104 protein-coding genes, 2 tRNA genes, 1 pseudogene and 1 riboswitch (1 of these 108 only partly in view) are annotated in these 112371 nt (G+C 71.4%); of the genes and pseudogenes, 63 read left to right on the forward strand and 44 right to left on the reverse strand.

The annotated features are described in order from the left end of the window. Positions 1-211 precede the first annotated feature (211 nt). Genes AC5L36_RS19945 through AC5L36_RS19960 form a run of 4 tightly spaced genes read right to left on the reverse strand, consistent with a single transcriptional unit; the run spans position 212 to position 4992 of the window. Positions 212-1183 (reverse strand): NlpC/P60 family protein, encoded by a 972-nt coding sequence (locus tag AC5L36_RS19945; RefSeq protein WP_441215134.1) that lies wholly within the window; start codon positions 1181-1183, stop codon positions 212-214. 14 nt (positions 1184-1197) lie between these two features. Beyond that, positions 1198-1689, reverse strand: a complete 492-nt coding sequence (locus AC5L36_RS19950) for a poly-gamma-glutamate biosynthesis protein PgsC/CapC (protein ID WP_441215135.1) — start codon at positions 1687-1689, stop codon at positions 1198-1200. Further along, positions 1686-2864, reverse strand: a complete 1179-nt coding sequence (gene pgsB, locus AC5L36_RS19955) for a poly-gamma-glutamate synthase PgsB (RefSeq protein WP_441215136.1) — start codon at positions 2862-2864, stop codon at positions 1686-1688. Before pgsB ends, AC5L36_RS19950 begins: the two co-directional genes overlap by 4 nt. A 1-nt stretch (position 2865) precedes the next feature. Then, positions 2866-4992: a HAMP domain-containing protein gene (locus AC5L36_RS19960; RefSeq protein WP_494908609.1), complete on the reverse strand. Its 2127-nt coding sequence runs from the start codon at positions 4990-4992 to the stop codon at positions 2866-2868. A 176-nt stretch (positions 4993-5168) separates the two neighbouring features. Here AC5L36_RS19960 and gatC point away from each other — a divergent pair, with 176 nt between their 5' ends. The 3 genes from gatC to gatB are packed head-to-tail and all read left to right on the forward strand — an operon-like array spanning position 5169 to position 8437. After that, positions 5169-5468: an Asp-tRNA(Asn)/Glu-tRNA(Gln) amidotransferase subunit GatC gene (gatC, locus tag AC5L36_RS19965; RefSeq protein WP_441215140.1), complete on the forward strand. Its 300-nt coding sequence runs from the start codon at positions 5169-5171 to the stop codon at positions 5466-5468. Positions 5469-5489: 21 nt separating this feature from the next. Beyond that, positions 5490-6950, forward strand: coding sequence for an Asp-tRNA(Asn)/Glu-tRNA(Gln) amidotransferase subunit GatA (gene gatA / locus AC5L36_RS19970; protein WP_441215413.1), 1461 nt, complete (start codon positions 5490-5492; stop codon positions 6948-6950). Further along, on the forward strand, positions 6947-8437 hold the full coding sequence (gatB, locus tag AC5L36_RS19975; protein ID WP_441215141.1) for an Asp-tRNA(Asn)/Glu-tRNA(Gln) amidotransferase subunit GatB: 1491 nt from the start codon (positions 6947-6949) through the stop codon (positions 8435-8437). The genes gatA and gatB overlap by 4 nt, the downstream gene beginning before the upstream one ends. A gap of 76 nt (positions 8438-8513) precedes the next feature. Here the strand turns inward: gatB and AC5L36_RS19980 are convergent, their stop codons facing one another. The 4 genes from AC5L36_RS19980 to AC5L36_RS19995 all read right to left on the reverse strand — a co-directional run bounded on the left by AC5L36_RS19980 (position 8514) and on the right by AC5L36_RS19995 (position 14699). Further along, positions 8514-10070, reverse strand: coding sequence for a metallophosphoesterase family protein (locus AC5L36_RS19980; RefSeq protein WP_441215142.1), 1557 nt, complete (start codon positions 10068-10070; stop codon positions 8514-8516). 38 nt (positions 10071-10108) lie between these two features. After that, positions 10109-11263: a PQQ-dependent sugar dehydrogenase gene (locus AC5L36_RS19985; protein ID WP_441215143.1), complete on the reverse strand. Its 1155-nt coding sequence runs from the start codon at positions 11261-11263 to the stop codon at positions 10109-10111. Between the two features lie 146 nt (positions 11264-11409). Beyond that, a complete protein-coding gene (locus tag AC5L36_RS19990) occupies positions 11410-12630 on the reverse strand; it encodes a bifunctional glycosyltransferase family 2/GtrA family protein (RefSeq protein ID WP_441215145.1) in 1221 nt (406 codons plus the stop codon). Next, positions 12627-14699 carry an ArnT family glycosyltransferase gene (locus tag AC5L36_RS19995; RefSeq protein ID WP_441215147.1) on the reverse strand — a complete coding sequence of 691 codons (2073 nt, stop codon included), beginning with the start codon at positions 14697-14699 and terminating at the stop codon, positions 12627-12629. Before AC5L36_RS19995 ends, AC5L36_RS19990 begins: the two co-directional genes overlap by 4 nt. Positions 14700-14777: 78 nt before the next feature. On the opposite strand from AC5L36_RS19995, the gene AC5L36_RS20000 reads away from it, so the two are divergent. Then, positions 14778-15704, forward strand: coding sequence for a 2-hydroxyacid dehydrogenase (locus tag AC5L36_RS20000; protein ID WP_441215149.1), 927 nt, complete (start codon positions 14778-14780; stop codon positions 15702-15704). A 180-nt stretch (positions 15705-15884) separates the two neighbouring features. Here the strand turns inward: AC5L36_RS20000 and AC5L36_RS20005 are convergent, their stop codons facing one another. Beyond that, entirely contained in the window at positions 15885-16250 is a 366-nt protein-coding gene (locus AC5L36_RS20005; protein ID WP_441215150.1) for a PH domain-containing protein, read from the reverse strand. Positions 16251-16306: 56 nt separating this feature from the next. Between AC5L36_RS20005 and AC5L36_RS20010 the strand changes: the two genes are divergently transcribed. The 3 genes from AC5L36_RS20010 to AC5L36_RS20020 all read left to right on the forward strand — a co-directional run bounded on the left by AC5L36_RS20010 (position 16307) and on the right by AC5L36_RS20020 (position 20458). Further along, positions 16307-17392 carry a sialidase family protein gene (locus tag AC5L36_RS20010; protein ID WP_441215151.1) on the forward strand — a complete coding sequence of 362 codons (1086 nt, stop codon included), beginning with the start codon at positions 16307-16309 and terminating at the stop codon, positions 17390-17392. 7 nt (positions 17393-17399) lie between these two features. Continuing rightward, positions 17400-17672: a MoaD/ThiS family protein gene (locus AC5L36_RS20015; protein WP_441215152.1), complete on the forward strand. Its 273-nt coding sequence runs from the start codon at positions 17400-17402 to the stop codon at positions 17670-17672. Positions 17673-17800: 128 nt separating this feature from the next. Further along, positions 17801-20458 carry a putative bifunctional diguanylate cyclase/phosphodiesterase gene (locus AC5L36_RS20020; RefSeq protein ID WP_441215154.1) on the forward strand — a complete coding sequence of 886 codons (2658 nt, stop codon included), beginning with the start codon at positions 17801-17803 and terminating at the stop codon, positions 20456-20458. 540 nt (positions 20459-20998) lie between these two features. Here the strand turns inward: AC5L36_RS20020 and AC5L36_RS20025 are convergent. Then, on the reverse strand, positions 20999-21607 hold the full coding sequence (locus AC5L36_RS20025; RefSeq protein WP_441215155.1) for a TetR/AcrR family transcriptional regulator: 609 nt from the start codon (positions 21605-21607) through the stop codon (positions 20999-21001). A gap of 67 nt (positions 21608-21674) precedes the next feature. Between AC5L36_RS20025 and AC5L36_RS20030 the strand changes: the two genes are divergently transcribed. Beyond that, positions 21675-22604, forward strand: coding sequence for a homocysteine S-methyltransferase family protein (locus AC5L36_RS20030; RefSeq protein ID WP_441215156.1), 930 nt, complete (start codon positions 21675-21677; stop codon positions 22602-22604). Between the two features lie 9 nt (positions 22605-22613). After that, entirely contained in the window at positions 22614-23084 is a 471-nt protein-coding gene (locus AC5L36_RS20035; RefSeq protein WP_441215158.1) for a DinB family protein, read from the forward strand. A gap of 60 nt (positions 23085-23144) precedes the next feature. Here AC5L36_RS20035 and glyA read toward each other — a convergent pair whose 3' ends face one another. Both glyA and AC5L36_RS20045 read right to left on the reverse strand, forming a co-directional pair. Continuing rightward, complete coding sequence (glyA, locus tag AC5L36_RS20040) at positions 23145-24410, reverse strand: serine hydroxymethyltransferase (protein ID WP_441215159.1); 1266 nt, start codon at positions 24408-24410, stop codon at positions 23145-23147. Positions 24411-24435: 25 nt separating this feature from the next. Next, positions 24436-24545: riboswitch (ZMP/ZTP riboswitch) on the reverse strand. Positions 24546-24587: 42 nt separating this feature from the next. Beyond that, a complete protein-coding gene (locus AC5L36_RS20045; protein WP_441215161.1) occupies positions 24588-25607 on the reverse strand; it encodes a LacI family DNA-binding transcriptional regulator in 1020 nt (339 codons plus the stop codon). 221 nt (positions 25608-25828) lie between these two features. On the opposite strand from AC5L36_RS20045, the gene AC5L36_RS20050 reads away from it, so the two are divergent. The 6 genes from AC5L36_RS20050 to AC5L36_RS20075 all read left to right on the forward strand — a co-directional run bounded on the left by AC5L36_RS20050 (position 25829) and on the right by AC5L36_RS20075 (position 34385). Then, entirely contained in the window at positions 25829-27100 is a 1272-nt protein-coding gene (locus AC5L36_RS20050) for an extracellular solute-binding protein (RefSeq protein ID WP_441215163.1), read from the forward strand. A 5-nt stretch (positions 27101-27105) separates the two neighbouring features. Beyond that, positions 27106-28098, forward strand: coding sequence for a carbohydrate ABC transporter permease (locus AC5L36_RS20055; RefSeq protein WP_441215164.1), 993 nt, complete (start codon positions 27106-27108; stop codon positions 28096-28098). Then, positions 28098-28988 carry a carbohydrate ABC transporter permease gene (locus AC5L36_RS20060; RefSeq protein WP_441215166.1) on the forward strand — a complete coding sequence of 297 codons (891 nt, stop codon included), beginning with the start codon at positions 28098-28100 and terminating at the stop codon, positions 28986-28988. Before AC5L36_RS20055 ends, AC5L36_RS20060 begins: the two co-directional genes overlap by 1 nt. 6 nt (positions 28989-28994) lie before the next feature. Continuing rightward, positions 28995-31427: a glycoside hydrolase family 2 protein gene (locus AC5L36_RS20065; RefSeq protein ID WP_441215168.1), complete on the forward strand. Its 2433-nt coding sequence runs from the start codon at positions 28995-28997 to the stop codon at positions 31425-31427. Between the two features lie 67 nt (positions 31428-31494). Next, positions 31495-32415, forward strand: coding sequence for an ROK family protein (locus AC5L36_RS20070; RefSeq protein WP_441215169.1), 921 nt, complete (start codon positions 31495-31497; stop codon positions 32413-32415). Beyond that, a complete protein-coding gene (locus AC5L36_RS20075) occupies positions 32412-34385 on the forward strand; it encodes a cellulase family glycosylhydrolase (protein ID WP_441215170.1) in 1974 nt (657 codons plus the stop codon). The genes AC5L36_RS20070 and AC5L36_RS20075 overlap by 4 nt, the downstream gene beginning before the upstream one ends. Positions 34386-34450: 65 nt before the next feature. Here the strand turns inward: AC5L36_RS20075 and ilvD are convergent, their stop codons facing one another. Further along, positions 34451-36295: a dihydroxy-acid dehydratase gene (gene ilvD, locus AC5L36_RS20080; RefSeq protein ID WP_441215171.1), complete on the reverse strand. Its 1845-nt coding sequence runs from the start codon at positions 36293-36295 to the stop codon at positions 34451-34453. Between the two features lie 134 nt (positions 36296-36429). Between ilvD and AC5L36_RS20085 the strand changes: the two genes are divergently transcribed. The 6 genes from AC5L36_RS20085 to serA all read left to right on the forward strand — a co-directional run bounded on the left by AC5L36_RS20085 (position 36430) and on the right by serA (position 45570). Beyond that, on the forward strand, positions 36430-38724 hold the full coding sequence (locus tag AC5L36_RS20085) for a putative bifunctional diguanylate cyclase/phosphodiesterase (protein WP_441215172.1): 2295 nt from the start codon (positions 36430-36432) through the stop codon (positions 38722-38724). Positions 38725-38932: 208 nt separating this feature from the next. Further along, complete coding sequence (locus tag AC5L36_RS20090; protein WP_441215414.1) at positions 38933-40726, forward strand: acetolactate synthase large subunit; 1794 nt, start codon at positions 38933-38935, stop codon at positions 40724-40726. Next, positions 40726-41241 carry an acetolactate synthase small subunit gene (gene ilvN / locus AC5L36_RS20095; protein ID WP_173056056.1) on the forward strand — a complete coding sequence of 172 codons (516 nt, stop codon included), beginning with the start codon at positions 40726-40728 and terminating at the stop codon, positions 41239-41241. Before AC5L36_RS20090 ends, ilvN begins: the two co-directional genes overlap by 1 nt. Before the next feature lie 24 nt (positions 41242-41265). Next, entirely contained in the window at positions 41266-42279 is a 1014-nt protein-coding gene (ilvC, locus tag AC5L36_RS20100; RefSeq protein ID WP_441215173.1) for a ketol-acid reductoisomerase, read from the forward strand. 186 nt (positions 42280-42465) lie between these two features. Further along, positions 42466-43695 carry a mannosyl-3-phosphoglycerate synthase gene (gene mpgS / locus AC5L36_RS20105; RefSeq protein ID WP_441215174.1) on the forward strand — a complete coding sequence of 410 codons (1230 nt, stop codon included), beginning with the start codon at positions 42466-42468 and terminating at the stop codon, positions 43693-43695. 276 nt (positions 43696-43971) lie between these two features. Beyond that, entirely contained in the window at positions 43972-45570 is a 1599-nt protein-coding gene (gene serA / locus AC5L36_RS20110; protein WP_441215175.1) for a phosphoglycerate dehydrogenase, read from the forward strand. 155 nt (positions 45571-45725) lie between these two features. Here serA and AC5L36_RS20115 read toward each other — a convergent pair whose 3' ends face one another. Both AC5L36_RS20115 and AC5L36_RS20120 read right to left on the reverse strand, forming a co-directional pair. Beyond that, on the reverse strand, positions 45726-46079 hold the full coding sequence (locus tag AC5L36_RS20115; protein WP_441215176.1) for a hypothetical protein: 354 nt from the start codon (positions 46077-46079) through the stop codon (positions 45726-45728). A 275-nt stretch (positions 46080-46354) separates the two neighbouring features. Then, complete coding sequence (locus tag AC5L36_RS20120; RefSeq protein WP_441215177.1) at positions 46355-47227, reverse strand: FAD:protein FMN transferase; 873 nt, start codon at positions 47225-47227, stop codon at positions 46355-46357. Positions 47228-47372: 145 nt separating this feature from the next. Between AC5L36_RS20120 and AC5L36_RS20125 the strand changes: the two genes are divergently transcribed. Together AC5L36_RS20125 and AC5L36_RS20130 are read left to right on the forward strand one after the other, a co-directional pair. After that, positions 47373-48404 (forward strand): 3-isopropylmalate dehydrogenase, encoded by a 1032-nt coding sequence (locus tag AC5L36_RS20125; RefSeq protein WP_441215178.1) that lies wholly within the window; start codon positions 47373-47375, stop codon positions 48402-48404. A gap of 86 nt (positions 48405-48490) precedes the next feature. Further along, the gene (locus tag AC5L36_RS20130; RefSeq protein ID WP_441215179.1) at positions 48491-49588 is read left to right on the forward strand and encodes a branched-chain amino acid aminotransferase; all 1098 of its coding nucleotides are present in this window, start codon (positions 48491-48493) and stop codon (positions 49586-49588) included. Between the two features lie 571 nt (positions 49589-50159). On the opposite strand, the gene AC5L36_RS20135 is transcribed toward AC5L36_RS20130, so the two are convergent. From AC5L36_RS20135 to AC5L36_RS20145, 3 genes are all read right to left on the reverse strand, one after another. Then, the gene (locus tag AC5L36_RS20135) at positions 50160-50450 is read right to left on the reverse strand and encodes a hypothetical protein (protein WP_441215180.1); all 291 of its coding nucleotides are present in this window, start codon (positions 50448-50450) and stop codon (positions 50160-50162) included. Positions 50451-50512: 62 nt separating this feature from the next. Further along, on the reverse strand, positions 50513-51238 hold the full coding sequence (locus AC5L36_RS20140; protein WP_441215181.1) for a tyrosine-protein phosphatase: 726 nt from the start codon (positions 51236-51238) through the stop codon (positions 50513-50515). An 85-nt stretch (positions 51239-51323) separates the two neighbouring features. Then, entirely contained in the window at positions 51324-51746 is a 423-nt protein-coding gene (locus tag AC5L36_RS20145; RefSeq protein ID WP_441215182.1) for a PRC-barrel domain containing protein, read from the reverse strand. Between the two features lie 235 nt (positions 51747-51981). On the opposite strand from AC5L36_RS20145, the gene cimA reads away from it, so the two are divergent. Continuing rightward, a complete protein-coding gene (gene cimA, locus AC5L36_RS20150) occupies positions 51982-53574 on the forward strand; it encodes a citramalate synthase (protein ID WP_441215183.1) in 1593 nt (530 codons plus the stop codon). On the opposite strand, the gene AC5L36_RS20155 is transcribed toward cimA, so the two are convergent. Then, entirely contained in the window at positions 53548-54570 is a 1023-nt protein-coding gene (locus AC5L36_RS20155; protein WP_441215184.1) for an endonuclease/exonuclease/phosphatase family protein, read from the reverse strand. The two genes, cimA and AC5L36_RS20155, sit on opposite strands and share 27 nt — an antisense overlap. A 76-nt stretch (positions 54571-54646) precedes the next feature. Here AC5L36_RS20155 and AC5L36_RS20160 point away from each other — a divergent pair, with 76 nt between their 5' ends. Genes AC5L36_RS20160 through AC5L36_RS20175 form a run of 4 tightly spaced genes read left to right on the forward strand, consistent with a single transcriptional unit; the run spans position 54647 to position 57401 of the window. Continuing rightward, complete coding sequence (locus tag AC5L36_RS20160; RefSeq protein WP_441215185.1) at positions 54647-55561, forward strand: GNAT family N-acetyltransferase; 915 nt, start codon at positions 54647-54649, stop codon at positions 55559-55561. Positions 55562-55611: 50 nt separating this feature from the next. Continuing rightward, complete coding sequence (locus AC5L36_RS20165; RefSeq protein WP_441215186.1) at positions 55612-56136, forward strand: TrmH family RNA methyltransferase; 525 nt, start codon at positions 55612-55614, stop codon at positions 56134-56136. A gap of 6 nt (positions 56137-56142) precedes the next feature. Continuing rightward, positions 56143-56997 (forward strand): LLM class flavin-dependent oxidoreductase, encoded by an 855-nt coding sequence (locus tag AC5L36_RS20170; RefSeq protein WP_441215187.1) that lies wholly within the window; start codon positions 56143-56145, stop codon positions 56995-56997. Further along, complete coding sequence (locus AC5L36_RS20175; protein WP_441215188.1) at positions 56994-57401, forward strand: TIGR03668 family PPOX class F420-dependent oxidoreductase; 408 nt, start codon at positions 56994-56996, stop codon at positions 57399-57401. Before AC5L36_RS20170 ends, AC5L36_RS20175 begins: the two co-directional genes overlap by 4 nt. Positions 57402-57670: 269 nt before the next feature. Here AC5L36_RS20175 and AC5L36_RS20180 read toward each other — a convergent pair whose 3' ends face one another. The 3 genes from AC5L36_RS20180 to AC5L36_RS20190 form a co-directional block, all read right to left on the reverse strand. Continuing rightward, entirely contained in the window at positions 57671-58363 is a 693-nt protein-coding gene (locus AC5L36_RS20180) for an HAD family hydrolase (RefSeq protein ID WP_441215189.1), read from the reverse strand. Between the two features lie 12 nt (positions 58364-58375). Then, positions 58376-58612: a hypothetical protein gene (locus AC5L36_RS20185; protein WP_441215190.1), complete on the reverse strand. Its 237-nt coding sequence runs from the start codon at positions 58610-58612 to the stop codon at positions 58376-58378. Between the two features lie 124 nt (positions 58613-58736). Continuing rightward, positions 58737-59363 carry an MBL fold metallo-hydrolase gene (locus tag AC5L36_RS20190; protein ID WP_441215191.1) on the reverse strand — a complete coding sequence of 209 codons (627 nt, stop codon included), beginning with the start codon at positions 59361-59363 and terminating at the stop codon, positions 58737-58739. Between the two features lie 185 nt (positions 59364-59548). Here AC5L36_RS20190 and AC5L36_RS20195 point away from each other — a divergent pair, with 185 nt between their 5' ends. From AC5L36_RS20195 to AC5L36_RS20225, 7 genes are all read left to right on the forward strand, one after another. Beyond that, positions 59549-59746 (forward strand): hypothetical protein, encoded by a 198-nt coding sequence (locus tag AC5L36_RS20195; RefSeq protein ID WP_441215192.1) that lies wholly within the window; start codon positions 59549-59551, stop codon positions 59744-59746. Beyond that, entirely contained in the window at positions 59743-60753 is a 1011-nt protein-coding gene (locus AC5L36_RS20200; RefSeq protein WP_441215193.1) for an AAA family ATPase, read from the forward strand. Before AC5L36_RS20195 ends, AC5L36_RS20200 begins: the two co-directional genes overlap by 4 nt. Next, entirely contained in the window at positions 60750-61721 is a 972-nt protein-coding gene (locus tag AC5L36_RS20205; RefSeq protein ID WP_441215194.1) for a DUF58 domain-containing protein, read from the forward strand. Before AC5L36_RS20200 ends, AC5L36_RS20205 begins: the two co-directional genes overlap by 4 nt. Positions 61722-61782: 61 nt before the next feature. Next, the gene (locus tag AC5L36_RS20210; protein WP_441215195.1) at positions 61783-62742 is read left to right on the forward strand and encodes a VWA domain-containing protein; all 960 of its coding nucleotides are present in this window, start codon (positions 61783-61785) and stop codon (positions 62740-62742) included. Continuing rightward, positions 62742-63626: a S1C family serine protease gene (locus AC5L36_RS20215; protein ID WP_441215415.1), complete on the forward strand. Its 885-nt coding sequence runs from the start codon at positions 62742-62744 to the stop codon at positions 63624-63626. The genes AC5L36_RS20210 and AC5L36_RS20215 overlap by 1 nt, the downstream gene beginning before the upstream one ends. 9 nt (positions 63627-63635) lie before the next feature. Continuing rightward, entirely contained in the window at positions 63636-64313 is a 678-nt protein-coding gene (locus AC5L36_RS20220) for a response regulator transcription factor (protein ID WP_441215196.1), read from the forward strand. Beyond that, positions 64313-65497 (forward strand): sensor histidine kinase, encoded by a 1185-nt coding sequence (locus tag AC5L36_RS20225; RefSeq protein WP_441215197.1) that lies wholly within the window; start codon positions 64313-64315, stop codon positions 65495-65497. Before AC5L36_RS20220 ends, AC5L36_RS20225 begins: the two co-directional genes overlap by 1 nt. Here the strand turns inward: AC5L36_RS20225 and AC5L36_RS20230 are convergent. Then, positions 65490-67025 carry a pectate lyase family protein gene (locus tag AC5L36_RS20230; protein WP_441215198.1) on the reverse strand — a complete coding sequence of 512 codons (1536 nt, stop codon included), beginning with the start codon at positions 67023-67025 and terminating at the stop codon, positions 65490-65492. The genes AC5L36_RS20225 and AC5L36_RS20230 overlap by 8 nt on opposite strands. Positions 67026-67035: 10 nt before the next feature. Further along, the gene (locus AC5L36_RS20235; RefSeq protein ID WP_441215199.1) at positions 67036-68040 is read right to left on the reverse strand and encodes a pectate lyase family protein; all 1005 of its coding nucleotides are present in this window, start codon (positions 68038-68040) and stop codon (positions 67036-67038) included. A 119-nt stretch (positions 68041-68159) separates the two neighbouring features. On the opposite strand from AC5L36_RS20235, the gene AC5L36_RS20240 reads away from it, so the two are divergent. Continuing rightward, the gene (locus AC5L36_RS20240) at positions 68160-68825 is read left to right on the forward strand and encodes a hypothetical protein (RefSeq protein WP_441215200.1); all 666 of its coding nucleotides are present in this window, start codon (positions 68160-68162) and stop codon (positions 68823-68825) included. A gap of 413 nt (positions 68826-69238) precedes the next feature. Next, positions 69239-69670, forward strand: a complete 432-nt coding sequence (gene arfB / locus AC5L36_RS20245; protein WP_441215201.1) for an alternative ribosome rescue aminoacyl-tRNA hydrolase ArfB — start codon at positions 69239-69241, stop codon at positions 69668-69670. On the opposite strand, the gene AC5L36_RS20250 is transcribed toward arfB, so the two are convergent. Then, positions 69633-70472, reverse strand: a complete 840-nt coding sequence (locus AC5L36_RS20250; RefSeq protein WP_441215202.1) for a 3-methyladenine DNA glycosylase — start codon at positions 70470-70472, stop codon at positions 69633-69635. The two genes, arfB and AC5L36_RS20250, sit on opposite strands and share 38 nt — an antisense overlap. 23 nt (positions 70473-70495) lie before the next feature. Here AC5L36_RS20250 and AC5L36_RS20255 point away from each other — a divergent pair, with 23 nt between their 5' ends. From AC5L36_RS20255 to AC5L36_RS20265, 3 genes are all read left to right on the forward strand, one after another. Continuing rightward, positions 70496-71272, forward strand: coding sequence for a fumarylacetoacetate hydrolase family protein (locus AC5L36_RS20255; protein ID WP_441215203.1), 777 nt, complete (start codon positions 70496-70498; stop codon positions 71270-71272). 80 nt (positions 71273-71352) lie between these two features. After that, positions 71353-71424 (forward strand) — tRNA-Gln (locus AC5L36_RS20260). 88 nt (positions 71425-71512) lie between these two features. Continuing rightward, positions 71513-71585 (forward strand) — tRNA-Glu (locus AC5L36_RS20265). Between the two features lie 68 nt (positions 71586-71653). On the opposite strand, the gene AC5L36_RS20270 is transcribed toward AC5L36_RS20265, so the two are convergent. The 3 genes from AC5L36_RS20270 to AC5L36_RS20280 all read right to left on the reverse strand — a co-directional run bounded on the left by AC5L36_RS20270 (position 71654) and on the right by AC5L36_RS20280 (position 73551). Next, positions 71654-72118, reverse strand: coding sequence for a hypothetical protein (locus tag AC5L36_RS20270; RefSeq protein WP_441215204.1), 465 nt, complete (start codon positions 72116-72118; stop codon positions 71654-71656). Beyond that, positions 72115-72714 carry a MarR family transcriptional regulator gene (locus AC5L36_RS20275; protein WP_441215205.1) on the reverse strand — a complete coding sequence of 200 codons (600 nt, stop codon included), beginning with the start codon at positions 72712-72714 and terminating at the stop codon, positions 72115-72117. The genes AC5L36_RS20270 and AC5L36_RS20275 overlap by 4 nt, the downstream gene beginning before the upstream one ends. A 150-nt stretch (positions 72715-72864) precedes the next feature. After that, a complete protein-coding gene (locus AC5L36_RS20280; RefSeq protein WP_173056033.1) occupies positions 72865-73551 on the reverse strand; it encodes an IclR family transcriptional regulator in 687 nt (228 codons plus the stop codon). 49 nt (positions 73552-73600) lie between these two features. Between AC5L36_RS20280 and leuC the strand changes: the two genes are divergently transcribed. The 3 genes from leuC (at position 73601) to AC5L36_RS20295 (ending at position 76324) form a co-directional block, all read left to right on the forward strand. Then, positions 73601-75049 carry a 3-isopropylmalate dehydratase large subunit gene (leuC, locus tag AC5L36_RS20285; RefSeq protein ID WP_441215206.1) on the forward strand — a complete coding sequence of 483 codons (1449 nt, stop codon included), beginning with the start codon at positions 73601-73603 and terminating at the stop codon, positions 75047-75049. Between the two features lie 15 nt (positions 75050-75064). After that, positions 75065-75652, forward strand: a complete 588-nt coding sequence (gene leuD / locus AC5L36_RS20290; protein WP_441215207.1) for a 3-isopropylmalate dehydratase small subunit — start codon at positions 75065-75067, stop codon at positions 75650-75652. 177 nt (positions 75653-75829) lie between these two features. After that, positions 75830-76324 (forward strand): HU family DNA-binding protein, encoded by a 495-nt coding sequence (locus AC5L36_RS20295; RefSeq protein WP_441215208.1) that lies wholly within the window; start codon positions 75830-75832, stop codon positions 76322-76324. A 54-nt stretch (positions 76325-76378) separates the two neighbouring features. Here the strand turns inward: AC5L36_RS20295 and AC5L36_RS20300 are convergent, their stop codons facing one another. From AC5L36_RS20300 to cofC, 8 genes are all read right to left on the reverse strand, one after another. Further along, the gene (locus AC5L36_RS20300) at positions 76379-78463 is read right to left on the reverse strand and encodes an MMPL family transporter (protein ID WP_441215209.1); all 2085 of its coding nucleotides are present in this window, start codon (positions 78461-78463) and stop codon (positions 76379-76381) included. Positions 78464-78588: 125 nt separating this feature from the next. After that, the gene (locus AC5L36_RS20305; protein WP_441215416.1) at positions 78589-79296 is read right to left on the reverse strand and encodes a response regulator; all 708 of its coding nucleotides are present in this window, start codon (positions 79294-79296) and stop codon (positions 78589-78591) included. 1 nt (position 79297) lies between these two features. Continuing rightward, on the reverse strand, positions 79298-80419 hold the full coding sequence (locus AC5L36_RS20310; protein WP_441215210.1) for a sensor histidine kinase: 1122 nt from the start codon (positions 80417-80419) through the stop codon (positions 79298-79300). Between the two features lie 556 nt (positions 80420-80975). Beyond that, positions 80976-81866: an NUDIX hydrolase gene (locus tag AC5L36_RS20315; protein ID WP_441215211.1), complete on the reverse strand. Its 891-nt coding sequence runs from the start codon at positions 81864-81866 to the stop codon at positions 80976-80978. After that, positions 81854-83383, reverse strand: a complete 1530-nt coding sequence (locus tag AC5L36_RS20320) for a CYTH and CHAD domain-containing protein (RefSeq protein ID WP_441215212.1) — start codon at positions 83381-83383, stop codon at positions 81854-81856. The genes AC5L36_RS20315 and AC5L36_RS20320 overlap by 13 nt, the downstream gene beginning before the upstream one ends. A gap of 9 nt (positions 83384-83392) precedes the next feature. After that, positions 83393-85654, reverse strand: coding sequence for an RNA degradosome polyphosphate kinase (locus AC5L36_RS20325; RefSeq protein ID WP_441215213.1), 2262 nt, complete (start codon positions 85652-85654; stop codon positions 83393-83395). A gap of 55 nt (positions 85655-85709) precedes the next feature. Further along, entirely contained in the window at positions 85710-85907 is a 198-nt protein-coding gene (locus AC5L36_RS20330; protein WP_441215214.1) for a cold-shock protein, read from the reverse strand. Between the two features lie 438 nt (positions 85908-86345). Then, positions 86346-86972: a 2-phospho-L-lactate guanylyltransferase gene (gene cofC / locus AC5L36_RS20335; RefSeq protein ID WP_441215215.1), complete on the reverse strand. Its 627-nt coding sequence runs from the start codon at positions 86970-86972 to the stop codon at positions 86346-86348. A gap of 134 nt (positions 86973-87106) precedes the next feature. On the opposite strand from cofC, the gene AC5L36_RS20340 reads away from it, so the two are divergent. From AC5L36_RS20340 to AC5L36_RS20350, 3 genes are read left to right on the forward strand one after another with little or no spacing between them, the layout of a single operon-like run. Then, the gene (locus tag AC5L36_RS20340) at positions 87107-87817 is read left to right on the forward strand and encodes a lysophospholipid acyltransferase family protein (RefSeq protein WP_441215417.1); all 711 of its coding nucleotides are present in this window, start codon (positions 87107-87109) and stop codon (positions 87815-87817) included. Further along, on the forward strand, positions 87814-88809 hold the full coding sequence (locus AC5L36_RS20345) for an NAD(P)H-dependent glycerol-3-phosphate dehydrogenase (RefSeq protein WP_441215216.1): 996 nt from the start codon (positions 87814-87816) through the stop codon (positions 88807-88809). Before AC5L36_RS20340 ends, AC5L36_RS20345 begins: the two co-directional genes overlap by 4 nt. Next, a complete protein-coding gene (locus tag AC5L36_RS20350) occupies positions 88806-89918 on the forward strand; it encodes a cystathionine gamma-lyase (RefSeq protein ID WP_441215217.1) in 1113 nt (370 codons plus the stop codon). The genes AC5L36_RS20345 and AC5L36_RS20350 overlap by 4 nt, the downstream gene beginning before the upstream one ends. A gap of 33 nt (positions 89919-89951) precedes the next feature. Here AC5L36_RS20350 and AC5L36_RS20355 read toward each other — a convergent pair. After that, positions 89952-90542, reverse strand: a pseudogene (locus AC5L36_RS20355) (Clp protease N-terminal domain-containing protein); the annotation flags it as partial. Further along, positions 90542-90778: a helix-turn-helix domain-containing protein gene (locus tag AC5L36_RS20360; protein ID WP_441215218.1), complete on the reverse strand. Its 237-nt coding sequence runs from the start codon at positions 90776-90778 to the stop codon at positions 90542-90544. The pseudogene AC5L36_RS20355 and the gene AC5L36_RS20360, both read right to left, overlap by 1 nt. Positions 90779-90922: 144 nt before the next feature. On the opposite strand from AC5L36_RS20360, the gene AC5L36_RS20365 reads away from it, so the two are divergent. Continuing rightward, positions 90923-91189 carry a hypothetical protein gene (locus tag AC5L36_RS20365; protein WP_441215219.1) on the forward strand — a complete coding sequence of 89 codons (267 nt, stop codon included), beginning with the start codon at positions 90923-90925 and terminating at the stop codon, positions 91187-91189. On the opposite strand, the gene AC5L36_RS20370 is transcribed toward AC5L36_RS20365, so the two are convergent. Beyond that, on the reverse strand, positions 91158-91757 hold the full coding sequence (locus AC5L36_RS20370; RefSeq protein ID WP_441215220.1) for a protein-tyrosine phosphatase family protein: 600 nt from the start codon (positions 91755-91757) through the stop codon (positions 91158-91160). The genes AC5L36_RS20365 and AC5L36_RS20370 overlap by 32 nt on opposite strands. A gap of 54 nt (positions 91758-91811) precedes the next feature. Between AC5L36_RS20370 and AC5L36_RS20375 the strand changes: the two genes are divergently transcribed. Further along, a complete protein-coding gene (locus AC5L36_RS20375; protein WP_441215221.1) occupies positions 91812-92912 on the forward strand; it encodes a D-alanine--D-alanine ligase family protein in 1101 nt (366 codons plus the stop codon). 262 nt (positions 92913-93174) lie between these two features. Here AC5L36_RS20375 and AC5L36_RS20380 read toward each other — a convergent pair whose 3' ends face one another. Together AC5L36_RS20380 and AC5L36_RS20385 are read right to left on the reverse strand one after the other, a co-directional pair. Further along, positions 93175-93735 (reverse strand): DUF3515 family protein, encoded by a 561-nt coding sequence (locus AC5L36_RS20380; protein ID WP_441215222.1) that lies wholly within the window; start codon positions 93733-93735, stop codon positions 93175-93177. Beyond that, entirely contained in the window at positions 93736-93969 is a 234-nt protein-coding gene (locus AC5L36_RS20385) for an Lrp/AsnC ligand binding domain-containing protein (protein WP_173056002.1), read from the reverse strand. It abuts the gene before it with no gap. Between the two features lie 73 nt (positions 93970-94042). Here AC5L36_RS20385 and AC5L36_RS20390 point away from each other — a divergent pair, with 73 nt between their 5' ends. The 6 genes from AC5L36_RS20390 to recG all read left to right on the forward strand — a co-directional run bounded on the left by AC5L36_RS20390 (position 94043) and on the right by recG (position 101523). Continuing rightward, complete coding sequence (locus AC5L36_RS20390; protein WP_441215223.1) at positions 94043-94999, forward strand: thiamine-phosphate kinase; 957 nt, start codon at positions 94043-94045, stop codon at positions 94997-94999. A 42-nt stretch (positions 95000-95041) separates the two neighbouring features. Then, positions 95042-95584 (forward strand): RNA polymerase sigma factor, encoded by a 543-nt coding sequence (locus tag AC5L36_RS20395; protein ID WP_441215224.1) that lies wholly within the window; start codon positions 95042-95044, stop codon positions 95582-95584. Further along, the gene (locus AC5L36_RS20400) at positions 95581-96618 is read left to right on the forward strand and encodes a CU044_5270 family protein (RefSeq protein WP_441215225.1); all 1038 of its coding nucleotides are present in this window, start codon (positions 95581-95583) and stop codon (positions 96616-96618) included. Before AC5L36_RS20395 ends, AC5L36_RS20400 begins: the two co-directional genes overlap by 4 nt. Before the next feature lie 115 nt (positions 96619-96733). After that, the gene (rpmB, locus tag AC5L36_RS20405; RefSeq protein ID WP_441215226.1) at positions 96734-96925 is read left to right on the forward strand and encodes a 50S ribosomal protein L28; all 192 of its coding nucleotides are present in this window, start codon (positions 96734-96736) and stop codon (positions 96923-96925) included. Positions 96926-97744: 819 nt separating this feature from the next. After that, the gene (locus AC5L36_RS20410; protein ID WP_441215227.1) at positions 97745-99346 is read left to right on the forward strand and encodes a DAK2 domain-containing protein; all 1602 of its coding nucleotides are present in this window, start codon (positions 97745-97747) and stop codon (positions 99344-99346) included. Further along, positions 99343-101523, forward strand: a complete 2181-nt coding sequence (gene recG, locus AC5L36_RS20415; RefSeq protein WP_441215228.1) for an ATP-dependent DNA helicase RecG — start codon at positions 99343-99345, stop codon at positions 101521-101523. Before AC5L36_RS20410 ends, recG begins: the two co-directional genes overlap by 4 nt. An 85-nt stretch (positions 101524-101608) precedes the next feature. Here the strand turns inward: recG and AC5L36_RS20420 are convergent, their stop codons facing one another. Further along, the gene (locus tag AC5L36_RS20420) at positions 101609-102676 is read right to left on the reverse strand and encodes a cell wall anchor protein (RefSeq protein WP_441215229.1); all 1068 of its coding nucleotides are present in this window, start codon (positions 102674-102676) and stop codon (positions 101609-101611) included. A 305-nt stretch (positions 102677-102981) separates the two neighbouring features. Here AC5L36_RS20420 and rsmD point away from each other — a divergent pair, with 305 nt between their 5' ends. From rsmD to AC5L36_RS20465, 9 genes are all read left to right on the forward strand, one after another. Continuing rightward, positions 102982-103545 carry a 16S rRNA (guanine(966)-N(2))-methyltransferase RsmD gene (gene rsmD / locus AC5L36_RS20425; protein ID WP_441215230.1) on the forward strand — a complete coding sequence of 188 codons (564 nt, stop codon included), beginning with the start codon at positions 102982-102984 and terminating at the stop codon, positions 103543-103545. Then, on the forward strand, positions 103542-104018 hold the full coding sequence (coaD, locus tag AC5L36_RS20430) for a pantetheine-phosphate adenylyltransferase (protein ID WP_441215231.1): 477 nt from the start codon (positions 103542-103544) through the stop codon (positions 104016-104018). Before rsmD ends, coaD begins: the two co-directional genes overlap by 4 nt. 116 nt (positions 104019-104134) lie before the next feature. Beyond that, on the forward strand, positions 104135-104632 hold the full coding sequence (locus tag AC5L36_RS20435; protein WP_441215232.1) for a hypothetical protein: 498 nt from the start codon (positions 104135-104137) through the stop codon (positions 104630-104632). Between the two features lie 60 nt (positions 104633-104692). Next, positions 104693-105256, forward strand: coding sequence for a YceD family protein (locus AC5L36_RS20440; protein ID WP_441215418.1), 564 nt, complete (start codon positions 104693-104695; stop codon positions 105254-105256). Between the two features lie 5 nt (positions 105257-105261). After that, positions 105262-105435, forward strand: a complete 174-nt coding sequence (gene rpmF, locus AC5L36_RS20445) for a 50S ribosomal protein L32 (RefSeq protein WP_441215233.1) — start codon at positions 105262-105264, stop codon at positions 105433-105435. A gap of 13 nt (positions 105436-105448) precedes the next feature. Next, positions 105449-106447 carry a phosphate acyltransferase PlsX gene (locus tag AC5L36_RS20450; RefSeq protein ID WP_441215234.1) on the forward strand — a complete coding sequence of 333 codons (999 nt, stop codon included), beginning with the start codon at positions 105449-105451 and terminating at the stop codon, positions 106445-106447. After that, positions 106440-107183 (forward strand): ribonuclease III, encoded by a 744-nt coding sequence (gene rnc / locus AC5L36_RS20455; protein WP_441215235.1) that lies wholly within the window; start codon positions 106440-106442, stop codon positions 107181-107183. Before AC5L36_RS20450 ends, rnc begins: the two co-directional genes overlap by 8 nt. Continuing rightward, positions 107167-108030, forward strand: a complete 864-nt coding sequence (mutM, locus tag AC5L36_RS20460) for a bifunctional DNA-formamidopyrimidine glycosylase/DNA-(apurinic or apyrimidinic site) lyase (RefSeq protein WP_441215236.1) — start codon at positions 107167-107169, stop codon at positions 108028-108030. Before rnc ends, mutM begins: the two co-directional genes overlap by 17 nt. Before the next feature lie 607 nt (positions 108031-108637). Then, the gene (locus AC5L36_RS20465) at positions 108638-110866 is read left to right on the forward strand and encodes an MMPL family transporter (RefSeq protein WP_441215237.1); all 2229 of its coding nucleotides are present in this window, start codon (positions 108638-108640) and stop codon (positions 110864-110866) included. A gap of 10 nt (positions 110867-110876) precedes the next feature. On the opposite strand, the gene AC5L36_RS20470 is transcribed toward AC5L36_RS20465, so the two are convergent. Together AC5L36_RS20470 and AC5L36_RS20475 are read right to left on the reverse strand one after the other, a co-directional pair. Continuing rightward, positions 110877-111299 (reverse strand): spherulation-specific family 4 protein, encoded by a 423-nt coding sequence (locus AC5L36_RS20470; protein WP_441215238.1) that lies wholly within the window; start codon positions 111297-111299, stop codon positions 110877-110879. Beyond that, positions 111299-112371 carry the 3' portion of a hypothetical protein gene (locus AC5L36_RS20475; protein ID WP_441215239.1) on the reverse strand. The gene runs 67 nt beyond the window's last position, so 1073 of the gene's 1140 nt are visible here — the last part of the coding sequence; its start codon lies off the right edge, out of view; its stop codon occupies positions 111299-111301. The genes AC5L36_RS20470 and AC5L36_RS20475 overlap by 1 nt, the downstream gene beginning before the upstream one ends.

Consider the following 112371-nt stretch of genomic DNA (forward strand, 5'->3'; position numbering starts at 1 on the left):
CTCGCGGTGACGGCGCATCTGTCCGGTCTGTTGCCCGTCGCTTCGGCACGGGGCATTGTGGACAAACGAACTACGCGCGGGGTGAGCGTGACCAGCGGCGGACGGGTGAGGCCGCGGGAGCAGCGGTCTGGACCACGACGGACATCGCGGTAGCTCGAATCTGCCTTTGAATCGAGCCCGAGACCGCGGCGACCCTGACTCCGAAAGGTCTCTAGATGCGGCGGGCGGTGCGGAAGCGGACGCCGTAGTGGCCGGAGCCGTCCAGCAGGGAGTCGCCGCCAGTGTCGCCGAGGGTCGGGCCGTCGGCCTTGGTACGGCTGGAGATGAAGCGGTGCCGGCCGTTGCTGTCGACGCCCAGGTACATGCCCATGTGCTCGATGTGGTCGTTGAGGACCGGGCCGCCGTTGAAGAAGACCAGGTCGCCGGCGTTGAGCCGTTCGTACTCGCGGGCCTGGGTGCCGCGGTTGGGCATCAGTTGCGCGCCGGGGCCGAACTCGGCGATCGCGTACGCGCGGCGGGGCAGGCCGGTGCCGGGGGTGTTGGTGCCGCGCAGGGGGTAGCCCATGCGGTAGCCGTACACCATGCGGAGGAAGCCCGAACAGTCGAGGCTGCGGATGTGGTCGGGGTCGGGGCGTTCCTTCTTGCCGTCCGGAAACTCCCAGTCGACGCCGAGGTAGTCGTAGAAGTCGGAGCGTTCGGCGCGGCCGTCGGGGTCGGTGTTGGAGAGCGGACCGAAGGAGGCGTCGCGCTTGGCGCCGTCGACGTACTCCATCGCGATGGCCAGCGCGTCGGGGCTGCGGTCGTCGAGTGCCTTCTCCAACCAGGGGCGTACCCAGGTGTCGTCGACGGAATCCTTCTGCCAGGGGCGCGGCGCGAGGCGGATCCAGGCGTCGGTGGTGATCGTCGCGGACGTGTGTGCCTGCTCGGCGAAGGTGCGCGAGGGTCCGGTGAGGCGCACCGTGCGGGCCTTGTCGGTGAAGACGGCCAGTGTCTTGCCGCCGGCGTCGACGACGAGCGTGCGCGCCGGGTCGCTCACCCGCTTGAACTGGAGCTCATCGACGGGTGGCGCGGACACGAAGTCCGGCTCGGGAGCGGCCGCGGGAGCCGCCGGGCGATCCCCGGTCTGACATCCGGCGACGGCGAGAAGTACAAGGGCGACCACGCCCATCAAACCCCGATGCATCAACGAACTCCCTTCTACGTCACCGGCACCAGGCCGGTCAGGATGCCGCTGATCACCACGCCGTAGGTCGCCGCGGAGACGACCGTGGTCGCGAGGATGGTCGCGCCCTTGGGTTGGCGGATCAGCTGGTACGCGATGAGGCCCGGCGCCACGAAGCCGAGCGTCTGGTGCGCGAAGAGCAGTGGCACGTCGCGCTGGATGATGAGGAACGCCGTCACCTGGAGCAGCACGCTCAGCAGCACCACGGCGGCGAAGAGACGCTTGCCGTACAGGATGACGATCCGCTGGAGCACCTTCATCAGCCCGTACGTCACGACGGTCATGACCACCATCACCACGGCCTGGAGGCGGTCTTCCACCATGGCGAGCGCCATCCAGCCCGGCGTGATCATGCCGCCGGGGGAGAGGTTGGTGGTCAGGTAGCAGACCAGCGCGAAGATCAGGCCGACGCCGAGGCACATGGTGGCCAGTTGGGGGCTCAGCTCGCCGCCGGGGATGAAGTTCACCGGGCACCCCGCAGATGGGACAGTTCTTCCAGCAGTACCTCGCCCTGCCCGTGGATGTTGCCGACCGCGACCACCGAGGCGGTGCCCCGCACCTGGCCGAGCAGCGCGTCGAGCATCGCGCCCGGGCGCTGCCGGCCGCCGAGGTCGAGCACGCGGCCCTGCCACCGTTCGGGGATCTTCGACAGCGCGCTGCGGGTTGGCTCGCCGATCAGCAGTACCCGGTCGGGATCGAGCCGGGGCACAAGCGCTCCCATCTGCCCGTTGCGCTCGACGCGGTCGGGGCGGCAGTTGATGACAAGGTGGACCGGCCGGCGGATCAGGCCCTGCTGGGCGAGCTGGCGCACGTTGAGCAATGTGGACTCGGGGTCGTTGGCGGCGAAGACGTTGGCGAAGCGCAGCCGCCGCCCGTTCGCCTCGTAGGTCTCGACGGTCAGCACGCCCGGGTCGGGCGGCGCGTCCCACATGCCGGCCAGCGCGGCCCGGCGGTCGATGCCCATGAGCCGGGCGACGGCCAGCGCGATCGCCACGTTTTCCTTGAACGTGATCCAGCCGAAGCCGCGCATCTCCTCGTCGGAAACCGTCTCCGGGTCGACCGAGATGAGCCGGCACCGTCGCTTCGCCGCCTCCTCCTTGAGGATGTGCAGGCGGTCGCGTTCGGCGGTCACGCACACGCCGTCGACCGGCATCGACCGGCTCAGCGAGCGGGCTACGTCGTCGAGCGTCGGGCCCATCTCGGCCAGATGATCCTCGCGTACGTTGCACAGCACGCCGATCGTCGACCGGATCAGCTTGCTCTGGTTGACCTCCTGGAGCGCCGGCATCACCGCCATGCACTCCATGACGAGCACGTCCGGGTGGAACATCGCGGCACGGCGGACGATGCCGATCTGCTCGACCACGTTGGCGATGCCGAACTTCCGGTAGACCGGCTCCTCGCTCCCGTCCGTGAAGATGAAGCGCGCGGCGGTGCCGGTGGTTTTCGCGACCACGGCGAGCCCGCCGCCGCGCAGCGCGCCCGCGCAGAGGCGGGTGATCGAGCTCTTGCCGCGGATGCCGTTGACGAGGACGCGGGTCGGGATCTTGCGCAGGTTGGCGTAGTGGCCGCGCTGCTCCACCATGCCCGCCACCAGCAGCACCAGGCAGCTGGCGGCGAAGATGCCGTACAGGAAGAGCACCTCAGCGTCTCCCCACCCGGCGGACACCGGACTTGCGGCGGTTGGGCGGGCGGCGCACCACGACGGTCGGTGGCGCACCGGTGCCGCGCAGGCGTTCCGCGCCGCCGAGCCGGGCCGGGCCGTGCACCCGCACCTGGCGGCAGATCTCCAGGCAGCTCGCGATCGCACCGATCTCGTCGGGGCGGTGTGGGGAGATCACCGTCTCGGTGTCGCCGTCGGCCATGCGGTCGGCCGCGGCGGCCAGCCGCCGCAGCGGCACCAGCAGCACGAAGTAGTGCCAGCCGAGCGCCACCACGGCGAGGAAGGCCGCCGCGCCGCCGAGCACGAGGCTCGCCCGGCGCAGGCTGTTGACCGGCAAAGCGAGGTCTCCGACCGCCTGCTCGGCCACCACGGACCAGCGCAGGCCCGCGGCGGAGCTGGGCTCGGACAGCGGGGTACCGGCGACGAGCGCGCGTCCCGCGAGCTTCGCCCCGGTGCGCCCCTGCGACGCGGTGGTGGCCGCCTCCCGCGCCTCGGCGCCGGCCAGCGGCTGAAACGCGCGGAACCCCTCGGTGTCGAGGATCGTGCGCAGCTCGCTGTCGACCACGCGTACCCGGCCGTCGGCCCGCCGGAGCAGGTCGGAGAGCTGTGGCACGTCGAACTCGACCACCACGCTGTGCCCGTCCGGCCGGTGCGCGTACGCGTAGATGACCGGCAGCCGCCCGCCGGTGTTGGCCAGCCGCACGCCGCTCTCCTTGGGCAGCTTCTCCTGCTGGCGCAGCGGCTCGCGGCCGGCGCTCGTCACGACCCGGCCCTCGGGGTCGGTGACGTAGGCGCCGCGGTACTCGTCGTCGCTCTTGACGAGCCGATCGAGGTCCGGGCCGAGCCGCGCGGGTGCGGTCTGCGCGCTCTGCGCCGCGGTGACGGTGGCCTGCCGCAGCGCGCCGTCGAGCGACTGGCCGAGCGCGATCGTCGCGGCGGTCACCTGGTTTTCGCTGTCGAGGACCACCTGCGCGGGTACGGGCACCGGGCCGCCGGCGAACGTGTACCCCAGCGCGCCGGACCAGCCGAAGATGATCGCAGGTACGCCGAACAGCAGCACGACGGCCGGCACACCACGCGGGCGGGCCCGGTCGTCGAGGGCGGCGCCGATGCGGCGTACCTCGGACGGGCCTTTGATCTTGGGTTGTGGGCTCCTGTCGCCGCAGGCGTCCGCCTTCGCGCGGTCCAGCAGCCGGCGCACCGGGCGGACCAGGGCGCGGCGTGCCACAAGGTAGGCGAGCAGCGCGGCCACGATCAGCCCGGCGCCGGGGGCCAGGCCCTTCCACGGCGAGCCGACGTCGATCACCGGCGCCGAGACGGTCGAGGCCACCGCGATGCCGAGCGAGCCGACCGGCGCGGCCACCACCAGCAGCGCGCTGCCGGTCGGTCCGCCGGTCGAGCGGACGGCGCGCCCCCCGCGGGTCTCGGCGAGCGTCCGCTTGATCACGTCGCCGGCCGGCCCGCCGGCGGGCGACGCGCCCTGCACGACCGTGCTCTCGCCGCTGGGCAGCCCGACGAGCACCGACTGGCGGGCGTTGGGGGCCAGGCGCAGCGGGCGTACTCGCAGCGAGGTCATGCCGGCGAGCACCCGCCCGTCGGGCAGCGGCGTGGAGATCAACGCGCGTGGCTCGGCGCCCTGGATCAAGGGGGTGACGGTGGTGCGGGGTATGTCCTGCGGCACGTTCGCGACCGGGACCGGCTCACCGCGCGTGGCGACCGGCCGGCGGTTGCCCGCGTCGAGCACCGCCGCACCCGCCCAGGCGGTGCCGCCGCCGGCGGCCGAGGCCAGCACCGCGGCCGGGTCGCCGCCCGGCCGCACCTGCTTGGCGGCCGCCTCCATCTCCTCGATCCCGGTGGTCACCGTCGCGTTGAGGCCGCGGGCGAGGCTCGTCACCAGCCGGTCCTGCGAGTCGACCACCGCCTGCGGGATCACCCGGCCGTGAAACATGCCCAGGTAGACCGCACACACCACGGCGAGTACGAGCAGGGCGCACAGCAGCGCTACGGAGGGTGCGCGGATGCCGCTCGGAAACCGCGGTGCGGGCAGTTGCTTGTCCAGTGCGATCCGACGCCATGCGACGAGAGGATCGGCGGCAGGCAGGATCACCTCGCGCCGTATGGGCATACCGGGTTATACGCGCCGCGACGGTGAGGAGTTCGGTCTATGTCCTCGTTTTCCGTGGGGTCGCTCCCTGGACGCCGGACAGTGACAAATAGACTCGCTCGGGTCACCGCGCGCGTGTCACGCTCGGTCTACCGCCAGTCGTTTCGAAGGGGGCAGTCATGGCCGCCATCTCCCGCGAGGAGGTCGCGCATCTCGCGCGCCTGTCGCGGCTCGCCGTCACCGAAGATGAGCTCGACCTCTTCGCCGGCCAGCTCGACGTGATCCTCCAGGCGGTCGCCCGGGTGGGTGAGGTCGTGGCCGAGGACATCCCGCCGACCTCGCACTCCGTGCCGCTCACCAACGTGCTGCGCGACGACGTCGAGGTGCCCTGCCTGACGCCCGAGGAGGCGCTGGCCGGCGCACCCGACGTGGAAGAGGGTCGCTTCCGGGTGCCCCGGATCCTGGAAGAGGAGGCCTGAGCCGTGAGCGACCTGATCAAGATGAGCGCGGCCCAGCTCGCGGGCGTGATCGCGAGCGGTGAGGCCTCCGCCACAGAGGTCACCGAGGCACACCTCGCGCGCATCGCCGAGGTCGACGACCGGGTGCACGCGTTTCTGCACGTCGACGCGGAGGGCGCCCGCGCCGCCGCGCTCGAGGTCGACGAGCGCCGTTCGGCGGGCGAGCCGCTGGGGTCGCTGGCCGGTGTGCCGATCGGCGTCAAGGACATCGTGGTCACCCGCGGAGTGCCCACCACGGCCGGCTCCAAGATCCTCGAAGGCTGGCGCCCGCCGTACGACGCCACGATCGTCGAGCGCATGCGCGCCGCCGGCCTCGTGATCCTCGGCAAGACAAACCTGGACGAGTTCGCGATGGGTTCGTCCACTGAGTACTCCGCGTACGGGCCCACCTACAACCCGTGGGACCTCACCCGCATCCCGGGCGGCTCCGGCGGCGGCAGCGCCGCCGCACTCGCCGCCTACGAGGCGCCACTCACCGTCGGCACCGACACCGGCGGCTCCATCCGCCAGCCAGGAGCCGTCACGGGTACCGTCGGCGCGAAGCCCACGTACGGCGGCACGTCCCGCTACGGGCTCGTGGCGTTCTCCTCCTCTTTGGACACGCCGGGGCCCTGTGCCCGCACCGTCGAGGACGCGGCCCTGCTCCACGAGGTGCTGGCCGGCCACGACCCGCGCGACTCCACGTCGATCCCGCAGCCGGTGCCCGACGTGGTCGGCGCCGCCCGGCGCGGGGCCACCGGCGACCTGAGCGGCGTGCGGCTCGGCCTGGTGCGCGAGTTCGGCGGTGAGGGCGCCGAGCCGGGTGTGATGGCCGCCTTCCGCGACGGGCTCGACGCGCTGACCAAGCTGGGCGCCGAGGTGGTCGAGGTCTCCTGCCCGCACTTCCAGTACGCGCTGCCCGCCTACTACCTCATCGCGCCGAGCGAGTGCTCCTCCAACCTGGCCCGCTACGACGGCGTGCGCTACGGCCTGCGGGTCGGCGACGACGGCGCCAAGGCGCTCGAAGAGGTCATGTCGCTCACCCGCGAGGCCGGCTTCGGGCCAGAGGTCAAGCGGCGGGTCATCATCGGCGCCTACGCGCTGTCCAGCGGCTACTACGACGCCTACTACGGGCAGGCGCAGAAGGTGCGCACGCTCATCACGCAGGACTTCACGTCCGCGTTCGAGCAGGTCGACGTGCTCGTGTCGCCGACGACGCCGTTCGTGGCGTTCCCGCTCGGCTCGCGTACGTCCGACCCGTACCAGATGTACCTGGCCGACCTCTTCACGATCCCGACCAACCTCTACGGCGGGCCGGCCATTTCCGTCCCCTGTGGACTGTCAGAGGGGCTGCCGGTCGGCTTCCAGATCATGGCCCCGACGCTCGCCGACGACCGGATGTACCGGGTGGCGGCCGCACTCGAATCCGCCGTCGGCACGCTGACCCCCGGGGAGCTGGCATGACCGTCACCCTTCCGCCGTACGAAGACGTCGTCGCCCGCTACGAGCCGGTGATCGGCCTGGAGACGCACGTCGAGCTGGGCACGAATACGAAGATGTTCTGCGGCTGCCCGATCGACTTCGGCGGCCAGCCCAACACCCGGGTCTGCCCGGTGTGCCTGGGGCTGCCCGGCTCGCTGCCGGTGGCCAACAAGGCCGCGATCGAGGCCACGATCCGGATCGGCCTCGCGCTCAACTGCACGATCGCCGCCTGGTCGCGCTTCGCCCGGAAGAACTACTTCTACCCGGACATGCCGAAGAACTACCAGATCAGCCAGTACGACGAGCCGCTGTGCGTCGACGGCTGGCTGGACGTCGAGGTCGAGGGCCAGATCGTGCGCGTCGAGATCGAGCGCGTCCACCTGGAGGAAGACACCGGCAAGACGCTGCACGTCGGCGGCGCGACCGGGCGCATCCACGGCGCGACCGAGTCGCTCGTCGACTACAACCGCGCCGGCATCCCGCTCGTCGAGATCGTCACCAAGCCGGTGCCCGGCACGGGCGCGCTTGCCCCGATCGTCGCCCGTGCGTACGTGACGGAGCTGCGCGACGTGCTCCGCACGCTCGGCGTCTCCGACGTGCGCATGGAGCAGGGCTCGCTGCGCTGCGACGTCAACACGTCGCTCAGCCTGCCCGGCGCGGAGTGGGGCACCCGCACCGAGACCAAAAACGTCAACTCGCTCCGCTCGGTCGAGCGGGCCGTGCGTTCCGAGATCCTCCGCCAGGCCGCGATCCTCGACGCCGGCGGGAAGATCAAGCAGGAGACCCGCCACTTCCAGGAGGACACCGGCGACACCCGGCCCGGCCGGTCCAAGGAGACGGCCACCGACTACCGGTACTTCCCGGAGCCCGATCTCGTGCCGCTGGCGCCGGACGCCGCCTGGGTGGCCTCCTTGAAGGAGGCGCTGCCCGAGCTGCCGCGCGTCCACCGCAAGCGCCTACAGACCGACTGGGGCCTGTCCGACCTCGACATGCAGTCGGTGCTCAACGCCGGCGCCGTCGAGCTGATCGAGGAGACGGTGGCCGCCGGCGCCTCGCCCGAGGGCGCCCGCAAGTGGTGGCTGGGCGAGCTGGCCCGCCGCGCCAACGAGGCCGGCATCGAGCTCGTCGAGGTGGGCGCGACGCCCGCCCAGGTGGCCGAGCTCCAGCGCCTCGTCGACGAGGGCAAGCTCAACGACAAGCTGGCCCGCGCCGTGCTGGAAGGCGTGATCGCCGGCGAGGGCTCGCCCACCGAGATCATGTCCGCGCGCGGCCTGGGCGTCGTATCGGACACGGGCGCCCTGACCGCCGCGGTAGACGAGGCCATCGCCGCCAACCCCGACGTGGCCGCCAAGATCCGCGAAGGCAAGGTGGCCGCGGCCGGTGTGCTGGTGGGCGCGGTCATGAAGGCCACCCGAGGCCAGGCCGACGCCAAGACCGTCCGCGAACTCATCATCTCCCGCCTGAGCTGACGCCGACGGCGCGTCCGTGGCGATTTGTTGCCCCCATACGGGCCGTTTTTCGCCACGGACGCTCCGGGCCTGCCCCTCAGCGCGTCGGGGTGGGGGCTGGGCGTTGGCCTTCGGCTGGTGCGGGGTGTTCGTCGTCGACCACCTTGCGCTCCAGCGTTACCTGGGACTGGCCGGTGCCGCCTACCTTGATGTCGTCGTACGCCTGTAGTGCCCGCGTCTCCTTGTCGAAGTAGAGCACCGACATCGCCAGCGGCAGTGGCTCGTCGTGTTCCAGGCCGCGCAGGCCGGCGCCGCCCGTGGAGCCCTCCACCAGCAGCCGGGTGGTCATCTGGCCGGGCACCTGGGACAGGGTGCTCACCTTGCGCTCGTGCGTGTGGCCGGCCAGGACCAGCGGGCAGGTGCCGGATAGGGCGCCGGCCGAGGCGGGGTCGTGTACCAGGGCGATGTCGACCGGGTCCTTCGACGCGCGGATCGTGGCGGCGAGGCGTTCGCCGGCGCCGATGACCTGCTCGACGGTTTGCTTCGAGGTGCCAGAGCCGGTCGGGGAGGTCTCCTTGTCGGGGGTGAAGCGCGGGTCGCCGATGCCGGCCACGGTCAGGCCGGCGACGTTGGTGATCGAGTTGTCGAGCACGACCGCGTTGGACTGCTGGGCCACGGCGGCGCCGGTGGCGGCCGAGTCGTGGTTGCCGCGGATGAAGACGTACGGCACCTTGAGCAGGCCGATCGAGGCTACGTACGACGCCTCCGGCTCGCTGCCCCAGTCGGTGATGTCGCCGGTGTCGATCACCGCGTTGATGCCGAACTGCTCCACGATCGTCCGCATCAGCGGCCACGCGCTGGGGTTCAGGTGGAGGTCGGAGACGTGCAGGATGCGCGTGGTGCCCTCCTGCGGCTGGTACACGGGGAGGGTGGAGACCGTCGTGTAGATGCGGCTGACGTTCGCGACGAGCTGTTGGAGCTGCTCGGCGTATTTGTCGTAGTCGTCGGCGATCCGCCGCGCGTCACCGACCACGGCGGGAGCGTTGACCAGCAGGCCCTCGTAGCGTGGCTCCTCGATCGAGTCGGGGTGGAGCGTGGCGAACGCGCTGCCCAGGCTGGTGCCGACGATGACCAGCGCCAGCGCCCCCGACCAGGCGACCCGCCGGATGTCGCGGAAGACGAGCGCGGCGAGCGCCATGGCGAAGAGCACGGATACCGCGACGGTGCGCATGCCGAGCTGGATGAGGCCCTTCTTGACGTCGTCGACGGCCGTCTGGCTGGCCCGCGTGATGCCGGCCGGGTCGTCGATCAGCGCCTCGGTGCGGCCCTGGTCGAGCGCGCCGAGGCTCACGTTGAGGTGCGCGGGGCCGTCGTGGCTGTCGAGGTGCAGCGAGCCGAGGGGCGGGATGGCCACCTCGGTGTCGCCGACGAACGACGGAGCGATCGACATCTCCGCGCGGAACGGCCCCACGTCGGTCTCCGTGCGCGCGCCCACCAGGACGCCGACGACGACGCCCGCGAGCGCGACCCCGAAGACGAGCAGCCCGAGGCCGGCGCGCCGGGGCACGCGGGAGCGGAAGAAGGACCTGATCCATCCCACAACGCGGCGTACCGCCGAAGCGGTACGCCGATCGGTTTCTGCGCGCTCTTCCATCACCGTGTTCTGTCGTGCCCAGACGTCACGAGCCGAAACTAGCTCTTGCCGGCCCCGCCGCCGGAGAAGACCAGCCGGATGATCCGATCATCCTCCGGTTTTGGCTCGCCCCGCCCATCGTGATTGGAGGTCGTCACCCACAGTGAACCATCCGGCGCCGCGATGGCTGTGCGCAGGCGGCCGAACTGGCCGTTGAGCAGTGCGCGAGGCTGCCCGAAGACGGTGCCACTCTGCGTGAGCTCGACCGACCACAGCCGCTCGCCGCGCAGGCAGGCGGCGATCAGCAACCGATCCACCGCCGCGAGCCCCGAGCAGGAGGCGTCGGCCGGCGACCACACGACCAGCGGGTTTACGTACTTGGGGTCGTTGGCGCGGCCCTCGACCGCCGGCCAGCCGTAGTTCTTACCCGGCTGGATCTGGTTGATCTCGTCCCACGTGCTCTGCCCGAACTCCGCCGCGAACATCCGCTTGGCCGGATCCCAGGCGATGCCCTGCACGTTGCGGTGCCCGTACGACCAGACGAGCGAGTTGGGGAACGGGTTGCCGGGCGCGGGCTTGCCGTCCGGCCGCATCCGCAGGATCTTGCCGCCCAGGCTGCGGGTGTCCTGTGCCAGGCCGCGCTGCGAGGCGTCGCCGGTGGTCGCGTAGAGGAAGCCGTCCGGCCCGAACGCCAGCCGCCCGCCATTGTGGATGCCGGAGAGCGGGATGCCGGTCACGATCGGCACCGGCTTTTGCCCCAGCGTGAGCGTGGCGATGCGGTTGTCGGTGTCGGTCGAGTAGTACACGAAGACGGTCTTGTCGGTGTCGTACCTGGGCGAGACCGCGATGCCCATCAGCCCGCCCTCACCCGCGGCGTTGACCTCGGCGAGCGTCTGGATGGTCGTGACCTTGAGCCCGTCGTTGCCGGACTCGGGGCCGACTTTGAGGATCTTGGCGGTGTCGCGCTCGGTGACGAGCGCGCCCCGGTCGGGCAGGAACGCGACGCCCCACGGCACCCGCAGCCCCTTCGCCACCACCGTCGCGGCCACCTCCTGGCTGTTGCCGGCCGGAGCGGTGGCGGTCACGGAGGGTGTGGGAAATTTGGGTGGCTCGCCGGCCTCGTCGGGCTCCGGCGGGCCGAAGGTGCAACCGCCGACCGCCAGGGTCAGGGCCAGGGCGGCGACGGTGGCACGGTACGGGGGGCGGGCGTCCACCCGGCCAGGGTAGCCGCGCCTGCTGTGAGGAGAGGTGATCACGCGCAGGACGAGGCGGACGCCACCCGTGTGGTTCCGCTACGCGCGGGCGAAGACCCCGCCCCGCGTAAGCCGCGCGCGGCGAAGACCCCGCCCCCGGCATGACGCTACGCGCGGGCGAAGACCCACCCCCGCATCAGCAGGAATCGCAGCAGCGTGGCCCCGAGGTTGGCCGCCACCAGCACGGTCACCTCGACCACCCGGCCGGCGGCGGGTGCCACGGCCGCGAGGCTGGCGAGCGCGCCGCTGGTCAGCGCCAGCCCGAGCGCGAACACCACCAGCCCTTGCGCCTGGTGCCGGGCCGCACCCCGGCCCCCGGTGACGCGAAACGTGAGCCGCCGGTTGGCGGCCGTGTTTCCCAGGGCCGTGATCAGGAGCGCGAGCAGGTTGGCTCCCTGCGCGCCGGCCGGACCCCGCAGGACCCAAAAGATCAGCAGGTACGCGAGCGTGCTTGCCACGCCCACGCCAGCGAAGCGGATCACCTGGCCGGCCAGACCGTGTGGTACCCCGGCAGGCGGTGCCGCGGGCTCCCGGCCGAGCTGCCGCGCCAGGTCGGCGAGTGGAAGGCGGCCGGTGGCCAGCGCCCGCCCGAGCCGCCAGATGCCCTTGAGGTCGGCGATCGCGGTGGCCACGATGTCGACCCGGCTGTCCGGGTCGTCGACCCAGTCGACCGGCACCTCGTGGATGCGCAGGCCGGCGCGTTCGGCCAGCACCAGCAGCTCGGTGTCGAAGAACCAACCCGTGTCGTGTACCAGCGGGAGCAGGCGCTCGGCGACGTCTTTGCGGATCGCTTTGAACCCGCATTGCGCGTCGGAGAACCGGGCGGCGAGGGCACCGCGCAGCAGCAGGTTGTACCCCCGCGAGATGAGCTCCCGCTTGGCGCCTCGCACCACCCGCGAGCCGCGGGACAGGCGGGTACCGATCGCCAGGTCGGAGTGGCCGGACAGCAGCGGCGCGACGAGCGGGAGCAGCGCGGCGAGGTCGGTGGAGAGGTCGACGTCCATGTACGCCAGCACCGGCGCGTCGGACGCCGACCAGGCCGCCGCGAGCGCCCGCCCGCGACCCTTGGCCGGCAGGTGGAGTGCCTCGACGCCGGGCAGCTCCCGGGCCAGCCGCTCGGCGACCGCGAGCGTGCCGTCGGTGCTGGCGTTGTCCGCGATCGTGATCCGAAATGGGTACGGGAACGTGTCGCACAGGTGCGCGTACAGGCGGCGCACGCAGGGTTCCAGGTCGCGTTCCTCGTTGTAGACCGGGACGACCACGTCGAGCACGGCGCCGGTGCTGCTCTCGACCGGCTGCGACGCCACCCCGGGAAACGTGGCCGTCATGACAGGTCGTAGAGGGTCGTGCCGCCGACCGTCGTGGCGGTGAAGTTGTCCGCCACCCAGGCCGCGATCTCCTGCGACGCGCTGCTGCCACCGTTGCTGCGTCCCAGCCCGCTGCTGATGAAGTAGTGGACCTTCCCTTCGGCGACGTACTGCTGGAACTGTTCCAGCGTCGGCGACGGGTCGCTGCCGTTGAAGCCGCCGATCGCCATGACCGGCTGCTGGGTGGCGAGCTGGTACCCGGCGGCGTTGTTGGCGCCGACCGCGGCGGCCACCCAGGTGTATGAGCCGGCGTTCTCGGTGAGCGCGGCGACGAGCTCGGCGTTGGGTGTCGTGGCATTGAGCAGCCCGCCCATGCCGCCACCGCGGTTCGTGGTGCCGCCGCCGTTGGTGCCACCGCCGGTCGTGCCACCGTTCGTGCCGCCAGGAAGGCCGCCGGGAAAGCCACCGCCGGGCGTGCCCTGGAAGCCGCCGGGTGCCTGGCCGCCGTTCGTGCCGCCACCCGGGAACCCGCCTCGGAAGCCTCCGCCGCCGGGCCCGCCGGCCCCGCCCCCCGGGCCGAAGCCGCGGCCGCCGGCCACCGCCGGTCCCGCGGTCGGGATCGAGCCGGTGTGCGGCGAGCTGGCCGTGCTCATCGCGTACGCCGCCGGCCCGAGCAGCCCGGCACCCACCGCGGCGGCCGCGACGAGGGTGACGGCCCACCTGGTCAGGCGCCCGACGAGGAGGAACGCGCCGGCGGCCGCGAGGCCGAGCACGAGCACGGCGGCGCGCAGCCACGGGTGCCAGTCGGCGCTGCGGCCGAGCAGCACCCACGACCACAGCGCGGTGACCGCGACGGTGCCGGCGAAGATCGCGGCGACGGCGGGGTTGCGCCGCTCCCGCCACAGCACGGCCGCGCCGATGCCGACCACCGCGCCGACGGCGGGCGCGAGCGCCACGTTGTAGTACGCGTGGAAGATGCCCTGCATCAGGCTGAAGACGAGGCCGGTGATCAGCAGCCAGCCGCCCCAGAGCAGCAGGCTCGCCCGGCTGCGGTCGGTACGCGGGGCACGCCGGAGCAGCGCGATGGCCGTGACCAGCAGCATCAGCGCGGCGGGCAGCAGCCACGCGATCTGGCCACCGTTCTCCGCGTCGAAGAGGCGGGTGAGGCCGGTCTGCCCCCAACCCCCGCCGCCACCACCGACGCTGCCGGTCTCGTTGCCGTTGAGCCGGCCGAGGCCGTTGTAGCCGAGTGTGAGCTCGAGGATGCTGTTGTTCTGCGACCCGCCGACGTACGGGCGGTAGCGCGCCGGCACGAGCTCGACGATCGCGATCCACCAGCCGGCCGCGACGACCATCGCCAGCCCGCCCCACAGCACCTGGACGATGCGGCGGCGCGGCGGGGTGGGTGCGGCGACGAGGTACGCCAGCGCGAACGCGGGCACCACCAGCAGCGCCTGGAGCATCTTGGTGAGGAAGCCGAAGCCGACCAGCGCGCCGGTCAGCACGAGCCACCGGGTGCTGGCGGTCTCGATCGCCCGCACGGTCGCGTACGCGCCGGCGACCAGCAGCAGCACCAGCAGCGCGTCCGGGTTGTTGAACCGGAACATCAGCACCGCCACCGGCGTGGTCGCCAGGATCGCGCCGGCCAGTAGGCCGGCGACCGGCCCGGACCAGCGGCGCACGGTCGCGTAGAGGAGGGCCACCGACCCGACGCCCATCAGCGCCTGCGGCACGAGGATGCTCCACGAGCTGAGCCCGAAGACGCGCACGGACAGCGCCATCACCCACAGCGAGGCGGGCGGCTTGTCCACGGTGATCGAGTTGGCCGCGTCGGAAGAGCCGAAGAAGAACGCCTTCCAGCTCGCCGAGCCGGCCTGCGCCGCCGCCGAGTAGAACGAGTTGGCCCACCCCGAGGCACCGAGGCCCCACAGGTAGAGCAGGGCGGTCGCGGCGAGCAGGACGAGGAGCGCCGGCCGCGTCCATGCCGGGTCGCCGGCGGGCCCGCGCCAGAGGCGGGCGGCGGCGGTGGTACGCCGGGGAGGCGCCGGCACGGGCGTGGCCAGCACGGCTTCGGGCAGTGTCGAGGTCATGCGGTCGAGGTTGTCGGCCGAAGCTGGCCCGTCCTTGTCCCGTAGCTGTGCCCTGCCTGTGGGCTAGGGTCGTGTTCCGTGAAGGTGTGGATTCCTCATGAGCAGGGCCTCGGGCTGATCGGCGACGTGCCGGACGGCGTGACCGTGGAGGTCGCCCCGGCGCCCGACGCGCTGCCCTCCGACCCGGCCGGTGTGCGCTTCTGGGTGCCGCCCTTCCTCGCGCAGACCCAGTCGGCCGACGTCGCGGCCAAGATGCCCGACCTGGAGATCGTGCAGCTTCTCTCCGCCGGTGCGGACGTGTGGGTTGGCAAGATCCCGGCGGGCATCATGCTCTGCGACGCCCGTGGCGTGCACGACTCCGCGACGGCCGAGTGGGTGATGACGGCCATCCTGGCGCATTTGCGGGCGTTTCCGGCCTTCGTGCGGGCGCAGGCGCGGGGCGAGTGGTCCTACGGCGAGCACACCCCGACCGACGAGCTGGCCGGCAAGCGGGTGCTGATCGTGGGTGCCGGCTCGATCGGCGCGGCGCTGGCGGCTCGGCTCGCCCCGTTCGAGGTCTCGGTGACCAACGTGGCCCGCACCGCGCGGCCGGCCGAGGGCGTGCACGCCGTCGAAGAGCTGCCCGGCCTGCTCCCGCACCACGACGTGGTCGTGCTGATCGTGCCGCTCACCGACAAGACCCGGGGCCTGGTCGACGCCCGCTTCCTCGCCGCCATGCCCGACGGCGCGCTGCTCGTCAACGGCGCGCGTGGCCCGGTCGTCGACACCGGCGCGCTGGTCGCCGAGCTGGAGACCGGCCGCATCGCGGCGGCCGTCGACGTGACCGAGCCCGAGCCGCTGCCCGCCGGCCATCCACTGTGGAGCTTGCCCAACTTCCTGCTGACCCCGCACGTCGGCGGTTCGGTGCGCGGGCTGCTGCCGCGGGCGTACAAGCTGGTCGGCCAGCAGCTGCGCCGCTTCGTGGCCGGCGAGCCGCTGACCAACCAGGTGACCGAGGGCTACTGACTCCAGAGAGCCACCCCGCCCCCTTTCCTCCCGGCCGGTCGCGCGCAGGGGTGAGCGTGACCAGCGGCGGATGGGTGAGGCCGCGGGAGCGGCGGTCTGGACCACGACGGGCATCGCGGTAGCTCAGATCTCGGTCTTTATGGGGGTTTCGTGGCCGCGCCTGTTTCGGGTTCGGGGCTGCTACTTGGTGTTGGCGAACTCGACCAGGCGGGGCAGGTCGCGGTCGCGCACCGAGGTGAGCGGCACGACCTGGCCGTCGGTCAGCCGGGCCAGCACGCGGCCCCGCCGGTCGGCGGCCAGCTCGCTGACCTCGGACCACCCGATGCGACGCTGGCCGAGCAGGGCGCGCACGCGCAGCCCCTCCGGGCCGGCGTCGGTGCCGGCCCGCAGCGCCCAGGCCACGATCACGAGCGGCACCAGCAGGACGGGCAGGTAGTACCACCCCGCGCTGGCCAGCGGGACCGCGCCGATCAGGGCGACGAGGGCCGCGATCGCGATCGCGCCGTGTGGCCGGAAGCGGATCCGTTTTGGCTGGTCGGTACTCACCCGAACGATACTTTCACGGGCCCCTTCGCGCCGCTCAGCGGGCATAGTCTGCACTCATGGCCACCTTGCTAGCGATCGGCACGGGAAAGGGTCTTTTCCTCGCCACCAGCGACGACGGTCGGCGCTCCTGGCGGGTCGACGGCCCGCACTTCCCGATGACCGCCATATACGCGGTCGGCATCGACAGGCGCCGCGCGGCGCCGCGGGTGCTGGCCTCGGTCACCAGCTCGCACTTCGGTCCGAGCGTGGCCACCAGCGACGACCTCGGGCGCTCCTGGCAGGAGCCCGACTACGCGCCGGTGGCGTTTCCGGAGGACACGGGTGCCACGCTCACGCGGGTGTGGCAGTTCGCGCCCGCCTCGGCCGCCGAGCCCGACGTGGTGTACGCGGGCACACAGCCCTCCGCGCTCTTCCGCTCGGTCGACGGCGGCGCGACCTACGAGCTGATCCGCGAGCTGTGGGACCACCCGCACCGCGAGCAGTGGGGCGCGGGCTTCGGCGGGCAGGCGATACACACGGTGCTGCCGCATCCCGACGACCCGGCCCGCATGCTGGTGGCGATGTCCACCGGCGGGGTCTACCGCACGGCCGACGCCGGCCATAGCTGGGCACCGAGCAACACCGGCATCCGGGCCTACTTCCTGCCCGACGAGTGGCCCGAGTTCGGTCAGTGCGTGCACAAGGTGGCCCGCGACGCCACCGATCCCGACCGCCTCTACGCGCAAAACCACCACGGCGTCTACCGTTCCGACGACAGCGGCTCAAGCTGGAGCTCGATCGCGGACGGGCTGCCCAGCGACTTCGGCTTCCCGATGGTCGCCCACCCGTCCCGGGCCGGGGTGATCTACAACTTCCCGCTGGTACGCGACGGCGAGCGCTTCCCGGTCGACCGGCGGTGCCGGGTGTTCCGCTCGGCCGACGCCGGCAAGTCGTGGGAGCCGCTCGCCGAGGGTCTGCCCACCGAGCCGTACTATCCGTCCGTGCTGCGCGACGCGATGTGCGCCGACGGCGCCGATCCGGCGGGCGTCTACTTCGGCACCCGTTCCGGCGAGGTCTACGCGAGCCGCGACGAGGGTGACTCGTGGTCGCAGGTCGCCGCCCACCTCCCCGACGTCCTTTGTGTACGGGCGGCGGAGGTGTGAGCCCGTGGTGACCGTTCTCGTCCCGGGTGTGCTCCGCGCCGAAGCGGGCGGTGCCGCCCGTTTGGACGTGGCCGCCGCCGGCACGCTGCGCGCCGTCCTCGACGAGGTCGGCGCGCGCTGGCCCAGGCTGGAGCGGCGCATCCGCGACGAGCGGGGCGAGGTCCGCCGCTACGTCAACGTATACGTGGACGGTGCCGACTGCCGTCTAGCGGATGGGCAGGACACGCCCGTGGCCGATGGCGGGGAGGTGCAGATCCTCCCGTCGGTGGCGGGAGGATGATCGAGGCCCGCACCCCCGATACTCACCCGTAACCCGTGTGGCCGGCGACTCGTTACCGGTCATAGGTGCGGTGTCGCCAAAAGCGAAACCGCGCCGTCCCCCTCACCCCCTCGAAAGAGGACCCGGCAGTGACAGTGCCGTACACGCCCGGCGCCCGCACCCGGTTCGGCGCCGTACCCACAGTGGACATCGCGGTGGTCGCCGCCGCCCTGGTGTGTTTCGCCGGCTCGCTCGGTGGCTTCACCCCTCCCGTGTTCGGCTTCCTGGTGGGCGTGAGCGGGATCGCCGCGCTCGTGACGTTCCGGCTGTGGCGTCTCGCCCTCCAGATCCACGCCAAGCAGCACAGCTTCGGCCCGTGCCGGGGCTCCGGCTTCCTGGGGCTGGGCACGCTCGCCGGCGGGCTCACGGCGCTCGCACTCACCCAGGTCGACGCCGCGCACCAGGCCGCGGTGAGCGCGGTCGGGCTGGGCGCGGCCGTCACCACGTACGTGCTCGGCATCCTCCTGCTTCCCGGCGCGGCCACCACCCTCGGCATGCGCCTGCGACGCGCCTGCGACGGGGTGAGCATCGGCGTGAGCCTCGCGTTCGCCGGCTGGCTGCTGCCGCCGCCGGGCGGCATGCCACCGGCCGCGCTGGCCGGCATGCTCTTCGCGGTCGGCGGCCTCTCGATCGTCACCGTGACGGCGCTGCGTGCCGCCCGCTACCGCCGCGCCGCCATCCTGTGTGGCGCCGGCGCTGGCGCCGCCGTGCTCGGCCTCGCGATCCAGACCATGATGATCGCGTACGGCGTGAGCGACCGAGCCCTCCTCTACCCGGCCGCGCTCGTAGTGGTCGGCCCGGTGCTCGTGCTGCTCGGCGCCTACCGCGCGGACGCCGACGGCGAGGTGGTCCCGCCCGACGAGCCGGAGACCCGCCTCTCCGGCTATCCGCTGCTGACCGTGCCGGCGCTGCTCGCGATGCTGGCCGCGCTCTACCATCTGATCACGGTCGGCGAGTTCGACCACACGGCGATCCTGATCGGCCTCATGGTCATCCCCACCGTCGTGGTCCGCGAGATCATGGCCGCCGCCGACGTGCGCCGCTTCGCCCGCCGCCTCGTCGAGCAGGAGGCACACTTCCGCTCGCTCGTGGCCGGCGCCAACGACCTCATCATGATCGTCGACGATGACCTCGTGGTGCGCTGGCAGTCGCCCGCCGCGGCCCGCCTCTTCGGCCTCTCCGACGCGGACGTGGTTGGCCGGGCGTTCCCGGCGTTGATGCACCCGGATGACGCGGCCGAGGTCACCTCGCTGCTCACCGCCGTGCTGTCCGAGCGCCAGGCGCTGGGCCGCCCGCCGCTGGTCGAGGCCCGCCTCCGCGACGGATACGGTGCCTGGCGCGACACCGAGTCCACTGTGGGTGACCAGCGCGCCGTTCCCGCGGTCGCCGCGCTCGTCGTGCACGTACGCGACGTTGGCGAGCGTCGCCACCTCGAGCGCACGCTGCACCAGCTCGCGTTCACCGACCAGTTGACCGCCCTCGCCAACCGCCGCGAGCTGATGCGCACGATCGTGAGCCAGCGCGAGGTCGAGGGGCACACCGGCGCGCTGCTGGTCATCGACCTGCACGGCATGGCCGACGTCAACGAGGTGCGCGGCCGCGAGATGGGCGACGCCGTGCTCATCGAGGTCGGCCGCCGCCTGCGCACCGCTGTCGGCTCCGACGACCTGCCCGCCCGCCTGGCCGGCGACGAGTTCGCGGTGGTCACCGTCGAGGGCCCGGTGCTCGCGTACGCGCTGGGCACCCGCCTGCTCACGATCCTCACCGAGCCCTACCAGCTCCCCGGCGCGATCGTGCACCTCAAGGTCAGCATCGGCCTGGCCGAGCTGTCCGGCGGCGACAACGTCGACGACGTACTCCGCCGCGCCGACCTCGCCCGCCGCCGCGCACGCCAGATGGGCCGCGACCGCATCGAGTGGTACGACGCGTACCTGGAAGAGCAGCTGGTCCGCCGCATGGACCTGGAGCGCGAGCTGCCCGGCGCCGCCGGCCGCGGCGAGCTCGACCTCGTCTACCAGCCGGTCCTCTCCCTGCCCGACCGCCAGCCGGTCGGCGTCGAGGCACTGCTGCGCTGGCGCAACCCCACGCTCGGCACCGTGCTGCCCAGCGAGCTGCTGCCGGTGGCCGAAGACCTCGGGCTGATCGAGGAGATCGGCCAGTGGGTGCTCGCCACCGCCGTCAAGCAGCTGGCCGCCTGGACCGTCCCCGGCCGCGAGCTGTGGATGTCCATCAACGTCTCCCCGCGCGAGCTCTCCGCCGCCGACTACGTCACGCGGGTCAAGGCCGCCCTGGCCGAACGCGAGGTCTCACCCGAGCTGCTCGTCGTTGAGGTGGCCGAGTCCCGCCTGTCCAGCGACGTGGCCGCGGTGGTCACCCAGCTGGCGGCGCTCCGCTCACTGGGCGTCCGCACGGCCCTGGACGACTTCGGCGCCGGCCAGGCGTCGCTCCAGCAGCTCCGCCGCCTACCCGTCGACCTCCTGAAGATCGACGGCTCGATCATCGCCGCACCCACCGACCAGCTCCCGGCCGACCTACAGGGCCACAGCCGCCCGCTGATCGACGTGGTCGCCGACCTGGGCCGCCGGCTTGGCGTGGAGATCATCGCCGAGGGCCTGGAGTCGATGTCCCAGATCCGCCAGGCCCAGGAGGCCGGCTGCGGCCTGGGGCAGGGCTTCGCGCTGGCCAGGCCAGCACCGGCCGAGCGGGTAGAGGCCTTCCTCGAAGAACATCGCGCGCCGTCCAACTAGCTTTGGGCTACCGCGACGTCCGTCGTGGTCGCTCTCCGTTGCTCCCGCGGCCTCACCCGTCCGCTGTTGGTTGCGGTTACCGCGCCTCCGGCGGGGCCTCGGGCTCCGGAGGGGCCGTCTTGCTCGTCGTCGGCCTGTTGCGGTCTTGGTGGGCGGTTGCGGCACGGGCTCGGCTTCGCACGCTGGCCGCGGCTTGAGGGTTGGCCGGCTGCGGTGGGGTCATGATCGCTTGGTCGATCTACTTGGGCCGTCTGTGGCAGCGCTACGAGAAAGCGACAAACGGTCTAAAGGTGGCGGCGAACGTGTCCCGAAGTTTCGCATGGGTCGTATGGTTATGTGTGACGCGGCATTTATGCGAAGTCGAGCTGTCGAAACCACCATGATCAACTAATCTTGGGTCAGGCATCCCGCCATTCGCGGAAATGTGCTCAGCATTTGGACGCCGCCGTGATCGTTAGCCCTACAGCTATGTGACACGCCGAGGATAGTGCGGATTTTGGGCTAACGATCATCGCGGCGCGACCCCTACTTCGAAGCTCCTTAGATGCGCAGGAGTGCCTCGACGAGCTGACGGTAGACGCGGAGTTGGGCGCGCATCGCGGAGCGGTCGGCGTAGGTGCGGCACAGGATGAAGCCGCCCTCGAACGTGGTGTAGAGGTGGTCGGCAAGGGCGCCGACGTCGATGTCTGTGTCGGGTCGGCGGGTGGCCAGCGCCGCACGTAGCAGGTCGGCCACGGCGTCGCGCCAGACGCGCGTGGCCTTGGCGACCTGGTCGTTGATCTCGCCGCCGGTGAACTCGCGCTCCGCCAGCACCGTGGCGTACAGGCAGCCGCTCTGCTCCGCCATGAGCTCGTCGGCGCCGTCCTCGTAGTGGCGGATGAACGCCACCACCCGCGCGGCGGGGTCCGTGATGTGCGCGGTGGCGGCCAGGCCGGCGTCGAGGTGGGCCAGGTCGGCCGCCACGTAACGGGCCACGAGCTGGACCGCGAGGTCGGTCTTCGAGCTGAAGTGGTGGAAGAAGGCGCCTTTGGAGCTGCCCGCCTCGGCGATCACCTGGTCGACCGACGTGGCGCTGTAGCCCTGGTCGGTCACGAGCCGCTCGGCGACGCCGAGGATCCGCTCGCGTGTCGCGTTCCCGTCTCTTGGCACAACTCGGTTGTACCAGACCGCTTGGTCTGTTAGAAACAGACTGATTAGTCTGTTACGGAGGGAAGCCATGTCCGCCGCCGCACTGCCGCAGATGTCCGGGCATCCGATCGTCACCGACGGTGGCCTGGAAACCGACCTCATCTACCACCACGGAGCCGACCTGCCGGACTTCGCCGCGTTTCCGCTCGTCGCCGACGACCGCGGGCGGGAGCTACTCACCCGCTACTACGGCGAGTACGTCGACATCGCCAGACGGGCCGGTGCCGGGCTCCAGCTGGAGACGCCGACCTGGCGGGCCAGCCAGGCCTGGGGCGACCGGCTCGGCTACTCGGCCGACCAGCTTCGCCGCGCCAACCGCGAATCGGTGACCATGCTCAAGAGACTGCGCGACGAGGCCGGCATCGACCCGCTGCTGATCAGCGGATGCCTCGGGCCGCGCGGAGACGGCTACGTCGCGGGCGAGGCGATCGACCCGGACGACGCGGCCGCGTACCACGCGCCACAGATCGAGGCGTTCGCCGAGGCGGGCGCCGATCTAATCACCGTCCTCACGCTGACCGGCACCGGCGAGGCAATCGGCATCGTCCGCGCCGCGCGGGCGGCCGGGTTGCCGGTGGCCGTGTCGTTCACGGTGGAGCGCGACGGGCGGCTCCCGGACGGCACGCCGCTGTCCGCGGCCATCATCGAGGTCGACGCCGCGGGCGGGCCCGACTATTTCATGGTCAACTGCGCTCACCCCACCCACATCGGGCCGGGCCTGACCGACGGCGGCGACTGGCGTTCCCGCATCGCCGGACTCCGCGCGAACGCGTCGACCCGCAGCCACGAGGAGCTCGACGCCGCGACGGAGCTGGACGAGGGCGACCCGGCGGAGCTGGCCCGCGCACAGGACGAGCTGCGTCCCCGCCTGCCGAGCCTGTCCCTCGTCGGCGGCTGCTGCGGCACCGACGCGCGCCACGTAGCCGCGATGTGGGGTGATGTCGGAGGCTCCGCCTAGGGTGCGCCTATGTCTGACGAACCGCGGGTCGACGAGCGGCACCCGGCCGCTGTGGTGACGGAGATGGTCGCGCGGGTGCTGGCCCTCGCCGAGACGTGGACGGCGTGGGACGGCAAGCCGCGGTCGGTCGACGACCGGATCTACACGCCACACAAGGCCATCCGCCGCGTCGCCGACCACCTCGTCGACCACCTGGCGCAGATCGAGGCGCAGCGTGCCGGCGTGCCTCCCATCCCCGATGCCTGGCACGCGTCCGCGTCGACCACGCCGGCCGACCTGGCGATGTTCACCGCCGAGGATCTCGACGAGGCGCGGAGCCGGCTCACGCGGCTGGCGCAGGTGTTCGACGTGCGGCTGAGGGCCTTGACAGAGGCCGAGCTCGACCGCCGCCCGGGCGGCGCCTGGTCCGCGCGGCAGATCGCCTTCCATCTGGAAGAGTCGCTGTACTACGCGAACGCGGTCGGCGACCTGAGCGGCTGAAGAGGGCATGAGGAGACGCCATGACCGCCGGGCGGCGGCCATGGCGTCTGGAAAGAGCGATCAGGCCTTGTAGCCGGGCATGGGGTAGGACGTGAGCAGGTCGCGGACCTCGCCCGCGATCCGGTCGAGTGCGCTGTCGTCTTCCTTCACCGCGGCCGTGACGGCCTCGTCCATCCACGCGGCGACCTGCGGCATCTGTGCCTCGGTCAGGCCGCGCGTCGTCAGCGCCGGTGTGCCCAGCCGGATGCCCGACGGGTCGAAGGGCTTGCGCGTGTCGTACGGAACGGTGTTGTAGTTGAGCTCGATGCCCGCCCGGTCGAGGGCCTTGGCCGCGGGCTTGCCGCCGATGCCCTTGCCGGTCAGGTCGGCGAGGATCAGGTGGTTGTCGGTGCCGCCGGAGATGAGGTCGAAGCCGCGCTCGATCAGCGCCGTGGCCAGGGCCTTGGCGTTGGCGACCACCTGGGCGGCGTAGTCGCGGAAGGCCGGCTGGGCGGCTTCGCGGAGTGCCACCGCGATGCCGGCGGTGGTGTGGTTGTGCGGGCCGCCCTGAAGGCCGGGGAAGACGGCCCGGTCGATGGCCTTGGCGTGCTCCTCGGTCGTGAGGATCATGGCGCCGCGCGGGCCGCGCAGGGTCTTGTGGGTCGTGGTGGTGATGACGTCGGCGTGGCCGACCGGGGTCGGGTGGGCGCCGCCGGCGATGAGGCCGGCGATGTGGGCGATGTCGGCGGCGAGCACCGCGCCGACCTCGCGGGCGATCTCCGCGAACGCGGCGAAGTCGATCGTCCGGGGGATGGCCGTGCCACCCGCGAAGATCACCTTGGGGCGCTCGCGGCGGGCGAGGTCGCGGACCTCGTCGAAGTCGATCAGGCCGGTCTCGCGGGAGACGTTGTAGCTGACCGAGTTGAACCACTTGCCGGTCGCGGAGACCGACCAGCCGTGGGTCAGGTGGCCGCCCATCGGCAGCGACATGCCCATGACCGTGTCACCCGGGCTGAGGAACGCCAGGTACACGGCGAGGTTGGCGGGCGAGCCCGAGTACGGCTGGACGTTGGCGTGGTCGACGCCGAAGAGCGCCTTGGCCCGCTCGATCGCGAGGGTCTCGATCTGGTCGACGAACTGCTGGCCCTCGTAGTAACGCTTGCCGGCGTAGCCCTCGGAGTACTTGTTGGTGAGGACCGTGCCGCTCGCCTCGAGCACCGCTTCGGAGACGTAGTTTTCCGAGGCGATCATGCGCAGCTTGTCGTGCTGGCGCTCGGCCTCACCCTCGACGAGGCGGGCGAGCTCAGGGTCGGCGGCGGTCAGGTGTGGGATTGCTGGCTCGTGCACGGCGAACTCCTGGCATGTCGACGATGACCGGCACCCAGGCGCGCGGTGCCGCGATCGTGGTCGCTCCCCGGTGGTCTCTTCCACCTCAACGAACCCTGTCGGAAAGGGTTCGATGCGCCAGTCGCGAGTACCCGATGAGCTTAGCGAACACCTCTCGAGGCGTGGTGAAGGCGCCGGCTACCGGCTGGCGGGTGCGGCCGTGCTGCCCCGAGGCGTGAGGTGGGCGGTCTCGTCCTGGTACGCCCCGATCGGCCGGCCCTCGATCGCGGCCAGGAGCTGGCGGGCCGCGTGTGCGCCATACGCCGGGATGTCGCGGCCCAGCGCGGTCAGCGGCGGGTGGGTGAGCTGGCACAGGGCCGAGTCGTCCCAGGCCACGATCGACAGGTCGCCGGGCACCGCGAGGCCCATCTCCTGCGCCACCGACAGGCCCGCGATGGCCATCACGTCGTTGTCGTAGATGATCGCCGTGGGTCGGCCGGCCGAGCTGAGGAAGCGGCGGGTGGCGCGGGCGCCCTCCTCGCCGGTGTAGTCCGAGGGCACGGTCAGCGACTGCTCCAGCCCCAGCCGCTCGGCCGCGTCGAGGAACGCCTGCCTGCGGATCTCGGTGTGCAGCAGCCCCGGCAGGCCGCCGACCCGCGCGATGCGACGGTGGCCGAGCGCCACGAGGTACTCCATGGTCTCCACCAGCGCCGCGGCGTCGTCGGCCCAGACGCTGGCCAGGCTGCCGGTGTGGCCGGGGCCGCCGATGACGACCGCGGGGAGCTGGAGCTCCTCCAGCACGGGCACGCGCCGGTCGTCGACCCGCAGGTCGCAGACGAACACGCCGTCCACCCGCCGCTCGCCCCACCAGCGCCGGTACACCGCGATCTCGGCATCCGGGTCGGCGACGACCTGGAGGGTCAGCGCGTACGACCGGGCCGACAGCTCCGCCTCGACGCCGCTGATCAGCTCCATGAAGAACGGCTCGATGCCGAGGATGCGCGCCGGACGGCACAGGGCGAGGCCGACCGCGTTGGCGGTGGCCCCGGAGAGCGCGCGGGCGGCGCTGTTGGGGTTGAAACCGATCTCCTGAGCTATCGCGATGATGCGCTGCCGGGTCGCCTCGGAGACGCCTGGCTGCCCGTTGAGGGCGTACGACACGGCGCCTTTGGAGACTCCGGCACGCCGCGCGATGTCAGCGATGGTGGGTCGCTTCACGGGCGCTCCTTAGTCACAAGCCGTCCTACGCTACCGCGCGCCCAGGTCAGAGCGGGTCTGCCGCAGGACGCTTGTCCGGTTAAGTGACCTTCAAATTACAGGTTGATCTAGGCGTTAACACGCCATTGACACTGTCTGAGGCCGGCCGTACCGTGTGCCTACTCAACCGGTTCAGTCAACACTCATCAATGATGTGGCGCTAGTCATATGTGGAGGCACTTATGCGTACGCGATTGGCGGTCGTCACGGCCGCGGCCGCGATAACCGCTCTGGTCGCCGGCTGCACCACCTCCTCCGGTGGCGGAGACGAGCCGGCGCAGGACGCCGAGGGTCCCGCCACCCTGACGTTCTGGAACACCGGCACCGACGAGGGCGCCCAGGCGCTCCAGGTCGCCGCGGACAAGTACAAGGAGTCTCACCCCAACGTCACGATCAAGGTGCAGGCGATCTCCTGGGACGACGGGCACGCGAAGGTGCTCACCGCCGCCACCTCCAAGACCGGGCCGGACATCATCTCCGGCGGCATGTCGTGGGGCATCGAGTTCGGCGAGCTGGGCGGCATGATCGACCTCAACAAAGAGGACATCGGCGACATCAAGGCGAAGACCCAGCCCGAGGTGCTCAAGTCGATCACGTCGCAGGACGGCTCGGTATACGGCGTTTCTCTGGACAACGCGTTCTACCTCCTCTACTACCGCCCCGACCTGCTCACGAAGGCCGGGCTGAGCGGCCCGCCGAAGACGTGGGAGGAGCTGACCTCGGCGATCACCAAGCTGAAGGCGGCCGGCGTGAAGACCCCGCTGGTGGAAAACTGGAGCACCTTCGAGTGGCTGCCCTGGTTCAACTGGCTCAAGCAGGCCGGCGGCTCCCTCTACGCCGACGACTGCTCCAAGGCCACCATCGACAGCGAGCAGGCGGTGCTCGCCACCACCAAGTGGGCCGAGCAGTACAAGAAGTTCGGCGTGCCGAAGGCCGCCAACGACTCCGCCGCGGGCCTCGCCAAGGGCGACGTCGCCATGGCCATCGACGGCTCCTGGGTGGTCAACGGCATCGACACCGCACACCCGGGCCTCAAGGGCAAGTGGCAGGTCGCCGCTCTCCCGACCGGTCCCGCGGGCGCCGGCACGTTCGTCGGCGGCCGGATCATCGGCGTGATGTCCTACTCCAAGTTCCCGAAGGCCGCGGTCGACTTCATCAAGTGGCTGTACACGGACGAGGCCATCCAGCTGGTCCAGAAGGAGACCTTCAACAAGGGCGGTGAGCTGTGGCTCTCGCCGCGGCCGGAGCTCGTCGACAGCCTCAACGCCACCGACAACGTGAAGCAGACGCTCAAGACCACGATGGAGACCATCAGCGGCCCGCCCAACTGCAAGGGCTGGGAGATCAGCGGCTCCGAGGTGACCAAGAAGCTCCAGTCGGTCGTCAACGACAACGTCGACCCGAAGAAGGCGCTCACCGAGGCCGCGACCATCATGAACAACAACCTCAAGTAGGGCCCGTGGCCACACCGACCACCACCGCGCCGGCGCCGGGTGCGCCGGCCGCGGGGGCCAAAGGTCCCGATCGGGTACGCCGGGTGAAGCGCTCGCCCGCCCTGCGGCGCATGCGGCTGCGGCGGGCGCTACCCGGATACCTGATGCTGCTGCCGTTCGCCGTGCTGTTCATCGGGTTTCTGGTGTGGCCGCTGGCAAACTCGCTGTACTTCGCGTTCACGAACTACAACGGCGTCAAGCCACCGTCCTTTGTGGGCTTCGACAACTTCCAGCGGCTGTGGTTCGAGGACGACCGGTTCCGCAAGGCGATCGTCAACTCGTTCGTCTACGTCGCCGCCGCCGTGACACTCACTACCGGGCTGGCGCTGGCTCTGGCGGTCGCCTTCCGCGGCACGAGCTGGCGCGACCGCATCATGCGCACGCTGTTCTTCCTGCCCGCCGTCACCTCCACGATCGCGGTCGCGCTGATCTGGCGGTGGATCTTCTCCGGTGAGGACTTCGGGCTCGCCAACACGGTGGTCGGCTGGTTCGGCGCGGAGCCAGTGCAGTGGCTCGCCACACCACACTGGACGATCCCGATCCTGGTGCTGATGGCGGTCTGGGGCGGCTGCGGCTACGGCATGGTGATTTTCGTGGCCGGGCTCAACGCGATACCGGAGGAGCACTACGAGTCGGCGCGGCTCGACGGCGCCACCGCGTGGCAGCAGTTCTGGTACATCACGCTGCCGCAGCTCAAACCCGTCACCACGTATGTCGTGATCACGAGCCTCATCTCGGCCTTCCAGATCTTCGAGGCGGTCTACATCGTCTTCCGTGCCGTCAGCACCGTCGGCGGCGTACAGGACAGCGGGCTGATGCTCGTGCCGTACCTCTACGACATGGGCTTCACGAAGTTCCAGCTCGGCTACGCCTCCGCGATCGCGTGGTCGCTCTTCGTCATCATCTTCATCGTGAGCATGATCCAGCTCCGGGTCACCCGCGCGCTGAGGGAGCTGTGATGCGACGCAACCTGTGGCCGACCGTTGCTCGGCTCCCGCTGTACATCTTCGGCGTCACCATGCTGGTGCCCTTCTACTGGATGGTCACCGCGGCCTTCAAACCGGTGCCGGAGCTGACCAAGAACCCACCGAGCTTCGTGCCGACCGACCCGACAGTGGACGCTTTCTACGAGCCCAAGTACGACCCCGACCAACGGGGTGAGCAGATCGTTTCCGGCCTCTTCCAGCGCTTCACCGACGTGCCAGGCGGCTTCGGGCGGTTCATGTTCAACAGCCTCGTCGTCGCCACCAGCATCACGGTGCTCTCGCTGCTGCTCGCCTCGCTCGCCGCGTACGCGCTGACCAAGATGGACCTGCCCGGCAAGCGGTTCATCTTCGTGGTCATCGTGGCCTCGATGATGGTGCCCTGGCAGGTCAGCCTGATCCCCAACTACCTCATCGTGCGCAACCTGGGCTGGCTCAACAGCTACGAGGGATACATCATCCCGGCGCTCGCCAAGGCGTTCGTCGTCTTCTTCCTGGTGCAGTACATGCGCTCGATCCCGGACGACCTCGTGCACGCGGCCCGGGTCGACGGCGCGGGGGAGTGGCGGATCTGGTGGCGGGTGGTGATGCCGCTGATGCGGCCGGCGCTCGCCGCGATGGCCATCTTCGTGGTGCTCGCCGAGTGGAACAACTTCCTGTGGCCGCTCATCATCGTGCAGAGCGACGACATGGCCAACCTGCCCGTCGCGCTCTCCCGGCTCAACGCGTCCAACGCGTTCAACCCGCAACACATGGCGGTCATCATGGCCGCCTCCTTGCTCACGTCCCTGCCCACCGTCATCGTTTTCTTGTTCTTCCAGAAGCACTTCACCAGGGGCATCGCGCTGTCCGGCATCAAGGGGTAACTACACATGGGTACATTCCGACCGCTGCACGACGGTTGGACAGTGGCATCGGCAGACTCTTCGGTCGAGCCGGTGCCGGCGGCCGTTCCCGGCTGCGTCCACACCGACCTGCTGGCTGCCGGCCGCATTCCCGATCCGTACCTCGACGAGAACGAGACAGCGCTGCGCTGGATCGGCCACACCGACTGGGTGTACGAGACGGCGTTCCAGTGGGACGGGGGCGACGATCCGCGCGTCGACCTCGCCTGCGCCGGGCTGGACACCGTCGCCACCGTCACCCTCAACGGCGTCGAGCTTGGCACCACCGCCAACATGCACCGGTCGTACCGGTTCGACGCGCGCCCGTACCTGCGGCCCGGCGAAAACCGGCTGCGCGTCCACTTCGGATCGGCGTACCGGTACGCGGAGGAAATGCGGGCCCAGCTCGGCGACCGGCCCAACGCGTACCCGGACCCGTTCAACCTCATCCGCAAGATGGCCTGCAACTTCGGGTGGGACTGGGGCCCCAACGTCGTCACCGCCGGCATCTGGCAGCCGATCGGCCTGCACAGCTGGGGCACCGCGCGGCTGGCCGCCGTCCGTCCACTGGTGACGGTCGAAGACGGGGTCGGGCGCGTCGCCGTACACGTGGACGTGGAGCGGGAGAGTGACGAACCCCTCGCGGTCAGCGCGGCGGTGGCCGGCTTCCGGGCCGAAACCACCATCCCGCCCGGCGAGCGCACCGCCGTCGTGACGCTGGAGGTCCGCGACCCCGAGCTGTGGTGGCCCCGGGGGTACGGCGAGCAGGCCCGCCACCTGCTCGACGTGACCCTGCGCTCGGCGGAAGGGGCCGCGGTCGACACCTGGCAGCGGCGGATCGGCTTCCGCTCGGTGCGACTCGACACGACCCCGGACGCGCACGGCACCCCGTTCACGATCGTGGTCAACGGCGTGCCGGTCTTCGCCCGCGGCGTCAACTGGATACCCAACGACACGTTCGTCACCCGGATGACCCGCGAGCGGTACGCGGAGCGGCTCGAGCAGGCCTGCGACGCCAACGTCAACCTGCTCCGGATCTGGGGCGGCGGCCGGTACGAGTCCGAGGAGTTCTACGACCTGGCCGACGAGCTAGGGCTGCTCGTCGTGCAGGACTTCCTCTTCGCCTGCGCCGCGTACCCGGAGGAGGAGCCGCTCGCCAGCGAGGTGGCGGCCGAGGCGCGGGAGCAGGTGACCCGGCTCGCCAGCCACCCGAGCCTCGTGGCCTGGTTCGGCAACAACGAAAACATCTGGGGCTTTCACGACTGGGGTTGGCCGGAACGACTCGAAGGGCGCACCTGGGGCGAGGGCTACTACATGCGGGTGCTGCCGGACATCGTCGCCGAGCTCGACCCCACCCGCCCGTACTGGCCGGGCAGCCCGTACTCCGGCCGCCCCGACCGGCACCCCAACGAGCCGGCACACGGCAGCATGCACATCTGGGACGTCTGGAACGACCGGGACTACACCCACTACCGCGACTACCGCCCCCGGTTCGTCGCGGAGTTCGGCTACCAGGGCCCGCCCGCGTACGCCACGCTGCGCCGCTCGGTCAGCGACGAGCCGCTGGCGCACGACTCGCCCGGCATGCGCCACCACCAGAAGGCGCTCGACGGCGACGCCAAGCTCCAGCGTGGACTCGACGCGCACCTGCCGGCACCCCGCGACTTCGACGACTGGCACTACCTCACACAGGTCAACCAGGCCCGCGCGCTCGCACTCGGCATCGAGCACTTCCGGTCGCTCCGTCCACTGTGCATGGGCACCGTCACGTGGCAGCTCAACGACTGCTGGCCGGTCACCTCCTGGGCGGCGGTCGACGGCGACGGTCGGCGCAAGCCGCTCTGGTACGCGCTGCGCCGCTCGTACGCGGACCGCCTGCTCACGATCCAGCCACGCGACGGCGACCTGGTGCTCGTCGCGGTCAACGACGGCGTGGAGCCGTGGCGCGGCCCGGCCAGCGTCACCCGGCTGGCCATCAACGGCGAGCCGCGCGGCAAGACGGCCGTCGACCTCGACGTGCCGCCACACTCGGCCGTGACGCTGGCGCTCCCCGCCGACGTGACCGGCAGCGAAGACCCACGGCGCGAGCTGCTGCTGGCCGAGACCGAGGGGCAGCGGGCATGGTGGTTCTTCGCCGAGGACAAAGACATCGCCTACCCCGCGCCGGAGTACGAGGCCACCGCCGAGCCGCTGCCGGACGGGTGGCGGGTCACCGTGCACGCCGGCACGATCCTGCGCGACCTGGCCCTCTTCCCCGACCGCCTGGACCCGTCCGCGTCGGCCGACGAACTGCTGGTGACGCTCCTCCCGGGCGAGACAGCGACGTTCCTGGTCAAGTCGCAGCTGCCTCTGGACAGGGCGGCGCTGACCCGCCGCCCCGTCCTGCGCTGCGTCAACGACGTAACCGCCCCCGGGCGTTGATCAGGGAGTTGGTGGGCGTGGCGCGCGGCGTGTCGCTGCACGAAGTCCCTGATCGACTGGAGGGGACATGAGTGGGCCGGTCCTCGCGGTCGACGTGGGCGGGACGAAGATCGCGGCGGCGATCGTGGAGGCGGATGGGACCCTTCGGGCCCGGGCCACTACCGCGACGCCGGCCGGGGCGGGCGGCCAGAAGGTCGCGGCGGCGCTCGACCGGCTCGTAAGCGATGTCGCCGCGCAGGGGCCACCGGCCCGTCTGGCGGGGCTCGGCGTCGGCTCCGCCGGCCCGCTCGACATCGCCGCCGGCACGGTCAGCCCGGTCAACATCCCCGACTGGCGGCCGTTTCCGATCCTCGACGCGCTCCGCCCGATCCTGCCGGGCCGGCCGGCGGTGCTCGGCGGCGACGGGCACTGCATGGCCCTTGGCGAGTACTGGCGGGGCGGCTACACCACCGCCGCCATGCTCGGCATGGTCGTGTCCACCGGGGTCGGCGGCGGGTTGGTGCTCGACGGCCGGATCCACACCGGCGTCACCGGCAACGCCGGCCACATCGGACACATCGTCGTCGACCTCGACGGTCCACAGTGTCCCTGCGGCGGCCGCGGCTGCGTCGAGGCGCTCGCCAGTGGACCGTCGATGACCAGGTGGGCGCGAGCCCAGGGCTGGGCACCCGCCGGCCCACCGGACGCCCGAACGCTCGCCCGGGACGCCCGCGACGGCCATCCCGTCGCCCGGGCGGCGTTTCAGCGCTCCGCCACCGCGCTGGCCGCCGGCATCGTCTGCGCCGGCGGCCTGCTCGACCTCGACGACGTGGTGGTCGGCGGCGGTGTGGCCGGCGCCGGCGACCTGCTCTTCACCCCACTCCGCGAGGCCGTCGCCGACCTGGCCGGTCTCGCCTTCATCCGCCGGGTGCGGATCCACCCGAGCCCGCTCGGCACAGACGCGGGTCTGCTTGGCGCTGCCGCTCTAGTCTTCGGGAGCAAACCATGAAAGCGCTCGCCCTCCTCGCCGCCCTGACCGTGATCCTGCCCGCCACTCCCGCCGTCGCGAGCGGGCCAACCGATGGCTTCGTCGTCCGCCACGGCACGGAGCTCAAGCTCGACGGCAAGAAGTTCCGCTTCGGCGGCAGCAACAACTACTACCTGATGTACAAGTCGCGGCTGATGGTCGACGACGTCTTCGCCGACGCGAAGTCGGCCGGCTTCACGGTGCTGCGCACCTGGGGCTTCCTCGACATCGGCAACCAGGACGGCTCGAACTCGGTCGCAGGCAAGGCCGACGGCGTCTACTTCCAGTACTGGGACGGCACCAAGCCCGCCTACAACGACGGCGCCGACGGGCTGGAGCGCCTCGACTACGTGCTCAAGGCCGCCGGCGACGCCGGCGTCAAGCTGATCGTGCCGCTCACCAACAACTGGAACGACTTCGGCGGCATCGCCCAGTACGTGCGCTGGCGCGGCGAACTGTCTCCTGACAGGGCGGGTAACCATGACGACTTCTACACCGACCCGGTCATCCGGGGCTGGTACAAGGACTGGATCTCGCACGTCCTCGAGCGCACCAACACGCTCACCGGCGTGAAGTACAAGGACGACCCGACGGTCATGATGTGGGAGCTCGGCAACGAGCCGCGGTGCAAGGGATCCGGTGGCTACCCGACCTCGCCCAACTGCACCACCCAGACGCTGACCACGTGGGCCGACGAGATGACCCGCCACATCAAGTCGACCGCCCCCAAGCAGCTGGCGGGCGTCGGCGACGAGGGCTTCTTCTGCGACGACCGCACCAGCTCCGACTGGACGATCAACTGCGGCGAGGGCGTCGACTCGATCGCGCTCGCCAAGCTGCCCGCCGTCGACATCATGTCCTACCACCTCTACCCGAAGCCGTGGGGCAAGGACGCGGCATGGGGCACCACGTGGATCGAGCGGCACAACCGCGAAGCCCGGCGGATCGGCAAGGCGGCGATGCTCGGCGAGTTCGGCTGGAACGACAAGGGCGACCGCAACCCGATCTTCAAGGAGTGGACGGACGCGGCCCGGACCAGCGGCGGCAACGGCTGGCTCTACTGGATCCTCTCCGGCGTGCAGGACGACGGCACGCTCTACCCCGACTACGACGGCTACACCGTCTACTGCCCGAGCCCGGTCTGCATCACGCTCGCCAACGCCGCCGACGACATCCGCCGCGGCCTGCGCTCGCGACCGCCGGTGGCCGACGGCGACACCGCCGTGACGGCCTTCGAGACGCCGGTCACGCTCACCCCGGCGGCGAACGACATCGCCTACCGCACCTCGGTCCGCGCCTCGTCGATCGACCTCGACCCGTCGGCGGCCGGGCAGCAGCGTTCGGCGACCGTCGAAGGTGGAGTGTTCACGCTGGACGGTGCCGGCGTGACGTTCACACCCGCCGCCGACTTCCGCGGCCGCGCAGCGGGCAGCTACACGGTGCGTGACCTCGCCGGCCGTACATCCAATGTGGCCGACCTGACCATCACTGTGCTGCCCGAGGCGACACCGCCGATCCAGCTCGCCACGTTCGAGACCGGCACCGAAGGCTGGGCGGCCGCGCCGTGGATGGCTGACATCGGCACGACCTCGCAGACCGCCGACTTCCACACCGAGGGCGCGTACGGCCTGCACATCTCGGCCACGGGCCAGGGCTGGTACGGCATCCGGCTACCCGCGCCGCTCGACCTGACCAGCAAGGTGGCGCTCAAGTTCGACCTGCGCACGGGGCCGGACGCCGGCACGAGCGGCGCGATCGCGGTCCAGTACGGCGACGTGCCGAGCTGGTGCCAGTCCAACTTCAGCTGGGTGCCGCAGAACACCCAAGTAACCGTAACGGCCGACCTGCTAACCCAGATGTCCTGCGACGCGACCGCGCTAGCCGACGTCCGCGAGATCTACATCTGGTCCCACCCCGGCGAATTCGACATCGACAACGTCCGCGCCGAGTAGCTCCACGGCAGATCGTGGTACTTGGCTGTAGCCGGAGCAGCAGTCAAGTACCACGATCTGACGGGTCAGGGGACGAGGCGGTACGCGCCGTCGCTGGCTGAGGTGGCCATCGAGGCGTAGGCGCGCAAGGCCGCCGACACCGGGCGGTCGCGGTTTATCGGGGTGTAGGGCTTGTCGCGCTTTTCCTGGGCGACCTTGCGGGCGTCGAGGACGTCGGCCGGCACGTTGAGCTCCAGCGACCGGGCCGGGATGTCGATGACGATCTCGTCGCCGTCTTCGACGAGGGCGATCAGGCCGCCGCCGGCCGCCTCGGGGGAGACGTGGCCGATGGAGAGGCCCGAGGTGCCGCCGGAGAAGCGGCCGTCGGTGATCAGCGCGCAGGCGCGGCCCAGGCCACGGCCCTTGAGGAACGAGGTCGGGTAGAGCATCTCCTGCATGCCGGGGCCGCCCTTCGGGCCCTCGTAGCGGATGACCACGACGTCGCCGGCCTGGACCTCCTTGTTGAGGATGCCGCTGACCGCCGCCTCCTGGGACTCGTAGACGCGGGCCGGGCCGGTGAAGCGCCAGACCTCCTCGGGCACGCCCGCGGTCTTGACCACGCAGCCGTCCGGCGCGATGTTGCCGTGCAGGATCGCCAGGCCGCCGTCGGCCGTGTAGGCGTGGGCCTTGTCGCGGATGCAGCCTTCGGCGGCGTCGACGTCGAGGCGGTCCCAGCGGTTTTCGGTCGAGAACGGCTGGGTGGTGCGCACGCCGCCGGGCGCGGCGTGGAAGAGCTCGATCGCCTCGGGGGTGGCCTCGCCGCCGCGGATGTCCCAGTCCGCGAGCCAGGACGTGAGGTCGGGCGCGTGCACCGAGCGCACGTCGCGGCGGAGCAGGCCGGCCCGGTCGAGCTCGCCGAGGATGGCCGGGATGCCGCCGGCCCGGTGCACGTCTTCCATGTGGTACTTCGGCGAGTTGGGCGCGACCTTGGACAGGCAGGGCACGCGGCGGGAGATCGCGTCGATGTCGGCGACGCCGAAGTCGAGCTCCGCCTCGCGGGCCGCGGCCAGCAGGTGCAGCACCGTGTTTGTCGAGCCGCCCATCGCCACGTCGAGCGCGACGGCGTTTTCGAAGGCGCTCCGGGAGGCGATCGCGCGGGGGAGGACCGAGGCGTCGTCGTTTTCGTACCACTGCTTGGCGATGTCGACGACCAGCCGGCCGGCCCGCTCGAAGAGCGCCCGGCGGGCGGCGTGGGTGGCCAATGTGGACCCGTTGCCCGGTAGGGCGAGGCCGATGGCCTCGGTGAGGCAGTTCATCGAGTTGGCGGTGAACATGCCGGAGCAGGAGCCGCAGGTCGGGCAGGCGGACCGCTCGATGTCGCCGAGCTGCGCGTCGGTGACCGCGTCGTTGGAGGAGGCGATCATCGCGTCGATCAGGTCGATCTTGTCGTGGACGATGCCCTCGATCGCGATGGTCTTGCCGGCCTCCATGGGGCCGCCGGAGACGAAGACCGTGGGGATGTTGAGCCGCAGCGCGGCGATCAGCATGCCCGGCGTGATCTTGTCGCAGTTGGAGATGCAGACGAGCGCGTCCGCGCAGTGCGCGTTGACCATGTACTCGACGGCGTCGGCGATCAGCTCGCGGCTGGGCAGCGAGTAGAGCATGCCGCCGTGGCCCATCGCGATGCCGTCGTCGACCGCGATCGTGTTGAACTCGCGCCCGACGCCGCCCGCCTCGGCCACCGCGTCGGCGACCAAGCCGCCGAGGTCTTTGAGGTGCACGTGCCCCGGTACGAACTGGGTGAAGCTATTGGCGATCGCGACGATCGGCTTGCCGAAATCGTCGTCCGTCATGCCGGTGGCGCGCCACAGGGCGCGGGCGCCGGCCATGGTGCGACCATGCGTGGAGGTCCTCGACCGCAGCTCAGGCATGAAACCAGTCTGTCACGTTTCAATATGCGGGAAGTGTCCAGGAGTGCCTCGTCCGTTTAGGCGCTTCGTGCCAATCCGTGGCGGGTCGCACATGCCGTCCCCCATGCCCCCTGGATATCCGGCAGCATGGTTTCGTGCCCCTCCCCTCGGTGGTGGCGGCCGTCGCGACGGCAGGCGTGGTGTTCGCGCTGGTCTGTGTCGTGCTGCTGGCCGCATCGGCGCGAGCGCGCGCTGGCGCGAGCCGCCGTGCCCACCGGCTGCTCGCCGCGGGGGCGGCAGCCGGTGCGCTGACCGCCGCGGGCGGCCTCGTCGCCAGCCGGGTGGTGGGCGAGCACGTCCGGCACGGCCAGCCCGAGATCCTGCTCGGCTGCGTGCTCGCGTTCGGCGTCGCGTCGTCAAGCGGCCTCTTGCTGGTCGGCATGCTCATGCTCCCCGGCGCCGCTCGCTCGGGCGCCGACGTCGCGCGTTACCTGCTCGACGGGCTGGTCATCGCGGTGGCCATCTGGTTCGTCGGGTGGGTGCTGGTCTCCGAGCCGACGCGGGCGCTGGGCGAGCTGACGCCGGCGTGGTGCGTGCCCCTGCTCGCGCCGGCGGGGATCGCCGCGCTGTCGCTCGGCGTCACCGTGATCACGGCCATGCGGGCGCCCAGGCCGCGCGGGCCGGTCGTGTGGGTCGGCGCCGGCGCGACGCTGGCCGCCGTGGCCGGCATCGGCCTGGCCCGGGGCGTGTGCCAGGGCCTGGTCCCGCTGGTCGACGCCAGCGCGATCGCGCTCCCGGCCGGCCTGGCCGTCGTGGCCTTCGCCGCCCGCCGCACCGACCGTCCGGCCCTCGCGAGGACCGTGACCGACGGCGACGGCGGCATTGAGGTCGACGACGAGCTGAGCCGCCGCGGCAGTGCCTACGCGTTCCTGCCGATGGCCGCGATGGCCGCCTCCGCGCTCTACCACCTGGTCCGCGGCGGCGCGTTCGACCTGGTCGGCATCGTCACCGGCAGCCTGGAGGGGTTCGCGCTGGTCGGGCGGCAGTTCGTGGCGCTGCGCGACGTCCGGGCGTACGCGGAGAGGCTGCGCGACCGGGAGGCACACTTCCGCGAGCTGGCACACACCGACCCGCTCACCGGCCTGGCCAATCGGCGCGGCCTGCTCAGCGCGCTGGAAGACGAGCAGGTGGCCGGCGCCCAGGCCGTGCTGCTCGCGCTCGACCTCGACGGGTTCAAAAACATCAACGACATGCGCGGCCACGACGTGGGCGACGCGGTGCTGGTCGAGGTCGGGCAGCGCCTCCGGATGAACCTGCGCCCCGGCGACGTGGCCGCCCGCCTCGGCGGCGACGAGTTCGCGGTGCTGATGTGGACCGGCCCGGCCGAGGCCCAGCGGGCCGCGTCCCGGCTGCTCGGCGTGCTCGGCGGGCCGTACGAGCAGGAGATGGGCACGGTCTTCCTCTCGGTCAGCATCGGCCTGGCCGGCTGCGCGACCGTCCCCGACGTGACCACGCTGCTGCGCAACGCCGACCTCGCGCTGCGCTGGGCCAAGACGCACGGCAAAAACCGGGTCGAGCTCTACGACATCGAGTACGACGTGAAGCTGCGCCGCCGCACCGAGCTGGAGCACGAGCTGCGCGGCGCGATCGACCGCGACGAGCTGCACCTCCAGTACCAGCCGGTCGTGGTGCTGCCCGACGTGCGGCCGGTGGGCGCCGAGGCGTTGCTCAGGTGGCAGCACCCGAGGCTGGGCCGGGTGGGTCCGGACGAGTTCATCCCGGTCGCCGAGGAGTGCGGGATGATCAACCGGCTCGGCGCGTGGGTGCTTCACCAGGCCTGCCACCAGTTGTCCCGGTGGCTGGCCGAGGGCCACGACGTCTGGGTCTCGGTCAACGTCTCGCCCCGCGAGCTGCACGCCACCTGCTACGTCGACCAGGTGAAGGACGCGCTGCGGGCACACCGGGTGCCGCCTCAGCGGCTGGTGCTGGAGGTGACCGAGCAAGCCGTCTCCACCGACGTCGAGGAGCTGATCCGCCGCCTGCGCGACCTGCGCGAGACCGGTGTGCGGATCGCGCTCGACGACTTCGGGTCGGGGTATTCCTCGTTGGGCCAGCTCCGCCGCCTCCCGGTCGACATCCTGAAGATCGACCATTCGCTGTTGGAGCGGCAGATGATCCGGGTGGTGGTCGAGCTCGGTCACCAGTTCGGGTTGGAGGTCATCGCCGAGGGCATCGGCGAGCAGCGGCAGATGGCGATGGTGGTCGACGCCGGATGCAAGCTCGGCCAGGGTTACCTGTCCGGGTGGCCGGTGCCGGCGGAGCACTTCGAGGCGCGCTTGGATTCCGCCACGTCACCCGCTCGAGTCGTGCCCGTACCTGAGCAGAAAGCCGCGCGGCGCGCCCACAATGTGAGAGCAGTTGACTCATCGCGTGAGATGCGTCAGGCTTAGCGCCATGCCGACCTGGTCGTCTCGAGTACTTACCTGAGCGCACTCTCCCCTCGGAGAGTGCGCTGGCCCCGTGCGTTCGCACGCGGGCCTTTTTTGTGCCTTGCCAACAGCCATGTGACCCCGAGACCGCCGACCACGAGCCAGAAGGCTGAACGCCATGACGAGACCAACACCTGAGACCCTCGCCCACCGCGCACCGTCGCCGGCGATGCTCGCCAACTCGGCCGCTCCGGCCGCCCCGGCCGCGCCGCCCGCCCCCACCAAGGTCTCCGGGGCGGTAAGCCTCGTCAAGTCGCTCGAGGCGCTCGGCGTCGACGTCATGTTCGGCATCCCGGGCGGGGCGATCCTGCCGGCGTACGACCCGATCTACGACTCGACGGTCCGGCACATCCTGGTCCGCCACGAGCAGGGCGCGGGGCACGCGGCCACCGGATACGCGCAGGCCACCGGCAAGGTCGGCGTCTGCATCGCCACCTCCGGCCCGGGCGCGACCAACCTGGTCACCCCGATCGCCGACGCGTACATGGACTCGGTGCCGATCGTCGCGATCACCGGCCAGGTGCCGCGGCCCGCGATCGGCACGGACGCCTTCCAGGAGGCGGACATCCAGGGCATCACCCTGCCGATCACCAAGCACAACTACCTGGTCACCACCGCCGAGGAGATCCCGCGGGTCCTGGCCGAGGCGTTCCACCTCGCCGGCACCGGGCGCCCCGGGCCGGTCCTCGTCGACATTCCCAAGGACGTGCTCCAGGCGCAGACCACGTTCAACTGGCCGCCAACGCTGGAACTGCCCGGCTACCGGCCGACGCTGCACCCGCACGGCAAGCAGATCCGGGAGGCCGCGCGGCTGATGACCTCGGCCCGGCGCCCGGTGCTCTACGTCGGCGGCGGCGTGCTCAAGGCCGAGGCCACCGACAGCCTGCGCAAGCTGGCCGAGCTGACCGGCATCCCGGTCGTGACCACGCTGATGGCGCGCGGCGCGTTCCCCGACTCGCACCCGCAGCACGTGGGCATGCCCGGCATGCACGGCTCGGTCTCCGCCGTGTACGCGCTGCAAAAGGCCGACCTGCTTGTCGCACTCGGCGCCCGCTTCGACGACCGGGTGACCGGCAAGCTCGACTCGTTCGCGCCGGACGCCGCGATCGTGCACGCCGACATCGACCCGGCCGAGATCGGCAAAAACCGCACCGCTGACGTCCCGATCGTGGGCGACGCGCGGCACGTCATCGACGAGCTGATCCAGGCCGTCTCGGCCGAGCGGGCGGCCGGCCGCACCGGCGACCGCACCGACTGGTGGACACAGCTCGACGACCTGCGCGAGCGATACCCGCTGGGCTGGGACGAGCCGACCGACGGCACGCTCGCCCCGCAGTACGTGATCAAGCGGCTGGGCGAGATCGCCGGGCCGGACGCGATCTACGTCGCCGGCGTCGGCCAGCACCAGATGTGGGCCTCCCAGTTCATCTCGTACGAGAAGCCGAACACCTGGCTCAACTCCGGCGGCGCCGGCACGATGGGCTACGCGGTCCCGGCCGCGATGGGTGCCAAGGTCGGCCAGCCGGACACCACCGTGTGGGCGATCGACGGCGACGGCTGCTTCCAGATGACCAACCAGGAGTTGGCCACCTGCGCGCTGGAGGGCATCCCGATCAAGGTCGCCATCATCAACAACGGCAACCTCGGCATGGTGCGGCAGTGGCAGACGCTGTTCTACAACGAGCGCTACTCCAACACCGACCTCGGCACCCACAAGCACCGCATCCCCGACTTCGTCAAGCTGGCCGAGGCGCTTGGCTGCATCGGCCTGCGCTGCGAGACCGCCGCCGACGTCGACAAGACGATCAAGGCGGCCATGGAGATCAACGACGCGCCCGTCGTGGTCGACTTCGTGGTCGGCAAGGACGCGATGGTGTGGCCGATGGTCGCCGCCGGCACCAGCAACGACGAGATCATGTTCGCCCGCGACATGCGCCCGAGCTTCGACGAGGACGACCTCTGATGACCAAGCACACGCTCTCTGTCCTGGTGGAAAACAAGCCGGGCATACTGGCCCGCGTCGCCGGGTTGTTCGCCCGCCGCGGGTTCAATATCGACTCGCTGGCGGTCGGGGAGACCGAGCACCCCGAGGTGTCCCGGATGACCATCGTGGTCAACGCCGAGGAGTCCCCGCTGGAGCAGGTCACCAAGCAGCTCAACAAGCTGGTGCACGTCTTGAAGATCGTCGAGCTGGACCCGGTCGTGGCCGTCCAGCGTGAGCTGCTCCTCGTGAAGGTCCGGGCCGACCGTCCGGTCCGCTCGCAGGTGCTCGAGACGGTCAACCTCTTCCGCGCGCGCGTCGTCGACGTGGCGCCGGACACGCTCACGATCGAGGCCACCGGCACGGCTGACAAGCTCGACGCGCTGCTGCGCGACCTCGAGCCGTACGGAATCAAGGAAATGGTGCAGTCCGGCATGGTGGCGATCGGCCGCGGCTCGCGCTCCATCACCACAGGGCCGGCGCTGCGCGCCGCCTGACCTACCGAAAGGTGCAGAACAACCATGGCCGCAGAGGTCTTCTACGACGATGACGCGGACCTTGGAATCATCCAAGGCAAGAAGGTCGCCGTCATCGGGTACGGCAGCCAGGGCCACGCCCACTCGCTCTCCCTCCGGGACTCGGGCGTCGAGGTGCGGATCGGCCTGCCCGAGGGGTCGAAGAGCCGGCCGAAGGCGCAGGAGCAGGGCCTGACCGTCGGCACGCCGGCCGAGGTGAGCGCGTGGGCCGACGTCATCATGCTGCTCGCGCCCGACACCGCGCAGCGGAAGATCTACGCGGAGTCGATCGCGCCCAACCTCACCGCGGGCAAGGCGCTCTTCTTCGGGCACGGGCTCAACATCCGGTACGGCCTGATCGAGCCCCCGGCCGACGTCGACGTGGCCATGGTCGCGCCGAAGGGCCCGGGTCACCTGGTCCGCCGCCAGTACGTGGACGGCAAGGGCGTGCCGTGCCTCGTGGCCATCGAGCAGGACGCCAGCGGCAACGCGCTCGCGCTGGCCCTGTCGTACGCGAAGGGCATCGGCGGGTCTCGGGCGGGCGTCATCAAGACGACGTTCAAGGAAGAGACGGAGACCGACCTCTTCGGTGAGCAGGCGGTGCTTTGCGGCGGCGCGACGGCGCTGGTGCAGACCGGCTTCGAGGTGCTCACCGAGGCGGGGTACGCGCCCGAGGTGGCGTACTTCGAGTGCCTCCACGAGCTCAAGCTCATCGTCGACCTCATGTACGAGGGCGGCATCGCCCGCATGCGGTACAGCGTCTCGGACACCGCCGAGTACGGCGACTACACCCGCGGCCCGCGCGTGATCGACGACCGGGTCAAGGAAGAGATGCGCCGGATCCTCGGCGAGATCCAGGACGGCAGCTTCGCCCGCGAGCTCATCGCCGAGGACGACGCCGGCCGCCCCAACTTCAACAAGTACCGTGAGCAGGGCGCCGCGCACCCGATCGAGGAGACCGGCAAGAAGCTCCGGTCGATGATGAGCTGGGTCGACCGCCCCATCACCGAAACCGCCTGACGTCCGTTTGATCAAGGCGTACGCTCCAACCCCTCGGAAGGTTGCGTGCGCCTTGATCACGGATCGGACGAGACTGCGTTACCAGCAGATTGCGTGCTTGGAACTATTGCGAGCGTTGCCCCCCACCTTCCCCCCAATCTGTCTTCGCTTACGGCACTTAATCGAACCCTCGGGTACCGTCGATTCATGCGTCTGGAGCAACCGCACCGAACCGAGCGCTTCGGCGCCGTCCGGATCCACGAGCTTCAGCGCGTCATCGAGCTCGACTCGGGCGCGCAACGCGGCGCTGACCAGGGCGGATCCCATAGTCAGCTAGTGCCCCCCGACGCCATGCGAGCGGTCGAGGAGGAATTGGTCGTCGTTATTCCGTGCATGAATGAGACACGCAGAGTAATTGAAGGCGTGCTCTCTGGAATTCCGCACGATTGCCTCATCATTCTCGTCAGTAACAGTGCTCGCCAGCCCGTCGATCGGTACGAGATTGAGGTGCAGAGCCTGGAGCAGTTCTGCCGCTCCGCGGAGCGGCCGGCCATGGCGATTCACCAGCGCGATCCCGGCCTCGCCGCGGCGATCAAGGCCGCCGGCATGCCGGAGCTGATCGACGACGATGGGCTGGTCCGCACCGGCAAGGGCGAGGCGATGCTGATCGGCATGGCGATGGCCGCCATGACCGGCCGGCGCCACCTGGGCTACGTCGACGCCGACAACTACGTTCCCGGCGCGGTCAACGAGTACTGCAAGGCCTACGCGGCCGGCCTCCACCTGGCCTCGGCCGACAGCCCGTACTCGATGGTCCGCATCTCCTGGCACTCCAAGCCCAAGCTGCGCGACGGCCGCCTCTTCTTCAGCCGCCGCGGGCGCAGCTCCGAAGTCACCAACATGTTCCTCAACCGCCTCGTCGCGGAGTACTCGGGCTTCGGCACCGAGGTGATCGCGACCGGCAACGCCGGCGAGCACGCGCTCAGCCTCGAGCTCGGCCTGCAAATGCGGCTGGCCGGCGGTTTCGCGGTGGAGCCGTTCGAGTACGTCGAGCTGTTCGAGCAGTTCGGCGGCGTGCTGCCGGCCGTCTCCTCGCAGGTGCTGCCGCACTCCGTGCCGGTGCTACAGATCGAGACGCGCAACCCGCACTTCCACGACAACAAGGGCGAGGACCACGTCAAGGGCATGCGCATGCAGGCCCTCAACGTGCTGTACCACTCGCCGGTCGCGCTGCCGGCCGTGCGCGAGGCGATCCTGGAGTTCATGGTCTCGGAGGGCGCGCTGGCGCCGGGGCAGGAGCCGCCGCGGGAGCGGATCTACCCTCCGGTGGGCTCGTTGGCGTTCGACACGTTCCTCGACGCGCTCAGCTCGGAGGCCACGTCGTTCCGCCAGGTGGGGCGCCAGTTGGCTCGTGTCGACCGTCACCCGTTCGGGTAGCCGCCGGTTACGTCGCATTTGTAAAGGGTTGTGAGGGCGCTCACGCCGAGGCGGGAGCGACTGAGCGTCCTCGTACGCCTACCATCGCGGGATAGGGCACGCACGCTTTCCCCGCGCCGATCGTCGCGCCCAGACGTCCGGTGCGACGGATGGCGATGACCGCGAGAGCCGTCCGCTCGCGGGGGAGGCGCAGGGCGCAGAGCGGCGCGCTGTACGGCCACACTCACTCAAGGTCGACGCGCTGCCGACAACCCGCCCACAAACCTACGAGGACAGATGACTCCCGTCGTACTGATCGCTGAAGAGCTCGCTCCCGCCGCCATCGACGTGCTCGCGCACGACTTCGACGTCCGCCACGTCGATGGCACCGACCGCCCAGCACTCCTCGCCGCACTGGCCGAGGCCGACGCCGTGATCGTCCGCTCCGCCACCCAGATCGACGCCGAGGCTGTCGCCGCGGCCCCCCGCCTCAAGGTCGTCGCCCGGGCCGGTGTGGGCCTCGACAACGTCGAGGTGCCCGCCGCCACCGCCCGCGGCGTCATGGTCGTCAACGCGCCCACCTCCAACATCGTCTCCGCCGCCGAGCAGGCCCTCGCGCTGTTGCTCGCGGTCGCGCGCAACACCGCCAGCGCCAGCGCCGCGCTCAAGGCCGGCGAGTGGAAGCGGTCCAAGTACACCGGCGTGGAGATCCAGGGCAAGACCGTCGGCGTGGTCGGTCTCGGGCGCATCGGCGTGCTCTTCGCCCAGCGGATCGCCGCCTTCGGCACCCGCCTTATCGCGTACGACCCCTACGTGCAGCCGGCCCGCGCGGCTCAGCTCGGCGTCCGCCTGGTCGGGCTGGAGGAGCTGTTGCGGGAGAGCGACTTCATCTCGATCCACCTGCCCAAGACGCCGGAGACCGTGGGCCTCATCGGCGAAAAGGAGCTGGCGCTCGTCAAGCCGGGCGTGCGTATCGTCAACGCCGCGCGCGGCGGCCTCATCGACGAGCAGGCCCTTGCCGACGCGATCGCCGAGGGCCGGGTGGGCGGCGCCGGCATCGACGTGTACGCGAAGGAGCCGTGCACCGCGTCGCCGCTGTTCGAGCTCGACAACGTGGTGGCCACCCCGCACCTCGGCGCGTCCACCGCCGAGGCGCAGGACAAGGCCGGCCTCGCGGTCGCCAAGAGCGTCAAGCTGGCGCTCCAGGGCGAGTTCGTGCCCGACGCGGTCAACGTGCAGGCCGGTGGCGTGGTCGCGGAAGACGTGCGGCCGCTGCTCCCGCTCGCCGAAAAGCTCGGCAAGGTCTTCACCGCCGTCGCCGGCGGCGTGGCAGCCAGCGTCACCGTCGAGGTGCGCGGCGAGGCCGTCGCCAACGAGGTGTCCGTGCTCAAGCTCGCCACCACCAAGGGCCTCTTCGCCTCGGTGGTCGAGGAGCAGGTCACGTACGTCAACGCGCCGCTCGTCGCGGCCGACCGCGGCGTCGAGGTCGACCTGGCCACGTTCGCCGACTCGGTCGACGAGCCGACGCTGGTCACCGTCCGCGGCGCGCTGCCCGACGGCCGCACCGTCAGCGTCTCCGGCACCGTGGTCGTCAGCGGCACCAAGGAGATCATCCGGCTCACCGAGGTCGACGGGTTCGACCTCGAGCTCACCGCCGACGGCATCCTGCTCTTCTTCCGGTACGTCGACCGGCCCGGCGTCGTCGGCGCGATCGGTTCGATCCTGGGCGAGTCGGGCGTCAACATCGCGGCCATGCAGGTGGCCCGGCGCGAGGCCGGCGGCGAGGCGCTGATGACGCTGACCGTCGACTCCTCGGTGGGCGCCGAGCTGCTCACCCAGGCCGCCGACGTGATCGGCGCGACCGCGGCGAGCGCGGCCGACCTCCGCGAAGAGTAAGCGTCAGGGCTCCCCGCCAAGAGCGGGGAGCCCCACAACGCCTTCCGCCTGACCACGCCAGATCTGGAGACCGTCCGGAGCGGCCGCCAGCTTCGATCATTTGAGCTACCGCGACGGACGTCGCGGTAGCCCAGATTGAATTGGATCTTCGGGCCTCAAACGACCCGCGTTGGCGGTGGGTAGACGGTGCCGTCCTGGAGGTCGAGCAGCATGAGGTCGTGCTGGCCGGCGAGACGCTCGATCGCCTCCAGCACGGCGTCCGCGCACGACTCGTCGAGGCACATCAGGACGTGGTCGGGCGCGACGTGCAGGGGAGCGTCGGCCCACGGGCTGTCCGCGACCGGCTCCTTGTCGGGATACTGGGCGGTCAGCTCGGCGTAGAAGCCGCCGATCCTGCGGTCGACTTGGCCCTCCGCGTGCTCACCTTCGCGGCACAGCTCATGCGCCGCCCGTACGTCCGCTGGCGTGGCGCCACCGTCGAGGGCCCACACGACGAGGTCAAAACTCACGGGCACAGATATTGCCATCCGGTGAACGCCCGGGGGTGCCCACCCCACGCGACACGCGGCGGGGGCCCCGCCTTGCGCCCGGTCGGGGCGAGTCGCTAGCGTATTCATTCGGTTACACACCGCGTGGGCCCGTCTTCGGGTGACGCGGCCGGCGAGGTGTGTTTCCGCACCTCCCGTGTGCGCGAGCCACGCGTACCCGAACTGCCGATCAGCCTCCGCGGTCACTTGCCGAGACCGCGGAGGCTGATCTTCCTTACCCCCTGGAGTGAAAGCCTTTAGGCGGGGCGGCACTCTGCGAAGAGCATGCGGTAACCGTCCACAGTGGGAAACCAGCCGAGGCCGGCGGGCCCGGCGGCGTAGAGGGCCGTCGCGTAGGCGTCGGCGACGGACAGGTCGGGGCCGGCCACTACCGCGCAGCCCACGTGGCGCACGATCTCGGCGGTGTGCGGGTCGACGACGTGCCCCCGGTGGCCGGTGATGCCGGAGGTGCCGACCGCGCCCTCGGTCATCTCCAGCACCATCGCCACCTTGCGCGGCTCGCGCGGGTGGTGGATCGCGACGCGCCATGGCCCGCCGTGCGGTGCGTTGCCCCGCACCGCGAGATCCGCCTCGCCGACCACGGCGTAGTCCTCGATGCCCGCGGCGCGCAGCCGCGCGGCGGCCCGCTCCACCGCCCAGCCCTTGAGCAGACCGCCCGGGTCGAAGCCGCCGGGCACCGCCCAGGCGTCGAACCACCCGTCGGTGGCCGCCCGCATCGCGTCGCAGCGGGCCACGATGTCGGCGAGCGGTGGGTAGGCGTCGGGGGTGACCTCGCCGCGGCGCAGCAGCGACACAAGGCTGCCGCGGCGTAGCGGGCTGTAGGTCACGTCGATCGCGCGGAGCTCGGCGACCGCGTCGGCGATGGCCAGGCTGACCGTGCGGCGGCTCATCCACGGGGGCGCGACGAGCATCAGCGAGAAGTCGGCGGCCGAGGTGTGCACCGCGTGGCGGGCGACGAGGCGGCCCGTGGCGGCGGCGGTCGCGGCACCGAACGGCCTGTTGGCCGGGCCCTGATAGCCGAGCCAGAGGTCCGCGCGCCCCCGCCCGTCTCTCGGCCGCCCCGCACGTGCGACGCTTTTGCTCGGTAGCGGGACCTGCTGGATCGCCATGTTGGACAAGGTAGGTCCTCAAGTTGATCGGATCATGGGGATTACCTGAGAAAGACCTGTGTACCGAATGGTGAGACTCGCGTACCGAGAATCGGGACGGGCGATTAACGTTCCTTCAGTAGGCGGTCTGACGAAGGGGTTCGACGTGGCACACATCGCGGTGGTCGCCGGCGACGGCATCGGGACCGAGGTGGTCGCGCAGGCCCGCAAGGTGATCGACGCCGTGCTCCCCGGGGTGACCGCGACGGAGTACGACCTGGGTGCCGCGCGCTACCACCGCACCGGCGAGGTCCTGCCCGACTCCGTGCTCGCCGAGCTGGCCGAGCACGACGCGATCCTGCTCGGCGCCGTCGGCGACCCGAGCGTCCCGCCGGGCGTGCTGGAGCGGGGGCTGCTGCTCAAGCTCCGCTTCGACTTCGACCAGTTCGTCAACCTGCGGCCCTCCCGCCTCTGGCCCGGCACCTCCAGCCCGCTCGCCCAGGTCAAGCCCGGCGAGATCGACTTCGTCGTGGTGCGCGAGGGCACCGAGGGGCTCTACGCGGGTGCCGGCGGCACGCTCCACCGCGGCACCCCCGCCGAGGTCGCGACCGAGGAGAGCCTCAATACGCGACACGGCGTCGAGCGGGTCATCCGCGACGCGTTCACCCGCGCCCAGCGTCGCGAGCGGCGCAAGGTGACGCTGGTGCACAAGACCAACGTCCTGAGCCACGCCGGTGGCCTGTGGTCGCGCGCCTTCGAGGCGGTGAAGGCCGACTTTCCCGACGTGGAGACGGAGTACCAGCACGTCGACGCGGCCGCCATGTTCATGGTCACCCAGCCGCAGCGTTACGACGTGGTGGTCACCGACAACCTCTTCGGCGACATCCTCACCGACATCGCCGCCGCGGTCACGGGCGGCATCGGGCTCGCCGCGAGCGGTTCCATCAACCCGACGCGTGAGTTTCCCTCGATGTTCGAGCCGGTGCACGGTTCGGCTCCGGACATCGCCGGCAAGGGCCTGGCCGACCCGGTCGCGGCCGTGCTGTCGGCGTCCCTCCTGCTCGATCACCTCGGCCACGCCGACGAGTCCCGTCGAGTATCCGAGGCGGTCGCGGCCGAGTTGGCGTCCCGCACCCCGGGCGCCCCGCTGCGCACCGCCGAGGTCGGCGACCGGCTCGCCGCCGCTGCCGCGGCGTAGCCCGCTCTTCCCCCCTTCTTCACCCCGCGCTTTTGAACGAGCGTTCGGGGTATCCTGCATTCCCATAGTTTTGGAGGTCCAGCGCCATGAGCGGTGGTGACAAGCTCGACTTCGAGATCCGTCCGAATCCTCAGCCGGTATCGGCCACCGAGCGCGCCGCGCTGCTGGCCAACCCGGGCTTCGGCCGCATCTTCACCGACCACATGGTCACGATCCGATACGCCGACGGCAAGGGGTGGTACGACGCCCGCGTCGAGGCATACGGGCCGATCATGATGGACCCGGCCAGCGCCGTTCTGCACTACGCGCAAGAGATCTTCGAAGGGCTGAAGGCATACCACGCGGCCGACGGCGGCGTGACGATGTTCCGCCCCGACGCCAACGCCCGCCGCTTCAACATCTCGGCCGAGCGCATGTCCATGCCACACCTGCCCGAGCAGGTCTTCCTCGACGCGCTGCACCACATCATCGAGATCGACCGCGGCTGGATCCCGGCGACCGAAGAGGGCAGCCTCTACCTGCGCCCGTTCATGTACGCGAGCGAGGTCTTCCTCGGCGTGCGCCCCGCGCTCGAGTACACCTACGCGCTGATCGCCTCCCCGGTGGGCGCCTACTTCTCGGGCGGCGTCAAGCCCGTCGCGCTGTGGGTCTCCCAGGAGTACACGCGCGCCGCGCCCGGCGGCACCGGCGCGGCCAAGTGCGGTGGCAACTACGCCGCCTCCCTTGCCGCACAGGCCGAGGCCATCGAGCACGGCTGCGACCAGGTGGTCTTCCTCGACGCCGTCGAGCGCAAGTACGTCGACGAGATGGGCGGCATGAACGTCTTCTTCGTCTACGACGACGGCACCATGGCCACCCCGCCGCTGACCGGCACGATCCTGCCCGGCATCACCCGCGACTCGGTGCTGGCGCTGGCCGCGCGGGAGGGCCGCCGCGTCGAGGAGCGCCTGGTGAGCTTCGACGACTGGCGCGCCGACGCCGCGAGCGGCCGCCTCCGCGAGGTCTTCGCCTGCGGCACGGCCGCGGTCATCACGCCGATCGGCGTCGTCCGCACCCCCGAGGGCGAGTTCACGATGGGCGACGGCGGCCCCGGCGAGGTGACGATGGGCCTGCGCGAGCAGCTCGTCGCCATCCAGCGCGGCCGCGCCGAAGACCCGTACGGCTGGGTCCACCGCGTCCTCTAGCGCCTCCGCGGCGGGTTGCCGCCTGGACCATCAATAAAGATTTGGGCTACCGCGATGTCCGCGGTGGTCCAGACCGCTGCTCCCGCGGCCTCACCCGTCCGCCGTTGGTCGCGCCGGTGCTCGACGTTTGTCCACAATGTCTATTCCCGGATCGGCGATCGGGGAAAGCAGCAGGGGTTCCGTTGCCGCGAGTAACCGTCGCGGCGGTGTGAGCGGCGCGAGATTCGAGATCTAGGAGCGTTAGGGCGCTATTTCAACCCTAAATCTCCTAGATCTCGAAGTCTGGCCGTTTGGCTGGTGACACTGCGTCAGGATGGCGGAGGTAGGGACCGCGCAGACCCGCTCGGGCTTGTCTCGCGGAGCTGGCAGTGGACGGCCGGGCAAATCTGCCTCGAAGCAACGCCACGACGAGCGGCCGCTCTTTGGGACGCAAGCAGATCTTGGCACGGATTGGCCCCCATAGGGGCCACTAAATACCAAGATCTGGCGGGTTGGCCGGGGTTCGGCTCGGTCTGCGAGCCGCCTGCCGGGGAGCGGACCAGCGCCGGGCCGGGCGGGGACCTGTAGCGGGTCAGGGGCGCGGCCAGCCGTGGTCGAAGATCGGGTAGCGGTCGGCGGCCGGCGCGGTCGACGCGTGGAAGACCGCGGCGTCCAGGCCCAGGGAGCCGTCGTCGTCCGGGGTGTCGTCCCAGCGTGGGGCCCACTCGATCGCGAATGCCTGCCGGAGCCGCATCGCGACCGCGTAGGCGACCTCCGGCACGGCCGCCAGGTCGATGGTCTCGCCGCGGAGGGCGAGCTGGGCGTGCAGCTCGCACGAGATGGCGTCGCGGAGGCGGGCAGCCTCGGCCGGCAGATCCTCCATCCAGCTACCGTCCGCCTCCCGCCCGCCGGCCGTCAACCCGGCGGTGGGATGTCACACAGCGGTCAGGAGAGCAGGTGCGTGCGGAGCGAGGCGAGCTGCTCCGGCCGGATGCCGGCGGCCAGCAGGTAGCCCTCGGGGGAGCCGTGCCGCTCGCGCAGCTCCTTGAGGAAGAGGAGCATCGCCTCGGCGGGCGAGGAGAAGTACGGGCGGGGGATGTCGTTCACCCGGACCTTGCGGGTGCGCAGAAACTCGGTGAAGCGCGCCGACGCCTCCGTGCTCAGCGCGTAGTCCGTGGCGATGTCGTCGTCGCTCACGCCGAGCACCGACAGGGTGAGCGCGCAGACCACGCCGGTGCGGTCCTTGCCGGCCACGCAGTGCACGACCACCGGGGCGGCGGCCTCGTCGGCGATCACGCCGATCGCCGTGGAGATGCCCGCCACGCCCTGCTCGGCCAGGTCGTGGTAGCGGTTGGCGAGGTAGCGGGCGACGCCCAGCTCCTCCTCGAACGGGATCTCGTCCCAGTCCTGGTGTTCGGGGTGGATGTGGAGGTAACCGAGCCCCGTGTACTCGGGCACGCGGCCGTCGCGGGTGACCTCGTGGGGGCGGCGCAGGTCGATGACCGTCCGCACGCCCAGCGCGGCGAACGCCTCCGTGTCGCCGCGGTCGAGGCGGTGCAGCGAGTCGGAACGGAAAAGCCGCCGCCAGCGCACGGTGCGGCCCTCGTGGCCCACGTAGCCGCCGACATCGCGGAAGTTGAATGTGGTGGTAAGGGGCAGCGTGCGATCCACGCCGCTACGGTAGCTCAGCAGGCAAACCGGGGCGCTCACGCGGCCGCGTGAGCGCCCCGGTCCTCAGAGGGAGGGAACCGATCTACTAGAGCCCGGTGTAGTACGAGCCGAGCTTGTCCCGGTAAACGGGGTCCGTGTACGTGTTCTCGTCGAACTCGGGCGCGGACTTGATCTCGTCCTTCGTCCGGTCCACGTACACCTTGCGGTCCTCGTGGTCTGCGTTGTTCACGACGCCCGCCGGCAGCATGACCTTCTTACCGAAGATCCACGGGCCGGTGTCGACTACCAGGTAGCTGGAGTTGACCTCATAGCTGCATCGGTCGATCTTGCCGATGCCGCCGTCCGTCGCCTCCACCTTGTAGCCGACGAGGTCCGCGCCGGTCACGCCGGCGTCGTCGCGATACGTCCACGGGTCGAACGCCCGTCCCGGCACGGCACCCGGCATCGAGCCACCGACCTCATTCGGGGTCGGGGGTTGGTACGGGGTCTGGGGATCGTGCCTGTTCACGGCTATCACTCCTTCCGACCCAGGAGGTACCCCACATCGAGGGTCACCTAACCTAGTGACCCTTCCCGAGATGTGGACCTTGCTTTCCAAACGTGCCGGCGCGGTGGCAGAGTGTCTACTCGTGACCCACCTCGCCCTCATTATTGGCACCTAGCGCGCCGGCACCCCTCACGCCGAGCGCGCAGACCTCCCGCGACCGCGGGGGGTCTTTTTGTTGGACAGGAGAGGAAGAGCCATGACCTTCCAGGTGTATGACACCACGCTCCGTGACGGGGCGCAGCGTGAGGGGATCAGCTACTCCGTCGTGGACAAGCTCGCCGTGGCGCGGCTCCTCGATGAGTTCGGCGTCGGTTTCATCGAGGGCGGCTGGCCGGGAGCGATGCCCAAGGACACCGAGTTCTTCGCCAGAGCCCGCAACGAGCTACCTCTTAAACACGCCGTACTCGTGGCGTTCGGCGCGACCCGCAAGGCCGGCATCGCGGTCGCCGACGACCCGCAGGTACGCGCGCTGCTCGACGCCGAGACGCCCGCCGTCTGTCTCGTCGCCAAGTCGGACATCCGCCACGTGGAGCGGGCGCTGCGCACCACCGGCGCGGAAAACCTCGCCATGGTGCACGACAGCGTGGCCCACTTCGTCGCCGAGGGGCGGCGGGTGTTCCTCGACTGCGAGCACTTCTTCGACGGCTACCGCTACGACCCCGCGTACACCGCTTCGGTCGTCTCCACCGCCCTCGAGGCGGGCGCCGAGGTCGTCGTGATGTGCGACACGAACGGCGGCATGCTCCCGTCGCGGGTGACCGCCGCGATCGGTGAGCTGGTCGAGCGCCTCGGCGTCGGGCCGGAGCGGCTCGGCATCCACTGCCAGAACGACACCTCCTGCGCCGTCGCCAACACCGTCGCCGCGGTCGAGGCGGGTGTGAAGCACTTCCAGTGCACCGCCAACGGGTACGGCGAGCGGCCCGGCAACGCCGACCTCTTCGCCGTCGTCGCCAATCTCCAGCTCAAGCTCGGGCTGCCCGTCCTACCGGACGGCTGCCTGGAACAGACGGTGCGCGTCTCGCACGCCATCGCCGAGATCGCCAACATCGCCCCCGACACCCACCAGGCCTACGTCGGGGCCGCGGCATTCGCTCACAAGGCGGGGCTGCACGCGAGCGCGATCAAAGTGGATCCGGTGCTGTACAACCACATCGACCCATCGATCGTGGGCAACGACATGCGGATCCTGGTGACCGAGATGGCCGGCCGGGCGAGCATCGAGCTCAAGAGTCGTGAGCTCGGTCTCGACCTGGCCGGCCATCCGGAAGCCCTCTCCTCGGTCACCCGCCGGGTCAAGGAGCTGGAGGCGCGCGGCTGGTCCTTCGAGGCCGCGGACGCCTCCTTCGAGCTGCTCGTCCGCTCGGAGCTGCCGGGCGAGACCACCGCGAAGCCGTTCGCCCTGGAGTCCTACCGGGTCCAGGTCGAGCACCGCGAGGACGGCGCCGTCGTCTCCGAGGCCACCGTCAAGGTCCGGGTACGGGGCGAGCGGGTCATCGCCACCGCCGAGGGAAACGGTCCGGTCAACGCCCTCGACGAGGCGCTGCGGGTGGCGCTCCGGCGGCACTATCCGGCGCTGGCCCACTTCGAGCTCGCCGACTACAAGGTGCGGATCCTCGAGGGGAGCCACGGCAGCGGCGCGGTCACGCGGGTGCTCGTGGAGACGGTCGACGGCAGCGGCCGCGACTGGACCACGGTGGGCGTACACGAGAACGTCGTCGAGGCGAGCTGGCACGCGCTCGTCGACGCGCTCACGTACGGGCTGTCACCCGCGCAGATCGCCTCGCGGTAGCGCCAGCTCCGCGTAGACCGGGCGGTGGTCACTGCCCGGGAGGCGAAGCACCGATACGTCGCGTACGCCGACGCGGCGGTCCACCAGCACGTGGTCGATGGTGACCGGTGGAATCCGGTCGCCAGTTATTCTGGCCGCTATCCTTCGGATCGCGGGCCCGCGATCCGACGAATGGCGGCGGTCGGGCAGGTACGGCCCCCACGTCCCGGTGAGCCCCGCGCCGGCCGCGTCCGCGGCGTCGCGGTAGCCGGAGGAGAGCAGGCGGCGCAGCGGCGCGTGGTCGAGCGTGGCGTTGAAGTCGCCGATCAGGATCCGCAGCGGCCCGCCGGGCGTGGCCCGTGGCTGGCCGTCGAGGTCGCGTTCCCAGTCGCGGAGCTTTCCCAACGCGTACGGCGCCATGGGGTGCACCGACTCCACTGTGGCCGGTGCGGCGCCGGGCGCGGTCAGCGTGCCGTACGCCTGCGTGAAACCGCCCGGGTTTTCCCGCACGCCGGTGCCGGTGAGCGGGAAGCGGGAGTACAGCCCCGAGCCGCTGGTGCCCACGACGGGGTTGAGCTCGCGGTGCGGCAGCAGCCCGGCCAGACCGTACGCGTCGAGGCGGGCGGCGGCCTCGGGCGTGAACTCCTGCACCGCCAGCACGTCCACCTCGTGCTGGCGCACCAGCCGCACGAGTGTCTCCGCGTCGCCCGCGCCGGCGAGCAGGTTGGCGGTCAGCACGCGGAGCGTAGGACCCTCGACGTCGGTGGCGCCGCCGACCGCGCGCGGCACCACCACGGCGATCAGCGCGACCGCGGCGGCGACCGCGACGCCCGCCGGCCACCAGCGCCGCAGGGCGAGCGCCAGCGTGACGGGGACGAGGCTCCAGGCGGCCACGTACGGCGTGAAGGCGAGCAGCTGCACGAGCGGCCCGCGCTCGACGCCGAGGAGCCGCACGGTGGCCCACAGCAGCCCGGGGGCGGCGACCGCCCAGCAGAGCACCGTCAGCCCTCTCGCCATGCTTCGACCGTATCCACGGTGATCCACCAGAATGGTGTAAATCGGTTGTAGGCCTCGTGTGGGTTGTGTGCAGACTGTGGCCTTGACCGAGAATCTGACGATCCGGCCGATCACCGGGCCGGACGAGATAGGCCTCTTCAACTCGCTGCCCTACGTGCTGAACGACGAGCTCGCCGACGACCTCGCGACAGGTCGACGGCGTGCCGCGTGGATGTGGGTCGCCACGCGAGGTGACCGTGTCGTGGCACGGATCGCCTGGTGGGGGAGGGAGTCGGAGCCGGTACCAAGGCTGCTTGACGTTTTTGACCTTGATGACGGGGACCGGGACCGGCGGGCGGTGGGTGCGCGGCTCGTGGCCGCCGCCCTGGCCGCGGTGGGTCCCGCCGAGTACTACCGCCTGGTGCCGCCGGACTGGCACGACGATCCCGCGGCGGTGGACGAGCGCGTGGCGATCCTCGCGGGCGCCGGCGCGCGGCCGCTGGTCGAGCGGCTGCGCTTCGAGTGGCGGCCGGGTACGCCGCTGCCCGAGCCGCGCGGGCGGTTGGCGTTTCGGCCGGTGCGCGACGCCGGCGAGATGCTCGATCTGATGACCGAGGTGCTGGAGGGCACGCTCGACGGCCACAGCCTCCTCGACCTCGAGTCGATGACCCCGGCGGAAGCGGCCCGCAAGCACTTCGACGGAGAGCTCGCGCACTACCGCAGCCCGCGTGAGTGGTGGCTGGTGGGCACGCTGCCGAGCGGCGAGCCGGTGGGCTTCGTGTGCCCGGCGCGCAACGACTACGGGCCCATCATCGGATACATCGCGGTGCGCCCGGCCCACCGCGGTCACGGCTACGTCGACGACCTCGTCGGCGAGGCCACGCGCTTCCTGGCGGGCCAGGACGTGCCGCGCGTCCGCGCCGCCACCGACGTGGGAAACATGCCGATGGCGCGCGCCTTCGAGCGGGCCGGGTACGCGAACTTCGAGCGCGTGGTGACGATGGTCTGGTAGTACCGTGGTGGGATGACTCTCGAGACGAAGGGCGCGCCCGCCCACCGCCGATGAGCGCGGGCCGGTCGATCCGGCTCCGCACCCCCCGCGAGCTCCGCGCCAGCCGGCGCCGCCGCGAGCACCCATGTTGGGACCATCTTGTCGCCGCACCCCTGTGGCCACTGCACGGGGTCAACCTCGGCACGCTCCTGCGTACCTGTGACGCGGTGGGCGCCTGCATTGCCGTGCCGCGGTTCCGGTGGGTGCCGGACGCGCTCGACAAGGGCAACACCCTGCGGCGGCCGGCCTGCGTGCACTGGGTCGGCAACCCGCTCGGCTGGCTGGCCGAGCAGCGGGCCGGCGGCGCGCACGTGCTCGGCGTGGAGCTGGCCGAAGACGCGCTGCGCCTGGCCGACCTGCCCGCCGCTCGCCGTCGCACCGTCGCGGTCCTCGGCCACGAGCAGAGCGGCATCCCACCGGAGGCGCTCGACCTGCTCGACGACGTGGTCGAGATCCCGATGGTCGGGATGGGCGCCAGCCTCAACGTGGCGGTGGCCGGATCGCTGGTCCTTTACAAGCTTGCCGGGCTAGCGTGAGGTCTTGTGGATATCGCGATCGGACTGCCGAACACGTTGCACATCAAGGGTCCCGACGTTGTCGAGTGGGCGCGCCGCGCGGAGGAGCGCGGCTTCAGCTCACTCGCCACGATCGACCGGATCGTCTACCCGTCTTACGACTCGCTGACCGTGCTCGCCGTGGCCGCCGGCGCCACGTCGCGCATCCGGCTCTTCCCGGACATCCTCCTCACGCCGGCGTACCCACCGGTGTGGCTGGCGAAGGCGACGGCCAGCCTCGACGCCCTCTCCGGCGGGCGCCTGACGCTCGGCCTCGGCGTCGGCAACCGCCCGGACGACTACGCGGCGATGGACCGGCCGCTGGAGCGGCGCGGCAAGCTGATGGACGAGACGCTCGACCTCCTCCACCGCTCGTGGGCCGGCGAGAGCGTCACGGGCGACGAGCACCCGGTCGGCCCCGAGCCCGCCGCCGGCGGCCGGATCCCGGTGCTCATCGGCGGCGGCTCGGACGCGGCGGTGCGGCGCACGGTGGCCTACGGCGAGGGCTGGACCGTGGGTGGCGCCAGCCCCGACCAGATCGGCCCGATGGTCGCGAAGGTGCGGCAGGCGTGGCACGACGCCGGCCGCGAGGGCGAGCCGCGGATCGCCGCGCTTGCCTACTACGGCCTCGGCGACGAGGACGTCTCGAAGGCATCGCTGCGGCAGTACTACAGTTTCCTCGGCGAGTGGGCCGACAACATCGCGAACGGCGCGCTGCGCACCCCGGACGCGATCCGCGCGGCGGCAAAGGCTTTCGCTGACGTGGGCGTCACCGAGCTAGTCTTCGACCCGACCATCCCCTCGGTCGAGGAAGTGGACCGGCTCGCCGACGCGGTGCTGTGAGCCAGGCCCGCCAACGCTTCGCGGCCGCCCGCGTCGCCATACTGGCCACAGTGGACGACGCGGGCACGCCGCACGTGGTGCCGGTGACCTTCGCCGTCGAGGGTGACACCGTCGTGTCCGCGGTGGACGGCAAGCCCAAGCGCGGCACGGCGTTGCGCCGCCACCGCAACATCCGCGCCAACCCGCGGGTCAGCCTGCTCGCACAGCACTGGGACGAGGACTGGTCGGCCCTGTGGTGGGTCCGCGCCGATGGCCTGGCCGTGGTCACCGAGGCGCCGTCCGCTGTGGACCGCGCGGTCACCCTCCTGCGTGAGAAGTATCCCCAGTACGCCACTGTGGACGTGCACGGCCCCGTCATCGAGGTGGCCGTACACGCCTGGCGCGAGTGGACCGCCTGGTCCTAACCAGGCCGGGTGTGCGGGAGAGCTTTCGAGCTGCTCGCACAAACGGGGCAGCCGGCCGCCTTTCTGACTGGTGCTCCCCAGAGACCTTTCGGCGTCAGGGTTCGCGGGCCCGGCCACAACGCACGGTCAAATTCGAGGCACGATTTTTCCCAGGTCCGTGTCAGTTGTAGGCCGTATGCGCGGGGTCCCCGGGGAAACTGTTGGACATGGCCGCGCTGGTGGGGCATCTCTGGCGACATCGGATATTCCAACTGACCGAATACCCCTGTCTATCGGGTCGACGGTGGCGCGTTTTCCTGGTCGGGGTTGAGGATGACGCGGGCGATCTCGTCGATGGGCGCTGCGGGGAGATGCCAGGTCGGTGTGAAGTCGTCGGGCAGTGTGGTGCCGACGTAGATCGAGATTCGGGCCGTACGAAGCATCGGCACGTCGTTTGGGGTGTCGCCCACGGCCGCGATCTGCTCGGGGGAAACGTTGAGGGCGTTGGCGTACTCGGCGAGCAGGGTGGGTTTGGTTGCCGGGAAGACGTGGCGGATTCCGTCGCTGCCGTCGAGTTCGGTGCCGAAGTGTGCGTCGACGCCGAGGCGGCTGGCGAAGTAGGCGACGTTCGGGGCGTGTGCGAGGGACACGATGATCGTGCCGATGCCGGCCGTGCGCAGCGCGGTGATGCCCTCGATCGCGCCGGGCGCCAGCGGGATGTCGGCGAGCACCGCGTCCATGTCCTCGGTACTGAGATGCTGGAGGTATTCCCACATACCAAGGCGCGCCGCGATGAGCTCCTGTTCGGTGCGCGCCTGTTCCCAGACGGACGTTTGAGCGGCAAAACCGAACGTGTCGGCGATGGCCTCCAAGCACGTTTGTCCGCGTGTGAGGGTGCCATCGAGGTCGAAGGCGACCAGCCGAATCCCGGCTGGGACGTCGACAAGATCGCGTTGATCTGGGCCGGTGGGTTGGTGTGGCATCGATACTCCGAATCAGGTGTTGTTCCGGCGGCTGATTTCGGCGGCGTACGTGGTCCAGTCGCCCGCGCTGGCGCGTTGCCAAGCGACGGCGACCGCGATGTGGATGCCGAGCATGCGGGCCAACAGCGCGGCGGGCAGCTCGGTCGAGAGGGCGAACAGGGCGGTGGAGCGGGCTCGTCCGGAGTGGATGCCGAGTTGCCGCAGTCGCTCGGTCGGTGCCTGCGCGTCGTCGGGATGGCGCCTCCCCATCCCGATGGGCGGAGCGCTCCCGTCAGCGGCGAAAGAGGGGTAACCGCAACCAACAGCGGACCGGTGAGGCCGCGGGAGCAACGGTATGGACCACCGCGGACGTCGCGGTAGCCCGGGAAGCTCTTTAGATTTTGACGGTTTCGCCGACCGGGATGCGTGAGTACTCGGTGTTGCCCTTCATGGCGTGCCAGCGGTCGAGGATCTGCTCGCCCTTGTCGCTGAGCATCGCGTCGTGGATGGAGTGTGCGCGTGCCGGGCCGACCGCGCGCACGAAGTCGATGCCCTCGGCCAGCTTGAGCCACGGCGCGCTGGTCGGCACGAGCAGTGTGGTCACGGGCACGTCCGGCACGAAGAGCGAGTCGCCCGGGTGGTAGACGCCGTCGACGACGAAGCCGATGTTGGCGCAGCCCGGCAGGCCGTCGTAGATCTCGGCGTGCGCGCCGCCCACGACGCGCACCTGGAAGCCGCCCGCGTCGAACTCGTCGCCGCTCGCCACCGTGACTACGGCGTCGCCCAGCTTTTCGAGCTGCCGCGCGACGTCGGCGTGGGCGTACACCTTGAGGTCGGCGTTGGCGAGCTGGGCCGCGGCGAGCTTGTCGACGTCGACGTGGTCGGCGTGCTCGTGGGTGATGAGCACGTGCGAGACGCCTTCGAGCGCGGCGCCCTCGCTCCAGATGCCCGGATCGATGACGAGCTGGCGGTCACCGTCCTGTAGGCGTACGCAGGCGTGCGTGTACTTGGTCAGACGCATGATCCGAGCCTAGTCCGGCCCGGGTGACGCTGTCGGTTTCCTGAGCACCGGCTGACTCGTCTTCGGCTGTCTTTCGGTTCCACCTGGTGACATGGGCGTATGCGGGCGCCCGTGGTGCTGCCCCCCAGCTGACGGAACGCGGGCGCCCGTACGGCAGTGCTGGTTCTACGGAGGGAACGAGATCAATGCGGATCAAGACAATCGTGGGCCTGAGCTTCGCCGGTGCGGTCGCCGCGGTCGGGGTGGCCGGGGGTGTGGCGTACGCCGCGGACGACACCGGAAGCGGCACGGGCACGACCGTCAAGATCGTGGAGGAGGGCGGGTCGGCTGTCGACTGCCCCGAGAAGAACGGCGGTAACGCGCCGGCCCAGGAGAACCTGTGACGGAAACCGTACTTGAGGTCACGCCGGCGCACGTGCAGCTCGAACAGGCGTTGTTCGAGGTCAAGCGGGTGATCGTCGGCCAGGATCGGCTCGTCGAGCGGCTGCTCACCGCGCTGCTGGCGGATGGGCACTGCCTGCTGGAGGGCGTGCCCGGCGTGGCCAAGACGCTCGCGGCCCAGACGCTGGCGACGGCGGTGGGCGGCAGCTTCAGCCGGATCCAGTTCACGCCGGACCTGGTGCCGTCGGACATCGTCGGTACCAGGATCTACCGGTCGTCCAAGGAGACCTTCGACGTCGAGCTCGGGCCGGTCATGGCCAACCTGGTACTCGCCGACGAGATCAACCGGGCACCGGCCAAGGTGCAGTCGGCGCTGCTGGAGGCCATGGCCGAGCGGCAGGTGTCCATCGGCGGGAAGTCGCACCCGGTGCCCGATCCGTTCCTGGTCCTGGCGACCCAGAACCCGATCGAGTCCGAGGGCGTCTACCAGCTGCCGGAGGCGCAGCGGGACCGGTTCCTCATGAAGGTCGTGGTGGACTACCCGACCGACGAGGAGGAGCTGGGCATCCTCTACCGGATGGGCACGACGCGGCCCGAACCGCGCACCGTGCTCGATCCGGTGCGACTCCGGGCGCTCCAGGAGCAGGCGCGGGGCGTGTTCGTGCACCACGCGCTCGCCGAGTACGTCGTTCGCCTCGTGGTCTCCACGCGGCAGCCGGAGCGCTTCGGTGCGGGGGACGTGAAGGCGCGGCTGGCGTACGGCGCGAGCCCGCGGGCCACGCTCGGACTGGTGGCCGCCGCGCGGGCGCTGGCGCTGCTGCGGGGGCGCGACTACGTGCTCCCGGCCGACATCACCGACCTCGCGGTCGACGTGCTGTCGCACCGGCTCGTGCTGTCGTTCGACGCGGTCGCCGACGGCGTGAGCGCGGAGTCCGTGGTGCGCCGGCTCGTCGAGGCGGTGCCACCGCCGCAGATCGCACCTCATCAAGCCGAAAAGGCCGCAGCGTGAACGAGGGATACGCGTCCATCCACGAGCTGGCGCCGGAACGGCGGCTGCGGCGGCTGGAGCTCACCATCACCCGGCGGCTCGACGGGCTGCTGCACGGCCAGTACCTCGGCCTGCTCCCCGGAGCGGGCAGTGAGCTGGCCGGCAGCCGGGAGTACCGGCCGGGCGAGGACGAGGTGCGCCGCATGGACTGGGCGGTCACGGCGCGGACGAACGTGCCGCACGTCCGCGAGGTGGACGCGGACCGCGAGCTGACCACCTGGCTGCTCGCGGACGCCACGCCGAGCATGGACTTCGGCACGGCGGAGATCGAGAAGCGGGAGCTGGCCGTGGCGGCGACCGCCGCGGTCGGCTTCCTGACCGCCGGCTCAGGCAACCGGCTCGGCGCGCACGTGCTCGGCGCCGAGGCGGTGCGGCGCTTCCCGGCCCGTACCGGGCGGACCCACCTGCTCGGCCTGCTGCGCACGCTGCTCGCCGTTCCCCGTGAGGCTGAAGGCGCGCAGCCACCCGCCCTGGCGGACGCGATCGCGGGCCTGCGGCGGTCGGCGCCGCGGCGGGGCCTGGTGGTCGTGATCTCCGATTTCCTGGATGGCCTACCGGATACCGATGACCCAGAGGCCCGACCGGCTTGGGAGGAGGAGCTGCGCCGCGTGGCGGTGCGGCACCAGGTGCTGGCCGTCGAAGTGGCCGACCCGCGCGAGCTGGAGCTGCCCGACGTCGGACTCATCACGCTTGTCGACCCGGAGAGCGGGCAGCGGCGTGAGGTGTCGACGAGCAGCCGCAAGCTGCGCGAGCGGTACGCCGCGGCGGCGGCCGTCCAACGGGAGACCGTGCGGCGGGCGCTGCGGCGGTCCGGTGCGGCCCACCTTCCACTTCGGACGGACCGGGACTGGGTGGCCGACATCGTGCGGCACGTGTACGCCCAGCGTCGCCTCGCGATGGCGGCAACACCGAAGAGGGGGACAGCGTGAGAGAGCGTGGCATGCGGCGCCGGTCCACGACGACGGCGAGCGAGCGAACAAGGAGAGCACGGTGAGTTTCGAAAGCCCGGTGCGGCTCTGGCTGCTCGTCGGCGTAGCAGCCATAGCCGTGCTGTACCTGGTGCTCCAACGCCGCCGCAGCCGGTACGCGGTGCGCTTCACCAACCTGCGGCTGCTCGACCGGGTCGCGCCCAAGCGCCCCGGCTGGCGGCGGCACGTGGCGGCGACCCTGTTCCTGTCGATGCTGGCGCTGCTCGTGGTCGGGTTCGCCCGGCCCAGCGACGAGGTGCGGGTGCCGCGCGAGCGGGCCACGGTCATCGTGGCGGTGGACGTGTCACTGTCCATGATGGCCACCGACGTGGCGCCGGACCGGTTGACGTCGGCCAAGTCGGCGGCCCGCGACTTCGTCCAGGGGCTGCCCGAGGAGTTCAACGTCGGGCTGGTCGGCTTCGCCGGCAACGCCTCGGTGTTCGTGGCGCCGGTGACCGACCGGGAGGCCATGTACAACGGCATCGAGCGGCTCGAAGAGGGGAGCGCGGGCGAGCAGGGCACGGCGATCGGTGAGGCGATCTACGCGGCGCTGGGCTCGATCCAGTCGCTCGACGCGGAGGCCGCCGAGGAGACGCCGCCGGCCCGCGTGGTCGTGCTCTCCGACGGTGCCAACACGGCCGGCCGCGACCCCGACGAGGCGTCCGCGGCGGCCACGGCGGCGGGCGTGCCGGTGGACACGATCGCGTTCGGCACGGAGTCGGGTGCCATCGAGGGCGCGGGCCGGCGGATGAGCGTGCCGGTCGACGGCGAGACGCTCGACGCGGTGGCGCGGCAGACCGGCGGCACCTACCACCAGGCCGGCAGCTCCGACGAGCTGCGCGCGGTGTACGAGGACATCGGCAGTTCGGTCGGGTACACCACCGAGCGGCAGGACGTCTCGGCCCGGTTCATCGGCATCGGGTTGGTGCTCGCGCTGGGCGCGGCGGCCGCGTCGATGTTCTGGTTCTCGCGCATTCCATGATGGAGGAAACTGTGCACACAGGACTCGGAGAGCCCAGGGGGCCGGGCTTCATCTCTCCCGAGCTCGACCCGTGGGGTGCGCCCCGGCCCGGCGGCGTGGCGGGGGAGGTGGGCAAGCGTGACCCCTCACGATGGCCGCGCCTGCTGCTCGTGGGCCTCGCGGTGGTGGCGGTCTCCGCGACGTCCGGCGCGATCGCCGGCGGCGTGGTGGCGGACGACGACGCCGCGCCAGCCCCGAGCACGCCGGAGCCGGCCACCGCCGCCCCGCCGCCGGCGGCGGGTGGCGTGCCGAGCGACCTCGTCGCCGCGGCCGCGACCGCGCTTCAGGGCGTGGTGCAGGTCCGGGTGGGAAACTCGGGCGGCTCAGGTTTCGCGGTGGACGACCAGGGCCACATCATCACCAACAACCACGTGGTGCGGGGCGGCGGCTCGGTGAGCGTGGTCGGCCAGGACGGGCGGCGGCTGCCGGCCGAGGTGGTCGGCCGCGACCCGGGCAGCGACATCGCCGTGCTGCGGGTGGATCCGTCGTCCGGGCTGCGCCCTCTCGCGCTGGCGCAGCCCGGCACGACCCGGGTGGGCGAGCCGGTGCTTGCCGTCGGCTCGCCCCTCGGACTGTCCGGCACGGTCACCGCGGGGATCGTGAGCGCGCTCGACCGGCAGGTGCGCCTCGGCGACTCGGGCGCCCGGCGCAACGCGATACAGACCGACGCGTCGATCAACCCGGGCAACTCCGGTGGCCCGCTGGTCAACGCGCGCGGCGAGGTGGTCGGCGTGAACACCGCGATCGCCACGCTGGAGGGCAGCGGCAACATCGGTATCGGCTTCGCCATCCCGATCGAGCAGGCCCAGCAGGCGGCTGAGCGAATCATCAGCGGCGGCGGATAGCGTTCAGCCATGCGCCTCCTCGTGGTGGAAGACGAAGAAGACCTGGCCGAGGCCGTCCGCCTCGGCTTGGTCCGTGCCGGCTACGCGGTAGACGTGGCCGGCGACGCGGCGCAGGCGTACGACCGCTTGGCCGTCAACGCGTACGACCTGATGCTGCTCGACATCAACCTGCCCGACGGCGACGGGTTCGACGTGTGCCACGCGATCCGGCGCGGCGAGGTGCCCGTGGAGGGCGGCGCGGACCTGCGGGTGCTGATGCTGACCGCGCGCGGCGCGCTGCACGACCGGGTGCGCGGACTCGACGAGGGCGCCGACGACTACCTCGTGAAGCCGTTCGCGCTCGCCGAGCTGCTGGCCCGGGTGCGGGCGCTCCTGCGCCGGGACACCGGCGGCGGCACCTCGGTACTGGAGGTGGCCGGCATCCGCCTCGACGTGGCCCGCCACGAGGCGACCGTGGGGGGCGACGCGCTGCACCTGACGCCGAAGGAGTTCGGGGTGCTGGAGTACCTCATGACCCGCCCCGGGCACGTGGTGTCGGCGGAGGAGCTGCTCGAGCACGTGTGGGACGAAAACGCCGACCCGTTCACGCAGACCGTGCGGGTGACCGTGGGTACGCTGCGGCGCAAGCTCGGCGGCGACGCCATCGACACGGTGGTGGGCCGCGGCTACCGGCTGAAGGAGGCGTGATGCGCTTCGTCCGCACGATCCGCTTCCGGCTCACCGTGCTCTACTCGACGCTGCTCTTCGCCCTCGCCGGGGCGGGGCTCGCGGTGACGTACGTGGCGGTGGAGCGCACCACCGACCCCAAGCCGATCACGAAGTCGTACGAGGCCAAGACCTACCGGGGCACCCAGTTCACCGGGACGATGACCGTCGCCGAGGTGGACGAGATCGAGTCGGCGGTCAACTACAGCACGCTCCAGACCATGCGCAACTACTCGCTGATCGCGCTCGGCGGCCTCTTCGTCGCCAGCCTCGGCATCGGGTGGGTGCTCTCCGGGCGGGCGCTGCGGCCGGTGGGCGCGATCGCCCGTACCGCGCGGGAGATCCAGGCGACCGACCTGTCCCGCCGGATCCGGCTCAGCGGCCCGCGCGACGAGCTGCGCGACCTGGGCGACACGATCGACTCGATGCTCGACCGGCTCGACGAGGCGTTCCGCGCGCAGCGGCAGCTGATCGACGACGCCTCGCACGAGCTGCGCAGCCCGCTCGCGGTGATCCGGGCCAACCTCGACGCCTCGCTGATGGACGCGCCGGACGCCACCGAGCCGGAGAAGGACCGGGCGGTCGCGGTCATCGACCGGGCCACCACGCGCATGTCCCGGCTCGTCGAGGACCTGCTGGCCACCGCGCGGCGCAACGCGGTCGCGCTCGCCGACACCGACGTCGACCTCGGCGCGGTCGCGCGCGAGGCGGGGGAGGACTTCGCCGCCATCGCGGCCGATCGCAGCGTCCGGATCCGGTACGACGTACGCGGTGACCTGATGCTCATCGGCGACCACGACGCGCTGCGCCGGGCCGCGGGAAACCTGCTGTCGAACGCCGTCCGCCTGTCGCCCGAGGGCGGCGTCGTGGCCGTGGCGACCGGGCAGGAGGGCGGGTGGCTGTGGCTCGCGATCGCCGACGAGGGGCCGGGCATCTCCGACGACGACCAGCCCCGCGTCTTCGACCGCTTCTGGCGCGGCGCCCATCCGTCCCGCGACCGCCGCACCGGCCTCGGCCTCGCCATCGTGCGGCAGATCACCGAGTCGCACGGCGGTCACGTGTCGGTCTTCTCCACGCTGGGGGCCGGCAGCACGTTCGTGCTGTGGCTGCCGGCCCGCGACCGCACCGACGACACTCCGGCGCCGTCGGTGTCACCGATCAGCTGACTTTGCCGTACCCCGCACCGGCCCGGACCGTGGCGGGCACGCTCGCCGCACTGTCCATCGTGTACGCGTAGTAGGTGCGCGGCTCCACGACGGATCCGGCCGCCTCGCACGTGCCCGAGTTGACGAACGTGTTGCCCCGGTGCACCAGCCGGCCCGGCCCGCTGTCCGCGTACCCGCTCGCGGAGAAGCACGGGAAGGGCACGTTCTCGAAGTAGTTGTTCTCCACCACCGCGCCGGCCTGCTGCACCGAGGCGACGCCGTAGAGCTCGTTGTTCAGGAAGTAGTTGTTGAACACGTGCACCGGCTCGCCGAAGCGGATGCGCGGGTGCCGCTGCCGGCTGTTGTCGAAGAAGTTGTGGTGGATGGTCACCTTCAGGTGCCCGATGTCGGTGGAGGCCGCCCCGTCCGAGTGGCTGATCAGCATGCTCTTGTCGGCGTGGTCGAAGTGGTTCCACGACACGGTCACGTAGTCCGCGCCGCGCACGATGTCGATCGAGCCGTCGACCGCGCCGGAGAAGGAGTTGTGGTCGATCCAGATGTGGTGCGACTCCTGACCGACGTTGACCGCGTCGTCCTCGGCGTTGGTGAAGCGGAGGTTCCGCACGATCACGTTGTACGAGCGGTAGAAGTCGAGCCCGCCGCCGTTGATGTGGCCCGAGGTGCCGACGCCGATGATCGTCTTGTTCGGGCGCACGCCCTGCTTGCTCGTGATGTTGATCTGGCCGGAGACCCGGATCGTCAGCGTCTCGGTGCTGTCGATGTACTCCAGGAAGTCGGTCGCGTTCGTCGCGGTGACCGTGCGCCCGCCGGCACCGCCGGTGACGCCGTTCTGCCCCAGCGCGTTCAGCGAGGCGAACCCGATCGGCCCGTCGGTGGGGACCGGTGGCGGGCTGCTGGTCGTCGGCGGCGGGGTCGTCGGTGCCGCCGCCGTTTCCACCGAGAGGTCGTCGAAGTTGGCCGCCGTGTAGAAGGTGGCGACCCCGACCCCGCCGGCCGTGAACGTGCCGTCCGTGGCGGTCAGCGCCGCGCCGCCGTTCACAGTGGAGCGCAGGGTCGTGCCGGCCACCTGGAGGCTCACCGTGTACGTGGTGCCGGCCGACACGGTGAGCGACGTGGAGGCGAGCGTGGTGGCGGCGCCGTTGACGAGCTTCTTGAGCTCGACGGTGTTGTTGGAGCGCAGCGCCACGTAGTAGTAGCTGGTGGCCGACTGCGCCCGGGCGAGCAGGGCGGCGAAGCGGTTGCTGCCGCTGAACGCGGTCGGCTTCAGCTTCGCGGTGACCGTGTAGTCGGTCCAGGTCGCCTGTCCGGCACGGGCACGGGCGTCGCTGCTCGTGCCGGACTGGCGCAGCACCTGCGACCCGTCAGCGGCGACTGCCCAGGTGCCGCCGCTCGTGGTCCAGCCGCTGCTGTTGCCGTCTTCGAAGTTGTCGCTGAAGAGTGTGGCCGCCTGCGCGCCACCACCGCCGGCGGTGACGATCGCCGCGGCGAGGAGGGAGGCCGCGGCCAGGACGACAGGAATGCGCTTCATGGCGGGCACCTCAGATCTTTCCGACGCCGGCGCCGGCCGGGACGGTCGTGGGGACGCTGGAGGCGGGATCCGCCGTGTACGGGTAGTAGGTGCGCGGATCGGGCACGGAGCCGCGTACCTCGATGGCGTGGTTGCAGGCGACGAGGATGTTGTCGCGCTGCACAAGGCGGCCGAGGTCACCGCTGAAGTCCACCCGTGCCGGGTTGTTGACGCTGTAGAAGTAGTTGCCCTCGACCCACAGCCCGGAGTCCATTGTCGACGCGATGCCGTAGCTCGGGTCGTCGTAGTAGTTGTTGTAGACGTGCACCAGCGGGGAGAAGCGCACACGCGGGTTGCGCTGGTCCGAGCCGTCGAAGAAGTTGTGGTGGTAGGTGACACGGAGCCGGCCGACGTCCTGCGCGGCGTTGTCGTCGTCGTGCCCCACCAGCGATGTCTTGTCGTGGTCGTGGAAGCGGTTCCAGGAGACCGTGACGTAGTCCGAGCCGCGCTTGATGTCCACCGCGCCGTCGTCGCCGTTCGACAGGTCGTTGTGGTCGATCCACACGTGGTGGCTGAACATCTGCACGTTGATGAGGTCGTCCGTCGCGCCGGTCAGCGCGATGTTGCGGATGATCACGTTGTGCACGGCGTTCGCCGGCGGGGTCGTCACGTCGTCGTCGACCGGCACGCCGATGTTGAGGCCACCGCCCACGAGCCGGGCGTTCGCGCCGACGCCGAGGATGGTCTTGTCCGAGGTCACGTTGTGCATGCCGTCGCTGCTGCCGGTGGGCAGCGTGATGGTGCCGGTGACCTGGATGACGTACGGGCCGGGCCGGGCGATGTAGTCGAGGAACTGCGCCGTGGTGGTGGCCGTGACGGTAGGCCCACCGGCGCCGCCGGTGGTGCCGTTCTGACCGAGCGCGTTGACGGCCGCGAAGCCGATCGGGGCGCTGTCGGCCGCTTGTGCGGGCGCCGGCGGCGCGACGGCGGTGAGGCCGGCCGCGACGAGCACGGCGGCGAGGGTCGGTCGGAGCATGCGGAGGTCTGCCTTTCGTGGGGAGAGGTGGCAGACCCTCGGACCTGGAAAGCGCTTTCCAATCACGATAGGAAGCCGTACCAGGGTTGTCAATCGGTCATCGCGTACACAATGGACGCGTGAGTGATCAGCCCCCGGCCTGGAAGCGGCCCCACCAGGTGGAACACCGCGGGCCGGTCGCGCTGGCGATCGCGTTCGCCATCGTGCTCCAGTTTCTCACCCCGCAGGAGCTGGCATTCGACCCGAAGTGGCTGCTGCCCGCCGTCGAGGTCGCCCTGCTGCTCGGCGTGCTTGTCGTCAACCCGTTCCGGCTCGACCGCGAGTCGACCGCGCTGCGGATGCTGGGCATCGCGCTGGTGTGCGTGGCGACGGTCGCCCTGCTCTGGTCCACCGGCCGCCTGGTGCTGGTGCTGGTCCGCGGCCAGCACGAGGATCCTGGCAACGTGCTGCTCAGCGGCGCCGTCATCTGGCTCACCAACGTGATCGTCTTCTCGGTCTGGTACTGGCTCACCGACCGCGGTGGACCCGCCGCCCGCGCCAACGCCCGGAAGATCACCCCGGAGTTCCTCTTCCCGCAGATGACCACGCCGGAGCTCACCCACAACGAGTGGCGCCCGCTCTACGTCGACTACTTCTACCTGGCGTTCACCAACTCCACCGCGTTCAGCCCGACGGACACGATGCCGCTCGCCCGCTGGGCCAAGCTCGCGATGACCGTGCAGGCGTGCACGTCGTTCCTCATCGTGGTCCTGGTCATCGCGCGAGCGGTGAACGCGCTCAACTAGCCAAGATTCCAGACAAAGACGTGAGCTACCGCGATGTCCGTCGTGGCCTAGACCGTCGCTCCCGCGGCCTCACCCGTCCGCTGTTGGTCGCGCCGACCCCGCCGACCCTCGCGGGCCGGCCAGGTGGGTGTGCGCGAGGCGCGTTTGCTCTGCTCCCCTGGAGTGGACACCCCAGGGTCGGTCAGCTGAGATAGCCAGCCGCAGCGGGCCGCGGAGGTCTCCACCTGTGTCCTTGGAACGCGGACCCGGCAGCGGAGCGTCGGGGTTTCGGCGAGCGCCAGCGATGCCGAAACACCGACCGGAGCGGTGCCCGCGGGAGCATACGGTCTACAACTGACGCCGACGTGGGAAAATCAGCGTGGAAACCATCACGACCGGCGCCCAACCCCCGCATCCGAAAGGCCTCTGAGCCTGTGCCTGACGACCTGCGTGTGACCGATCGGCTGCTGATCCCGGGCGGCGAGCTCCGCGAGCGCTTCTCCCGCTCCTCGGGCCCGGGCGGGCAGGGCGTCAACACGGCCGACAGCCGGGTGGAGCTCTCGTTCGACGTGGCCGGCTCGCCCACGATCCCGCCCGACCTGCGCGCCCGCGCGGTGGCCCGGTTGGCCGGGCGGCTCGTCGACGGGGTGCTCACGATCGCGGCGAGCGAATACCGGGCGCAGCTGGCCAACCGGGAGGCCGCGCGGGAGCGGCTGGTCGCGCTGCTGCGCGCGGCGATCGCGCCGCCACCGCCGCCGCGCCGGCAGACCAAGCCGAGCCGTGCGGCCAAGCAGCGGCGCCTGGACGAAAAGCGCCGCCGCTCCGAGCTCAAGAAGGGCCGGCGACTCGATCGAGGGCAGCAATGAGGCGGGCGCGCAGCGGGGCGGCCCGCTCGGCGAAGGCGCGCTGCGCCCGCGCGTACTCGTGCCGGCCCTCGGCCGTCTCCACCCGGACCGGCTCGTAGCCGAGGTGGGCCAGGTCGTAGGGGCTGGCCCGCATGTCCAGCGCCCGGATGTCGCGAGCCAGCGCGAAGGCGTCCGCGACCAGCTCGCTCTCGACGAGCGGTGACAGCTTGTACGCCCACTTGTAGAGGTCCATGTTGGCGTGCAGGCAGCCCGGCTGCTCGTTGTCGTGCTGGCCCTCGCGGGTCGGCTGGAGCCGGTTGAGCGGGCGGGCGGCCGGCGTGAAGAAGCGGAACGCGTCGAAATGGCTGCACCGCACTCTGTTGGCGTCCACCACGCGCGCCGTCTCGGCGGGCGAGAGGCGCAGCGGCACCTGCTCGTGGCGCACGCCCTCGGCGCGGTAGACCATCGCCCACTCGTGCATGCCGAAGCACCCGAACTGGGCCGGTCTACCGGCCGTGTTTCGGAGCAGCGTGGCGATCCACTCGGTCGACTTGCGTTTCGCGATCGTCGGGTCGAGCATCACCCCGCCGGCGGTCTCGACGTAGTCCTTGTCCGGCTCGCCGCCCGCCAGGATCACGCCGGCGCCGGGGTGCCAGCGGCGCAGCTGGGCGGGGCGAAACGAGTAGTACGTGAAGAGGAAGTCTTCGACCGGATGCTTTTCGCCGGCCTGCCGGCGGGCCAGGTGCGGGGCCAGCCACGCGTCGACGCGCGCCTCGTGGGCGGCGCGGCGCGCGTGCCACTCGGTGGCGTCCAGGACCGGCATCCGTCCAGGGTAGGTTGGCGGTTGTGCGTATCGCTCGTTTCGTTCATGCCGGCGGGATGTCGTTCGGCGTCGTGGAGGGCGACCCGGACGGGCTGACGGTCGCCGAGATCGACGGCCACCCGTTCGGGCAGATCTCGTTCACCAGCCAGCGCTGGGCGCTCGCCGACGTGCGGCTGCTCTCGCCGATCCTGCCGAGCAAGGTGGTGTGCGTGGGGCGAAACTATGCCGAGCACGCCGCCGAGTTGGGCAACGAGGTGCCGAAGGAGCCGTTGCTCTTCCTCAAGCCCTCCACCGCGGTGATCGGCCCGCGCGACGCGATCCGGCTCCCGGCCCAGTCCAAGCAGGTCGAGCACGAGGCCGAGCTGGCGGTGGTCATCGGCCCGCCGGGCGCACGGCGGGCCGACCGCGCGGCCGCCGAGCGCGCCATCTTCGGGTACACCTGCGCGAACGACGTCACCGCCCGCGACCTCCAGAAGGCCGACGTGCAGTTCACCCGCGCGAAGGGCTTCGACTCGTTCTGCCCACTGGGCCCGTGGATCAGCACCGGCCTCGACGTGAGCGACCTCGAGGTGCGCTGCGAGGTCAACGAGGAGGTCCGCCAGCTCGGCCGCACCAAGGACCTGATCTTCGACGTGCCCACGCTCGTCTCGTACGTGTCGCACGTCATGACGCTCCTGCCCGGCGACGTGATCCTGACCGGCACGCCAGCCGGCGTGAGCCCCATCACGGCCGGCGACACCGTGGTGGTCCGCGTCGAGGGGATCGGTGACCTGGCCAACCCGGTCGTGGCCCTCGACTGAGCCCGTGCGGGTCGATTTGGGCGGCGGCGGTGCGGTCGGGTAGAGTTCCCCCTCGGTGCCGTCCGATGGGCAGGCGCCGATGGGGTATGGGGTAATTGGCAGCCCAACTGATTCTGGTTCAGTTAGTCTAGGTTCGAGTCCTGGTACCCCAGCAGCCGATGTCCGCGAAGGCGCCGGTGCTGGTCCTCTGGTAGAGTTCAGCACCGTTGTCCGGAAGGGCAGCGGAGCAAAGAAGGTCTTGGCCCCGTCGTCTAGCGGCCTAGGACGCCGCCCTCTCAAGGCGGTAGCGTGGGTTCGAATCCCATCGGGGCTACAGTGCAGCGGTCCGCATCTTCGGGTGCGGACCTGTTTCGTTTTGCACGAAAGGCGTCTGGACGAGGCTCAGTATGGGCTCATCTGGTCGAGCACCTTGTCGACGGCCGCCACGATCTCGCGCACCTTGGGCAGGTCGCGAGCGACCTCGTCGGCGGTGAACCCGGGTCCCTCGGCGGACGGATACTCGGCCTGGTTTCGCCGGCGGCGCAGCCGGTCGAACGGACGGAAGATGCTTCCCAACGGCGGGTCGAGCTGCGCCGTGACGGCCTCCCGCACCGCGATGTGGCCGCCTCGGCTCGTCGCCCGAAGTCCTTGGTTTTCCAGCACGGCGGCGAGGGCCTTGCGGGCGGCGTCGTACAGCAGCTGGTAAGCGCCCGCCGGGTCGGTTTGACCGATGATCTGGCTGGAGTCCAGGTGCCGGCGCGCCTGAGCCAGGAGGAGATCGGCGTGGTCCCGGCTGGCTGGTATCCGCTCCAGCTCTCGACGAGCGATCATGCCGTCGAGTGCCTCGCGGCCCTGCTGCCACCTCACGGTTGGTCTCCTGCCAGGTCGATGGAGAAGCGCGGGCGCGATCGTACTGCCGTGAGGAAAGGGTCACGGGGCGAGTTACGCCATGCCTTGGCACTGACGCGATGGACGTTGACCTCGCGTCCCAATCGCTGCTCGGCCTTGCGTGCGGCGTCGAAGAGGTCGTCCTCGTCCGCGGTGCCCACGACGAGCACGTCGATGTCGCGGGGGAGTGGGCCGGGCTCTCCGGTGTAACGCGCGGCCCAGGAGCCGTAGATGTACGCCTCGGTGATGCCATCGACATGCTGGAGGAGGTCGCCGAGCACCGACGCGGGCCCGTACGTCAGGGTCAGCAGCTCCGTCAGCGGCCCGGTGAGAGGGCTGTCAAGGTTTGCCTGGAGGAGTCTCAGGTTGCCGCGGCGCACTTCCCGGATGAGGCCGGCCGACACGAGGCGGTCAGCTTCGCGGCTCACGGTCGACTGCGATATCGCGAACCGCCTGGCCAGGTCGGTCACGGAGCACGCGTCGTCAGGGTGAAGATAGACCCAGGCCAGCAACTCCCCGACGAGCGGCGAGCGCAGGATGGGCAGCAGCTGCGACCGTGCTTGCACATCCTGCATTGTAGCTTGCAGGATGTGCAAGTGTTTGTCGGTGACAACAGCGGATGGGTGAGGCCGCGGGAGCAGCGGTCTGGACCACGGCGGACGTCGCGGTAGCTCAAATCCCTTGTGGTGGCGGGGATCCGGGCCGGAGCGACCGCGGATGCCTTTCTACAGGCCGCTCAGGCGCTGGCCGGCGCGGACCACCGCCATCGCGTGGCGGTCGCCTGGGCGGCGGCCGAGGCGCTCGATCGGGCCGGAGACGCTGATCGCGGCGATGACCCGGCCGGTGCGGTCGCGGATCGGGGCGGAAACGCTTGCCACGCCGGCCTCGCGCTCGGCGACGCTCTGCGCCCACCCGCGCCGCCGCACCTCGGCGAGCGTGCGGCCGGTGAACTTGCAGCGGGGCAGCAGCGGCATCACGGCCTCGGGCGGCTCCCAGGCGAGCAGGACCTGTGCCGCGGAGCCGGCCGTCATCGGGAGCACGGCGCCCACCGGCACGGTGTCGCGCAGGCCGCTGGCGCGCTCGGCCGCGCCCACGCAGATGCGCTCGTCGGCACGGCGCAGGTAAAGCTGTGCGCTCTCGCCGGTGGCGTCGCGCAGCGCGGCGAGGAGGGGCTCGGCGGCGGTCAGCAGCACGTCCGGCGCGGCGTTGGCGAGCTCGCCCAGGCGTGGGCCCGGACGCCACCGGCCCTGGGTGTCGCGCACCAGCATCCGGTGGATTTCCAGCGCCTGCGCCAGCCGGTGCGCGGTGGCCCGCGGCAGCTTGGTGCGCTCGACGAGTTCGGCCAGGCTGGCGCCGTCGACACAGGCCGCGAGGATGACCACCGCCTTGTCGAGAACGCCGACACCGCTCATACTGTGTCCCACAAGCCGAAACATACCTCCCAGAATTTAGGATGTCCAGATGGTGGGAGACACGCAGAAACCAAGGACCCTCGCCGAGAAGGTGTGGGACGCCCACGTGGTGCGATCCGCCGCGGGTGAGCCGGATCTGCTGTTCATCGACCTTCACTTGCTTCACGAAGTGACCAGCCCGCAGGCGTTCGACGGCCTGCGGATGGCCGGGCGGCCCGTCCGGCGCACGGATCTCACGCTCGCGACGGAAGACCACAACACCCCGACCGGGTACGCGGATCCGTCGTTCAACAGCCGCCGCGGCGACCTGCTGACCATCGCCGACCCCACGTCGCGCACGCAGATCGAGACGCTGCGCCGCAACTGCGCCGAGTTCGGCGTCAAGCTGCACCCGCTGGGCGACGCGCAGCAGGGCATCGTGCACGTGATCGGCCCGCAGCTCGGCCTTACCCAGCCCGGTCTCACGATCGTGTGTGGCGACTCGCACACCGCGACGCACGGCGCGTTCGGCGCGCTGGCGTTCGGCATCGGCACGAGTGAGGTCGAGCACGTGCTCGCCACGCAGACGCTGCCGCAGGCGCGTCCCAAGACGATGGCGGTGACGGTCGAGGGCGCGCTCGGGCCTGGTGTCACGGCCAAGGATCTGGTGCTGGCGCTGATCGCCAAGGTCGGCACCGGCGGCGGGCGCGGCCACGTGGTGGAGTACCGCGGCGAAGCCATCCGCGCGCTTTCCATGGAAGGCCGCATGACGATTTGCAACATGTCGATCGAGTGGGGCGCCAAGGCCGGGATGATCGCGCCGGACGAGACCACCTTCGCCTACCTGAAGGGGCGCCCCAACGCGCCGCGGGGCGAGGCGTGGGACGCGGCCGTCGCGCACTGGCAGAGCCTCGCGACCGACGAGGGCGCCACGTTCGACACCGAGGTGGTGCTGGACGCCGCGCAGATCAACCCGTTCGTCACGTGGGGCACCAACCCGGGGCAGGGCGTCGCGCTCGACGGCGCCGTGCCGGACCCGGAGGAGTTCGTCGAGGAGGTCGAGCGTTCGGCCGCCCGCCGCGCCTTGGAGTACATGGCGTTGGAGCCGGGCACGCGCCTGCGCGACATCCCGGTGGACGTGGTCTTCGTCGGCTCGTGCACCAACGGCCGGCTGGAAGACCTGCGTGCCGCGGCCGACGTGCTGCGCGGCCACAAGGTCGCCGACGGCGTGCGCATGCTCGTGGTGCCCGGTTCCGCGGCGGTGCGCGAGGCGGCCGAGCACGAAGGGCTGGACAAGGTGTTCACGGAAGCGGGCGCGGAGTGGCGGTTCGCCGGCTGCTCCATGTGCCTCGGCATGAACCCGGACACGCTCAAGCCCGGTGAGCGCTCGGCGTCCACCTCCAACCGCAACTTCGAGGGCCGGCAGGGCCGCGGTGGGCGTACCCACCTCGTCTCACCCCCGGTCGCCGCCGCAACCGCCGTCGTGGGCCGCCTCGCCGCGCCCGCCGACCTGAACTAGGGCGTGAGTTCATTCATGGAGAAGTTCACCGTGCACACCGGCACCGCCCTCCCGCTGCGCCGGTCCAACGTGGATACCGACCAGATCATCCCCGCCGTGTACCTCAAGCGCGTGACCCGCACGGGCTTCGAGGACGGGCTGTTCAGCGCCTGGCGTGAGGATCCGGCCTTCGTGCTCAACAACCCGGCCTACGCAGGTGCCTCGATCCTGGTGGCCGGCACCGAGTTCGGCACTGGGTCGTCGCGCGAGCACGCCGTGTGGGCGTTGCTCGACTACGGTTTCCGCGCGGTGGTCTCGCCGCGCTTCGGGGACATCTTCCGGGGCAACGCCTTGAAGCAGGGGCTGCTGCCCGTCGAGCTCGAACTCAAGGCTGTGGAAGCGCTGTGGGATCTCGTCGAGAGTGACCCGACCGCGCAGGTCACGATAGACCTGATGGCGCGGCAGGTACGGGCCGGCGACAGCATCTGGTCCTTTCCCCTCGACGATTTCAGCCGCTGGCGGCTGATGGAGGGGTTGGACGACATTGGACTGACGCTGCGCCACGAGGACGCCATCACGGCCTACGAAGAGCGTCGACTGCCCTTCCTGCCAGCGGTTTCATAGCCACGCGGTAGCCCGCACCTGGCCGTTTTCGCCCCTGTCGGATCATCCGACAGGGGCGAATCCGTTACGACACAACGGCTTTTTTCGCGTGGATGTTTGCTCAGACTGGGCAAAGGGCATACCGTGCGCGCAGAATGGGCTCGAGTTGAGTCCGAAGTTAAGTACGGGAGGGAAAACGTGAACAAGGCCGAGCTCATCGAGGCGCTCGCCGCCCGCTTGGGGGACAAGAAGGCGGCGACGGCGGCGCTCGACGCGGTGCTGGCAGAAGTCCAGCAGGCTGTCACAAAGGGCGACCGGGTGGCGATCACCGGTTTCGGCGTCTTCGAGAAGCGGGTCCGTGGCGCGCGAACAGCACGCAACCCGCGCACCGGCGAAGCGGTGAAGGTGAAGAAGACCTCGGTCCCGGCCTTCCGCGCCGGCGCCGGCTTCAAGGAGATGGTTGCCAGCGGCCGGGTGCCGAAGGTGGCCGCCGCCAAGAAGACCACCGCCACGAAGGCCGCCACCGCCAAGGCCACCACGGCCACCAAGAAGGCCGCGGCCCCCGCCAAGGCTACGGCGACCAAGAAGGCCGCCCCCGCCAAGAAGGCCGCGACCAAGAGCACCACCGCCCGCACGAGCGCGGCGGCCAAGAAGGCCCCCGCCAAGAAGGCGCCGGCCCGCAAGGCGCGCTAAGCAAGCAACGAAGAAGGGCACCCGGCGAACCGGGTGCCCTTCTTCTTGTCTGGATCAAACGAGCAAGGGCTCCTTCGGCGCGGGCGCCTCCTCGGCCACCTCGATCCGCTTGTGCAGGCGGCGCAGCGGGCCCGGCGCCCAGAAGTTGTACCGGCCGAGGATCGTCATCGTGGCCGGCACCAACAGCATCCGCACCACGGTCGCGTCGAGCGCGACGGCGAGCACCAGCCCCAGGCCGATTCCCTTGATGGGTACGAAGCCGCCGAGCAGGAACCCGGCGAACACCACCATGAGCAGCAGCGCCGCCGAGGTGATGATGCGCCCGGTGCGCTGGATCCCCTCCGCCACCGCGCGATCCGCGGGTACGCCGGCCAGCCACCGCTCGCGGATGCGGGAGAGCAGGAAGACCTCGTAGTCGACCGACAGGCCGAACGCGATCGCCGCGACGAGTACCGGGACGGTCAGGTTGAGATATCCCAGACCCGTGGTGTCGAAGACGCCGGCCAGGTTGCCCTCCTGGAACACCCACACCACCACGCCGAGCGCGGCGCCGATGCTGAGCATGTTGGTGAGCACGGCCTTGAGCGGCAGCAGCACCGAGCCGGTGAAGGCGAACAGCAGCAGCAGCGTGCCGAGCACCACCACGCCGATCGCCCACGGCGCCCGGTCGACGAGCATCGCCTCGTAGTCGACGAGGTTGGCGGCGTCGCCGGTCACCAACACCTCGAACGGCGCGGGCAGGTCGCGGATCGCGGTCACCGCTTCCTTCGTACTGTCCGACGGGGTGATGTCGACCGGGTATGCGTTGAGCACCGTGAGGTCAGGGCCGGCGGGAACCGCTTCGACACGCGCGATGCCGTCCACGCCGCCGATCCGGTCGCGTAGCACGGCGATGCCGGGATCCGTCGACGGTACGGCGGCCACCGCCTCGATCGGATCCGGCGCGTTCCCCTCCGGGTAGTGCGTCGCGAGCGCATCGTAGAGCTGGCGCGGGCCGGAGTCCGCCGGCAGCATGCGCGGGTCGCCGACGCCGAGCCGCAGATCGAGTGCGGGCAGCGCGACGAAGAGCAGCGCGGCGGCGGTCACGACCATCGTCATGAGCGGGCGGCGCTGCACACCGCGCGCCACGCGGGCGAAGAAGCCGCCGCCCGCCCGCCGCTTGGCCGGCTTGATCCGGCGTCCCAGCAAAACCAGCAACGCGGGTAGCAGCGTGAGCGCGGCGAGCATGTCGACGAGGACGACGGCCATGCCGGCGAAGCCCATCGAGCGCAGGAACGGGTCGGAGAAGACCACGAGACCGGCGAGCGCGATCGCGACGGTGAGGCCGGCGAAGAACACGGTGCGGCCGGCGCTCGCGGCCGTCCGGGTCACGGCGCCGCGTACGTCCGGGTCGACCGCGCGTTCCTCGCGGAAGCGGTTCACCATCAGCAGCGCGTAGTCCACACCGAGGCCCACCGCCATCATCGTGGTGACCTGGATGGCGTACACGGAGACGTCGGTGACTTCCGAGAAGCCGTAGAGGATGCCGAACGTGCCCCCCACGCCGGCCACCGCGATCAGCAGTGGCAGCCCGGCCGCGATCAGCCCGCCGAAGATGAGCAGCAGCAGGACGAGCACGACGGGTGTGGTCAGCATCTCGGCGCGCTGCACGTCTTCCTGTGCCTGCGCGTTGTACTCCTCGTCGAGGAGCGGGCCGCCCGAGACCGCGACCTGCGCGGCGGAGATCTCGTGCAGCCGGGCGGCCGCCGCCTCCGCCGCGGCGCTCTCGTCGTCCGACGCGAGCGTGACGTCGAGGATCAGTGCCTCGCCGGTGCGCGTGGACGGCTGGGGCGGGCTCACCTCGACGACGCCGGGGATCGTGCGCACGTCGGCGATCGCGGCGTCGAGCTGCGATCGCACCGTCGGATCGCCGGCCGGCTTGCCGTGTACGACCGCGGTGATGGCGGACCGCTCCGGGCCCGCGGCGGCGATGCGGTCGTGGCCGCGCGCCGACTCGGTGCCCGAGCCAGAGCTGATCTCGCCGGTGAGGCGCCCGAAGACGCCGACGCCGATGCCGAAGCCGGCGACGAGTACGAGAATCCAGGCCGCCAGGACGATGCGTGGGCGCCGGATCGCGAATCCTGTGACTGAGGTGAGCATGGTGCCGATGCTCGTCCGGGTACCCCTTTGGGCGGATCGCCGACAGGAGTGGAGTCGCGGCTCAGTCCTGAGACGGAGATGCACTCAGCTTGCTGGCTCGCTTCGCTCGCTTCGGCCCGGCCGGCTCAGTCCGGGCTGGTCGCTTCGCGTCCAGCTCCGGGTTGAGCCAGCCCAGTGCCAGGCACGACGAGCCCCGACTCGTACGCGAGGACCACCGCCTGCACCCTGTCGCGCAGGCCGAGCTTGGTGAGCAGGTTGCTGACGTGTGTCTTGACGGTGTGCTCGGTGACGAACATCTCGGCGGCGATCTCCGCGTTGGAGAGGCCGCGGGCCACCAGGCGCAGCGTGTCGGTCTCGCGCGCGGTCAGCGCGGACAGCCGCCCCTCGGGCCGCCGCCCGGCCGGCGCGGACCGCTCGCGGTGCACCATCTCGGCGATCAGGCGGCGAGTGACGGTCGGCGCGAGCAGCGCCTCGCCGGCCGCGATCGTGCGTACCGCCGCCACGAGCTCGTCGCGGCGCATGTCCTTGAGCAGGAAGCCGCTGGCGCCGGCGTGCAGCGCGTCGTACACGTACTCGTCGACGTCGAACGTGGTCAGCACCAGCACCCGCGCGTCGGTCTCGGCGCAGATGCGCGTAGTGGCGCCGATGCCGTCGAGCCGCGGCATGCGGACGTCCATCAGGACGACGTCCGGGCGCAGCGCCAGCGCCGCGCTGACGGCCTCTTCGCCATCTCCGGCCTCTCCGACCACGGCGATGTCCGGCTGGGCGTCCAGGATCACACTGAAGCCGTCGCGCACCAGCGCCTGGTCGTCGACGACGAGGACCCGGATCAGATCAGCCATGCGCCTGGACCGGCAGCGTCGCGTTGACCTGGAAGCCGGTGCCGCCGGGCCCCGGCCCCGTGCGCAGCGCGCCACCGACCGCACCGACCCGTTCGCGCATGCCGACGATGCCGTGACCGCCGCCGGCACCCGCGGACGGGCCCCGGCCGTCGTCGCGCACCTCCACGCCCAGCTGGTCGGAGGCCCAGTCGAGGCGGATCCACACCCGCTTGGCGCTGGCGTGCCGCACCACGTTGGTCAGCGACTCCTGCACCACGCGGTAGGCGGCGAGCCCCAGCTCCGGCGGGAGCGGCCGCTTTTCGCCGCGCTCCTCCAGCGCCACCGCGAGGCCCGCCTCGCGCGCGCGGTCGGCCAGGGCGGCGAGGCCGTCGAGATCGGGCTGCGGGGCTCGCGTGCCGGCCTCACCCCGCAGCATCCCGAGGGTGCGGCGCAGCTGGGTCAGCGTCTCGCGCGCGGTCTCCCCGATGGTGTCGAAGACCCGCTCGGCGCGGGATGGGTCGGAGCGCACGAGCACCGGACCGGCCTCGGCCTGCACGGCGATGAGGCTGATCGAGTGGGCGAGGATGTCGTGCATGTCACGGGCGATCCGCTCGCGCTCGCGGGCCGCGGCCGCCTCCCGCTCCTCGGCGTGGCGCCGGTTGCGCTCTTCGAGCAGCGCGATGCGGTCGTGGCGGGCCCGGGTGCCGGTGCCCAGCGCGTAGGCGCCGAGGAAGACCAGCGCGACGACCGGCAGCTGGGCGAGCTTTTCGTCGTGGCCGAGGAACGAGACGCCGATGCCGACCGCCGTGCCGGCCACGCCGACGAGCCGGCTCAGTGGCCCGCTGAAGGCGGCGAACGTGTACGTGGCGACGAGCTGGCTGTAGGGCATGTCGCCCAACCCGTCGAGGAACGTGAGGGTCACCGTGCCCGCGCCGCAGACCGCCGTCACCGGGAGCGGCCACCGGCGCCGCCAGACGAGCGGGAGCGTCGCCACGGCGACCAGCAGCAGCACGATCGGCCGCGCGTTGTTGTGGTTACCGGACGAGACCGCCATGAGCAGGTAGCAGAGCAGCGCGACGCCCACGTCCACGATGTGTGGCGGCACCGCGGCCGTGCGCTCGCGAAGCGCCCTCACCCAATCCACGGTCGAAGTATCACCCGCTGCGGGGATACCGCGCCTCCCTCCTGGGAGCGAGGCGCACTCTCAGACCGATTCTGGGCTACCGCGATGTCCGTCGTGGTCCAGACCGCTGCTCCCGCGGCCTCACCCGTCCGCCGCTGGTCACGCTCACCCCGCGCGTGGTTCGTTTGTCCCCAATGCCCCGTGCCGAAGCGGCGGGCAACAGACCGGACAGATGCGCCGTCACCGCGAGTAACCGCCGCGGTGGCGTGAACGGTGTCCGGTGCGAGATCTTGGAGAGTTTGGGCGCTATTTCAACCCTAAGCGTTCTAGATCCAACGCCTGACCCCGTAGCTGGTGACGCTGTGTCAGGATGCTGGCGGTGGTCGGGCTTGTCCCGCGGAGCTGGCAGTGGACGGCCGGGGGTTTCGGCTCGCCCCGCGAGCCGCCGGCCGGGAGCGGTGCCCGCGGGAGCATACGGTCTCCAGCTGACGCGGACCTGGGAAAATTCCTGTCTCGGATTTGACCGTGCATTGTGGCCGCCCTCGCGAACCCTGACTCCGAAAGGTCTCTAGAGGGTCAACCGGTCCGCGCCGGCCAGGTGCGTGCCGGCGAAGGCCAGCAGCCAGCCGGTGCCCTTCGGGGTGGCCCAGGCCTTCGCGGAGCCCAGCCCGGACAGGCGGGCGAGGGCCGGCGGGATCACCTTGCCCTGGCTGCACACGGCCACCGACTCGCCGGCGACGGCCAGCTCCGCGAGGCGGGCGGCGGCAGCGGCCGCGACGTCGGCCGGGTCCTGGCCGGGCTTGGGCTCGTCGAACACGGAGTCGACCTCGATCGGCAGGTCGAGGCGGGCGGCCAGCGGCTCGAGCGTCTGCGTGCACCGGCGGGCGGTGGCGGAAAGGATCAGCTCCGGCGCCGCCTGGGCCAGCAGCGGGCTGAGCGCCCGCGCCTGCGCGCGACCGGCCGCGTCCAGTGGGCGGGCGCTGTCGGGACCGCTCCAGGTGCCCCGCTTGCCGGCCAGCCCGTGCCGCACCAGCGCGATCACCGCGGTGACCCGGGGCAGGTTCGCGAAGTGGCGCAGCACGCTGGCGTCGTGCCCGTACGTCACGGTGCGCGCGGCCGCCTCCGGTGAGACCCAGCGGAGCCGGTCGACCTCGGAGTTGGGGGAGAAGCGCGCCACCGAGAGCGCCCGCATCGACCAGTAGTCGACCACCTTCGGCTGCCCGTCACGGCGGTAGCGCACCGACGGGAGGCGCACCTGCGGCCGCCCGTGTATCCCGGTCTCCTCCGCCACCTCGCGCACGGCGGCGGCGAGCGGATGCTCGCGGCTGTGCAGCTTGCCCTTGGGCAGCGACCAGTCGTCGTAGCGCGGCCGGTGTACGAGGCACACCTCGACGCCGCCGCGTTTGCCGGTCCGCCAGACGACACCGCCGGCGGCCCGGATCGGGCCTACGGAAGCCAATCTGTCATCCGCGGTTTCGCCGCCTTCCGCCAGGCTTCGGGAAACTCGGCGCGGACCGTGCGGATGGCGGTGCGCTCGCGTTCGAAGAGCCGGCCCGCGGTCACCGCGAGGGAGTGGTCGTCGGGGTCGGACAGTGCGATGGAGAGCCACGTCTCGGCGGCCGTCGCGGCGTCCTGGTGCTCGCCGAGCAGATCCTGCACGCCGGCGAGTGCCTTGGCCAGCTCCGGCGCCGCGCCGCCGAGCACGCCGGCGACGGCCTCCACGGCGTACCGGGCGCGCTTGCCGTTGATGCGCACCGCGTGCCACTGCTCGTCCGGCGCGTACGGGTCGAGGTCGGCCGCGCCGTCGACGCCCTTGGCACCGAGGGCGAACATGCGCCACGGCCGGGACACGAGCTTGGGCAGCACGTCGACCGCGCGCTCGCGGGCCAGCGGGGTGAGGTGCGGCTCGCGGGCGGCGGAGACGAGGCTGTCGACGAGCTTCGCGTACCGGTCGGAGCGGAGCCCTTCCTCGAGCGCGACGAGCGCCTCCTCGTGGCGGGCGGCCAGGTCGGCGTCGATCCGCGCGACGGACGCCTCGTCGGGCGGGCTGAGCGGGTCGGCGGAGGCCGTGCGGCGCAGCCGGGCGCGCATCACCTCCGCGTCGCGGGCGCCACCGAGCAGCCCGGCCACCCAGCCCAGCTCGTCGCGCAGCGGCTTGGCCCACGAGCTGTCGACCAGCGGGCCGAACGTCTTGAGGTCGCTGCGCAGCCGCCGGCAGCCGACTCGCATCTGGTGTACCGCCGTGTCGTTGTCGCCGACCGGGGCGCGCAGCCGGACCAGCGGGTCGTGGGTGAGCACGCGGTCGATGCCCTTGCGGATGGCGGCGGTGACCACCTCGCCGGCCCGCGGCTTGCGCGGCAGCTCGCCGGCGCGCACGAGGTCGGGCGGGCCGGCCGCCGCGTCGCCGAGCGCGCGCACGTGCTTGGGGGTGAACCCGCCGGCCACCGCCCCGGCGTCGCGCAGCGCCTCTTCGATGCGGTCGAGCAGCTTGCGGCCGCCGCCCTTGCGCTCCACCTCGATCTCGCGGAACTTCGACGTCACCTTGCGGCCGTCGAGCACCGAGACCGCGTCGTCGGCGATCTCGACGAGCAGGCGGTCGTTGTCGTCGCGCACCTCGTACGCCCGGCGGACCGTGCGCACCACCGCGGCCGGCTCCAGCTCGTCACCCCGCGAGTACGCGGTGACCAGTGCGAGCAGGTCGGCCGGTGGCGTGCCGGGCCCGCCGCCCCGGGAGATCTCGTGCCGCACACCGGGGGTGTCGGCGGGCAGCTTGACCGTCCACGGCTCGGCGTCGCCCTTGCGGTGGCGCAGCGAGACACCCGCGCGGGCCAGGCGCAGATCGGGGGCGTCGTAATAGGTGGCGGTGAGGGTCACCGGCGGCCGCTCGTCGACCCTGCCGCCGGAGGGCAGGCACGGGGTCAGATCTGGCATCGTGAAGCGCGGCTCCACCTCGTACTTGCGTTCCTCCTCCAGCATCCGATCAGCCTACTCAGTGCGAGACTTCGATGCGCCGAGTACGCGGCGCAGGAGGGCCTCCTGGAGGTTTGTCGCGCCCTGCCGGCGGAGCCAGGTGCCGTCCGGCTGGAGCACGAACGCCTCGCACTCGTCGCTCATCGACATCTTGATGACCCGGTCGAGCTCGTCGCGGGCGACCGGGTCGGTGACCTGCACCAGCGCCTCCACCCGGCGGTCGAGGTTGCGGTGCATGAGGTCGGCCGAGCCGATCCAGAACTCGGTGGAGCCGTTGTTGCCGAACCGGAAGATGCGCGAGTGCTCCAGGAACCTGCCGAGGATCGAGCGGACCCGGATGTTTTCCGACAGGCCGGGCACGCCGGGACGCAGCATGCACATGCCCCGGATGATCAGGTCGACCTGCACGCCGGCCTGCGAGGCGCGGTAGAGCGCGTCGGTGACCTCCTCGTCGACGAGCGAGTTCACTTTGATCTGCACGAGCCCGCGGCCGCCGAGGCGGGCGTGCTCGATCTCCCGCTCGATCCGGCCGATGATGCCGGCGCGGACGCCGTGCGGGGCGACGAGCAGCCGCCGGTACGCGGTCTGCCGGCTGTACCCGGTGAGCACGTTGAAAAGGTCGGTGACGTCCTTGCCGATCTCGGGGTCGGCGGTGAGCATCCCGAAGTCCTCGTACAGCCGGGCGGTCTTGGGGTGGTAGTTGCCCGTGCCGATGTGGCAGTAGCGGCGGATGTGGTTGCCCTCCTGCCGCACGACGAGCGCGGTCTTGCAGTGCGTCTTGAGCCCCACCAGCCCGTACACGACGTGGCAGCCGGCCCGCTCCAGCGTGCGCGCCCAGCCGATGTTGGCCTGCTCGTCGAAGCGCGCCTTGACCTCGACGAGCACCACCACCTGCTTACCCGCCGCGGCCGCCTCGACGAGCGCGTCGACGATCGGCGAGTCGCCGCTGGTGCGGTAGAGCGTCTGCTTGATGGCCAGCACGTTGGGGTCGGCGGCGGCCTGCTCGATGAAGCGCTGCACGCTCGTGGAGAACGAGTGGTACGGGTGGTGCACGAGCACGTCGCCGTCGCGCAGGGTGGCGAACACGCTCCGCGGCACCTCGCCCTCCGCGAAGCGCGGATGGGTCGACGGCACGAACGGGCGGTCCTTGAGCGCCTGCCGGTCGACCGCGTCGTACACCTGCCAGAGCGAGGAGAGGTCGAGCAGTCCGGGCACCCGGATGACGTCGTGGCTGTCCATGTCGAGCTCGTGCACGAGCGTCTCGAGCATCTGCTCGGAGATCGTCGAAGCGACCTCCAGCCGGACCGGCGGGCCGAAGCGGCGCTGCGCCAGCTCTCGCTCCAGGGCTTGGAGCAGGTCTTCGTCGCGGTCTTCGTCGACCTCGAAGTCGGCGTTGCGGGTGACCCGGAAGAGGTGGCACTCGACCACCTGCATGCCGGAGAAGAGCTGGCCCAGCTGGGTGGAGATGAGCTCCTCCAGCGGCAGGAAGCGGGCGACCCGGGTGCTGTTTTCCACCACCACGAAGCGCGGCACGTTGTTGGGCACCTTGACCCGGGCGAACAGCTCCGGCCCGCCCTCCGGGTCGCGCACGGTGACGGCCAGGTTGAGCGAGCGGCTGGAGATGTACGGGAACGGGTGCGCCACGTCGACCGCGAGCGGGGTCAGGACCGGGAAGACCACCTCCCGGAAGTAGGTGCGGAGCCGGTCGCGCTCCTCGCCGTCGAGGTCGGACCACTCGACGAGCTGGATGCCCTCGGCGGCGAGCTTGGGCTGCACCTCCTCCGCGAAGCAGGCGGAGTGCCGGGCGATCAGGTCGCTGGTCTTCTCACCGATCAGCTCGAGCTGGGTGCGGAGCGGGATCTGGTCGCCGCCGCGCACCGGCAGGCCGGCCTGGAGCCGCCGCTTCAACCCGGCGACCCGCACCATGTAGAACTCGTCGAGGTTGCTGGCGAAGATGGCCAGGAACTTGGCCCGCTCCAGCAGCGGCGTGTCCGGGTCTTCGGCCAGGGCGAGCACCCGGGCGTTGAAGTCCAACCAGGACAGTTCGCGGTTGAGGAAGCGGTCGTCGGGCAGCGGCTCGGACAGCGCCAGCTCGTCGTCACCGGGCGGCGGGCTGTCCATGTCGTCGGTGCCGCTCTCCGGTGGCTCGGGCAGGTGGGCGGCCGCCGGGGGCGACTTGACGAAGCGCCCGTCGGGACCGCGCAGCGGGATAGTCGCGAGCACCGTGCCGAGGGCACGGCGCTGCACAGGGGGCTGTCCGGAAGGCGTCTCGCTCACTGAATCATCATCACCCGAAAACGGTTAACGCGAGGTGAATTCACCCGCGATTTGATCAGTCGAACGTCGGCAACGTAAGGCGCGTCACCTGGCCGGACTCGTCGTGGTCGATGCGTACCCGCTGGCCCAGCCGGAGCAGCCGCAGGCCCGACGCCGCGAACGCCTCCGCCGGGTACGCGACCTCGGTGCCGTCGTCAAGTAGAAGGGTGCCCGAGCGGGTCTCCGGGTCGTATGTCGCGACGGTGCCTTGCATGGTCACCAGCCTAACCGCGCCCCCCGCACTCGGCTCTGGTGAGCCTTCAGGGTCGAGGTCGCCGCCGGCTTCGTTTCAGAAATTCTTGGGCTACCGCGATGTCCGTCGTGGTCGCGGTCCGTTGCTCCCGCGGCCTCGCCCATCCGCCGTTGGTCGCGGTTACCCCCTTTCAAGCCTTCGGACATCAGGATGGTCGAGGTGCCATCCCGTCGGGATGGCGGAGGCGAAGGCGTGCGTGGGTGGTGGCCCACCCACCGCCGTGGAGGCTGTCGACCTGCTCGCCGGGGCGCGACCAGCAGCGGACGGGTGAGGCCGCGGGAGCAGCGGTCGGGACCACCGCGGACATCGCGGTAGCCCAATCTGTTGAATCGAACGTTCGCGGCCTTGCGGGCCGCGGCCAAGCCCGACCCGGATGCTCCAGGGGGACAGCTGGTTGCTCTAGGGGGATAGGCAGTGTGCGCCCACAGTCTCGGCGGAGTGCGCGCCCAGCCCCAGCCGGACCGCCGCGGCGAGGTCGGCGGCCGTGTCGACGTCGCGGCGCAGGGTGGGCCAGTCGCCGGTCAGCGGCACCGCGCCGGAGCGGCGGTGGGCGGCCGCCGAGCCGGGCCCGAAGCGCGGGTCGAGCCGCATGCCGGCCGGGGCGGCGAGCAGGACGGTGCCGGTGCCGGGTGCGTCCGCGACGAAGTGCCGGTCCGGTCCGGCTGCCTTGCGCAGCGCCTCGGAAAGGTCGGCCGGGTGGAGGGCGGGCAGGTCGGCGGCGAGTGCGGCGACCGGGCGGTGGGCGAGCAGGCCCGCGCCGTACGCGAACGCCGCGTTGAGCCCGCCGCCGGGCACGTCCGGCACCACCCGGGCGCCGAGTGCGGCAAGCGCCCGGCCCACCACCGGGTCGTCGGTCACCGCGAGTACCTCGGCCACCTCGTCGCTGGCCACGGTGGCGGCCACGGTGTCCTGGGCGAGGGCCAGCGCCAGGCGTTCGTGTGGCACCCCGGTGAGCGCTCCCCGCAACCGGCTCTTCGCCGCGGTGAGCCGCTTTACCGGCAGCACCACCCCCCACGTCGGTTTCACGGGACAATCCTGCCAGCGTGTCGCGCGGACCGCCGGTGCCGGGGCGGGCCCGGGTGCCGCTCTGGCCGTACCCAGCTTCAGCAGGCATGATTTCGCTGCGGGTGCCCGGCGGGGGCGCCGGACGGGAGCGACTGATGGCCGTAAAGCGGTTGGGGCCACTGCGCCGGTTCGTGGTGATCCTGGTCAAGTCGGTCATGACACCGATGACCAAGCGCACGTGGACCGGCCAGGAGCACATCCCGCGTACCGGCGGTGTGATCTTGGCGCCCAACCATCTCTCCCACGCCGATCCGCTGGTGATGGCGCACTTCGTCTACGACGCGCACCGGTGGCCGCGCTTCCTGGGCAAGGCCAGCGTGTTCAAGGTGCCGGTGATCGGCAAGCTGATCCTGCGGGTGCAGCAGATCCCGGTCGAGCGGGGCAGCGTCGACGCCGCGAAGTCGCTCGAGGCGCTCGTCGCCGCGATCAAAGACGGCGGCGCCGTGATCATCTACGCCGAGGGCACGACCACCCGCGAGCCCGACCTGTGGCCGATGCGGGGCAAGACCGGGGCGGCCCGGCTCGCGCTCGCCACCGGCGCACCGGTGATCCCGATCGCGCAGTGGGGCGCCCAGTCGTTCTACGACACCCGCACCAAGAAGGTGCGCGTCCGGCCCCGTACGCCGATCACGATCGCGGCCGGCCCGCCGGTCGACCTGTCCCGCTGGGCCGGCGCGGAGCCGACCCGGGCAACGCTCGACGAGATGACCGACGAGATCATGCTCCGCGTCCGCGACCTGCTCGCCGGCATCCGCGGCGAGGCGCCGCCGCCGCTGTGGGCGCCGGCGAAGGGAGAGAAGAAATGACGGCCGCCGCCGTGCTCGGCGCGGGTTCGTGGGGCACCGCGTTCGCGAAGGTGCTCGCCGACGCCGGCACGGACGTCACGATCTGGGCCCGCCGCGAGCCGGTGGCGGCGGCGATCCGGGAGTACGGGACGAACCCCGACTACCTTCCCGCCGTGCGGCTGCCCGAGCGGGTCACCGCCACCTCCGACGCGGAGCGGGCGATCGCCGGTGCCGACCTCGTCGTGCTGGCCGTGCCGTCGCAGACGCTGCGCGGCAACCTCGCCGACTGGGCCGCGTTCCTGGCGCCCGACGCGACGCTCGTCTCGCTCATGAAGGGCGTCGAGCTGGGCACCACCAAACGGATGAGCGAGGTGATCGTGGAGACCGCCGGCGTGCCCGCCGACCGGGTCGCCGTGGTCTCCGGGCCCAACCTGGCCGCCGAGATCGCCGCCGAGCAGCCGGCCGCCACCGTCGTCGCCTGCATCGACGGAGCCCGCGCCACGTTCGTGCAGCGCGCGGTGACCACGCCCTACTTCCGGCCGTACACCAACAAGGACGTGGTCGGCTGCGAGCTGGGCGGCGCGGTGAAGAACGTGATCGCCCTCGCTTACGGCATCGCCACCGCCATGCGCCTGGGTGACAACACCAAGGCGACGCTCATCACCCGCGGGCTGGCCGAGACCGCCCGCCTCGGTGTGGCGCTGGGGGCCGACCCGCTGACGTTCGCCGGGCTGGCCGGGCTGGGTGACCTGGTGGCCACCTGCTCGTCGCCGCTGTCCCGCAACCGCACGTTCGGCGAGCACCTGGGGCGGGGCGAGACGCTCGAGCAGGCGCAGGCCGCCACCCGGCAGACGGCCGAGGGCGTGAAGAGCTGCCTCGCGATCCGCGACCTGGCCCGTACGCACAACGTGGACATGCCCATCACCGAGCAGGTCGAGGCGGTGTGCCACGAGGGCGTCGACCCGCGCAGCGCGCTCATCGCGCTGATGAGCCGGGAGACGAAGCCGGAATGAGCTATGGCGACGGCACCCGCTCCGTCCACGCTGGACTGCCGGCGCCAGAGCCGGGGCAGCCGTTTCTGCCCGGTCCGGTCTTCGCCGCGCCGTACCACCTCGATCCGGCCACCGGGCCGGGCCCCAACGGGTACGGCCGGCCGGACAACCCGACCCGCCGGCACCTCGAAGCCGCGATCGGCGAGCTGGAGGGCGGCGAGGCACGGGCGTTCGCCAGCGGCCAGGCGGCCATCACGGCGGTGCTGATGACGGCTCTGCGGCCCGGTGACACGGTGCTGATGCCCGCCGACGGGTACTACGCGGTCCGCTCGTTCGCCGCCTCCACACTGGACGAGCTGGGCGTACACGTGTCCTATGTGCCCACCGCCGGCCCGTACCCGTCTTTCGAGGGCGTGCGGCTGCTGCTGCTGGAGACGCCCTCCAACCCCGGGCTCGACGTCTGCGACGTGGCGGAGCTCGCCGCGGCGGCCAGGGCGGCGGGCGCGCTCGTCGCCGTGGACAACACCACCGCCACCCCGCTCGGCCAGCGCCCGCTCGACCTGGGTGCGGACATCTCGGTCGCCTCCGGTACGAAGGCGCTGACCGGCCACTCAGACCTGCTGCTCGGCTACGTGGCCACCCGCGACGCCGGCCTGCTGGAGCGGATCACCACCTGGCGTACGCAGACCGGCGCGATCCCCGGTGCGTTCGACGCGTGGCTGGCCCACCGCTCGCTGGCCACATTGGACCTCCGCCTGGCCCGCCAGTCGGCCAACGCGGCGGGGATCGCGGTCGCGCTCGCCGCCCGGTCCGATGTAGAGCGGGTACGCTGGCCCGGCCTGCCGGACGACCCGTCCTATGTGGTCGCCGAGCGCCAGATGCGGCGGATCCCCGGGCTCGTCTCGGTCGACCTCGGCTCGGCGGAGCGGGCGGCCGCCTTCCTGAAGGCCTCGAAGCTCGTCTTCGCCGCCACGTCCTTCGGTGGCCTGCACACCAGCGCCGACCGCCGCGCTCAGTGGGGCGACGACACCCCGCCCGGCTTTCTGCGCGTCTCCTGCGGCGTCGAGGACACCGCCGACCTGGTGGCCGACATCACCGCCGCCCTCGACGCCGCCCACGGTGCCGCCTGACTGTCGCGTCAGCCAGCGTCAGGCGGCGCGGTCCATCGCGTCGAGCACGTGGGTGCGCAGGTCGTCGAGGCTGACGCCGGCGTCGGTGAGCACCATCGCGGCCAACCCTTCGCCCTCGCGGAGCAGGCCGAGCAGGATGTGCTCCGGGCCGATGTGCTTGTGCTTGAGGCGCAGGGCCTCGCGCAGCGACAGCTCCAGCACCTTCTTGGCGCGCGGGGTGAAAGGGATGTGGCCCGGGCTGGCCGCCGGCTGGGGCACCGCGCGGCGGAAGAGCCCGCGCCGCTGTGGTGGGGTGCTCGGCGGCGGCTCCAGCGCGCCCTCGCCGAAGGTCTCCTCCACCTTCTCCCGGACGGCGTCGAGGTCGATGCCGATCGCCCGCAGCGCCTCCGCGTCGAGCGGGCCGAGCTGGTCGCGCCGGGGCCCGATCGCGGACTCGACGTCGGCACGCACCTGCTCCGGGAAGACGCCCGCGTCGCGCAGGACCGTCGCGGCCATCCCGCTGCTCTCGGCGAGGAGGGCCAGCAGGATGTGCTCGGTGCCGATGTAGCGGTGGCGCAGCCCGCGCGCCTCCTCCTGGGCGCCCTTGACGACGCTCCGGGCCTGATCGGTGAACCGCTCGAACATCACGCCTCCCGTCGCGTGCCCACCGGCGCCCGGCCGGCGTGCTTCTTGTGGACCGCCTGCTTGGTCACGTCGAGCGCGCCGGCGATCTCCTGCCAGGACCAGCCCTGCCGCCGCGCGTTGTCGACCTGGAGCACCTCGAGGGTCTCCAGCAGGCGGCGAAGGGCCAGCACGGCGCGCAGGCCCACCCGGGGGTCGGCGCTGCCGGCCGCGGCGGCGAGCTCGGTTGCCTCACTCATGCCGTCAACCTACGTTGACGCGCCAGGTTTGTCAACCGCGGTTGACGCGCGGCCTGCGCCTCGTGGCGTGCGCCTGGGTTGGCGTGCAGCAAACTCACAGCTCATGCACAGGGCGTCGTAGCGCGAACTACCTACCCTTGTCGCATGAGGCGCCACCTGAAAGGCATGTTCTTCTCGATCCTGGCGGCCAAGCTCGGTCGCCTGCTCCACCGCCGTGGCCACTCCACGGCGGCCCGTTACCTGGAGCACGAGCTGCACCGCCGGGCCGGTCACGGCCACGCGCCCGGCTACGGCCATGGACACGGCCACTACGGCTATCACGGGCATTACCGCTCAAAGGGCGGATACGGCCACTACGGATACCACGGCCACTACCGCCCTAAGCGGAAGGGACGCCGCCGCTACTGGTGACCGTGGGGCTGCCGCTCTCCGGAGCACGCGGCCGGGGCGCCACGAGCCGTCCCGGCCAGGCGCGCTCCCGATAGCAGGCGTGCGCCGCCGCGAAGTCGAAAAGCCACTCCCGCTGGGCGTCGGTGTCGGGCACGTCGAGGCCGCGGGCGGAGGCGATCAGTCGTAGGGCGTGCGCCGGCTGGGCGCCGAGTGTGACGAGCGTCGCGCCGGCGAGCAGCGTCGCCCGGCCGATGCCCGCGAAGCAGTGGGTAACCACGAAGCGGCCGGCGCGCACGTGTGCCGCCAGCCGGATCGCCAGCTCGATCGCCGCGGGACCCGGCGCGGGCACGCCCCGGTCGGGGATCGGGAAGGGGACGAAGGCGATGCCGGCGGCCCGGGCCGCCTCCCGCTCCTGCGTGAGGGCGAGGCGGTCGGACTCTTCTGAGGTCAGGGCGGAGACCAGCACGTCGACGTCGGCCTCGACCAGCGCGGACATTTCGTCCGCCAGCCAGTCGCCACCGCGGGGGTGCGACATCGTCGCCAACCGCCCCGGTCCGTGCCACTCGATCACGTGGAGTGTCGGTCTCATCGACTCCTCGCTCCTTGAGCGCGAAAGCCGCCCACCCAGAGTAGGGTCACCCGCGTGAGCAGCCCACGGAAGACCCGCGTAGCCCTCGTCTTCGGCGGACGCAGCACCGAGCACGCCATCTCGTGCGTGAGCGCGGGCAGCATCATGGCCGCCCTCGACCCGGACGAGTTTGAGGTCATCCCGGTCGGGATCACCCGAGCCGGCCAGTGGGTGCTCACCGCCGGCGATCCGGCACGGCTGGCCATCGCCGACCGCCGGCTGCCGGAGATCACTCACGAGACCGGTAAGGCCGTGGTGCTCCCCGCCGATCCTACGGCTAATGGTCTCATGGTGCTCGATGCCGCCGCTGGCCCGCAGGCACTTACTGGTGTCGATGTCGTGTTTCCGGCACTCCATGGGGCGTACGGGGAGGACGGCACGATCCAGGGCATGTTGGAGATGGCCGGCATTCCGTACGTCGGGGCCAACGTCTTCGCCTCCGCCGCCGCCATGGACAAGGAGTTCACCAAGAAGCTCGCGGCCGCCGAGGGCATCCCGGTCGGGCCGTACACGGTGCTCCGCGCCGGCGTCTCACTCTCCGAGGAGGAGAAGGAGCGGCTCGGCCTCCCGGTCTTCGTCAAGCCGTCCCGCGCCGGCTCGTCGTACGGCATCTCCAAGGTCAGCGACTGGGCCGACCTCGACGCCGCGGTGACCGAGGCCCGCCAGATCGACCCCAAGGTGCTGGTCGAGGCGGCGATCGTGGGCCGCGAGATCGAGTGTGGCGTGCTGGAGGCGGAGACCGGCGGCGCACCCGAGGCGTCACTGCTCGCCGAGGTGCGGGTCGTCTCCGGTCACGAGTTCTACGACTTCGAGGCCAAGTACCTCGACGACTCCTGCGAGTACACGATCCCGGCGAGCCTGCCCGCGGACGTCACCCGGCGGGTCCAGGAGTACGCCTGCCGCACGTTCACCGCGCTCGACTGCGCCGGCCTGGCCCGGGTCGACTTCTTCGTCACGCCCGAGCTCGACGTCTACCTCAACGAGATCAACACCATGCCGGGCTTCACGCCGACCTCGATGTTTCCCCGCATGTGGGCGGAGACCGGGCTGGAGTACCCGAAGCTGGTCAGCCGCCTCATCCGCACCGCCCTCAACCGCGGCACCGGCCTGCACTAGCTCAAGGCCCGACCCAAGATTCGAGCTACCGCGGCGCCCGTCGTGGTCCATGCCGTTGCTCCCGCGGCCTCACAAACGGGGCAGCTCGACAAGCTGTGGACCTTTCGCCGTCAGGTTCGCGGCTCCGTCCACAGTGCTCTTCTTCGATTGCCGAGCCGCGCCGACGCCTCGGCCAACGACCATGGGGGCGTGCAGCGGCATGGACCAGGACGGACGTCGCGGTAGCTCAAATGGGCTGCACGAAGCGCGTGGGATCGGAGGGCTAAGGCTTGCAGCCGGTCGGGATCTTTTCCAGCGACCGCACCGTGGCGATCACCGTGTCGGAGAAGGCCGTCGTCCACTGCCCCGGCCCGTCGTACGCCCGCGGGACGGTCACCCGCACCGGCACCTCGCGGTCCACAGTGGTCCACTCGCTGGCGTCGGGCCGCTCGACCTGGTGCCAGCAGACCCGGTTGAGCTGGAAGACCTGGTCGGTCGGCGGATAGGTCGCCTTCGGGGCACCGCAGGAGACGGTGATGGCGGGGTCGCCGTAGGCGGCGTTCTGCTCGTGGCCGGCCGTCACCGGCCGCACGCGGAGGTCACGAACGGCGGTGGGCAGCTGGGAGACCAGCGCGCGGCAGACCACGGTGGCCCGCTCGGAAAGCTTCGGGGCGTCCATCGCGACCGGCGTGGTCGCCTGGGGTCGGGGCGGCGTGGCGCTCGGCTCGGCGGCCGTGCCGTCGTCGGGTCGGGTGGCGAGGATGGCGACCAGCGCCACGACCAGGGTGATGGGCACGGCCACCGCGGTCGCCCACAGTGCCGCCTGGCGGGTGGTGCGGTCCATCTATAAGTGCACCACCGAACAGGTGAGCGTACGTGTGATGCCGGGCACCATCTGCACCTTGCTGACGATCATCTTGCCGAGCTCGTCGACGGTGTGTGCCTCGGTGAGCACCACCACGTCATACGGCCCCGTGACAGCGTCCACCCGCACGACTCCGGAGACATCCTTGATCGCCGCGGCCACGTCACGCGCCCTTCCGACCTCGGTCTGGATGAGGATGTATGCCTGGACCACGATCCGCCTCCTCTCCGCCGCAGCCAGCGGCTCGACCGTGAAACTACCGTACGGAGCGGAACGGGATCGTCCGATGGTGCACGGGAGGTCGGAGTTGAGTGTGGCGAAGGCCGGTGAGTTCGGACTGATCGCCCGGGTCACCGCACGCCTGCCGGACGGGCCGGCCACCGTGTTGGGGCCTGGCGACGACGCGGCAGTCGTGAAGGCCGGCGACGGGCGGGTCGTCGCATCGACCGACGTGCTGGTGGAGGGGCGCCACTTCCGGCGTGACTGGTGCACGGCACAGGACGTGGGGCACCGCGCCGCCGGCGCCAACCTCGCCGACATCGCCGCGATGGGCGCCACGCCCACCGCGCTGCTCGTCGCGCTCTGCGTCCCGCCCAACCTGGACGCCCAGTGGGCCGAGGAGCTGGCCGACGGGCTGGGGGCGGAGGCCGCCGCCGTCGGGGCCGCCGTCGTGGGCGGGGACATGTCCGGCAGCCCCACGCTGACGATCGCGGTGACCGCGCTCGGCGACCTGGAGGGCCGGGCGCCGGTCGTTCGCACGGGCGCGCGGCCGGGAGACGTGGTCGCCATGGCCGGCAGGGTCGGGTACGCGGCCGCGGGTTACACGGTGCTGTCCCGCGGCTTCCGCACACCGAAGGTGCTCGTGGACGCGTACCGGCGGCCGGAGGTGCCCTACGACGCCGGCCCGGAGGCGGCCGAGCTCGGCGCCACCGCGATGATCGACGTGTCGGACGGGCTGCTGGCCGACCTCGGCCACGTGGCCAAGGGCAGCGGGGTGGCGGTCGACCTGCGGCGCGACGCGTTCGAGGTGCCCCGCCAGATGCGCGACGCGGCGTACGCGCTGGGCGTCGACCCGTACACCTGGGTGCTCGCGGGCGGCGAGGACCACGCGCTGGTGGCCACGTTCCCGGAGAGCGTGGCGCTGCCGCCGCGGTGGCGGCTGGTGGGCGTGGTGCGGGAAGGGGCGGGTGTGACGGTGGACGGCAAGCCGTTCAAGGGCCCGACCGGCTGGCAACATTTCTGACCGACTGGGGAACACGGCGTGGGCGGCGTGGCAAGTACGGGCATGACGACGCCGATATCCCCCGCGGCGATCGATCCTGCTGATCTCGCGGGGGTGTTCGACCGGTACGCCAGGGACCTGCTGCGCTACTGCACGCGCCGGGTGGGTGAGCAGGTCGCCGAGGACGTGGTGGCCGAGACCTTCCTCGTCGCGTACGAGCGGCGGGACCACTACGACCCCGCTCAGGGCGAGGTGCTGCCGTGGCTCTACGGCATCGCCACCAACCTGCTGCGCCGCCACCGCCGCACCGAGATCCGCGCGCTCCGGGCACTCGCCCAGGCGGACGGGGGATCGCGGGCGGCGGAGGGGCCGGCACAGCGCGCCACCGACCGGGTGGACGCCGAGCGGACGGTGGGGCGGCTCTCGGCGGTACTCGCGAAGCTGCCCAGGCGGCAGCGCGACGTGCTGATGCTCTACGCGGTGGCCGAGTTGGAGTACGCCGAGATCGCCGCCGCCCTGGAGATACCCCTCGGATCGGTCCAGTCGGCACTGCACCGCGCCCGCGCCAAGGTGCGGGCCGCCCTCGCCGAAGGAGACGCGCGATGAGCCGCGACGATTCAGACATCATCGCCGTGCGGGACCTCCCGCCCGGCCGGCCCGAGCCGACCGAGGAGTCGGTGAGCCGCACCTGGCACCACATCACGGCCGCCCGCCGCCCGGCACGGACGCGTGCCACCTCGCGGATCCTCGTCCCCGCGATGGCGGCGACCCTCGTCGCGGGCCTTGTGGTGGGCGGCGTCCTGGTGATGCGTCCGGGCGGCGGCGTGTTGGAGTTCGGTGCGCCGTCCGACGACAAGACCTCCGAGCCCAACCTCGCGCCCGCGCCGCCGCAGACGGTGGCCGTGCTCCACGCCCTCGCCGAGGCCGCCACCCACGGCCCGGCCGCCGTGAAGGTGCCTCCCGGGCAGTACATCTTCGTGCGCCACGACGGGTGGGCCGGGGCGTTCCGGGCGGCCGTCGAGGGCAACAGTGCGCCGCCGCAGGAGGGCGAGATCGAGCGGCAGATCCGCGAGATGTGGTTCGACCCGCGGGGCATGGTCACGATGTCCGTCACGGACGGCCAGGTCGACCTGGGCGCCGACCCCTCCGCCGAGCGTGGGGCCTTCGAGCGGGAGGGCCCCAGCCTGAACTGGTCGACGCCCGAGTGGCTGGCCAGCCTGCCCACCGACCCGGAGCGGCTCCGCACCAAGCTCCGCGAACTCACCGGCGACGGCGGCGCCTGGTCGACCGACCACGCGCTGTGGAGCACGCTGCAAGAGCTCTATCTGAGGGCTGACCTCGTGCTCGGCCCGGAGGTGCGTGCGGCGCTGCTACTGTCGTTCACCGGCCTGCGCGGCCTCACGTCCAGCGACGTGACGGTCGACGGCCGGCGGCTGGTGGCCGTGCGGCACACCGAGCGGGGCACCGGCGACGAGATCCTCTTCGACCCCGCGACAGGCCAGGCCGTGGGTCGCCGCACGGTCTCGCAGGACCCCGGCGTGACGGTCACCGCACCGGCGGACGCCCCCAAACTGGACCCGGGCGTGTTGTACCAGGCCACCTGGACCCAGAAAGTGGTCGCCGCGGTCGGCGCCCGCTGAGCCCGACCCCCGCGGGGCCCGATTGGCTCGTCGAGCGGGGGATCGGCTACCCTGGTCAGGTTGCCCGGACCGCATCCGTCGGCGACATCATGATCGACAATCCCAGGAGTGTTCCGTGGCTAGCGTGTGCGACGTCTGCGGCAAGGGGCCGGGCTTCGGCCACAACGTGCCGTGGTCCAAGAAGAAGACCAAGCGGCGCTGGAACCCCAACATCCAGAGCGTCCGCACGCCGGCTGGCGGCGGCACCACCCGCAAGATGCAGGTTTGCACGTCCTGCATCAAGGCGGGCAAGGTCGTGCGCGGCTGACGCCGCGCCCCTTTAGCGACGCTTTTTCCGTAGCCGCCGGATCGACGCGATCCGGCGGCTACGTCTGTCCCTACTCTCACCGCCGCCGAGTCGCGCCCGTCGTGCCGTTGCTCCCGCGGCCTCACCGTCCGCTGTTGGTCGCGGTTACCCCTCTCGCCTCCGGCAGGATCTGCGTGACGCCCCGAATCGAGGCGCCGTCACCGTGAGTGACCATCGGAACAACGCCTGGTGCGAGATCTTGGAAAGTTAGGGCGCTATTTCAACCTAAGTCTCCTAGATCTCAAAGCCCGACCCTGAGGCTGGTGACGCTGCGTCAGATTGTCGGGGTAGGGGGTCGCCCTGGCGAGCCGTCGGCCGGGAGCGGTGCCCGCGGGAGCATGCGGTCCATCGCCAACGCGGACCTGGGAAAACTTGACCGCGCATTGTGGGCAGGCTCGCCAACCCTGATCGCGCAAGCTTTCTAGACTCCGAAACCCAGGCGGCGGCAGGTCCCCGCAAAGAGGGCCGGCGGATACCGCGATGATCGTTAGCCCAAAACCCGCACTCTCCCCGGCGTGTCACACAGCTGTAGGGCTAACGATCACCGCGCCACCCCGGACGGTCTTGCGTGTTCGCGGCGCAACCACAAAGTGGCGCACCCGGGCCGTCGGGCCGAGAAATGGGTGAGCGTGACCAACAGCGGACGGGTGAGGCCGCGGGAGCAGCGGTCTGGACCACGGCGGACGTCGCGGTAGCTCAAGGCATTTGAATGTATGGCCGCCGACGACAGGCGGGCGGGAGATCGCGGCGGGTGTCGGTGGGCGACAGTAGGCTCATCGCGTGCTGGAGACGTTCGACGCGGAGGCGGTGCGCCGGTGGTGTGCGGCCGGGCTCGAGTCGTTGCGCCTGCACCAGCACGAGATCGACCAGCTCAATGTCTACCCCGTGCCCGACGGCGACACCGGCACCAACCTCGTGCTCACCGTCGCGTCGGCGCAGCGGGCGATCGCCGACGACGGGGTAGGCGGGGGTGACGACAGCGGCGGCGTGCTGCGGCTCATGTCGCGGGGCGCGCTGCTCGGTGCGCGGGGCAATTCGGGTGTGATCGTCTCGCAGCTGCTGCGCGGGATGGCCGACTCCCTCGCCGACGTGGGCGCCGTCCGGGGGCGGGCGCTCGCCGGCGCGCTGGGCGAGGCGGCCGCGGCGGCGCGGGCGGCCGTGGCCAGGCCGGTGGAGGGGACGATCCTGACTGTCGCCTCAGCGGCCGCGGCGGGGGCGACGGCCACCGGGTCGGACGATCTCGACGCGGTGGCGCGTTCGGCGGCGGGGGCGGCGGCCGCCGCGCTGGCCCGCACGCCCGAGCAGTTGCCGGCGTTGGCCCGCGCCGGTGTTGTCGACGCGGGTGGGCGCGGCCTCTGTGTGCTGCTCGACGCTCTTGTCGCGGTGGTCACCGGGCAGGAGGTGACGTCCGCGCCGGTCGCGCTCGGCCGCCCGGTCACCGCCACCCGCGAGACCGGATCTTCGGAGTACGGGTACGAGGTGCAGTACCTGCTCGAGGCCGGCTCCGCCGCGGTGGAGCGGTTGCGGGCGACGCTGGCGGTGCTGGGCGACTCGCTCGTCGTGGTGGGCGACGAGCCTGTGTGGAATGTGCATGTCCACGTCAACGACATCGGCGCCGCCATCGAGGCGGGTGTGGAGGCGGGGCGGCCACACCGGATCACGGTGACGCGTTTCGAAGACCAGGCGCCGGGTGCGGCGACCGCCGGGCCGACATCGCCGCCCCGCGACCCGGACGGCCGGGGTGCGGTGGTGGCCGCGGCCGGGTCGGGGCTTGTCGAGATCTTCGGGGGCGAGGGCGCGCGGGTGATCGGGGCCAACCCGTCGACGGCCGAGATCCTCGACGCCGTGCTCGCCACCGGGGCCGGGCGGGTGGTGGTGCTGCCCGACGATCCCGACACCCAGGCGGTCGCCGGTGCCGCGGCGCGCGAGGCGCAGGCGTTGGGGGTGCGGGTCAGCGTGGTGCCCACCCGTTCGCCGGTGCAGGCGCTGGCCGCGCTGGCCGTCCGCGACGCGGGCCGTGGGTTCGAAGACGACGTGATCGCGATGGCCGAGGCGGCGGGCGCCTGCCGATACGCGAAGGTCTGCTACGCCAGCCGCGAGGCGGTCACCATGGCCGGCCCCTGCCGCCCCGGCGACGTGCTGGCGCTGGTCGAAGACGAGGTGCACCTGATCGGCGCCGACCTGGCGCAGACCTGCCGCGACCTGCTCGACCGCATGCTCGGCGGGGGCGGCGAGCTCGCCACCCTGCTGCTGGGCTCCGACGCGCCGCCGGGCCTCGGTGACGGGCTGCGGGACCATCTGGCCCAGCGATGGCCGTTTGTGGAGGTGCAGGTGTACGACGGCGGCCAGCCCACCTATCCGCTCCTAGTAGGCATCGAATGACCGATGTGGACACGCCGCTCACCAAGGTGCTCGGCGGCAATACGGCCAAGGCCCTCGCCACCCACCTCGACCTGCACACCGCGGGCGACCTGCTCTACCACTTCCCCCGGCGATACGACGAGCGGGGCGACCACACCGACATGCGTTCGCTCGAGGTGGGCGAAGACGTCACGGTGATGGCGCAGGTGCGGGTCTCCAACAAGCGCAAGATCCGAAACGGCTCCGACGAGATGCTCGAGGTGACCGTCGGCGACGACATGGGTGGCCAGCTGATGCTCACCTACTTCGGGCGCCGCCAGACGTGGCGGGAGAGGGAGCTGCGACCGGGGCGGTGGGGGCTCTTCGCCGGCAAGGTGACCGAGTTTCGGGGCAAGCGCCAGCTCAACAGCCCGCAGTACGTCCTGCTGTCCGACGAGGGCGAGGCGTCGGAGGAGATCGAGGAGTTCGCGGGCGCGCTGATCCCGGTCTACCCCGCGGCGGCGAAGGTTCCTACGTGGACGATCGCGCGGTGCGTCCGCGTCGTGCTCGACGCGGCCACGATGCCGGAGGATCCGCTGCCGGGCGGCGTGCGCGCCCACGGCGGCCTCGTCGACCTCGCCACGGCGCTGCGTGAGATCCACCGGCCGTCGTCCAAAGAGGACCTCTACCGGGCCCGGCGGCGGCTCAAGTGGGACGAGGCGTTCGCGGTGCAGCTGACGCTCGTGCAGCGCAAGCACCGCGCCGCCTCCTGGCCGGCCCGGCCCCGCCGGCAGAGGGAGGGCGGCCTGCTCGCGGCGTTCGACGCCACCCTGCCCTACGAGCTGACCGACGGGCAGCGCACGGTCGGCGGTGAGATCGCCCGCGACCTCGCCACCGCACACCCGATGCACCGCCTGCTCCAGGGCGAGGTGGGCTCCGGTAAGACGCTCGTGGCCGTGCGCGCGATGCTCCAGGTGGTCGACGCCGGCGGTCAGGCCGCGATGCTGGCGCCGACCGAGGTGCTCGCCGCGCAGCACTACCGGGGGATCGCCGAGCTGCTCGGGCCGCTCGGCCGCGCCGGCGAGCTCGACTCGGCCGACGGCGCCACCCGCGTCGCGCTCGTCACCGGCTCGCTGGGCGCGGCGGCCCGGCGGCGGGCGCTGGAGGAGATCGCGACCGGCCAGGCGGGCATCGTGGTGGGCACGCACGCCCTGCTGTACGAAGGGGTCGACTTCGCCGACCTCGGCCTGGTGGTCGTCGACGAGCAGCACCGGTTCGGCGTGGAGCAGCGTGACGCGCTGCGGGCCAAGGGCGAGCAGCCGCCGCACGTGCTCGTCATGACGGCCACGCCGATCCCGCGCACGGTGGCGATGACCGTCTACGGCGACCTCGAGGTGTCCACGCTGTCGCAGCTGCCGCGGGGCCGCTCGCCGATCGCGTCGCACGTGGTGCCGGCCGCCGACAAGCCGGCGTTCCTGGAGCGCGCGTGGCAGCGGATCCGCGAGGAGGTCGCGGCCGGCCACCAGGCGTACGTGGTGTGTCCCCGCATCGGCGACACGTCGTCCGACGAAGACGCCCCAGTGGAGACGGACGACAACGGCAAGCGGCCGCCCGTGGCGGTGCTCGACGTCGCGCCGCTGCTGTCCGACGGGCCGCTGCACGGGCTGCGCCTGGGCGTGCTGCACGGCAAGCTGCCCGCCGACGAGAAAGACACGGTGATGCGGGCGTTCGCGGGCGGCAAGATCGACGTGCTGGTCGCCACCACCGTGGTCGAGGTCGGCGTCAACGTCCCCAACGCGACAGTCATGGTGGTGCTCGACGCCGAGCGTTTCGGCGTCTCCCAGCTGCACCAGCTCCGCGGCCGCGTGGGTCGGGGCTCCGCGCCCGGCCTGTGCCTGCTGGTGACCGAGGCGCCGGAGGGCACGCCCGCCCGCGAGCGCCTCGACGCGGTGGCCTCCACGACCGACGGGTTCCGGCTCGCCGAGATCGATCTGGAGCAGCGGCGCGAGGGCGACGTGCTCGGCGCCACCCAGTCGGGGCGCCGCTCACACCTGCGGCTGCTGTCGCTGCTGCACGACACCAAGCTCATCAACGAGGCCCGGATGGAGGCCATCTCGCTCGTGGAGGAGGATCCCGAGCTCGAGCGCCATCCCGCGCTGGCCGCCTCGGTGGCCGCGCTCGTCGACGAGGAGCGCGCGGAGTACCTGGAGAAGGGCTGACCCACGGCAAGGCCCGCGACGGGTGCGGCCCGCGACGACCGGGGGGTGTCGTCGCGGGCCGCGGAGGGGGTGAAACGGATACTGCTTAGGCGGTAAACCTCATGCGCCGCCGGCGAGCCATGAAGAAGAGCACCGCGCCGAGGGACAGCAGCACGAGCGCGCCGCCCGCGATGCCACCCGCCGCGACACCGGTCACCGGCAGCTCGGGCTCGTCACCGCCGCCACCGCCACCGCCGCAGGACTCCTCGGGCTCCCAGGCGAACGGCTCGCCTTCGACACCCTCGCTCGACGGCGTTACGGTGAGCCCTTCCGAACCGGGGAACGTCACGGTCTTGACCTCACCCGGCGCCACGGTGACCGTCTGAGCGTCACCGGTGCTGGGGGTGAAGGTCGCGGTGAACGGCGCGCCGTCCTTCGGGTTGGTGATCTCGAAGATGAGCTCGTCGCAGGTCGACGCGTAGGCCAGGGTCGGCAGCGCGCAGTCTTCCGGCCGCTCCCAGCTGTACGGCTTACCCACGGGCTCGCCGCTCTCGGTCACGGTGATCTTGCCCGCGTTGGCGGCGGGGACGATGACCTGCTCCTCGCCCTCGGCGACGGTCTTCTCCACCTTGAAGCCGTTTTCGCCGGTCACCACGAACTCGGCCGGCTTGGTGGCATCCGCGCCGTTGATGAGCGTCACGGTGACCCCGGTGCAGCTCGACGCGAACTTGGCGTCGGGGTTCGCCTTCGGCTTGGTGCAGGTGCCGCCGAACTCGACGGTGCCGCTCCGGGTGGCGTCGATCTCTTTCTTGTGTCCGTTGTGCTCGCGGACCCAGCGCATCGACACGGTCAGCTCGGCCTTGGTCTGGTCGCCGGGCACCACGTGCACGCCGAGGGCCTTGCCGCCGGGGGCCACCTCCGTGCCGACGGCGACGCCGGCCACCTTGGTGTCGGCGGGTGTCACTTCGAGCGCGGTGACGGTGCCGGGGATGTCGGTCTCGCTGTTTCCGACGGACCACTTGACGATCCAGGTGCCCGCCGACGTGCAGATGGCCTCGCCGGTGACGGTGGGGTGGTGAGCGCTGGCTGGGGAGGACACGGCGACGGCCGTCATGAGGCCGATAACGGCCGCTCCGACGACGGCGATAGATCGCCGCAGCTTGCTACGGTTCACGCGAACTCCTGAAACAAAGGGGGGTTCTCAGGTCGCGGCCCGGGGCTCAGGCAGGGCAACAGCCGGTCGCGGCCATCTCAGCCGCGGCCCGTCCGACGCCTCCCCAGGTCGTCGTGCCGGCGAGGACGCTGCCGACACAGCGCACGACCTTAGCGGTTCCTGAAGTAACGCAGAGGAATTGAAGCCGAACTAAGAATCCCGTTGTGAACTCGTAATCTTCGATGGCCGGAGTGAAGCGGGGCGATACCTGTGTGTAGTGGAGTGACTGGTGTGACTTGGCCGCCGCGTAGCGTAGCGTCACTCCCATGACCCGCATCGTGGCCGGCACCCTCGGCGGCCGCCGGATCGCGGCGCCCGTCGGCGACCGCACGCGTCCCACCTCCGATCGGGTGCGCGAGGCGCTCTTCAGTTCGCTGGAGTCGATGGTCGACCTGGAGGGAGCGCGGGTCGCCGACCTCTACGCCGGCTCCGGCGCGGTCGGCCTCGAGGCGCTCTCCCGGGGCGCCTCGCACGTGCTGCTGGTGGAATCCGACGCGCGGGTGGCCCGGGTCGTCCGGCAAAACATCGCGGCGCTCGGCGTCGGCCCCGCCGCCCGGCTGGTCACGGCCAAGGTGAGCGGCGCACTGGCCGACGGGCCGGAGGGGGGTGCCTACGACGTGGTCTTCGCCGACCCGCCGTACGCGGCACCCGACGAGGAGCTCACCGCCGTGCAGGCCGCGCTCGTCGACGGCGGCTGGCTGGCCCCGGAGGCCGTGGTCGTGATCGAGCGCTCCACTCGCTCCGGGGTCTTGACCTGGGTGAAAGGAATCACCGCCGAGCACAGCCGACGATATGGGGAGACAACGCTTTGGTACGGTCGCCGATCGTGAGACGTGCGGTGTGTCCCGGCTCTTTCGACCCGGTGACCAACGGGCACCTGGACATCGTGGGCCGGGCCAGCCGGCTCTTCGACGAGGTCATCGTCGGTGTGTTGATCAACCAGGCGAAGACCGGCCTCTTCACCGAGGACGAGCGCATAGACATGCTGCGCGAGGTCACCAAGGGGTACGACAACGTGCGGGTCCTGTCGTTCCGGGGCCTGCTCGTCGACTTCTGCCGCGCGCAGGACGCGGCCGTGGTGGTCAAAGGCCTGCGCGCGGTGAGCGACTTCGACTACGAGCTCCAGATGGCGCAGATGAACATCGGGCTCGCCGGCGTCGAGACCCTCTTCATGCCGACCAACCCGCTGTACTCGTTCATCTCGTCGAGCCTCATCAAGGAGGTCGCGAAGTGGGGCGGCGACGTGTCGGCGCATGTGCCGGACGTGGTGGCGGTACACCTGACCGAGCGCCTGGCGTCGTAACCACGACGCGCCCGGCGGACAACCGGTGGGCGTACCCTGCGCCCCGGGGCCGCATCATGAGGTGAGCACCCGCATCATGTGAAGGTCGGCTGTGGAACGACAGGAGTGAGGCGCAGGTGGACCCGCTCGACCGCATCGACGAGATCATCGCGATCGTGGAGGCCGCCCGGTCGGTCCCCATGTCGCGCACCAACTGCATGGTCGACCGCAGTGAGATGATCAACGCCCTCGACCAGCTCCGCGCCGAGCTCCCCAGCGAGCTGCGGCGGGCCACGGCTCTGCTTGACGAGCGTGACAAGATCATCGACGCGGGTCGCCGCGAGGCCGACCGGATCATCGGCGAGGGTGAGGCCGAGCACGCCCGTCTCGTGTCGGTCAACGAGATCACCGTCTCCGCCGAGCACGAGGGCGCCCGGATCGTCGGCGAGGCCCGCGCGGAGGCCCAGCGGCTGCGCGCGGAGGTCGACGACTACGTCGACACCGCGCTGGCCAACTTCGAGCAGTTCCTCACCCGGGCGCTCGCCTCGATCGAGCGGGGCCGCGACAAGATGCACGCGCTCCGCGAGATCGGCACCTTCACCGGCGAGGAAAACGAGCGGCCACTGCCGTTTTGATACTGAGATCGGCCTCAGGTACCGTAGACCGTCGGCCTCCTACCAGGCCGGAGTCTCATGATGCCCAATCACGCGCAGATCCACCTCGACCCCAGGTCGCCGCTGGTCCTCGACACGAGGGAGCTCCCACGCCGGCCTGGTGCGATGCGTACGGTCACGCGGGTGGTGCCGGCACCGGCAGACCTCGGGCTGGAGCTGATCCGGGTGCCCGAAGGCGCCGATCTCACCCTCGACCTGAGGATGGAGTCGGTCTCCGAGGGCGTGCTCGTCTCCGGCACCGCGTCCGCCCCCGTGGCGGGCGAGTGCGGCCGGTGCCTGCGCCCGATCAGCGACACGGTGGCCGTCACGATCCAGGAGCTGTATGCCTACGAGCACAGCACCACGGACGAGACGGCCGACGAAGACGAGGTCGGCCGGCTACAGGGAGACCTGATCGACCTGGAGCCGGTGCTGCGGGACGCGGTGGTGCTCGCACTGCCGGTCACCCCGCTGTGCCGAGAAGACTGTCCAGGGCTGTGCCCCGAGTGCGGGGTCCACTGGGACGAGCTGCCGGCTGGCCACAGCCACGAGCAGGTCGACCCCCGGTGGGCGGCTCTGACTCAACTGCACCAGAAAGAGGAGTAAGAACCGTGGCGGTCCCCAAGCGGAAGATGTCGCGCAGTAACACCCGGTCGCGCCGGGCGCAGTGGAAGGCCACGGCGGTGGCGACGGTGGCGTGCCCGCAGTGCCGCTCGCCGAAGCTCCCGCACGCGGCGTGCACTGTCTGCGGCACGTACAACGGCCGTCAGATCATCGAGGTCTGACGCTCAGCCGCGCGTGACAGACCCGACCACGGGTCGGGAAGCACAGGCACCGGGGCAGGCTGGCCTTCCCCTTGAGCCTGGCATCGCGCGGATCGCCGTTGACCTCCTCGGCGGGGACGGGGCACCCGCCGTCGTGGTTGACGGCGCTCTGCGGGCATGCGACGCCGATCCCGACCTCCACCTCCTGCTCGTCGGCCCACCTGAAGTGGCCGGCGAGCTGGTTGGCGCGCTCTCACCGGCAGACCGCGGCCGGGTCGCCGTGCGCCCGGTGCGGGCGGTGGTCGGCATGGCCGACGCGCCCACCGGCGCCAAGCGCCCGGACACCACCGTCCGCGCGGCCGTCGCCGCTGTGGCGGAGGGCAGCGCCGACGCGGTCGTCTCGGCCGGGGCCAGCGGCGCGACCGTCACCGCCGCCGTGCTCGGCCTCGGCCGCTGGGCCGGGGTACGCCGCCCGGCGCTGGTCGCCACCCTTCCGGCCGAGGCCGGTCCCGTGGTGCTGCTCGACGTGGGTGCCTCCGTCGAGGCGCGCCCCGGCACGCTGGCCCGCCACGCCGCGCTCGGCGCCGCGTACGCCGCCACCGTCCACCAGGTGAAGCGTCCCCGCGTCGGCCTGCTGTCGATCGGCACCGAGCCGGGCAAGGGAGACCGGGTCCGGCGCGCCGCCGACCCGTTCATCGCCGCGCAGACCCTGCCCTCCGAGGCCCGCTACATCGGGCTCGTCGAGGGCTACGAAGCGTCGCTCGGTGAGCGCGCCGACGTGATCGTCGCCGATGGGTTCACCGGTAACGTGCTGCTCAAGGGCATCGAGGGCACGTACATCAGATGTCGCCCGGACCGGATCGAGGCGCCGCCGCGGGCGGCGGCGCTGGTCGGGGTCGGCGGCGTCGTCATCGTCTGCCATGGCGCCGCGACTGGGGCGGACGTCGCCTCGGGCATCGCACTCGCCGCACATCTGCACCGCCGCGCCGCGGCCACCGAGATCGCCACGCTGCTAGGGGTGAGTCATGGATAAGCGCAAGCGGCCGCCGGCCGACCACCTGGAGACGGCGTTCGGCGTCGCCTTCGACGCGGAGCTGCTGGAACGGGCGCTGACCCACCGTTCCTTCGCGTACGAGAACGGGGGCCTGCCGACCAACGAGCGGTTGGAGTTCCTCGGCGACTCGGTGCTGGGTGTGGTGATCACGACCGCGCTCTTCCACAACCACCCCGACCTGCCCGAGGGCCAGCTCGCCAAGCTCCGCGCCAGCGTGGTCAACATGCGCGCGCTCGCCGACGTGGCACGCGGGCTGGGCCCGAGCGGCCTCGGGCCGTACCTGCTGCTCGGCAAGGGCGAGGAGACCACGGGCGGCCGCGACAAGGCGAGCATCCTCGCCGATACGCTGGAGGCGCTGCTCGGCGCGATCTACCTCCAGTACGGCCTGGACATCGCCGCCGAGGTGATCCACCGCCTGTTCGACCCGCTGATGGCCGAGTCGGCCGGCCGCGGCGCGGGCCTCGACTGGAAGACGAGCCTCCAGGAGCTCACCGCCTCGCTCGGGTTGGGCGTGCCGGAGTATCGGATCGACGAGGCCGGCCCCGACCACGCCAAGACCTTCACGGCGTGGGTGGTCGTGGCCGGCGACCGCTACGGCGGGGCCGAGGGACGCAGCAAGAAGGAGGCCGAGCAGCGGGCGGCCGAGGCGGCCTACCGCACGCTGTCCGCCAAGTTCGGCGAGGCGGTCGGAGGGGACAATGCCGGAGCTTCCTGAGGTCGAGACCGTCCGACAGGGCCTGGCCAAGTGGGTGACGGGGAGGCGGATCGCGTCGGTGGAGGTGCGCCACCCGCGGGCCATCCGCCGCCACCTGCCCGGCGCCGACCACTTCGCCGCGGTACTTTCCGGCCACACGGTGGTCGACGTGTGCCGCCGCGGCAAGTACCTGTGGCTCCCCCTCGACTCGGGCGACGCGATCATCGGCCACCTCGGCATGTCCGGCCAGCTGCTCTTCCAGCCCGACGACGCGCCCGACGAGGCACACCTGCGGATCCGCTTCCGCTTCGACGACGACGGCCCGGAGCTGCGCTTCGTCGACCAGCGCACGTTTGGCGGCCTGTCGGTCTCGCCCGGCGGCGCCGAGCTGCCCGCGGAGATCGCGCACATCGCCCGCGACCCGATGGACCCGCTCTTCTCCGACGCCGACTTCGTGACCAACCTGCGCCGCAAGCACACCGAGGTCAAGCGCGCCCTGCTCGACCAGACCCTGATCTCCGGCGTCGGCAACATCTACGCCGACGAGGCACTGTGGCGCGCCAAACTGCACGGCGTCCGCCCCACCGACGCCATCACCAAGCCGGCGGTCGCGCGGCTGCTCGGCCACGTCCGCGAGGTGCTCTCCGAGGCGCTGGTCGCGGGCGGCACGAGCTTCGACGCGCTCTACGTCAACGTCAACGGGGAGAGCGGCTACTTCGACCGCTCGCTCAACGTCTACGGCCGCGAGGGCGAGCCCTGCAACCGCTGCGGCGCACCCATCCGCCGCGAGCCCTTCATGAACCGCTCCTCCTTCAGCTGCCCCCGCTGCCAACCCCGCCCCCGCCGCCCGATCAGAGCCACCCCTTAGAAGGCGTGGGCTACCGCGACGTCCGCGGTGGTCCGGACCGCTGCTCCCGCGGCCTCACCCGTCCGCTGCTGGTCACGCACTCCAGGTGGTCGCGCCAGGCCCACAGACCTCGGCTAAGACAGGGTGTGCGCGTGAACCCCTTTGCTCTGCTTCCCTTTAGTGGGCACCCGCCCAGCAAGCCCGGCGACCACTTGCGTCGCGATGATCGTTAGCCCGAAATCCGTACTGTCCTCGGCGTGTCACACAGCTACAGGGCTAACGATCATGGCGCGGTCCACATGTCGAGCACGTTCCCCCGAATGGCGGGATGCCAAGCCCAAGACCTAGGCGACTACGAGGGCACCGAACGAGCCACACCCGCTCAGGAAAGGTCCCGCCGGAGGCGAAACAGGGGTAACCGCGAGCAACAGCGAATGGGTGAGGCCGCGGGAGCGACGGAGAGCGACCACGACGGGCGTCGCGGTAGCTCGGGAACTGATCTTTAGGAGCAGGCGACCCCCTATGCCGGCGGCCTCTCGTCGGGGTATTCCCCGAGGTCCGACTTCCGGGGCCGGGGCGGGTCGGACCCGGATGTAGCTGAGCGTCCCGATCCCTAGCGTCAGGTGCTGTGAACAAGAGACTGGCGGAGGGGGAGCCCGGGATGGGCAAGCGACCGGTAACGGTGCGGGTCGCGCGATGGAGCGCGGAGCACCCGTGGCGCGCCATCGCGCTGTGGGTGGTGTTCGTGGCGGTGTGCTTCGTGGGGGGCAGCGCGGCCGGCCTCAACGAGGCGACCGACGAGGACCAGGCGATCGGCGAGGCCGGTCGGGCGTCGGTGATCGAGATTCACGGTGACTTCGAAGACCCGGCGGTGGAGAACGTCCTCATCACCGCCCCCAGTGGACAGTTGAACCGGGCGGCGGCGGACGCGGCGGCGGCCGACGCGATCGCCAAGATGAAGGCCACCGAAGGTGTGGCCAAAGTGGACGAGCCGGTGCCGGCGCGGGATGGTTCGGCGCTGCTGATCGGGGTCACCATGAGCGGTGACCCGGACACCGCCTCGGATCGGCTCCAGCCGCTTCAGGACACCACCGCGGCTCTCCAGGAGGCGCACCCGCAGGTGCGGATCGAAGAGGTCGGTGGGCCGTCCATCGGCAAGGCACTCGACGACACGCTCGGCGAGGACTTCCAGCGGGCCGAGATGCTGAGCCTGCCGGTCACGCTCGCCATCCTCATCATCGCGTTCGGCGCGCTCATCGCGGCCGGTGTGCCGGTGTTGCTGGCGATGTCGTCGGTGTTCGCGGCGATGGGGCTGTCGACGCTCGCCTCACACCTGCTGCCGTCGACCGACACCACCAACAGCGTGATCCTGCTGATCGGCCTCGCGGTGGGCGTGGACTACTCGCTGTTCTACATCAAGCGCGAGCGGGAGGAACGGGCCAAGGGACGTACCCACCTCGACGCGGTGGAGATCGCCGCGGAGACGTCCGGGCACGCGGTGGTGGTTTCGGGTATCGCCGTCATGATCGCGATGGCCGGGCTCTTCCTCGCCACCGACGTGGTGTTCTCGTCGCTGGCCGTGGGCTCGATCCTGGTGGTCGCGGTCTCGGTGATCGGCTCGCTGACCGTGCTGCCGGCACTGCTGGCCAAGCTCGGCCGCTGGGTCGACCGGCCGCGCGTGCCGCTGCTGTGGCGCCTTCAGGCCCGCCGCGCGGGCACGCCCCGCTTCTGGCCGGCGCTGCTCCGCCCGGCGCTGCGCCGCCCGCTGCTCGCCCTGGTCCTCTCGGTCGGCGCGCTGCTGGCCCTCGCGGCGCCCGCGATGGGCATGAAGATGAAATTCCCGGGCATGGAGGACCTGCCCCGCACCACGCCGGCCATGCAGGCGTACGACCGGCTGACCGCGGCGTTCCCGAGCACCGGCACGGCACACTTCCTCGCGGTGGAGGCGCCGGCGGCCGAGGCGGCACAGGTGAAGGCGGCGTTGACCGCGCTGGCGCAGAAGGCCGGGAGCGACCCGCTCTTCGCACCGGTCGAGGCCGACGGGCCGGACATCGAGCAGTCAGCCGACGGCACGGTGAGCGTGCTCCAAGTGGCGACGCCGTACCACACGCGCACCGACGAGGCCCGGCAGTCGCTGGACAAGCTGCGCGACGTGTACGTCCCCGAGGCGATGTCCGGGCTGTCCAAGGTGGACTATGCGGTCGGCGGCGACGTGGCCGGCAGCGTGGACTACGCGGCACACATCCGGGACAAGCTGCCGCTGGTGATGGCGTTCGTGCTGATCCTCACGTTCGTGGTGATGGTGCTGACGTTCCGGTCGGTGGTGGTCGCGCTGACCTCGATCCTGCTCAACCTGCTCTCGGTCGGCGCCGCGTACGGCCTGCTGGTGCTCGTCTTCCAGGGCACGTGGGCGGAAGGGTTGCTGGGCTTCACGTCGATGGAGTCGATCGTGACGTGGCTGCCGCTCTTCCTCTTCGTGGTCCTCTTCGGACTCTCGATGGACTACCACGTCTTCGTGGTCAGCCGGATCCGCGAGGCTGTCCAGCGTGGAGTGTCCAACCGGGACGCCGTGGCGTACGGCATCACGAGCTCGGCGGGCACGGTGAGCAGCGCGGCGATCGTGATGGTGGCGGTGTTCTCCATCTTCGCCACGCTCAGCACGATCGACATGAAGCAGCTCGGCATCGGCCTCGCGGCGGCGATCCTGCTCGACGCGACGATCATCCGGGCGGTCGTGCTGCCCTCGGTGATGACGCTGCTGGGCGACGCCAACTGGTGGGCACCGCGCTTCCTGCGCAAGCGCCCGCCGGCCAAGCACGCCGGCGAGCCCGAGCGGGAGCTCGCCTCCGTCCACTAAGGAGTGGCGTCTACCAGGTGCGGGTTTCGGCTACCACGCCGAAGCCCGCACCGCGCCATTCCATCATCTTTCGCGCGGTCTCGGCCTGGGCCGCCGGCACGCCGTAGACGAGGTGGCCGTCGCCCGGCGCGGCGCCCTCGCCGGACCAGCGCTGGTAGTCGGCCCAGTCGCCGTCGAAGACGCAGATCGCGGCGTCGAGCGCCCGGTATCCCGGGTCCACCGGCCGCCCCGGGTTGAGCAGCACCACCTCGAACCCGACCCGGTGCGCCACCCGTACCGCCAGCGCGACACCGCCCAGCCCGGCCCGGTCGCCCGGTGCGCGGTCCAGGAAGACCCCGTCGTGCGGCTCGGCGGCCAGCCGCTCCACCGCGTCGAGGACGTCCGCGAGCGGCCGCTCGCCGTACTCCAGGTCGATCCTGGCGAACTTCTCCATCAGTAGCGCTCGGGGTCGAAGACGGCGTGCGCGGCCAGCACCAGACCGGCCACGTAGGTGACGGCGAGCGCGGCGACGGTGGCCGGCAGCAGCGCGCCACCGGCCGCGAGCGCGCACAGCGGCCCGGCGGCGACGACCGCGGCCACCGCCGGACGCCCGCGCGCGGCGAGCAGCGCGGTCAGCGCCAGCACGCCGCCGAGCAGCAGCACCGCCGCGCACCCGAGCACAAGGCCGCGCGCGCCGGGGTGGCCGGAGAGCGAGTACGGCAGCCGGTACGCGGCCGCGCCCAGTGCCACGCCCGCCACGAGCGGCGGCACCAGCGCACCCACGGTCACCGTGCCGAGGTCGCGCACCTCGCGGTGGAACGCCCGCAGGTCGTCGTGCGCGTCCGCCGCGGTGGCGGCGCGGGCTTCGTGCCAGCACACCACGAAAACCAGCAGGGGTACGCCGAGCGCGAGCACCACCGCGCCCGGTGCCGCACGCCACACGAGGACCGCCGTGGCGCCCTGGCACAGCGCGGCGGCGACACCGGCGAACGGGGCGTGCGCGTGGATCCGCACCGCGCCGGCGAGCATCAGCCCGCCAGCGACGGGAAGGATCTCCACCCGGTCCCACGCGCCGGACAGCAGCGCCGCGGCGGCCAGCCAGGCGGGCACCGCCCAGCCCAGGCCGCCCCTCGTCCCGGCGACAAGCGCGTACCCGGTCAGGCCCACCCCGACGGCCAGCGGCCGGTCGGCGGTGGGAGCCAGCGCGCACGCGGCGATGACCAGCGCGGTACCGCTGGCGGCGTACATCCAGCCGCGCGCGGCGGCCCAGCCGAGCACGGCCGCGAGCGCGGGCACCTGCCACTCGACGCGGGCCAGCTCGTCCGCGGCGGCGAGGGCGCAGACGACCGGCGTGAGCAGGAGCGCGGAGCGGCGGAGCGCGGCCCACAGGTACGGCTTCGGGCGGGGTGCGCGCGCCGGCGGCCGGTCGAGCAGCGCGAGCACCGCCTCGCCGAGCGCGAAGACGCTGGGCTGTCCGTACCGCCGGGCGGCCACCTGGTCGTTGATGCCGGCCGCCTCCAGCGCCC

This window comes from Phytohabitans sp. LZ39 (assembly GCF_059359075.1).

Excerpts from the sequence above, each read along its gene's own strand:
- AC5L36_RS19945 (WP_441215134.1), bottom strand. The coding sequence starts at position 1,183 with ATGCATCGGGGTTTGATGGGCGTGGTCGCCCTTGTACTTCTCGCCGTC.
- gatC (WP_441215140.1), top strand. The coding sequence starts at position 5,169 with ATGGCCGCCATCTCCCGCGAGGAGGTCGCGCATCTCGCGCGCCTGTCG.
- gatA (WP_441215413.1), top strand. The coding sequence starts at position 5,490 with ATGAGCGCGGCCCAGCTCGCGGGCGTGATCGCGAGCGGTGAGGCCTCC.
- gatB (WP_441215141.1), top strand. The coding sequence starts at position 6,947 with ATGACCGTCACCCTTCCGCCGTACGAAGACGTCGTCGCCCGCTACGAG.
- AC5L36_RS19980 (WP_441215142.1), bottom strand. The coding sequence starts at position 10,070 with ATGGAAGAGCGCGCAGAAACCGATCGGCGTACCGCTTCGGCGGTACGC.
- AC5L36_RS19990 (WP_441215145.1), bottom strand. The coding sequence starts at position 12,630 with ATGACGGCCACGTTTCCCGGGGTGGCGTCGCAGCCGGTCGAGAGCAGC.
- AC5L36_RS19995 (WP_441215147.1), bottom strand. The coding sequence starts at position 14,699 with ATGACCTCGACACTGCCCGAAGCCGTGCTGGCCACGCCCGTGCCGGCG.
- AC5L36_RS20010 (WP_441215151.1), top strand. The coding sequence starts at position 16,307 with ATGGCCACCTTGCTAGCGATCGGCACGGGAAAGGGTCTTTTCCTCGCC.
- AC5L36_RS20030 (WP_441215156.1), top strand. The coding sequence starts at position 21,675 with ATGTCCGCCGCCGCACTGCCGCAGATGTCCGGGCATCCGATCGTCACC.
- AC5L36_RS20035 (WP_441215158.1), top strand. The coding sequence starts at position 22,614 with ATGTCTGACGAACCGCGGGTCGACGAGCGGCACCCGGCCGCTGTGGTG.
- AC5L36_RS20050 (WP_441215163.1), top strand. The coding sequence starts at position 25,829 with ATGCGTACGCGATTGGCGGTCGTCACGGCCGCGGCCGCGATAACCGCT.
- AC5L36_RS20060 (WP_441215166.1), top strand. The coding sequence starts at position 28,098 with ATGCGACGCAACCTGTGGCCGACCGTTGCTCGGCTCCCGCTGTACATC.
- AC5L36_RS20065 (WP_441215168.1), top strand. The coding sequence starts at position 28,995 with ATGGGTACATTCCGACCGCTGCACGACGGTTGGACAGTGGCATCGGCA.
- AC5L36_RS20070 (WP_441215169.1), top strand. The coding sequence starts at position 31,495 with ATGAGTGGGCCGGTCCTCGCGGTCGACGTGGGCGGGACGAAGATCGCG.
- AC5L36_RS20075 (WP_441215170.1), top strand. The coding sequence starts at position 32,412 with ATGAAAGCGCTCGCCCTCCTCGCCGCCCTGACCGTGATCCTGCCCGCC.
- ilvD (WP_441215171.1), bottom strand. The coding sequence starts at position 36,295 with ATGCCTGAGCTGCGGTCGAGGACCTCCACGCATGGTCGCACCATGGCC.
- AC5L36_RS20090 (WP_441215414.1), top strand. The coding sequence starts at position 38,933 with ATGCTCGCCAACTCGGCCGCTCCGGCCGCCCCGGCCGCGCCGCCCGCC.
- ilvN (WP_173056056.1), top strand. The coding sequence starts at position 40,726 with ATGACCAAGCACACGCTCTCTGTCCTGGTGGAAAACAAGCCGGGCATA.
- ilvC (WP_441215173.1), top strand. The coding sequence starts at position 41,266 with ATGGCCGCAGAGGTCTTCTACGACGATGACGCGGACCTTGGAATCATC.
- mpgS (WP_441215174.1), top strand. The coding sequence starts at position 42,466 with ATGCGTCTGGAGCAACCGCACCGAACCGAGCGCTTCGGCGCCGTCCGG.
- serA (WP_441215175.1), top strand. The coding sequence starts at position 43,972 with ATGACTCCCGTCGTACTGATCGCTGAAGAGCTCGCTCCCGCCGCCATC.
- AC5L36_RS20120 (WP_441215177.1), bottom strand. The coding sequence starts at position 47,227 with ATGGCGATCCAGCAGGTCCCGCTACCGAGCAAAAGCGTCGCACGTGCG.
- AC5L36_RS20130 (WP_441215179.1), top strand. The coding sequence starts at position 48,491 with ATGAGCGGTGGTGACAAGCTCGACTTCGAGATCCGTCCGAATCCTCAG.
- AC5L36_RS20135 (WP_441215180.1), bottom strand. The coding sequence starts at position 50,450 with ATGGAGGATCTGCCGGCCGAGGCTGCCCGCCTCCGCGACGCCATCTCG.
- cimA (WP_441215183.1), top strand. The coding sequence starts at position 51,982 with ATGACCTTCCAGGTGTATGACACCACGCTCCGTGACGGGGCGCAGCGT.
- AC5L36_RS20155 (WP_441215184.1), bottom strand. The coding sequence starts at position 54,570 with ATGGCGAGAGGGCTGACGGTGCTCTGCTGGGCGGTCGCCGCCCCCGGG.
- AC5L36_RS20165 (WP_441215186.1), top strand. The coding sequence starts at position 55,612 with ATGAGCGCGGGCCGGTCGATCCGGCTCCGCACCCCCCGCGAGCTCCGC.
- AC5L36_RS20180 (WP_441215189.1), bottom strand. The coding sequence starts at position 58,363 with ATGCCACACCAACCCACCGGCCCAGATCAACGCGATCTTGTCGACGTC.
- AC5L36_RS20185 (WP_441215190.1), bottom strand. The coding sequence starts at position 58,612 with ATGGGGAGGCGCCATCCCGACGACGCGCAGGCACCGACCGAGCGACTG.
- AC5L36_RS20190 (WP_441215191.1), bottom strand. The coding sequence starts at position 59,363 with ATGCGTCTGACCAAGTACACGCACGCCTGCGTACGCCTACAGGACGGT.
- AC5L36_RS20195 (WP_441215192.1), top strand. The coding sequence starts at position 59,549 with ATGCGGATCAAGACAATCGTGGGCCTGAGCTTCGCCGGTGCGGTCGCC.
- AC5L36_RS20215 (WP_441215415.1), top strand. The coding sequence starts at position 62,742 with ATGGAGGAAACTGTGCACACAGGACTCGGAGAGCCCAGGGGGCCGGGC.
- AC5L36_RS20220 (WP_441215196.1), top strand. The coding sequence starts at position 63,636 with ATGCGCCTCCTCGTGGTGGAAGACGAAGAAGACCTGGCCGAGGCCGTC.
- AC5L36_RS20225 (WP_441215197.1), top strand. The coding sequence starts at position 64,313 with ATGCGCTTCGTCCGCACGATCCGCTTCCGGCTCACCGTGCTCTACTCG.
- AC5L36_RS20230 (WP_441215198.1), bottom strand. The coding sequence starts at position 67,025 with ATGAAGCGCATTCCTGTCGTCCTGGCCGCGGCCTCCCTCCTCGCCGCG.
- AC5L36_RS20235 (WP_441215199.1), bottom strand. The coding sequence starts at position 68,040 with ATGCTCCGACCGACCCTCGCCGCCGTGCTCGTCGCGGCCGGCCTCACC.
- AC5L36_RS20250 (WP_441215202.1), bottom strand. The coding sequence starts at position 70,472 with ATGCCGGTCCTGGACGCCACCGAGTGGCACGCGCGCCGCGCCGCCCAC.
- AC5L36_RS20275 (WP_441215205.1), bottom strand. The coding sequence starts at position 72,714 with ATGCAGGATGTGCAAGCACGGTCGCAGCTGCTGCCCATCCTGCGCTCG.
- AC5L36_RS20280 (WP_173056033.1), bottom strand. The coding sequence starts at position 73,551 with ATGAGCGGTGTCGGCGTTCTCGACAAGGCGGTGGTCATCCTCGCGGCC.
- leuC (WP_441215206.1), top strand. The coding sequence starts at position 73,601 with ATGGTGGGAGACACGCAGAAACCAAGGACCCTCGCCGAGAAGGTGTGG.
- leuD (WP_441215207.1), top strand. The coding sequence starts at position 75,065 with ATGGAGAAGTTCACCGTGCACACCGGCACCGCCCTCCCGCTGCGCCGG.
- AC5L36_RS20300 (WP_441215209.1), bottom strand. The coding sequence starts at position 78,463 with ATGCTCACCTCAGTCACAGGATTCGCGATCCGGCGCCCACGCATCGTC.
- AC5L36_RS20320 (WP_441215212.1), bottom strand. The coding sequence starts at position 83,383 with ATGCTGGAGGAGGAACGCAAGTACGAGGTGGAGCCGCGCTTCACGATG.
- AC5L36_RS20330 (WP_441215214.1), bottom strand. The coding sequence starts at position 85,907 with ATGCAAGGCACCGTCGCGACATACGACCCGGAGACCCGCTCGGGCACC.
- AC5L36_RS20340 (WP_441215417.1), top strand. The coding sequence starts at position 87,107 with ATGGCCGTAAAGCGGTTGGGGCCACTGCGCCGGTTCGTGGTGATCCTG.
- AC5L36_RS20345 (WP_441215216.1), top strand. The coding sequence starts at position 87,814 with ATGACGGCCGCCGCCGTGCTCGGCGCGGGTTCGTGGGGCACCGCGTTC.
- AC5L36_RS20350 (WP_441215217.1), top strand. The coding sequence starts at position 88,806 with ATGAGCTATGGCGACGGCACCCGCTCCGTCCACGCTGGACTGCCGGCG.
- AC5L36_RS20360 (WP_441215218.1), bottom strand. The coding sequence starts at position 90,778 with ATGAGTGAGGCAACCGAGCTCGCCGCCGCGGCCGGCAGCGCCGACCCC.
- AC5L36_RS20365 (WP_441215219.1), top strand. The coding sequence starts at position 90,923 with ATGAGGCGCCACCTGAAAGGCATGTTCTTCTCGATCCTGGCGGCCAAG.
- AC5L36_RS20370 (WP_441215220.1), bottom strand. The coding sequence starts at position 91,757 with ATGAGACCGACACTCCACGTGATCGAGTGGCACGGACCGGGGCGGTTG.
- AC5L36_RS20380 (WP_441215222.1), bottom strand. The coding sequence starts at position 93,735 with ATGGACCGCACCACCCGCCAGGCGGCACTGTGGGCGACCGCGGTGGCC.
- AC5L36_RS20390 (WP_441215223.1), top strand. The coding sequence starts at position 94,043 with ATGGTGCACGGGAGGTCGGAGTTGAGTGTGGCGAAGGCCGGTGAGTTC.
- AC5L36_RS20395 (WP_441215224.1), top strand. The coding sequence starts at position 95,042 with ATGACGACGCCGATATCCCCCGCGGCGATCGATCCTGCTGATCTCGCG.
- AC5L36_RS20400 (WP_441215225.1), top strand. The coding sequence starts at position 95,581 with ATGAGCCGCGACGATTCAGACATCATCGCCGTGCGGGACCTCCCGCCC.
- recG (WP_441215228.1), top strand. The coding sequence starts at position 99,343 with ATGACCGATGTGGACACGCCGCTCACCAAGGTGCTCGGCGGCAATACG.
- rsmD (WP_441215230.1), top strand. The coding sequence starts at position 102,982 with ATGACCCGCATCGTGGCCGGCACCCTCGGCGGCCGCCGGATCGCGGCG.
- AC5L36_RS20440 (WP_441215418.1), top strand. The coding sequence starts at position 104,693 with ATGCCCAATCACGCGCAGATCCACCTCGACCCCAGGTCGCCGCTGGTC.
- rnc (WP_441215235.1), top strand. The coding sequence starts at position 106,440 with ATGGATAAGCGCAAGCGGCCGCCGGCCGACCACCTGGAGACGGCGTTC.
- mutM (WP_441215236.1), top strand. The coding sequence starts at position 107,167 with ATGCCGGAGCTTCCTGAGGTCGAGACCGTCCGACAGGGCCTGGCCAAG.
- AC5L36_RS20470 (WP_441215238.1), bottom strand. The coding sequence starts at position 111,299 with ATGGAGAAGTTCGCCAGGATCGACCTGGAGTACGGCGAGCGGCCGCTC.